This window comes from Rheinheimera gaetbuli (assembly GCF_054781935.1).
This window is the reverse complement of the sequence record NZ_BAAGTL010000006.1, coordinates 230,687-346,029: the sequence shown is the minus strand read 5'-3', so window position 1 is coordinate 346,029 and position 115,343 is coordinate 230,687. Positions and strand designations below refer to the sequence as shown.

The following is a 115,343-nucleotide window of genomic DNA, read 5'->3' as shown; positions in this document are numbered from 1 at the left end:
GGAGAGTAAATGCAAAAAGGATTTGTTGAAGTATTTGAAGCTGAGTCAGCTTTAAAGATTTTAGTACTTTGCATACTGACCGTTGGAGCTTACCTAATATATAAGCTATATCATTTCTCAAGCCTGATTAATAAAAAAACCGATTACAAAATTTCTAACCTATTCATTGTATTAACTATTTTCATGTTCGTCATACACTTGGGTAGTTTGATTTATGGTTTAGCCAATCTTCATGACCCAAACATTTTAATAGGAACAATCGGCATTCACGTTGTTTCAAGTGTTTTCGATGTAACTTGGATAATTGTCGTGCGTAATCGCATTAATTTGATAACGGGTTCAAGTAAAGGTGACAAGCTATGGTTAAAACCATTGATCACGTCAATTTTTCATGTAATTTACATACAGCATAAAATCAATCAAGGGTTGGCAATGGCCCAATATAACAATCAAATATTATCGCCAGCAAAAAGCGCTGGCTGCGACGTCAACCCGCTGCGCGGCTTTCCGCGCTAAATTTGGGCGTTATGTTGCAATGTCGTGTCGCTGTCGGGGTTAAGTCGTTGCCGACAGTGAGCTGTTTGAATGATTATGGCCTCACAGAGTGATGAGGAATTATTATGATTGTAAAAAAGCTGAGAGATAAAAATGGTTGGTCTCAGGAACAACTTGCTGAATACTCGGGTTTAAATGTTCGTACTATTCAACGTGTCGAAAGTGGTCAAAAAGCGAGTATTGAAACATTAAAATGCCTTGCCTCTGTATTTGAACTAGATATTTCAAAATTAACAGAGGAGATTACCGTGATAGATAAAGAATCGGAGAAATGGATAAAGTTACCTTGGTGGTTCAGGGCTAATATGTTCGGGGTTAATTCCAGGCGTCATGTGCAAGTAACAGAGTTTATATTACTCACAATTGCATTTGGCTCATGGTTTTTAAAACCAGACATAATAACAACCCCAGCTTTCTTTTTAGCTGCATACTTAACAGGTTGGATTATCAGGTTTGGCGACAAGAATGATGCTTGGTAAAATAATGCATAATAAACAAGGATAGGTCGCGCGCAGCCGCGACTTAATCCTGTTGTTGGACAAGCCCGGTGTCTGAGTTTTCTGCTTATATATAGTAGATATATCGGTGACCGCCTGAGTGGCTGTAGTTGCGCTGGTTAGCGGCAGTAAATTCAGGCCGAGCTGGACTATAATCGCCGCTTTTGTCAGTAGCAATTCGTTGTTTTGGTACGTTGTCATTTAGCCGTTATTCACCCCCCTGGTTCAGTGCTTCCACTTTGGGTGGGGCGCATCCTGTGCCTTTGCGCATTCCTTTGCTTAGTCGGTTCGCTTTACCTGTGGTTTTTGCTTTGCTGTCGTTGCTGCTCGGTGATGTTTGACCCAGATTATGCGTAACTGGCCATGGCAATGCGGACAACATTTTTGGCTCAGTTGCCGGCTGGGTGGCGGTGATAATCGCACTTTAAGCAACAACTGAATGCGCAATAAGGTGCGCCTGGCGTTGCCGTGTAAAAAACCATAGTCTCTTGTGCGCCGAAAGCCTCTGGGTAACACATGCTGCAGTACACGCCATAAAAAATCGACGGCAGGTTCAGTTATGCACTGGTATTGCTTAGTGGTGCTGTTTTTGTACCTGAAGGTGACCCTGCCTTGCTGATAAGACAAGATATTGTCCTCACTAATCACCCCGCGGTACAAGTAACGGGCCAGGTAAGTTAAGGCGCTGTTACCGCTACCGACATATTCACAATCGGCATTCCACTTTTGTGGGCATTGATATGGCAAGTGATAGCCAGCCTGTGTCAGTGCATGAATAAACTTAGCGCGAAACACCTTGGCTAAGTTGTCGGCTTTAAACAGGTATTTGCTGTTTTTTTCACGCCAGAGATTACGGCGTTTATTCAGGCTGCCTGCCGGCACAATAAGATGCACATGCGGGTGATAATCCAGATTACGGGCATGGGTGTGCAGCACGGCGGTTAAGCCGGCATGGCCTTGTAGCTTTTTATCGCGCATAAAGAAGGACTGTAAAGCGGCTACGGCACAATCAAACAGTGCCGGGTAAGCCCAGCGTTGGTGATGCCAGATAAAAGGGCGTAGTTGCCGGGGCAGCGTAAAGGTCACCAGATAATAATTAACCGGCAGCAGTTTTTGTTGTTGCCGGGCAAGCCAGTCACTGTTGGCGTTGTGCTGACACGCCGGGCAGAACCGGTCACCACAAGAGCAATAGTGCATCGTATCTAGCTGGCAGTCCTGACAATGGCTATGAACTTCACCGCACTGCGGGGTATGGCACGCGAGGATGTGCGCAATGGCGCGGTGGTGCACCGTCTGCATGCGAGCGCCATATTGCTGGATAAGCGCACTGTGCTGCTCGCGTAAAATGGCGGCTAAGCTACTCATCAGCAACCTCCGGTACATTGGCGTCTGCCCAGGTAATGTGCAGCAGACTTAGCATGTCATTAATCATCAGGGCACTGTTCTGCGTTACCTCCTCTGTCATTCTGGTGTAGCGGGCGGTGGTAATGGGGCTGGCATGGCCTAAATGTGTTTGAATGGCACGTAAGCTGATACCGCGCTGCAGCAAGTGGGTGGCGAACGAATGCCTTAAGGTATGCACATGCACGTTTTTGCTGATGCCACAGTGTTTCGCGACGATTTTAATGGTCTTCTGAACGCCGCCTTTATCCATCACCATCGGTTTACCCTCCCGCACATGCGGCGCTTTACCGCCGGGAAACAATAATGTGGGATGACGATGGGTAGCCCAATAGCGGCGCAGTGCGGCTAAGGTGGTTTGTGGCAAGGGCACAAAGCGGTCTTTTTTGCTTTTAGTAAAGCGCAGATGCACCCGCATCAGGTGGCTGTCGATATCAGCGATGGTTAAGTTCAGCGCTTCGCTTAAACGTAAACCTAAGCTGTAGGTGACCCAATAATAGGTTTGATAGCGCAGTTCACGGGGCGCATTGATAATGGCCGCCACCTCAGCAGGTGACAGTACATCTTGCAGCGTTTGCACCACAGGCGGTTTAACAATGGGTATCCAATCCCAGGGTTTATTCAGCACATGGCGGTAAAAAAACTGAATGGCGTTGCGGGCAATTTTAACCGCACTCCAGGATTTGGTCTCCACCAGTTTCAGAAAATAGCCTTTAAGCTCAGCAGCGGTAAGTGCATCAGGGCAGGCATCAAAAAATAGCGAAACCTGTCGCAGATAACGGCTATACATATCAACCGTTTTAGGACTTTTTCCTTGCAAGATTAATGCATTGAGATATTCTTGATACAAATTATTAAAGCGGTGTTGCTCGTTGGTATTCATGATAATACTCCTTACAGACCCTTCACCATTGAAGGGCGTAAGAAGTACAGCTGATGATCCACTCTGCCGCAGAGCGGCTTCGTTCAACAAGGCGCATCACTCGCGGCCTGCGGCCGCTGGGACGTCAAACGCTAACGCGTTTTTCCGCCCGTGTGCTTCGCGTTAGAGCTCTGGAGATAACTTTGGATACGCCTCGACCAGTTTGGTTAAAAGCAATGATAGTGTTAGTGGCGACAACCATTATGTTGAGTATTTTTGCTGCGACTGAATCCGGATTTCTTGTCATGTCGATTCGAGTACTTATTTTTACTATTGTCTTAGTTGGTTTGCTTTTAAATAGTCAAATAGCTCGATGGGCTTCTGTCATTCTATTTTTATTGGTTTCCTTAGGTGGAATTGGTAGTTTATGCATGAGTTTTGGCAATGAAAATCTTAGTATTGGGATATTGATATTTTTAGCGGTAACGGTCTTAATCGTATTGAGTATCTCGTCCGGCTTGGCATTCTCTCAATCTTCAAGAGCGTACTATCAAATGATTAAAGAGCACCGGAATGCAGAAAAGCTCTAACAAGCAAATTTTATCGCCAGCATAAATCGCTGGCTGCGACGTCAACCCGCTGCGCGGCTTTCCGCGCTAAATTTGGGCGTTAAGGCTAATTCTAAATTATTACTCTCAGAGGTTTTTATGGAATGGATGGTGGCTTATAAAACTAGTATTTTAGTCCTCGGACTTACTGGATTTACGTTTTATATCCAGTTGCTGGTTGCCGATATTGTCAGCATTAAACAAGGGCATGTACCAGGAACACAGGTCGAACAAAGTCATGATAATTTTTTGTTCCGTGCAAGTAGAGTGTTTGCCAATAGCAATGAAACCTTAGGAATTCTTGTTCTATTTATGTCATTCGCTATGTTATCTTCAGCAAACCCCTTTTGGGTCAATAGTTTTGCTGTGGTTTATTTGATCGGTCGTTGGGGGCATATGGCTTCTTACTATGCCAACCTCAAACTGTTGCGTAGCATTTCATTTGCCATTAGCACCATCTGTCTCCTTGGGATCTTCATTGTGGGGGCATTTTGCTGGTTTTAGAGCGCCCTAATAAACAAGGATAGGTCGCGCGCAGCCGCGACTTAATCCTGTTGTTGGACAAGCCCGGTGTTTGGATTTTCTGCTTATATATAGTAGATATATCGATGGCAGCCTGAGTGGCTTTGTTTGCGCTGGCTAGCGGCAGTAAATTCGGGGCGAGTTAGGCCATGATCGCTTGTAAGCCACATTAGCCGGTTAAGCGAAGCATTAAAGCATAAGCGTTATCGTGCGAATGACATAAAGCGGGTATTTATCCCCAAGGCGAATGGCAAACAACGCCCACTGGGCTTGCCTACGGTAGATGATAAGCTGGTGCAACAAGGCGTAAGCCAGATATTACAACATATCTGGGAAGCGGACTTTATGCCCAACAGTTATGGCTACCGGCCAAAATGAAAGCGCCCATCAGGCGGTAGAAAGCACGGTGCTTAATCTCCAGTACCGAGGGTATGGTTATATTGTTGAAGCCGATATCAAAGGCTTCTTCAACAACTTAGGCCACGACTGGCTGATACGAATGCTCAAGCAACGTATTGATGATAACGCCATCCTGAATGTGATTAGCCAGTGGCTGAAAGCCCGGATAAAATCACCGGAAGGGCAGTTCGAACGCCCGCAAAGTGGCACGCCGCAAGGTGGCATTATCAGCCCCGTGCTGGCGAATATCTACCTGCATTACGCATTAGATTTATGGTTTGAAAAGCAAGTAAAACCGAGGATGCGTGGCAGGGCGATGTTAATTCGTTATGCTGATGACTTTGTGTGTGCGTTTCAATACGCCAATGATGCTGAGCGCTTTTACAAGGTACTGCCAAAACGGCTGAAGAAATTTAACTTAGAGGTGGCAGAAGATAAAACCTCACTGCTGCGCTTTAGTCGGTTTCATCCCAGCCGTAAACGGCAATTTGTGTTTCTGGGTTTTGCCTTTTACTGGGCAAAAGATGCACAGGGCAGACCTCGCTTAAGACGACGTACCGCAGCAGAAAAGTTACGGTCGAGCCTAAACGAGTTCTACCAGTACATCAAAGCCAAGCGTTCAATAAAACTGAACCTGTGGCTACCGCAACTCAAACGCAAATTGCTGGGGTATCGAAATTACTTTGGGCTACCAGACAACAGCCGAAGCTTAGATAGACTATACAGCTATGTACTACAGAGCTTATTCAAGTGGCTCAATAGGCGAATTATCCAGGTTGACTGGTATTAAGTGCGTGTTTTACACGAGTGAATATATAACTGAAGAGCCGGATGCGGTAATTCCGCACGTCCGGATCTGTGTGGGGGCGGCTCAGTAATGGGGCGTTCGACCACGATTGCCGGCTGAAAGATTATCTGCACTCTCAGGAATAACAACAGGGAAAGCAAATGTCAGTATTTTTTAAATTTCGATTAGTTATTTTAGCTTGCCTAAGCCTTGCCCTTTCGGCATGTATTACTTGGCCAGGACATCGCCATACTGTAGATGAAGAAAACTTCTATTTACATATCACGGCCCCTTCTCGTGTTATAAAAGAAAAAATTCGATTTAACGCAGAAGAAACAGAACTATTATTTTTACCCGAAAATACTCAGATCGAGTTAGTTGTTGCAGATAACATCGGAAAACATCAGCTCACGATAAAAGAACGCCAAGGTTCTATTGTTTATCACTACAGGTTAAATGGGCGTAAAACGACATTTGGAGCCAAAGAGAAAGAGTGGTTTGCGTCACAAGTCCCTTTAATCATTAAAAAATCTAAATATTAAGATGGTCCGAGTCAGGCATAACAAACGCCGGCACAACGCGCCTTCGGCCGCTGGAATAATTTACTTAAAAAGTATTATCGTCAGCAAAACGTTCTCGCCTTTGCGGTATTGCAGCCCCTGCAGTGCAGGGGCTTGTTTCAGTGCTAACTTATCGCCAATATCATCGACTGTGCTGCATCAATATAAGCATTTACATCATCGCCAGAGCCTTTTACTTTCAGTCGATGGGCATAGGCCAGCCGGGCACTCATCACAAACCAGAACAGCGCGCTCAGAAAACCCACAATGCGCCACATTTTCGATTTTGCCCACTTCAAAGCAAACGTAATAGAAAGTACATAAAGTACGAAACCAGCGAGTTTTGAAGACGCCCAACCATTAACGAACGGATACAACTGCAGTGGATTGACACTTATCAGATAGATAGCCGTGGCAATAAACAGCGTATATAAAATATGCGGGCCAATTTTCAGTAATTTGCTATTAACCTTGTCAGAGCCTTTAATGGTTAAGGCAAAGTTGATTAAAAAGAACACCAGTGTTAGTGCAATTAAGGTTAAGTGGGTATGCTTTATTATCATGTACATCGTGTATTTCCCCAAGATTATATTTTTGCCGGTCAATATAGCGTTTTTTACCCGGGATGACGATGCTGATGTGGTAAACATTTCGCACCACCTACCTGAGCTTTTTAACGCGTTACGATTGCAAAAATGGCACAATCTGTTTAGATTGAATAGCAACACAAGCGGAACAACAGGAAGTCAAAATGAAAAAGTGGGTCAGCGCCGTTATCGCCTCTGCCGTATTGTCTGGTACAGCAATTGCCAATACACAAGACTATAAACTGGTAACAGTGGCCGGTTATCTTAATTTCTATTTGCTGAATTTAAATGCCTGTGAGGACTTTCATCCATCAGTGCGTGCTGCTGCTTATGACGCAGAAAAACATTTGTACCCGCATCTGGATAAGTTGTCAGCAAAGTTAGGCGATCATCCGGACAACCAGAAAATGGTAGCCGATATTGTAATGAAGCGCCGCAATATGCTGAATGCGCAGATTGCTGAGGGTGATTTTACTATTGAGCACTGTCAGGCGATTGTAAAAATTCTGAACGAAGATGGCCTGGATAAAACCTTACTTAGCGCGCTTAATTAAGACGCCTAAGTTAGATAGTATCGTTACAAACCGCTGGCTATATGCCGGCGGTTTGTTTTTCTGCGGCAGATAAATTCTGTTACACTAAGCGCGTTTTGGTGCGGCTTGCGCCGCTGAAAAGGGAAGCAGGTGAGATGCCTGCACTGTACCCGCAACTGTAATAAGTGCTGCAATCAAAAACCACTGGCCAGCGCCGGGAAGGAGATTGTGGGTTATCACTTTGAGTCAGGAGACCTGCCATACACCCATTTATGCACCGCTGTGCGGGAGTTCACAGCAGCGTCTGCACCGTTTGTTGGCGGGGCTGGCTGCTGCTTTTGTCAGGAGTGAGTTTTGCTGAAACTGTCTGCAGTATCTTTGCAGTTGTCGGATAAAGCCGTGTTGCAGGATATTAATTTTGCGCTTCGCGATGGCGAGTTTATCGGCATTATCGGCCCTAACGGCGCTGGCAAAACCAGCCTGTTGCGTGTTATTCAGCGTGCGCTGCAGCCATCTGCAGGCCAGATCCATCTGCACCACAAGCCACTGGAGCATTACCATGCTACTGAACTGGCTCGCACTGTGGCGGTAGTTAATCAAACTGCTTTGCCGTTGTTTGCGCTAACCGTAGAGCAAGTTGCCAGTATGGGCTTGTTGCCGCATAAAAGCTGGTTTGAGCAAAACACCAGCCATGACAGTGCTATTGTCGCGCGTGCGCTTGGCAAAGTTGGTCTGGCAGACAAAGCCCGGCAACTGGTGGATACCTTATCTGGCGGTGAGCTACAGCGATTATTTATTGCCAGAGCACTGGTGCAGAGGCCACGGTTATTACTGTTAGATGAGCCAACTAATCATCTTGACGTTAAATATCAGCATCAGGTGCTGCAACTGGTGCGCGAGCTGCCGGTAGCAACACTGGCCTGTTTACATGATTTAAACTTAGCGGCGTTGTATTGCGATAAGTTATTGTTACTGCATCAGGGCGCTCAGGTGATATTTGGCACACCACAGCAGGTGTTACAGCATGATATTTTGCAACGCGTGTTTGACTTGCCCTGCCAGATTAATCAGCAACATGGCCGGCTGCAGGTCAGCTTTATACCACCGGCATTTAGTCATCCGGTAGCACTGTTATGAGTAAGCGTTATTATAGCCAGGCGATGTTTGGCGGCATTATAGTGCTGCTGGGCAGCTTGTTTATCAGCTTATTGCTTGGCAGCGCAGCAATAGATGCCGGGCAATTGTGGCGTGTACTGACATTTGCCAACGCTGTGCCTGGCCTTAACGATACGATTATCTGGCAAATACGCTTACCACGGTTGCTCTGTGCCATGCTGGTAGGCGCCGGTTTGGCTATTTGCGGTGCAATTTTACAAAATGTCAGCCGCAACCCGTTGGCAGATCCTTACCTGTTTGGCCTGATGGCCGGAGCTGGCCTGGGCGCTACGCTGGTAAGTGTGGTGTTACCGGTTGGCCAGTTTAGCCTGGCAGCTGGCGCCTTTGTGGGGGCGTTGTTTGCTGTATTGCTGGTGTTTGCTGCCTGCAGTGGTAAGCGCTGGCAAAAAATGGAAATTACCTTGCTGGCAGGGGTGGCGGTGTCTTTTATGCTCAGTGCCATTAGCAGTTTTATTCTTTATTTCGCCGAGCCTTTTGCCGCCAACCGCATTATGTTTTGGCTAATGGGCAGTTTAAGCCGCAACGATTGGTACAGTGTGTGGTTATTGCTGCCTGCGGTGGTGCTGGTACTGTTGCTGGCACTGGCGTTGCGTCGTCAGTTAGATGCGTTATTGCTTGGTGATGACAGCGCCCGAACTTTGGGAGTTAACACCGTGGCGATACGGTTAATATTGTTGCTCGCCACCGCGCTGCTTACTGCGATTATTGTGTCGCAATGTGGCGGTATTGCTTTTGTGGGGCTGATGATCCCACATATAGTGCGGCAGTTATTTGGTGTTACAGCAGTACCATTGTTACTGGGCAGCGTGCTTACAGGGGCAATATTTTTGATTTGGGTAGATAATCTGGCCCGAACGGTGCTGCCACAGCAAGAGATCCCGCTTGGGGTTATTACCTCTTTGCTTGGCAGTGTGTTTTTTTTACTGATGATGCGAAGCCGGGGACATTGACACAGCCTATGACTGATGAATTACAGAAACAACAACGACATAAAAGCCGGCAGCAGCGGCTAAAAACAGAAGTGGATAAAGCCATAGCTGCCGCCACCGATGAACGTGGATTACTATTGGTTATTACCGGCAATGGCAAGGGCAAGTCAACCTCTGGCTTTGGTACCGTAGCGCGTTTTGTTGGCCATGGTATGCGCGCCGCTGTGGCACAATTTATAAAAGGTAGCTGGGACTGCGGTGAGCGTAACTTGTTGCAGCAGCACGGTGTGACGTTTGCCGTAATGGCAACCGGTTTTACCTGGGATACGCAAGACAAAGCTGCAGATATGGCGGCTGCTGAGCAAGTGTGGCTGCAAGCTGAGCGGTATTTAGCTGATGCCGCTATCGATGTGGTGTTACTGGACGAGCTTACCTATATGCTTAGTTATCATTATATTGAACTGGAACGGGTAGAGCGGGCGTTAATTAACCGGCCGACGCAACAGCACGTGATAATCACCGGCCGGGCCTGCCACCGTCGTATCATTGAGTTGGCTGACACAGTAAGTGAAGTGCAAAATGTGAAGCATGCCTTCGACAGCGGTATTAAAGCGCAGCGGGGACTGGATTGGTGAGATTGTTGCTGCCGTTGTTCTTATTGTGTTTCGGTGCAGATTGTTTGGCCGTGACCGAGCCAAAAGTACCGCAGCGGATTGTCGCGCTGGCCCCACACATTACTGAAATGCTCTATGCTGTCGGTGCCGGGCAGCAGGTGATTGCGGTGAGTGATTTTAGTGATTATCCGGCTCAAGCGCAGGTATTACCACGGGTAGCAAATTTTGCCGGGGTAAATGTTGAGGCAATACTGGCGCTGCAGCCGGACCTGATTATTGCCTGGCGCAGTGGTACACCGGTTGCCGATGTAAACCGGCTGAAGCAGTTGGGGCTGCGGGTGGCTTTTTCTGATCCTGTTACGCTAAACGATATCAGTACCGAGCTGCGAATGCTGGGTGAGCTTAGTGGTCACCCACAGCAAGGGGCAAAGCAGTCTGCTGACTTTGCTGCTGCTTTGCTGCAACTTAGCCAGCAATATCAATATAAAAAACCTGTTAAGGTATTTTTTGCTATGGGAGTAGCACCACTAAGTACTGTGGCAAACCGCGCCTGGCCGCAACAAATGTTGCAACTGTGTCAGGCAGACAATTCCTTTGCTACCGTAAAAGGTGATTATCCGCAGGTAGGAATAGAGCAGGTACTGCAAGCGCAGCCTGAGGTGATTATTCAGGCCAGCCGTGCAGGTGCCGCGGCGGATTTTAGCTACTGGCATCGTTACACCAGCTTACCGGCTGTAAAGCAGCAGCAGTTTATCACGCTGAATGCCGACCATTTGTACCGCACCACACGACGCACCCTGCTGGGTATTAGCCAGCTGTGCCAGGCACTGGATGCGTATCGCTGATGCGTATTGTTTAACTGTTAATGCTGCTCATTAGCTCATTTGCCCGGCGCATTAAGCGCTCAGCTGTGCGTACCTGATTAGATTGCAACAATTCTGCCGACATGCTGAGGTATTTATCCGCCAGTTGGCGCCGTATAGCAACATGCAGCGAGAAATTGGCGGGCACCAGATTATTAAACTGTTGTAGCTTGTCATAGACCAGATCTACCTCAATTGCTTTGCTGCTGGCGGCTAGTTGTTGCTGTAATAAATTAAAGCTGTGTTGATAAAATAATTCTGCTGCCTGATACGGAAACTGCACATTGCTTCCCTGCTCAACTGCCAAGCGGTAAGCAGCCATATCATCTACCGCCTGCGCAAGTACCATGCCTTGTTTTACCAATGTTTGTGTATCGCTATGGCCGGTAAATAATTGTTTACCGATTGCAATAAGTCGTTGCAATGCTGCAGCATCATTTTCTGCTACCGCTTGCTGATAGGCGTTTATATAGGCTTCGGCCTCCGCGTCTTCCGGTCGCACGGTGTAGCTACTGTCGATGCGGTTTAATTCAGCCAGAATTTTATAGGGATCTGACCCCTGAGCCTGGCGCTGATATTGTTGCTCCAGCAACAGTTGGCGCATTTGACTGCGAAGTACGTCAATCGCAGTTTGTTTACTGCGCGAAATGCTGCTGCCAATTTGTGCCAGTATGTGTGAGTCTGGGTAAAGGGTTGATGCTTGTGCCAATAGCTGCTCAATTTGCGGATAATTTGGATAACTAAAGCTACGGTCGCTGATTAGGGTATCAATCTGCTGTTCAAAATGGCTAAGCACGGCAGTTTGTTGATTACGCAGCAGTGCCTGGCGTAACCAGGTTGGGGTATCAGGATTATCAAGTTGCTGCAAAAGTTGTGCAGCACTGGCAGCGCTGAGCTGCTGAAACAACTGCTGCTGTTGCTCTGCCTGGCTTGCTTTATCGCTAAGTAATGCCAGCTGTTGCTGCTGGCCGCCGTGGTATTGTGACACCCCAAATGCCAGAGCAAGCACAGCCGCGCTGATGCCTGCGGGTAACCACAGATTAAACTGTAAACGGTGCATCAGCTGTGCCAGGCTGATGTTGCGTTGTTCTGGTAAAAATTGCAGCGCTTTTTTCAATGCCTGCCATTGCAGCAGATTTACGTGCGCCGGCTTTAGCGCTCGCTTTTGTTGCTGCAGTGCCTGATCGGCAGGCAGACGCTCATACGGGTGCTTGCTGCTCAGTAACTCGTAGCACAGGCAGGCAAATGAAAACACATCATCGCTGACACTTGGGGTTTTACCGGCAAGCAACTGTGGGCTGGCATAAGCCGGTGTGTAGCCGCTAAGCGGCGTGCTGTGGTTGTGTTGCTCGGCGGCATAAATGTCATGATTTAGCTGCAATTGTTGCGATACGCCAAAATCCAGTACTTTAACGATGCCAGAGCGGTTAACCATGATATTGGCTGGTTTTAAATCGGCATGGACAATGCCAATCTGGTGTGCAAAACGGAGGGCGTCGGCAATTTGCTTTAGCAGCTTTATAGCAGATTTGAGCGGTAAACCTTTGGGTTTATACCGTTTAATAACCTGTTCCAGACTTTCACCGTCAAGAAACTCCATCACGATAAAATAGTGCTGCTGATCGCGGTCAACATCAAACACCCGCACTATATTCGGATGCGACAGCTGCTGGGTTTTATGAGCTTCTTGCAACAGTAACTGTAACGCTTCAGGCTGATTTACAAATTGCGGCTGCAGTACTTTAATGGCGACCGTGCACTCGCTAACACCCGCTTGTTGTAAAAAAAGATCGGTGGCGCGGTAAATATCGCTCATGCCACCAGAGCCTATTTTATCTTCCAGTACATAGCGCTCTTTAATGACTTGTCCGGTTTGCAATGTGCTGGCAGCGGTTGAGGCTGCAGTGCCAGATGGAGAAATTTTTACCGCATAGCGCGTTTTGTCGGCATCTGCACCGGCATTTTGTTTGGTATCTACACTGGTGTGTTCCAATGTTGTCATGTGTTACTCCTTGTCACGGCGCCCAGCTGTTGTTGCAATTTCTGTCATTAACAGATTACAAATTTGCGCAATTATTTCACACTGACGCTAAGTTGTCACTGTGTTATCTTGCCTTCGTGTTAACGCTTCAGCTATTGACGTTACAATAAATTTAACTTAACCTTTCGCGCTGATTAAAGGTAAATAAAATGTGCTAAACGGTTAACCTTTGGTGGTGTGCGTGGCGGGAGTATCAGGTGAGGCAAACGGATATGTTACTTGAATTGTCAGTACTGAGTTATCACAGGTTGTCACCAAGACAGGTTGCAGTGAAGAGGTTTGACAGCAGCGGAGGTTCACTTGGCCGCTCAGAGCAATCCGATTGGTACTTGCCGGATCCTGAGCGGGTGGTATCAAGTGTTCATGCAGTAATTAGCTTCAACGCAGGCAGTTACAGTATTGTGGATAAGTCTACCAATGGTCTTTTTGTTAACCGTTCGGTTGAGGCCTTGGGGGCAGGCAACAGCCACCTGCTGCAGCATGGTGATATTCTTTGTCTGGGCGATTATGAAATTCAGGTTGCCCTGGTGGACGCTGCACCCGTTAAGGCTGAGCAGTCTGCAGCAGTTGAAGCGGATAGCTATAGCCGTGCTGCCCGCCACAGAGCCAATACCCCAGCGAAGGAGACGCCAGGTTTACTTATTGATGATCTGATGGCACCGCTACTGAACGGCCGTAATCACAGCGTTATGCCAGGCACCCGGCATGATGCCGAAACAGCGGGCACTGGCGCCGCACAAACACAACGCGTTGATATGGATCAGCATTTTACTGCGCCAACCGCGATGATCCCGGATGATTGGGACAATAGCTGGCTGGTAGATGAGCCGCAACCGCATGTTGGAAACACAACGGAGCAGCAGGCGGAATTACCGCTTACCCGCGTCAAAGCCGTCAGTCGCACTAACACGGTTGATGATAGTTGCATGCAGGCGTTTTTACGTGGTTTGGCTGTGGCAGATGTGGATGCGCAATCGCTTGGCTCGGTTATCTGGTGGGAACAATTAGGCCTGGCATTTGCGCAGTCGCTGCAGGGGGTGCTTAGTGTTATGCGTGAGCGCTCGCAAGTGAAAAACCGTTTTCGTGTGAATCAAACCACCTTTCAGCAACGTGAAAACAACCCGCTAAAATTCTCAGCCAATATAGACGATGCGTTTTACAACTTATTTAACCGCCCTGGCAGTAGCTTTATGCCAGCGAAACAAGCTATTGCCGAAGCTTTTGATGATATCAGCCAGCACGAAGCGGCTATTATTGCCGGCGCACATGGTGCTATGGCCGGCATGTTGGCTCAGCTGGCACCGGAAAAGCTGGAAGCGTCTGATATTGGTGGCAGCTTTGTTGACAAACTTAACCCGGCACAGCGCCAGGCACGATGCTGGGCAAGATACAAGATGTTGCATCAGGAACTGTTAGAAGAGGTGCAGCGCAAAGAGCACAGTGGCGTGAATGATGATTTTATCGCCGCCTACGAAGCGTATTTACGCCGCGAGGTTTAGACCTTGTATTGACACACTTTACACCGAGACATCATGGAGTGGTAACAATGAAACTGGTAAAAATGTGGTTGTTCGTTTGGTTAACTGCGCTGACTCTGGCTGGATGTCAGGCGGTGTATGCTACTTTTCCGCCCACGACTACGCTGCACTTTCGCGTAGCTGCAGATATCAATCCGGATTTTGATAACAGACCATCGCCGGTTATTGTTCGGGTTTACGAGCTGGCATCAAAAACGGTGTTAGAAAATCAGGATTTTTTTGCCCTGTATGATAGCCCTGAAACGGTGTTACGCACAGATTTACTAAAAAAAGATGAACTGGTTTTTGAACCCGGCCAGCGCAGTGAATACAAAATGGCCTTGCAGCCAGCCACTAAAGCGGTTGCCGTGGTGGCCGCATACCGTGATATCGAGGGCGCCAGATGGCGTGCTGTGGTAGATGTGAAACCCACAGGTTATGACGACTTTTACGTTTATGTTGACAAGCTGGCGGTATATATCCGCGAGCATGATGTTGAACGCAAATAAATGTTAACAGATACAGGGAGTCGTTATGAGTGACTATAGCCGCATTGCCTGGACTGAAGGGCTGTTTTTAAGGCCGCAACACTTTCAGCAGCAAGAGCGCTACTTTGAATACAGCCGACAGCAGCAATTCGCTATGCAATTACCCTATGGGTTTGGTGTGCGACGGCTGAGCATTGATCATCAATGTCTTAAATTTGGCCAGTTTGGTTTAACTCAACTTGACGCCATACTTAGCGATGGCACTGTATTGCGCTTACCCGAGGTAGAAGCATTACCCGAGCCGGTACAGATAGATAAAAGTTGCCGCGACCAACAAATTTACCTGTGCCTGGCCCTGGATAAAAGCCGCAGCCAGAATATCAGTAGTGCTGAGCAAAATCATATCAGCCGTTTTTGTTTTGCTGAACACGGCGTAGCCGACAACAGTTTGTCAGAAGAGGCTACTGAGTTGTTACAGCTGGCAAAGTTACGTTTGTTGTTTAAGCTGGAGTCGGAAGACAGAGGTGGTTTTGTCTGCTTGCCGCTGGCACGTATTAAAGAAGTCAGCGAGCAAGGTGAAGTGCAGCTGGTTAAAAAGTATATTCCGCCGCTGCTGGATATTGCTCAGGATAGCGAGTTAAAAGCCTTTGTCGCCGAAGCTTTAGGTATGCTTTGTCAGCGCGCTGAAGCGTTAGCCGACAGATTAGGCAAAGGGCAGGGCACGGCAAACTCCATTGCAGATTTTTTAATGCTACAAGTGCTTAACCGCTATGAACCGCTGTTACACCACCTGAAAACCGGCGTATTGGAGCATCCATTGGCGCTATATCGGCTAATGGTGTCAATGTTGGGAGAGTTGGCAACCTTTACTGCCAGGCAGAAGCGGCCACCTCAGTTTCCGCGGTATCAACATGATGACTTAACCACGGTGTTTGGCAACCTCGGCGTTATTATGAACCAGACGCTCAGTGTGGTATTGGAGCAAACCGCGCAAGCCTTGCCACTGGAGCAGGCTAAGTTTGGTATTTTAGTCTCACCACTGACCGATAAAACACTGCTGGAGTACGCTCAATTTGTGCTTGCCGTATCCGCTGATTTACCTGCAGATGATATTCGCAAACACTTACCCGCACGACTAAAAATAGGCCCTGTAGAGCACATTCGTGAACTGGTAAATAATCAGTTGCCCGGTATTGCTGTTACCGGCTTACCCGTGGCTCCGCGTCAGGTACCCTACCATGCCGGTTATCATTATTTTCAGCTGGACAAAGGCAGCATTTACTGGGAGCGGCTGGCAAACAGCGGCGGTCTGGCGCTGCATTTGTCAGGCAATTATCCCGGATTAAAACTGGAGCTATGGGCGATTAAAGCTTAAGCGCAGCCTGACAAACATGGATGACAACATATGTCTGATAAAACGGTAATGAAACCCCGCCCAGGTGGCAAGGGCTTGGTTAAACCCGCTGCAGTAGCGGCGGTTGCCACTGTTGATGACGATAATGATAAAACCCGCTTTTCTGCTAATGTGCGCAGCACTGAGCAGCGTGAGCGTTTGCAGGTACTATCGGTAAGTGACAATGTACTGATTGATGAAGCGGGGGCGCTGTTTTCGTTGGTGTCTCCCATTCGTAGTACGCAACAACATGCCGATGTCGTCACATTGAAAACCCAGTGTACCCAGCTGATTAATCAATACGAGCAGCAGTTACGCCACAAAGGCATTGCCAGTGAGCTGATTGAAAACGCGCGCTATTGTATGTGTGCATTTATTGACGAAACGGTGCTTAACACCAGTTGGGGCGGCAACAGTGACTGGGCGGCAGAAAGCCTGCTATCGACGTTTCACAACGAAACCTTTGGTGGTGAGTATTTTTTTACCTTACTCGATGCAGCTATTGCCGAGCCGAAAACACATCTGCCGCTGTTGGAGTTGCAATATTTGTGCTTGTCGTTTGGTTTTGTTGGCAAGATGCGGGTGGAAGAACGTGGTTACGAAAAACTCGAGCAGTGTCGGGAGCGTGCGTTTAAAGCCATCCGCTCAGTGCGGGGGGAGCCGGCACGCGAGTTATCACCCGGTTGGCGCAGCCAGGTAGTGGCGGCGAATCAGCTTACCGATGAGTTTCCTCTTTGGGTCATGGCCTCGGTGGTCGCAGCTGCCTTATTAGGCTGCTATATGTACCTGAATTACCAAATTAATCAGTATTCCAATGATGTACACCGGCAACTAAATAATTTGGTTAGCTGGCAACAAGACAACACCAGCCAACCGGCTTCGGCTAAAGCACACCAGGATGCCATTCGGTTGCAGCAACTGCTGCAAACTGAAATGCGGCGTGAATTGTTGCAAGTAATTGAATTGCCAGACCGGGTGCGTATTCGCGTAGGCCTGGATCAGTTATTCAGCCCAGGCAGTACTGGCATCAATGAAGGCTTTATGCCGGTAGCGACAAAAATAGCCCGCGCGCTGGAAGGTACTGAGGGGCGAGTCCTGGTCAGTGGCTATACCGATGATGTGCCGATATTTACCAGCAAATACCCGTCAAACTGGCATTTATCTCTGGCGCGAGCCAACGCTATGGCCGATGCGCTGGCGTCCGGCGCTGACCTTCGTGGTCGCTTGTGGCCTGAAGGGCATGGCGATGCCAACCCAATAGCGCCAAATGACAGCGCAGCGAACCGTGCACTGAATCGTCGCGTTGAAATTGACTTGCTGCAGTAACGCAGAGTAGGAAACTGTTATGAAATTTAAAGCCATACTGCAATCTGTATTGCGGCTAGTAAAATCCAGTGTATTTATTACTGTTTTGGGCTTGCTGGCGTTGGCGTTGCTGATCTGGTTTGGTGGCCCGTTGCTGGCCATCGCCGGCTATGAACCCTTGGCCAGCAGCACTGCGCGCCTGGTAACATTGTTGCTCATTACACTGGTTTGGGGCGCAGTGCACTATATTAAAGGACTACAGGAAAGCCGTTCAAACCGTGATGCAGTCAATACCTTACTGCATGGTGATGAAAACCAGCATCAGGATGAGTTAGCCAAGCGTGATATTGAAGTGCTGCGTGAACGCATGCAAAAAGCACTGGATATTTTAAAGCATGCCCGCTTTGGCAAGGCTCGAGATATTTATCAATTGCCCTGGTACATGTTAATTGGCCCGCCGGGTTCAGGTAAAACGACTGCGTTGCATAATTCTGGTCTGGAATTTCCATTAAAAGAACATATGGGCACAGATGCGATTGCCGGTGTTGGTGGCACGCGCCACTGTGACTGGTGGTTTACTAATCAGGCTGTGTTAATAGACACTGCCGGGCGTTACACCACACAAGACAGCCATGCTGCGCAGGATTCTACCGCCTGGCAGGGTTTTTTGGGCTTACTCAGAAAAAACCGGCCTCGCAGGCCCATTAATGGCGTGATTGTGTTTGTTAGTCTGGCAGACCTGTTAAATCAAACTAAGACCGAGCGCAACCTGCATGCCCGTGCAATTAAGCAGCGGGTGCAGGAGTTGCAAAACCAGCTGGGCATGACATTCCCGGTTTATGTGATGTTTACCAAAGCAGATTTAATTGCCGGTTTTACCGAGTTTTTCGATAACCTCAGTGAAGAAGAGCGTGAACAGGTGTGGGGCATGACGTTTGATGCCGCGCATGAAGACAGCGAAAAAGGCGCGGTGGCTCAGTTCAATAAAGAGTTTCATGCCATTATTAACCGGCTGACTCAGCGCTTATACTCGCGTTTACAATATGAGCACGATCAGGAAAACCGGGCGGCCATTTATGAGTTTCCGCGCCAGTTGCGGTTATTACAAAATGCCGCAGATGATTTTCTAAAAGAAATTTTTGCGCCGAACCCATTTGAAAAAGCCACCATGTTGCGCGGTGTCTATATTGCCAGTGCCACACAGGAGGGCGTGCCGATCGATCGGGTTATGTCACAACTGGGCAATAATTTTGGCCTGGCTGAGCCGCCACTACGTCGTCAAACCGGCGAGGGTAAAGGCTATTTTATTAAACGCTTCTTTGAAGAAATAGTGATACCTGAACGTGAACTCGCATCGGTTAATTTACAGCATAAGAACCGGCATCGTTTGATCCGCAGAGGCGTTATGCTGGCCACTGTCTGCTCTGCTGCAGCGCTGGTGGTATTATGGGCTGGCAGTTACCGCTGGAATACCGCACTGGTTGATGAAGTGAGTGCAGCGATAAACACATACCAGAACTTAGCGGGGCATAAAACAGTAACTGATGATGTCGTGGCACTAAATGAGCGTCTAAATTTGTTGCGCGACCTGCCTGCAGGTTTCGCGGGGGTGTTGCCGACCGACGGCCCTAAGAACTTGGGATTGTATCAGGGAGATAAGCTGGGGCAAGCGGCGAAAACCGCATACCAGCATGGTTTGTATCACAGTTTTGTACCTTACTTGTTGCAAAGCCTGACAGAGGAAATGCAGTTAAACGCGGAACATCGGGATTATTTGTACGAAACGCTGAAAACTTACCTGATGTTGTTTCAGCCCGAACGCTTTGATGCCGCACAGGTAACGACATGGTTTGCGCTGTATACCGAACGTCGCTATGGCGGCGATGTCAGCTTGCCGCTGCGGTTATCATTGCAGAATCATTTACAGGCTTTGTTGCAAAGTGGCATTAAAGGCGCCGAGTATCAGCCAGATGCCGTAGTTGCTGCACGTGAGCTGTTATTGACGGTACCATTGGCTGAGCGGGCTTATCAGCGTATCCGCACTGAACTTATCAAAAGCCATATTCCGGATTTTCGCCTGCTGGATGTGCTTGGCACCGACAGTATTAAAATAGTGCGGCGTAAATCAGGTGTACCGCTGCAACAGGGTATTGCTGGCTTGTATACCTACAAGGGTTTTCATGGCCTGTTTAATGTAGAGAAGCGGCGCATTATCCGCAGCCTGATGGAAGACAGCTGGGTATATGGTGATCTGGCTGGCGGCGATAATGGCAGCGGTGATGTTAGCCTGTCGGAGCAGGTAAGCGAGAAATACTTACGTGACTATGCCTACCAGTGGCAGCAACTGCTTGATGATATTGCTATAAGTCCGGTAGATGATGTTGAACAAGGCGTTTTTGTAACCCGTGTATTGTCCGGGCCAGAGCAACCAATCCAAAGTATTATCCGGGCTGTACAGCAAAATGTGCGTCTGACCAGCATGCCACAGTCAGCTGAGCTTGATATGGCTGCTGACGTCGCTGGCAAGGTAGCGCAGACGCAGTTCTCCGGCCAGAAAAGCCGGCTTGACCGCCTGTTACCTGACGATATGTCAGCCTTGCAACAGCAGTTGCCAGGCAAAGCCGTGGAGCTGGCATTTACTGAGATACTTAGTATTAGCGATGCGCAACTCGATCAAATTGGCCAAACTAGCAGGATGTACTATGAATATCTGGAACGGCTGTACGCACCCGGCGGAATGGCACGCCAGGCTTATGTTAATCAGTTGAACGGCGAAGGTGGCAAAGAGCTTGGCTTGGCGCTGCGCAGGTTGCAAAGCGAGATCCCCGCACCGTTTGCCGACTGGTTGGGTGACGTTTCTGCTGACACCGGTAAACTGTTTGCCAAAGGTAGCCGGCAACATATTAACGAAGCCTGGCAGGGCACGGTGCTGGCCGAGTATCGCAAAGCTATTGCCGGGCGTTACCCTCTTAACCGGCGCAGCAAAAATGATATTAAACTGCGCGACTTTGAGCGGTTTTTTGGTTACGGCGGCACCCTGGACAGCTTCTTTAAAGACTATCTGCAGCCCTTTGTTAATACCAGCCGGGCCAATTGGAGTTTTAAACAGGACATTGGTTTAGATCACAGCATATTGACGACATTTCAGGCTGCCCGGCAGATCCGTTCTGCGTTTTTTGAAGAGGGCAGCCAACGCTTAAAAGTGGGCTTTAGCTTGCGACCGGTGTATCTGGATCGGCATATCACTCATGTTCTGCTGGAGTTGGATGGCCAGGAGTTGTCATACCGGCATGGCCCGACGCGCTCAAGACAATTTTTCTGGCCCGGTGACCGCAATAAGTTACAAACCCGCCTGGTGTTTACACCCGCTAATTCGGGCTTGCCGTCTAACACCAGTCAAGATGGCGAATGGTCCTGGTTTCGTTTTCTCGACGGCCTTACCGAAGCCAGACCGCAAACCCGGACTGATAAAATTTTGCATCTGGCGGTACAGGGCAACCATGCGCGGGTTGAGCTCATTCCCGATACCGTTGATAACCCGTTTTGGAGCAATGCATTAGAGAGGTTCAATTGTCCAGCCAGCCTGTAACTGAAGTAGGATTATGCGGCAAGATCCCCAGCCGCGGAGATTTCTTAGCCAACGGTTTAGCCGCAGACTTTGTCGATAGCTGGAACGAGTGGTTACAAGCTGTAATGGCGGTAAGTCGCGAGCAGCTTGGCAGCGACTGGCTTGATACCTATTTGACCAGCCCGGTGTGGCACTTTGCATTGTCGGCAGGCATTTGTGGTAAGGATGCAATGATAGGCTGTCTGATGCCAAGCGTAGATCAGGTGGGCCGGCATTTCCCGTTTACCCTGGCGCGCAAGCTTAATACTACGCCGGTGCATGCCCGTCAGAGCACGCAATGGAGTGACGTGATGCAACAACAGATTTTGCAAACGTTAGATGATGATTTTGTTTTGCAGCCCTGGCTGGCGCAATTAAACACTATTGATTGGCATTGGCCTGCCGGGCTGCAGGTGACGGCGCCACAACTTGCCGGTAGTCAAAGCCGGCCAGCCTGGGTGCTGAGTACTGACATGCAACCAGACACTAATAGTTTATTGCACCATAGCTACCGGCAATTATTTGGCCGCTATTGTTTGTGGTGGACAGAGGGCTCTGAATTGGTCCCTGCTTGTACCCTGGTTAGCAGCGGTCTGCCACAGGTCAGTCAGTATGCCGCAATGTTAAGTGGAGACTGGCAACGCTGGGGCTGGGTTAATGCCGATATTCAAACCGCCGGAGCGGCCTGATGACTAAGCATTTGATCTCTGATGCACAGAGCCACAAAGGTCTGGTGCGTAAACTTAACGAAGATGCTTGCCTGGACATGGCCGACAGTGGTGTCTGGGTAGTGGCAGACGGCATGGGCGGCCATGCAGCCGGTGATATTGCCAGCCAGTTGGTGGTGGATACTATTCGCGTTGCTGTGCAACGCTGCGTTGAGCCGTCAGTTCAACTACTCAGTAATGCGCTACATCAGGCTAATGCAGAGTTGTATCGTTACAGCGAGCAGCATTTGTCCGGTAATACGGCCGGTTCAACGGCAGTGGTATTGCTGATAGATAAATGGCATTACCACTTTATGTGGGCGGGCGATAGTCGTGGCTATATCTTACGCAACGGAACTTTGCGGCAATTGACCCGTGATCACAGCCAGGTTAACGACATGGTAGACGAAGGTTTGTTAAGCAGTGCTGAGGCAGAAACACACGAACTGGCTAATGTGATTACCCGGGCCGTCGGCGTCGACAGTGATCTTACCATCGATGTTGTCAGTGGCGTTTGGCAAAGCGGTGACTTGTTTTTACTGTGTAGCGATGGTTTGAATAAAGAACTTACTGATGATGAAATCAGTCAGTACCTGCTGCACACCAATCTGGCCGAGGCGAACCGTGTCTTACTGCACTCGACTTTAGTAGCTGGTGCGCGCGATAACGTTACCTGCGTGTTGGTAAGAGTTGATGATTACGGCGACCATATTAACGAAAAAGACAAGACAATTCCTTTGTACCTAAACAAATAGAAATAAATAGTTAAAACTTGTCATAACTAAAACAATAAAGTAACATCGATAGCTGGGTAACGTCTCATTTTGGTTGTTGTGATGGAATACGGTGAGTTAATTGATTTTGAAGTGTTAATGGAAAATGTGAGTGATACTTCACCCGCAGGTACCGATCCGCGTATCGATATTTCACCTACATCACAGTATTACCAGTTAAAAGATATACGAGGCCAGGCCAGAGCCAATGAACGTGCAATGCTGGCTGAGGACGAAGACTTTCAGGCGTTGGTCTCAGAATGGCGTCCGTTGGCGGAAACAATACCGGCACTGTTATCCCATGACGTTAAAGACCTTGAGTATGCAGCCTGGCTGATAGAAGCCTGGTGCCGCACAGATGGCTTTATTGGTCTGGCAGCAGGTTTTAAAACTACCCGCTTGTTAATAGAGCACTTTTGGTCAAGCTTGTATCCGTTGCCCGACGAAGACGGTATGGAAATTCGTGTAGCGCCACTTATCGGCCTAAACGGCTACGAAGGCGATGGCGCACTAATAACACCGATTTTAAGTATCCCACTGACGGAAGTCACAACGTATGGCCAGTTTGCCTGCTGGCAATATCAGCGGGCAGCGGATATATCACGTAAAGACGAGAAGCGGCAAAAGCAAAAAGCCGACGCGGGTATCGCCAGTCTGGAACAGATTAGAGACGCGGTTAATGAAACGTCGGCTGCATTTTATTTACGTTTAAAGCAACAAATTGAACAAGCAATAGCTGAGTTTTCGTTGCTGTCACAAGCAATGGACAGCGCCATGGATGGTGAGCCACAACCCACCAGTGCGATTAGCAAAGCGTTGCAAAAATGTTTGGATGCGGTGCTGTATCTGGCTGCCGATAAATTGGTGCACGCTGAGGCGGCGGTAGCAATAACAACCTCGATTAACGATGATGGCACTGTTGAAGTTGAAGATCCGGTGGCGAAACAAGTGCAAAGCCGTGAGCAGGTATTACAGAGTTTGAAACAAGCGGCAGAGTTTTTTCGCAAAACCGAGCCTCATTCACCTATTTCCTACGCGTTAGAGCAAGTAGTGCACTGGAGTGGTTTATCACTACCAGAGCTTTTACAAGAGCTTATTGATGACAACAACAGCCGTAACCAGTACTTCCGGCTGGCGGGGATCCCGCAAAATAAATAGTGGCCAGCAGTTGCTGCCAGCACAAAATAACAGCTGAGTAACAGGAGAAAGTCAATGGAAAGTATTCACAGTAAATTATCCCGGGTGCGCAAGCCCCGTGTGCATATTACCTATGACGTTGAGACAGAGGGAGCTGCGGTTAAAAAAGAACTGCCTTTTGTCGTAGGCGTAATGGGCGATTTTGCCGGCCAGAACACAGAAGCATTAAAACCACTTAAAGATCGCCGTTTTGTGCAGATTGATCGCGACAACTTTGATGAAGTGTTAAAGCGAATGAATCCGAAACTCAGCTTCAAAGTGGACAACAAACTGGCTGCAGATGGCAGTGAGTTTAATGTCGATTTGCAATTTAAGTCGATGCAGGATTTTGAACCTGCCGCCATTGTAAGGCAGGTTGAACCGCTGGATAAGTTGATGGCGACCCGCAATAAACTGCGCGATCTGATGACAAAAATTGACCGCTCAGAAGAGCTGGAAAATATTTTGGAGCGCGTGCTGAACAACAACCAGGACCTGCAGCAGCTGGCGCAGGAACTGAGCATAGAGGATAAGTAACATGAGCACTGAAGCTTTATTGGAACAGCATGATAATGCCACTGGATCTTCCTGCTCTTTACTGGATCAGGCTATTGGTGCTACCAAGCAAACCGATGCCTCGCGCGCCGAGGAGTTACTGCGTACACTGACTGAAGAAGCACTAAGCGGTACCGTCAGTTGGAACAAAAACCTGACCGTCACTTTTAACGAAGCTATTAACCGTTTGGATATGCTGATTTCAGATCAGTTATCGGCCATTATGCATGCCCCGGCGTTTCAAAAGCTGGAAGGCAGCTGGCGCGGTCTTAACCATCTGGTCATGAACTCAGAAACCAGTGCTTCGCTAAAAATTCGTATGATCAGTGTCAGCAAAAAAGAGCTGTACAAAGATTTGAGCAAAGCAGTGGAGTTTGACCAAAGCCAAACCTTTAAAAAAGTTTATGAATCTGAATTTGGCACGCCGGGCGGCGAGCCTTATGGCGCGATCATTGGCGACTATGAGTTTACTAACCACCCTGAAGACATCGAAACATTGACTTATATGTCTAACGTTGCGGCGGCTGGTTTTTGTCCGTTTATCTCTGCTTCAGCACCGGCATTGTTTGGTTTTGATGATTGGACTGAATTGTCTAAACCGCGCGATCTGGAGAAAATCTTCGAGTCGCTTGAATATACAAAGTGGCGCTCATTCCGCGACAGTGATGATTCGCGCTTTGTTACTCTGACAATGCCTCGCGTGCTGGCGCGTTTACCTTATGGCAGTGCTACAGCACCGATTGAGGAATTTGGCTTTGAAGAGTTTGCTTTGGACCCGGTAAAAGGTGTGGCAAAGACTACTGATCATGCAGAGTATTGTTGGATGAACGCCGCTTACGTCATGGGAGCAAAATTGACTAACGCTTTTGCTCAGTATGGCTTTTGCACGGCGATCCGAGGTGCCGAAGGCGGCGGTAAAGTTGAAGGCCTGCCAAGTCATATTTTTATGAGTGACGACGGTGACCCGGATTTGAAATGCCCGACAGAAATTGGCATTACTGACCGGCGCGAAGCCGAACTGGGCAAAATGGGCTTTTTACCTTTATGTCACTACAAAAACACCGATTATGCCGTGTTCTTTGGTGCACAGACGGCACAAAAGCCGAAGAAATATGACTCACCGGAAGCCACGGCCAACGCCGCAATCTCTGCACGTTTACCTTACCTGATGGCAACCTCGCGTTTTGCTCATTACCTTAAAGTGCTGGCACGCGACAAAATTGGCAGCTTTATGGAAGCTGAAGATGTTGAGGTTTGGTTAAACCGTTGGATCTTAAACTACGTTAACGCCTCCGAAGGCAGCGGTCAGGAAGTCCGTGCGCGTTATCCGTTGGCTGACGCCAAAGTGCAGGTGCGCGAAATACCAGGTCGTCCTGGCTCATACAATGCAGTAGCGTGGCTACGGCCCTGGCTGCAGTTGGAAGAGTTGTCTACCTCATTGCGTCTGGTAGCAAAAATTCCTGAAATGGGTGGTTAATACCTGAAGTTGCCGGCCAGATGCCATCCCCATCTGGCTGGTGACTCCGGGGTTGTTAATAAGTTAATCGGATGCAATTGTCATGGTAGACGCCGTCAGGTTTGTTGCTGCTGATGTATTTAGTGCCGCGTCGTCAGTGCATGAGCAGAGCGCTTTTAATCAGCCCGCTTATAAAAGGCTGGAGCGTAGCGGTGTGCTCGACCGCTTTTTACGTGAACAAGACCCATTGTCTGCTGTGCTGTATTGGGTGCAGCATGTGTCCTGCGTGCAGATTAGTAACGGTAATCAGCTTAACGCCTTACTATGTCGCGCCATTGCCGATATAGACCGGCTGATTAATTTACAGCTAAACAGCATTATTCATCACGCTTCCCTGCAACAGCTGGAATCCAGCTGGCGTGGTTTGTTGTACCTGACCGAGCAAACTGAGCGACACGATCGCGAGCAAAAAATTAAGATAAAGCTATTGTCATTGTCTTGGGCTGAACTGAGTAAAGACATCAACCGGGCAATAGATTTTGACCAGAGCGATTTTTTTAAACTGATTTATGACAACGAATTTGATATGCCAGGCGGTGAGCCGTTCGGTGTGCTAATAGGCGACTACCAGATAAGTCATAAAATTCGCCCGGGGCAGTTTAGTAATGATCTGGATACCTTAAAAGAAGTTGCGCGTACAGCGGCTGCCGCATTCGCGCCCTTTATCTGCGCGGCGCATCCGTCATTATTTGGCGTTGATCATTTTTCTGAACTGGGATTGGTGTCAGATATTGCCAGCCAGTTTAAGCAACCCGAGTATGTTAAATGGCGCGCGTTAAGGGCGATGGAAGATGCACGCTTTTTAGGTGTGGTATTGCCGCAGATCTTGATGCGTAGCCCCTATAAAGATGATGGCTCGCGTTCAGAAAGCTTTGTATTTAAAGAGGCGTTAGGCCAGCCAGAGCAGGATTATCTGTGGGGGAATGCCGCTTTTGCTTTTGCATCTGTATTGGTAAGGGCGTATAGCGAGTCTGGCTGGTTCGCCCAGATCCGTGGTATGAAATCCGGCCAGCATAATTTTGGCCTGGTCAGTGATTTACCGGTAAGCCGTTACGAGACAGAAAAGTATCAGAGTAGCAATAAACCGTCAGTAAATTTACTGGTTGGACACCGTTTTGAATCGGAGCTATCCGACAACGGTTTTATTCCACTGTCAGTGGTGCCATACAGTGACTACTTTGCGTTTTACAACAATGCCTCTGTGCAGTTGCCACAACGTTACGAGCAAAAACTGTCGACAGTCAACGCCCGTTTATCGGCAATGTTGCAATACATTCTCTGTGTGGCACGGTTTGCGCACTACATTAAAGTTATTGGCCGCGACAAAGTAGGCGGTTATCACTCGGCAGAGCATTGTGAGCAGGAACTGCAGCGATGGCTGCACAGTTACACCACAGCCTCGACCGATGCGTCAACAGACGTACGGGCACGTCACCCGTTACGTGAGGCCCGCATTACCGTACGGGAAAAACGTGGCGAACCCGGGCGTTATTTCTCTACCATCCAGCTGCAACCACATTTTCAGTTAGATCAAATGATTACAACAGTGAAACTGGTTGCTGAACTGTCACCCAAACAAGCTGTTACTACGTGAGGTTACCGTGAAACAATTACAGGAATTAATTCGCCAAGGTGAGCTATCGGCTGCGACAGAATGTGCAGTGGCGCAGCTGCGGGACGACCCGGCCAATGCGGGCGTTCGCGCAAATTATGTTGAGTTGCTGTGCTTGCAAGGCGCATTAGAAAAAGCTGATCAGCAGCTGGATATTCTGGTGCGACAGCACCCGGACTTCTTGGTCGGCGCGGTAAATTTGCGCCAGCTAATCCGTGCTGCGGTTGCCCGGCAAGACTTTGTAGACGGCGGCATGACGGCCACCTTATTTGCTGAGCCGGATGAGATGTTTGAAGCCTTGTTGGCGCTGCGCCTGGCGTTAAAAGAGCAAAACACAGAACAAGCGGCGCTGGCTGCAGCAAAACTGGAACAACAACGTCAGAGCAGTAAGTTGACGGTTAATGGCTCTGTTGTAACAGAGTTGCGCGATCTGGACGACAGCCTGGGTGGCTACCTTGAACTGTTTGGTACTGACGGTAAATATTACCTGGCTAAATTCAGCGAAATAGACAGCCTGCAATTGAAGCGGCCACAGTCGTTATTAGATACGGTTTGGCGCCGCGCTGAAATTATTATTAAAGACGGCCCCAGTGGTGAGGTGTTTGTGCCTATGACTTATCAGGGTAGTGTGCGGATGTCTGAGCGCCTGGGCCGTGACACACAATGGCAAGAGCTGCATCCACAACTGGTTACCGGACTGGGCCTGAAAATGCTGTTGTGCGGTGACGAAGCGATGAGCTTTGCTGAGCTGCAGCATCTGTCTGGCGCAGAGCTAACGGCCAGTGCCTGAGTCAGAGTAAATAATTGGTGAAAATACAGCAAAAACAAGCGCTTCAGCAGTCGTTGTTAGACCGCCTCATAGACGACAATCCGGGCCAGCAGGACAGCGGCCGTAGCCGGCGTGGTTTCGATTTGAAAGCACTGCGTCAGAGTGTACGCCGCGATTTGGAAAACCTGCTTAACAGCCGTGTACAGTGGCATACCTGGCCAGACAGCTACAACGAACTGCCACAAAGTCTGCTGAATTATGGTTTGCCGGATTTTTCGGTAATGGTGGTGGACTCGGATGAAGGGCGGCTTGCCCTATGCCGTGCAGTAGAACAAGCCATTCGCCGGTTTGAACCACGTTTTGTCGATGTTGAGGTAAGTGTGCCGGAGCAAGAGCACGATGTGGAGCGGGTGCTAAGGCTACGTATTCAGGCGTTGTTGTACGCCGATCCTGAGCCAGAGCACATAATGTTCGACTCGGAGGTTGAACCGGTGCATTTAGGCTTGACCATCAGGGATTATCAGACATGAATGATGAATTACTAAAGTATTACAATCGTGAGCTGACTTTTATCCGCCGCATGGGCGCTGAATTTGCTGAGCAATACCCGAAAATTGCCGGCCGGCTGCGTTTAAGTGAAGAGAATGTCGAAGATCCACATGTTTCGCGGCTGATCGAAGGCTTTGCATTACTAACCGCGCAAGTACGGCAAAAACTCGATGACAGCTTTCCGGAGCTAACCGACGCGTTGCTGGGACAATTGTACCCTGATTATCAGGCGCCTATTCCGTCGATATCAGTGATACAACTTACCAGCCAGAACTTATCTAACTCTGGTATAACAGTAAAACGTGGCACTGAGTTTGAAAGCCGCACTGACGGCTTAAAGCCCTGCACCTTTGAGGCCTGTTACGACACCAATGTGTATCCGTTGTCGGTCGTATCGGCAGAGTTTAACAATGCGCCGTTTCATGCCCCTAAGCCACCGGTGCAACAAAGCGCTAAGGCGCTGTTGAGGCTAAAGCTGGCTTGCGAGTTCGATAATACGTCTATGCACGAGCTGGACCTGTCATGTCTGCGGTTCTATCTGAATGGCCAGCGCCACCATGTTTATCGTTTATATGAACTGCTGTTAAGTAAAACCCTGGCAATTGGCATTGCGCCGGCAGGTAAACCGGATGCTATGCGCTTTATCAGTAAAACCGCACTCAGTGCAGTTGGCTTTGCCGATGAACAGCAAGTTGTGCCCTATAGCCAACGCAGTTTTTCTGGTTATCGTTTGCTGATTGAACAATTTTTGTGTCCGGAAAAGTTTCTGTTTGTCGAGTTGTCAGACCTTGACTCCAGCTGGCCTGGCATCGCTGATGCGTTTGAGTTGTACTTTTATCTTGGTGATGGTGCTCCGGAGCTGGAGCGGCATATTACTGCTGACAGTTTACTACTCGGTTGTACGCCAATAATTAATTTGTTTAGCCAGAAGCTGGAGCCGGTGAATCTGGATAGCTCACAGTACGAGTACCGGTTGGTGCCACGTTATATGGATGCTGATGTTTGTGAAGTCATCCGGATACAGCAGGTACAGGCCTATGATGCTTTTGGTAATGAAGTAACGTTAAACCCATATTACAGCCAGGGGCATCCGGATTACCTGCAGCAGCAGGATATGTTTTGGCATAGCCGGCGCGAGTTTGCAGATTGGGCCGGTGGCTTTTCTGAAGCAGGTACAGAGGTGTACTTGTCTGTCGTTGACCGCAAGTTCAACGGCGTTACCGCCACCGGGCCTAATAAAGACTGGGTTATCCAAATTCAGGCTTTGTGTAGCAATCGTAATCTTCCAACGTACCTGCCATTTGGTGGCGGTGAACCCCAGTTTTTAATTCGTAAACATGCCGATGTGATAAAGCAGGTGCGTTGTTTGCTTGCGCCAACCGCCAGTGTGCGGCCAGCGTTGCATGAGGCCAGTCGCTGGCAGCTGGTGAGTCATTTAACGCTGAATCACTTTAGCGGTGCAGATGCATTGTCCCGGCTAAAAGAGACGCTGCAATTGTATGATTTTCGTTGCACGCCAGAATCTAAAGCGTTGATTGACGGGCTTTGCGGTCTGACTATCCGGCCAGGCACAGCAAGGGTTGTGCAGCATGGCCGTGTAGCGGTGTGTTGTGGCAGCGAAATTCAGCTGGAATTTACCCAGTCTTCTTACGCCGGCAGTGGTATTTATTTTTTCGCCAGCGTGCTGGATGTATTTTTTGCCCAGTTTGCCAGCCTGAATAGCTATACCCGCCTGGCGATAAAGCTACGCGAGCATGAGCAGCTGTACCATCAATGGCCAGCACGCTGTGGTAGCAAGGTGCTGCTATGACACTTGAAGAACTACAACAACAGCCGTCGGCATTTGACTTTTATCAGGCGGTGTATTCGTTAGAGCGTCAGTTTAGCAGCGAACAAAAACGCTGGTACGGCGTTGGCCGCGATGGTTTTCCGGCGCAGGAAGTGGTGCGCTTTAAAGCGGTTCAGCATCTTGGCTTTCCGGGGCAGCCAGTAACTAAAGTGGTGCCACGGCCTGACAGTACAGTACAGCATTCAAATAACGGGCCGGTAAATGCAGCACGGGCAGTTGATATGCATGTCAGCTTTATCGGCCTGACCGGGCCCAGTGGCGTTATGCCGCAGCATTATAGTGAAATGGTGCTGCAGCGTCTGAAACAGCGCGATAAAACGATGCGCGACTTTTTTGACTTGTTTAATCACCGGCTGGTGTCGTTGTACTACCGTGCCTGGGAAAAGTACCGTTTTGCCTGCCAGTACGAAATGCACACTGATGGTCAGGATAGTTTCAGTCAGGTACTTAGCCGGTTAAGTGGCACCAGACAAACCCTGGGTTTGTATTACGCCGGCGCTTTTAGCGCACAGCAGCGCAGTGCTCAACACCTGAAGCAACTGTTATCTGACTTACTACAAACCCGGGTAGAGATTGTGCCACTGCGTGGTCGCTGGTTGGCGCTGCAGGCCAGTGAACAAAGTGCCCTGGCGCGGCGCACTGAGCCGCAGGGACAACATGTAAAGCTGGGACAGTCGGCAATGCTGGGCGGCCGGGTGTGGGATGTTAGTTCGGCGATTGAATTACAACTGACAGTTAAACCTGGTAAGGCCGGGCAATTGTTGCCGGGCAGTTATCAGCACAGCTTGCTGCAAACTGTGCTGGCAGATTTTCTGCCTGGCGCATTGCAGGTAAGGCTGACGTTGATAGGGCGACAGCAGGACTTTCCCGTTGCCAGGTTGTCGGCACAACAAACCCGGCTGGGGCAAAGCGGTAATCTGGCCGCGCGCAGCAATCAGCAACATCATAAATGTCATCTTAGCTATCAGCTGAGACAGCGTTAATTTTGCACAGGAAGCAATTATGTCTACTACCACGTTAAAAAATCTGGTCGAAAAACTAAACCCGGCCAGCAGACAGTCACTGGAAATGGCAACTGCGCGTTGTCAGTCGCGGTCGCATTATAGTGTCGAGATTGAACACTGGCTGGATGCAATGCTGGAGCAAAATGACGGCGATGTGTCTTTAATACTGCGCAGTTTTGATGTATCGCCAGATATTGTCCGTCAGCACCTGCAACAGGCACTGGAGCAGATGAAAACCGGCAATAACGCCTTGCCGACTATCTCAGTGCAGCTGGTTAACTTGCTACGTGCCAGCTGGCTTAATACCACTATTGATTTTGCAGACCAGCAAATTCGCAGCGCTTATTTACTTTACAGCCTGTTAAAAGATGACAGCATGGCTGCGCTGATTAGCCGGCGTGTTCCGGCCCTGGATAATATCGACTGTGCTGAGCTACTGCGCGTATGGCCGCAGCTGGTAGCAAAAAGTGCGGAGCAAACAACAGTAGAAACCATGGTGGCAAGTAAAGCACCAGCAGGTGGCAAAACGCCGGCATTAAACCAGTTTACGACTGATCTGACCGCGTTGGCTGCGGCCGGCAAAATTGACCCTATCGTTGGTCGTGATTACGAGATCCGGCAAATGATAGACATATTAACCCGCCGTCGGCAAAACAACCCGATACTCACCGGCGAAGCCGGGGTCGGCAAGACCGCTGTAGTGGAGGGCCTGGCGCTGAAAATTGCCGCCGGCGAAGTGCCAGACAAACTGAAAAATGTGAGTCTGCGCACGTTGGATTTAGCCTTGTTACAGGCTGGGGCCGGTATGAAGGGCGAATTTGAAAACCGGCTTAAAAACGTGATTAAAGAAGTGAACAGCTCGGTGGTGCCGGTAATTTTATTTATTGATGAAGCCCACACCATGATAGGCAGCGGTGGCGCAGCCGGCCAAAACGATGCAGCAAACTTGTTGAAGCCCGCACTGGCGCGAGGTGAGCTGCGCACTATAGCTGCAACCACCTGGGCAGAATATAAAAAGTATTTTGAAAAAGATGCGGCACTGGCGCGACGTTTTCAGGTCGTCAAAGTAGAAGAGCCAACACCAGAGTTGGCGGCAGTAATGATGCGTGGTTTATTACCTGTAATGGAGCAACATCATGGCGTGGTGATCACCGAACAGGCATTGCTGGCCGCAGTTCAGCTATCGCACCGCTATATTAATGGCCGGCAGTTACCGGATAAAGCCGTCGGCCTGCTTGATACTGCCTGCGCCCGTGTTGCTATGAGCCAGGATGCGTTGCCGGGCCAGGTTGAAGACGCACAGCGCCAACTAACACAATTACATCAGCAAATAGCCATGCTTGAGCGTGAGCAGCGCCTGGGTGTGGAGCACCTGGATGCACTAAACAGCTTGCAGCAGACATTAACGGCGCAGAAAACCCTGGCAGACAGCTTACAGCAGCAATGGCAACACCAGAAAACGCTGGTAGCAGAAGCGCGACAGCTTTCTGAACAGCTAAGCAGCGAGCAGCATGCTGCTGATTCGCCGGTATTAGCGCGCTTGCTTGAGATTAAAGCACAATTTGCCAGTATCAGTGAGCCAATGGTGCACTGGCAGGTAACAGACGAGCTGATAGCTGAAGTGGTATCAGACTGGACGGGTATTCCGTTGGGTAAAATGCAAGCCGACGAAATTAACACTGTGCTGCAACTGGATCAGGTATTACGTCAACGCGTAGTGGGGCAGGATCATGCACTGACGCTGATGGCGCGCATTGTCCAAACTTCACGGGCACAACTGGCAGATGAAAACAAACCTAATGGCATCTTTTTACTAACGGGCCCAAGTGGCGTAGGTAAAACTGAAACCGCATTGGCGCTGGCCGAACAGGTGTACGGTAGCGAAGATCAACTGACCGTGATTAATATGTCAGAGTTTAAAGAAGAGCATAAGGTGTCGTTGTTGCTAGGTTCGCCGCCGGGTTATGTTGGCTATGGTGAGGGCGGCGTACTGACAGAGGCGGTGCGACGTAAGCCTTATAGCGTGATTTTGCTCGATGAAATGGAAAAAGCGCATCCTGGCGTGCAGGACATTTTTTATCAGGTGTTTGATAAAGGCACTATCAAAGACGGCGAAGGGCGCGATATTGATTTTAAAAATACCATTATCATTATGACGTCAAACGTGGGAACCGATACCACTATGCGTTTGTTTGAAGATCCCGATACGGCACCATCTACTGATGGGCTGGCCAAAGCACTGAAAGATGACTTACTGCAGGTTTTTAAACCGGCGTTTTTAGGCCGGTTAAATTTGATCCCTTATTTACCGCTGGATGAAGACAAGCTAGCACTCATTAGTCGTTTACAGTTGCAACGTATTGAAAAACGTTTAGCGCAACACTATCGCGCTGCTTTCAGTTACGACGAGCAGGTTGTAAAGCATATTGTTAACCAATGCCAGGATGCCGGAGCAGGTGCCCGTACTATTCACAATATTCTGCAAAATAAACTATTGCCTGAGCTGTCAGTCGGTATTTTACAGCGCATTGCTGACAGTAAACCTATTAGCGCATTGCACCTGAGTGTGCAGCAGGCAGAGTTCAGTTACCTGCTGAGCTAAATGACGGCAAGATTTTTGTTATTGTGAATTGACAAAATTAAAGTTAATTAAACACGACTAAAAAAGTTAATTATGTGTTGTCAATATTTTGTTTGTCGATATAATTTGTGAAGTTTAAGGCTTTTGTTGGTTTATTGTGATTTATTTGGTTTTTTAGCATTTGTGAAATGTTTAATACTGATGAATTCAAAGGCGGCCTTTAACAATTTGTCTGAAGTGATTTCACACTGAGGCAATATTTATGCCCGGTTTCGGGCACTGTTTAAATATGCAAAAGGAGCATAGCATGCAAGCAAATACCTACCTGCAATACGGCGCGATCAAAGGCGAAACTACTGCTGAAGAGTTCAAAGACATGATTACGGTATTGTCTATGGACTGGGGCACTCAGCGTGAACTGTCATCTTACACCGGTACTGCAATGGACCGTGAAGCCAGCGCCACGCGTTTAAACGATATCGTTATTACCAAATTGCAGGACAAGGCCTCTCCGGATCTGTTCAAAGAAGCAACCATTGGTAAAGGCCAGAAAGCCGTGTTCCACATCACCAAACAAGGTGACAAAGTGGAAGAAATCATGAAGATTGAACTGACTGATGCAATGATTAGCAGCTATCAGATGTCTGTATCTGGCGACCGTCCGGTAGAAACTATCGTTATTAGCTACACCGAGCTGATGATGACAGTAACTCCAACTGACGACAAAAATAACGTTACTGCACCGTTGGTATACGGTTACAGCGGCGTTAAAGGTTCTAAGCTGTAAGCCGAACCAGGTTGGTGTGCCTTGCACACCAACCTACCACTTTTTTACCTATCATCTTATCTTTCAGTAATCGTTGAGGCGAATGGATGCAACAGGCAACCCAGGATGAAAATAGCATTAGCATTAGCACACCGCTGGGCAAGGATGCGTTAATTCTGACCCGTTTTGTGTTTCATGAAACGATGTCACAGTTGTTTAGTGTCAACGCCGAGGTATTCAGCAATGGCCAGAGTATTAAGCAAGATGAGTTGATTGGTAAGGAAGTGACCATCACTCTGGAGTTGGGCAAGAAAAAACAGCGTTTTATCCATGCTGTTGTCGCCGATATTACTGCTCTTGGTGAGCGGGTCAGCAAAGAAGCTGCAGGGGGCGAGTACCGTGACTATGCATTAAAGTTAGTACCAGCAGCCTGGTATATGCAGCATCGGGTCAACAGCCGTATTTTCCGTGCTAAAAATGTGCTAAAAATTGTTGAACAAATAGCCGGTGAGCATGGTGTTAAAATTGATATCTCGGCCAAAATTAGCGGCAGTTACCCTGATTATGATTTTAAAGTGCAATATCAGGAAAGTGATTTTAACTTTATCTCCCGTTTGTTACAGCAAGAGGGTATTTTTTACTACTTTGAACACAAGCAAGGCAGCCATAAGTTAATTCTGGCTGACAAAGCGGCCGCCTATGAGCCGGCAGCTGATGCAAAAGTGAAGTATTTCAGTGGTAGTTTGTCTGAGCCTCACATTCATGCCTGGCAAAAAGCCCTGGTTATGGCCCCTGGTAAATTTGTGCAACGTCATTTTGATTTGAAAAAACCAACGGCATTACCTACTGGTACGGCAGCTAAAGGTCAGTTGGTGCCGGGTCATGCTGATTACGAAGTATTTAATTATGATGCCGGGTCTGAGTTTCATCCGCGGGCTAAAGCTATTGCAGATATCCGGCTTGAAGCATTGCAACGTGATATCGCCAGACGCAAAGGCGCTAGTAACTGTCGTAGTTTTACTGTTGGTAAAACCTTTTCCCTTACCGAGCATGACGATGCAGCTGAAGCTGGTAAGCAGTATGTACTGACAGATCTGCGGTTAACAGCGGAGATCACCAGTCAGAGCGGCGCGAAAAAATCGGCTAGCCAGCAAATTAGCAATACGTTTTATTGTGTGCCCAAGGAGGTCGCTTACCGGCCACAGCTTAGTGCGGTTAAACCTGCTATTCCGGGTGTACAAACTGCCACTGTAACCTGCAAAGGTGGCGAAGAAATTTCAGTGGACGAGCTTGGCCGGGTAACAGTGAAGTTTCATTGGGACCGCTCTGACATTAAAGATAATGAAAGCTCTTGTGCTATTCGCGTTAGCCAGACCTGGGCGGGTAAAAACTGGGGCGCATTTTTCTTCCCACGCCGTGATCAGGAAGTACTGGTAGAGTTTTTAAATGGTGATCCGGACCAGCCTATTATTATTGGCGCGGTATATAACTCTGATCACATGCCACCTTATGCTTTGCCAACCGAAAAAACCCAAAGTGGTATCAAAAGCCGCTCTACCAAGGATGGTGCAGCGGCCAACTTCAACGAAATACGTTTTGAAGATAAAAAAGGCGCCGAGTTATTTTACCTGCATGCCGAAAAAGACTTTGAACTGCAGGTTGAAAATGATCAAACCGATATGGTTGGCAATGATCGTCTGACAACGGTCAAAGGCAATGATACCGAAACGGTAAATAAAGATCGCAAAAATACTGTTGATGGCAGCGACAGCCTGAAAGTCGGTAAGAAGCTGTTGATAGACGCCGGTGATGCTATCACCATTAAAACCGGTGCTGCTTCTATTTCGATGAAAAGTGACGGCTCTATTGATATTAAAGGCGTGAATATCACCATTAAAGGCAGCAAAGTCAGTATTAACTGACGGCCGCGTAATACAGGACAGACACAGATGGCCAAGCCCGCCGCAGTGATAGGTTGTATGCATCTTTGCCCCAAGGTGACAGCTAAAGTGCCACATGTCGGTGGTCCAGTGGTGCAAGGCTCGCCCAATGTGACTATTTGTGGCATACCGGCTGCGCGTAAGGGCGATACGCTGGTATGTATTGGTCCACCCGATACTATTAGTGGTGGCTCTGCAACGGTATTTATTAATGGTAAAAACGCCGCGCGTCAGGGTGATGATACCGCCCATGGTGGCAAAATTGTGGTTGGTGTGCCAACAGTGTTTATCGGTGGTTAGCTGATGTCGCGGTATAACGCTATGTTGGCGCAGGTAGAGTTATTACTTAATCAGCGCGCCCAATTACCTGATAGCCGGTACTGCACGCTAAAACAGTTACGCGAGCATGATCAGCAGCTGCTAACAGCCATTAACTGGTTACAACAGCAAAACGCTATAGCCGCCGCGCAACCGCAGTGGTTGCAGTGGTTGCTGGCTGACAACAACACCGATCTATTAGCCGTTAATGCACTGAGTCATCTATGCCTGCCTGAACAGAGCTGGCTGTTATTGCATCAGATAAAGCCGCAGCTGTTTAATGCCATCCTGCCGAATTGGCAAAAGCTGTTACAACAACAGACGCAAAATACCGATAACCCTTTGCTTTGGACGCTGGCAGCATACTTACAGCTGTCAGTTGACCCCTTTGCTGACAATGCGCCGTTAACGCCCGCCGCTTTATGGTATCTGGTGTTGGCCAAACCTGCTGCTGCGCATCAAAGCTTACAGCAATATCGGCCGGTAGATGACAGTCAAAGCATAGTAAAGCAGTTGGCACTGCAATTAAGCACACTTGACTATCAGGCTGATATTGCAGCTTATTCGCCGCAGCAACTGATTGAAAGTGTCAAGCCGCACCCATTTGGTTTGATGTTACTGTTGGTCACAGTTGATGATTGCACCCAGGCAAAACTTATTAACTATCTGGCGCAGCATGATCAGAGGGCTGCACTCGCTGCTATGGGCTACAGTGGTCAGCTTAAGTTTGTGCCACTGTTAGCTGAACTGGCACAACAGCAAACATTACACCAGGCAGCGGCTGACGCGCTGGCACTACTACTCGGTATTATGGATAGTGAAGCCTGTCTGGCCGAACCGATGTTATTGCAAAAGTTTCAGCCTAATCGAAGTGGTGCACGGTATCTTTGTGGTGCTGTACTAAGTGATTTACAACTTGATACCGTTTGGCGTAGCGGTAATCCGCAGCAGCGTCAGCTTGCCAGCTGTTTGCGTAAAATAAAGGCATCGCAGGAGCCATTATTGGCGGCTGATGCATTTCAGGTAAGACTATGACGAACGTAGCGATTAGTCTGCAGGACAGTGTGATGCTGCTTGGCGCTGCTCAAAGCAGCGTAGATGCACAGGCTCTGGAATTGCTGGGCCTGATGCCGAAAACATTACCTTGGCAGGGCAATCAGCTGGCTACGGCTTTTGTTGCACCGCCTGCAGCCGGACAGTCCTTGCCAGTGCGCTTAGTGTGGTTGCTTGAGCAATTATTGCTGCAAAGCCGTGCTGTCGAACAGCAACAGGTTTATCTTATCCTGCCCGAACAAGCCGGAGCAGATGACAGTACTCTGAATGCCTTTTTACAATTATTGATGCAGCGCCTGCCGCCACTGTTGATGTCGCCGGGTTGCCGGGTATTTCCGTACGGCAGCGCTGGCGCGTTAATGGCGTTAAATGCCGCGACGCAATACTTTCAACAATTTCAGCAACACAGCGCACAAGATAACGTTTCGCCTGAAACCTGCGGCAAGATATCGCCGCAGGTGTGGTTAGTGGCGGTCGATTCTTTGGCGCAAGATAGCGTGTTAAACCGTTACGCGGCATTGGATTCATCTGCTGTTGTGCTGTCAGAAGGTGCTATAGCGCTCTGTATTGCTGCTGACAGTAATGGCAATAGCGTACTGTTTCATGCCGCTGATGCCAGCCCTGGTGCGATGCCAGAGCAAGACAATGCTATTGGTCATTTATTTTTGCAATTGGCCACTCAGGTCACAGAGCCGTTGAAGCAGTTGTATCTACCAGACTGCGGTGATGACCAGCAGAGCAGCCGCTGGTTAATGCAGTATTCATCGCTTCATGGCGCCGTTGATGTTGATAGCCAGCTGGTTTTCCCTGCCTATGCCTGTGGTGAATTGGGAGCCAGTGGTGGCTTGTATCGTTTGTGGCATCTGCTGTCACGCTTACAGCGAAATGAAATCACTGGCCTGACAGCTCAGTTGGAAATATCCGCACGGCAGTACCGGGCCTTGACGTTATTTAGTCCTGCTAAACCCTGCTCAGATTATTTAGTAAACAAGGATGTAAAAGCGCTATGACGCAATCGCTGCAGATCAAAAGTAACAGCACACAAATGTATCGCTTTAGCACAGCTAAAAGCGGTGCCGGCAGCTTACAACAATTTGCGTCGGTAGCTGAAGCCCAAGCGTTTTTGCAAGACTACTTTACCGGTATGGGTGCTGGTGACACCCGTGCTTTGGCTGAGGTATACAGCTGGTTGGGCGGGGGGGCGGTGCAAATGTCAGTGCTCAGTGTGCGCTATGACGTACTTCAAGTGCTGGCAGAGGCTATCCAGGCAGGCAAGCTGTTTGTATTTGAGATACCATTGCCAAGGCCGGATATTGGCGCAGAAGCCAGTGCGCCGGCTGCTAAAAAAGCCGCCGCAGCAAAACCGGCCAATCCAGGCGGGCGGGCAAAAGGCGCCAGCAGTGATGCGCAGCATCCGGCAGCTGTGTGCATTGACAGCGGCACCAATGCCAATGATGTTGATATGCCAGACGGTGACAAGCTGGTAACCTGCGGCGATCCGGTGGCGATGTGTAACGGCGAAGAAATACTGGAGTTGACCGATTTTACCTTGCCGGGTGATTTTGCTATCGAGTTTAAACGCTGTTACCGCTCGTCACAAAGTGCAGAAAATATTGGTTTAGGTTATGGCTGGCGCAGTAATTTTCACCAGCAGATTGTTAAAAAGAGCACTGATAACGGTGAAGCGCAACTGGTGTTACATAACGAAGAGGGCCGCCGTTTACCCTTTAACATACCTGAGCGCGGCCAAACCAGCTACCAGCTGGCTGAGGCGTTGGCGCTGCGCCATGAAAGCGATGGCAGCCTGGTGTTGTTTAAACCTGATAATACGCATTGGGTGTTTGTACCGGCTAAAACAGCTAGCAATGAGCCGGCGCGCTGGGCATTACACCGCATTACCGACAGCCTTGGCCACGTACTGCAATTATATTATGACAAGCAGCAGCGCTTAAGCCGCATTGATTACAGCCGCAACCGTGCCATCGAACTGTTTTACAACAACAACAACCTGTTAAGCCGTATTGAGGCGGTCGCAGTAACTGCGCAGGGCTTAAAAGCGCTGGATACCGTGTTGGCGCAGTATCATTACGATGAGCAGGCTGATCTGATTGCCGCTACAGATTTAGCGCAACAAACTGAACATTATGGTTACAAAGGCCATTTGCTGGCTGTACGTCAGCGCGCCAGTGGCTTTAAACATTATTTCAGCTGGTTAGGCGAGGGGCCAGGCGCCCGTTGTGCTCGCAACTGGGGCGATGATGGCTACTACGATTATAAGTTTGACTATGATGACAGTCAGCGCATGGCAACCAGCACTGATAGCCGGGGTCAGCGCTGGCAGTATTTTCACGACGAGCGTAATCAGCTGATTAAAAAAGTGGCGCCCGATGGTGCTACGACGCTGTACAGCTGGAATAGTTTAGGAAAAAAAAGCGCCCAAACAGAGCCTGGCGGCGCGACGACCCGTTATTATTACAACGAGCATGGTCAGCTTAGTACGATAGAGCAAGCTGACGGTGCGATTAGTCATTTTCAGTTCAATGAGCTGGGACAGCGCTGCGGTTATACCGATGCAGAAGGCCGGCAGTGGCGGCGTGAATATACTGCCGCCGGATTGTTGCTGGCCGAGTATGGCCCGGATGGTGGCGCAAGCCGCTATCAGTACAATGAAGAGGGTAGACTTAGCCAGTTGCAGCATGCTGATGGTCGCCTGGAGCAGTATCTTTGGGATGACGAAGGTCAGCTGCTGGCGCGCAAACAGGGTGAAGCGATAGCGCGCTATAGCTACGATAAACTTGGCCGGTTAAATGGTATTGCAGATGCCAGCGGTTTAGTGACGGAATATCAGCGTAACCATGCCGGTAAAATCAGCCACATTAAACAGTACAGTGCGCAGGCACCAGAGCAAGCCATTACTGAGCAACTGGAATACGACGCTGCCGGCCGTTTGTGCCGTAAGGTCAATGCGTTAGGCCTTGAAACACGCTGGCAATACGAGGGGCTAAGTCAACCGGTTGCTATGCTGCAAAGTGACGGCAGTAGGTTTAACTATGACTATGATAAAGAGCGCAACCTAAGCGCCATTATGCGCAGCGACGGTGCACGCTATCAGCTGGATTATGACGGCTTAGAGCGGCCGGTGAAGTTGCAGGGGTTTGATGGCCGGGTACAACAATATCAATATGACCTTGATGGCAATGTTATCAGCGTGGCAGATGGAGCTCAGCGGCAATTAAAACTTAAACGCGACCAGCGTGGCCGTGTTGTCGAACAAACCGCGCTGCACCAGCAGCAACTTAGCAGCAACCATTTTTACTATGACAAACTGGGCCGGCCACTGCGCGCTAATAACGCTGCGCGTAAGCTGCGCTTTACTTACCACGCCAATGGCCAACTTAGCGAGCAGTGGCAGGACGACTGGCGCACGCTGCACGAATACAATAACGCCGGGCAGCGGTTAAAGACCACGTTGCCAGATGGCACCTGCGTTGATTTTCGTTACAATGAGCAAGGTTTGCTATCGCAACTCGCGGTAAACCAGCAACCGGTTATGTGGCGAAGCTTCGATGCCGCAGGGCGTGAAACTGCCCGTGAATACCATAGCGGTATGCTGCTAAACCAACAATTTGATGCCTTTAACCGTTTAACGGCGCAGCAGTGGCAGCATGGCGACAGCAGCCATAGCCGGCAGTACAGTTATAGTGCTTTACATCAGTTGCTTTCGGTTACGGATAACCAGTTGGGTAATACGGCTTATCAGTACAATGAGCTGGACCAACTGGTCAGTAAAAGCCATAGTGGCGACAGCGCCCAAAACGAAGCGCATCAGTGGGACAGCTTTGGTAACCCCAGCGGCGATGGCATAGTGGTTAAACAAGACCGGCTATTGCAGTATCAGGCAAACCACTACCAGTATGATGACAGTGGTAACCAAACCGCTGCGGTGACAGCCGGCAAACGCCAGCAGCGGGAATACAACGGCTTTAACCAGTTAACGGCGTTAAGTAACACTAATTCATCGGGCGTGTTTGTAACGCGTTACGAATATGACGCCTTTGGCCGGCGCAGTGCCAAGATAACCGCCAGCGGCCGAACCGATTATCTCTGGGATGGAAATCAGTTAAGCGGTGAATACAGCCAAGGCGAGTATCGCTGGTATCTTTATGAGCCGGGTAGTAACAAACCCCTGGCGCTGATAAGCGGCGGTCAGCTGTATTTTTACCAGCTAGACCAGCTTGGCACGCCGCTGAGCTTAACCGACAGCGAAAACAACATCGTCTGGCAAGCCAGTTATTCAGTATTTGGCAAAGCCACGGTTACAGTTAACGACATCGACAACCCGATCCGCTTTCAGGGCCAGTACTATGATGCAGAAAGTGGTTTACACTACAACCACTTTCGTTACTACGACCCGCAAACCGGCCGCTTTATCAGCCAGGACCCGATAGGCCTGCTTGGTGGTATTAACCACTACCAGTACGCACCGAATCATATAAATTGGATAGACCCGCTGGGGTTGTGTGCGAAGGAAAATGAGTCAACCTATGAGACAAAAGACATATTGTCCAAGTACAAAGGTGAAGATAATCCCAGTTTTTCACGGCGATGGAATACTCCGAAAGTAGTGAGTTATCTTAGTGAAAAACAAAAAATTGAATTCGAGCTTGATGTTATCGATGGATTAATAGTTAAAAAAAGTACCGGCGAGTTATTTGATACAGCCGATACTGATACGTATTGGGGGCAAGCTATATTCGTGATGGATAGTGTTGGACGAATATTTGCTTCTGTGTATCAGGAAGCTGGTATCTTCCACCATTCATCTCTTATCGGAGGAGAAGCTGTAGCAGCGGCTGGAACTTTTGAAGTCAGTCACGGAATGTTGTTAGAAGTTAGTAATCAGACGGGGCATTATGAAACTTCTCAAGAACTTAACAATCAGTTTTTTGATGAATTAGAAAAACGCGGTGTGCCAAGCGATACTTTGGATAAAGTGAAAAGGACAGGATATAAGGAGGATGGATTCCCTATGGAGGAGAAAAAACATGCTGATTTTAGAAGAGCGCGGGATTGGATGCCAGGTCAAGAAATACCAGATGATTGGATGGATTTTTAACTATGACTGAAAATATACCAAATAACGTAAAGCAGTTTCTTTACCCAATGCATGGGGTTATTAGGAATAAAAATATCAGTTTTTTAACTCCTAGAAAAATTTTAGAAAGCAAAAAAGACTTATGCTCTTTGAAAGATAGGTGCGATGCAATAATTTGGGTGTTGGAGCACCCAAACGTTGATTACAGCAATTGGACGGCTAAGTGTTATACAAGTCAACAGGTTGTTGATTTTGCCATGTGCAATGCCGTTATATTTCGACACGAGGGTATATTTGAACTTTGTTGTGTTAAATTTGATGAGAACTTATTGTCTGCTGACGTATGCAGTAAAGAAGTGTTACGGTTTTATGTCGACTATCCTTCAAGTATGCAAATTATTAAGCATCTGTACGGCGACTACTTGATAAAACCAGAGCCAAAATACGCATTTAATGAATTAAGCCGTCAAATGGCAGTTATTGTTGAAGAAAAAGCATCTGAGATTCTTGCCGCTATACAATCGCTCTCGCACTTCCAAGCACGTGATTATGCTATCGCGCTGCAAGATTATGAGCATCCTGACCGAGCAGAGGCCTTTTTTCGGGCCTTGGAGAAAACGCTTAGTGACATTGTGGTCGCCAAACAGCACTAGACTTCACAGCATTCTAAAGTGACCTCGATACTTCAAGCATAGTGTGGGGTCAGGTCTTGTTTTTTGCTTTTTGTGACCGATGCACTACAGTTTAGTGATGTCACATATCAGGCAAGGCGGACTAGCATGGCCAGACCTTTAAGATTGGAATTTCCAGGGGCGCTTTACCATATCACCAGCCGAGGTAATGAGCGCAAAGACATCTATTTTGATGACACCGATTTCGAATTGTTTTTACTGCTACTGAGCAAGGTATGCGAAAGGTATAACTGGGTGGTACATTCGTATTGCCTGATGAGCAACCATTACCATTTGCTGGTAGAAACACCAGATGCGAATCTAAGTAAGGGCATGCGGCAGCTCAACGGCGTCTTTACTCAGGCAATAAATCGCAAACACAATCGAGTCGGGCATTTATTTCAGGGGCGCTATAAAGCAATACTGGTGGATAAAGATGCGTACTTGCTGGAACTAAGCCGGTACATAGTGCTTAACCCTATCCGTGCAAAGATTGTTCAACAGCTTGAAGACTGGCCGTGGAGTAATTGGCATGCATTTATGGGGCTAAGAACTTCGCCGCGCTGGCTGGCAACAGATGCGTTGCTGGAAATGTTTTCCAAACAACGTGAAACTGCCAGAGAGAAATACGCAGTATTTGTACAACAGGGTAACGGTTTACCGGTCTGGGATAAGCTGACCAATCAGGTGTTTTTGGGGAGTGACAAATTTGTGCAAAGCCACTTAACACTTTTGAATGAACCAGACAAGTTAGCTGATATCCCGAAAAAGCAGCGAAGTGTTGTTGCTAAAACGCTTAAAGATTATGAACTTTCAGCAAAAACACGTAATGAAGCGATTGCTGCTGCATATGATTCAGGTGCTTATACTTTGAAAGAAATAGGCAGCCATTTTGGCTTACATTATTCACGGGTAAGTAGGGTGGTAGCAAAAGACAAGACTTAACTCCAATGGTTCGTTACTCTATTGACTCCGAGAGGCTAATGGGTGACCCCAGTGGTTCTGCCAATGGTTCCCCCTTTTAGCTAACCAACATCGCCCGCCCAGCCAGGGTAAACGCTGCCACCATACCTATAAGCCACATTATCGAGCGGATGGTGGCGTAGTCTAACCAGTAACACACCAGGTAGGCTATGCGGCTGATAATAAACACCCAGCCTAAAATTACCGTGGTTTGGTCTACCGTATTTAACCCAACCGCACTGAATACTGCACAGGCATAAATTAGCAGGGCCTCAAAGCTGTTGTAGTGGGCAGCATTGGCGCGTTGGCCAAAGCCGGTTAAGCTTGCCTGCTGTGCCCGCGGGTTATGGTTGTCATAACCACCGGATTTTTGCATGGCAAAGGCCAGCGGCGCCTTGGCTAAAAACGGCAGTAACATAGCAACGAATAAGCTTAGTAGTAATGAAAACAGCATAAATACTCCTGAATGTTGGCGCAACACGGCATAGCGCTATCTTGGCATACAAGCGGTGGGCACTGCAAAGCCTTGCCATAATCTGGCTGCCGCTGTGATAACAAATCTGGTAGGCTTGAGATACGGGCGCAAACAACAATAACAGCCCGGTTGAAGAAAAAAGCAAAAATAAAGCAAAATGGAGTAAACAATGAAGCAAAGTGTTTTATCAATAGCGGCTTTGGCAGTATTGGCTGCCTGTTCTGATTCCCCCCCCGATATAACCACAACACCTGCCGCAACGGGCTCATTACTGATGGTGGGCGGCGCGTTAAGCAGCTCCAATGCCGAGGTGTATCAGCGTTTTATTGCGCTGGCCGGAGGTACTAGCGTCGCAAAAGTTGCGGTGATCCCCGCCGCCAGTGGCCAGCCGGTAAAGTATTTTAACCAGTTTCGTGATGATATGTTGCGCTATGGTCTTACGCCTGAACAAGTAAGTTTGTTGCCGGTGGCGGTAGCGGATGACAAATCAACATCCGAACAGGATGAAAGCCATTGGCGGTTGAATGCTCAAGAGCAGGTATTGGCTGATCAGCTTGATAGTTATACTGCAGTCTGGTTTTTAGGCGGAGATCAGTTAAATATCACTGGCACACTGTTGCATGATGGTAATGAGACGCCATTGCTACAGGCAGTGCACAAACTGTATCAGCGCGGCGGCGTAATAGGCGGTACCAGTGCCGGTGCTGCAATCATGAGCAAAGTAATGATTGCAGCTGGTGATTCCTGGGGCGCGTTAACGCAGGGCTTAACAGATAGCTACAACGGCATGCAGGATCAGGAAAACGGCCCGTTAATGCTTAGCCGTGGTTTGGGCTTTTTCCGCCACGGTATTATTGACCAGCATTTTGACCGTAAAGCCCGTTTTGGCCGGCTTATTGTTGCCACCGAACAGCATAAAACAGAGTTTCCGCTCGGCTTTGGTATAGATGAAGATGCGGCTCTGGTATACGACGCTAAAACCGGTGAAGTGCAGGCTATTGGTAATGGTACTGTTACATTGGTTGATGTAAGCCATGCGCAACGTATTAGCAACCCAAACGGTTACCACATTGAAAATGTGCGTATCAGCGTTTTGCAGGGCGGTGACAAATACTATACGCCAGAGCGCAGCTTTACACCTAACCCGTTAAAACAAGCGACAGTAGGACATGAGTACCTGAATATCGCTAAGCCGGTTGTATCGGGTGTATTTAGCCGCAATACACGGTTAAAAGATATGCTGACCTTTGATTTGGTAGACAATAAAGGTACCACTGAAGTCGTTAGTTATCTGATGCAGGGCGAGGGGCCGGGCTTTGTGTTACGTTTTAGCCAAGATGAGCAAACGCGTGGTTATTGGCAGTATCTGGATGGCCTGAAGGATAACGGCAGTGCTTACAATGTTAAGTTAAATGTTACACCTGGTCGGTTCAGTATCACTGAGCTGACGCCTTAAATGTTAAAAGCAGCGCCGTTTGCGCGGCGCTGCTTTTAACTTAACGCAATATCTTTGCTTGTGGCTGCTGTAATAGCTGCAGCAACGGGTTTTTAGCCATAACTTTGTCTTTTAACAGTATGCCAACCAGCAAACCGGCAGCCAGACCACCTAAGTGCGCCCAGTAGGCTACGCTTAAATCTTCTGATAACAAACCAAGGATATTAAGCGCGGTCCAGATAGCAAAGTACCAGGCCGGGTTTAGCTTTTTCTGCCAGACAACAAACATAAATGTCAGGCTGGCATGGCGGAACCACAGCAAATACATGCCGAATAATCCGGCTACGGCACCGCTGGCACCGACCATGAGTAAGTCGCGGTCTACCAGATAACACATCAGCATTTCTACCAGCGCTGCAGCAACGCCGCATAGCAGATAAACGGCAAGAAACTTCCATGGCCCCAGCGCATCTTCCAGATTGTCACCGATGATCCAGAGGAAATACATATTGCCGGCTAAATGCAGCAAACCACCGTGCAAAAACTGATAGCTCAGCAAGCTCCACCATTGCTGTCCATCAAGTATTGACACAGAGTCGAGGGCAAAATGGCCGAATACCCATAGGGTGGCATTGTCGTCAAAACCGTGCAGTAAGTAGATAAGGATATTCAGCGCCAACAAGGTCCAGGTTATAACCGGTGTACGATGCGGCTTGATATTGTATTCTTTTGGCATCTGGGTAAAAAACTGAAACAGCCAGCTTTTTGCACAGACTTTTTTATTCAGCTCGGCTAAAGCAGCTTGCAGCTTGGGCGCGGCCAACACTTGCTCGGCTTCATTGCCATCTACCCAAATACCTTTACAACTGCTGCATTTATCCAGCGTTACCTGATAGTGTTTTAACAGATGAAATTGCTGCATTTGTTTATTACAGCGATGGCAATGATATTGATGTTGCTCCAGTTTTTCACCAAAGGCTTGTTTTACGCAATACGGATCAGTTAACTCACTACTGTGTGTTATGGCATCGCTGAGTTCTTTGTCATCAAACCAAAGACCATTGCATTTGCAACAGCGATCTACTTGCTGGCCATGTAACTCAACGGTTTGTAATGACTGATCCTGACAACAGGGGCAATATAATTGTACTCTACTCACGTTATTCTACCTCTACTTGCTGCTGTGACAGGGCTTGTTGCAGTTTGCTGGTGTCTGCCTCAAACAGCGGAATAACTACGGTTTCCATATGTTCTACCTGTTGCAGCAATAGCTTGGTGCCATAGCTGGTACCGTAAAAACTGTTTAGAATTTTATGATGAATATCATTGACTTCGCGATAAAACTTACGGCTTTCACTGAGCAATGCCGGTGGCGTTTCCAGTGTGGCAGGAGAGAATTTCATGCTCTCCCAAACAAAAGTATCCAGGGTCATGGCATGGCTTTTGATACTGTGCGCGCCGACACCTTTAATTTGTTCGGTAAAGGCCTTAATCAGCTGCAGGTTGTCACTGAGCTCTTGTTGTAACGACTTACGTAAGTAGTAGTTAATTTTGTCGCTTTGAATTTGCTCAAACACCACAGCCTGACGCAAACCTTGCTGGGCTGCCAGATAGACACCCAATACTGTGGCGACAATCATAGATATTTGGCTTATCCAAAAGCTCAGGTTAGATATTTCGCCTTGTTGCAGCGCTAAAGCTTTGGTGAGTTTACGTCTTTGGTTAGACTCAACCACATGCACGGTATTGGTTAACGGATCGCGGGCGGGCATAGCTGTGCCTTGTTGCAGTAAATTAAAAGTGACGCAAGTGTAACCCGACAGAACCTGATAGTTACAGCTGGTTAGTTATCAGGTACTGTTGAGTGTTGGTTTTTTGTACACGCCAGGCATGTCATAATGCTTCGACACAAAAATTACCCTGCTTTAATGCTGTGGCCAGTTCATGCGAACGGGCTATGACCTGTTGCCAGTAAGCAATTCTTATATGGTCAGGCAGTTTAAAATCATTGCGGTCCGGTATTTTGCCAAACGGCAAAGACTTAACCCAGCTGTCTGACGGGCACAGCAGCACCACATTGTGCAAATGTGCCGGGTTTACTTTGCGCCATCTTAGCGCCTTATCAAACCAGCCTGGCGTCAGGCGAGAATAAAAGTGCGGATATAACACCAGGCCGTTGTCGCTGAACGGCAGGTCGAAGTGGTAGTCGGTAACGCCACCGTCATAATATAAACCCGGACCTGCCCCGGCGATATTTTCTACCGCATTTAACACCATAGGAATAGTACCGCTGGCCATTACTGCCTGGCGCAGGTTGTCACGGCTTAGGGCAACATGCTGAGTAGGTAACACGCCGGCATAGTGAAACGGCGACGGCTCGCCGGCAACATGAAACAACACACGCTGAAAAAAATGTTGCAAATGTTTACGGTTAACCAGATTCGCACCGGCAGCAAGCGTAAGGCCGCCAGCTTGCAGTAACTTACTGCGGGCTGCCGATAAACGCCGTGCTTTGGCCACCACTAAATTCAGTTTTACTATCGGGTTGTCTAATACTTGCTGTACATGCTGCTCGGTTGGAAATACCGCATCGATAATAGCGGCAGAAATTTGCGTAATCAGCTGTGTGTCGGCAGCTTTTGGATAGGTAATGTGGGAGTAAGCCTGGCAAAACCGCTGCGATGCAGCAACCGGATCTGCCTGAGCAAAACAGGCAAAGCGCCAGGCGCCTGCCGAGCTACCCAAAATATGCAGCGGTTTGGTACGGCCGGTAAAAAAATCAGCAAATAAATACTGATCCAACCCAAATAAACAAAACCACTTCGGGCCGCCACTGGCGCCAACCATCACATTAAAATCGTCTTGTTGCAAACCATGCTGCTTAATATGCGCCAGAGCCGTTGGCCCGGCCAGTATGCGAAGTGCTGTTTGTGTCAAAAGCTGAAATACCTGTCAGTTCAATGCTAAACAGTGGCATAAAGCCGGCGATACATATGCTCGGCGTAATCATCGGTCATACCGGAAATATAATCACAAATTACGCGTACTTTAAGTTCGTCTGCAGCTTGTTGCCAGCGCTGTTGCGTATTGGCAGGTAGTAAGCGGGCAGGGTCTGAACTAAAGGCATCAAACAGTGCCATCAGCATATTTTGACAGCGAAAGCGCGATTGTTGGATCTCCGGCTTTAAGATCACGCAGCGATACACGACCTGTTTTAAGCAATGTAAAATGGCCAGCGGAGCCGCTGACAATGTCGCGTTATAGCGTACTAGCGGCTCCTCTGCCTGCGGCAGCACTTCTGATAACGTTACTGCACTGATCAGCAGGTTTACCAGTGAACCAATGGCATCTTTACGTAGGTGATGCTGATTACTGAACAGTGCCGTGCTGATCTGCTGCATCAAAGGTTGCAACTCTTGTGGCAGGGCGGCCCAATCATCAGCAGTATGTTGTTGCCATTGGCTTTGGCTGATGTTGCCCAATACTATGGCGTCTTCTAAATCATGCACGCCATAAGCAATATCGTCCGCCAATTCCATAATAGATGCATCCAGCGACTTATAACGCGACTTCACAAAAGGCGATTTGTTCAGTTGCTCTGTGCTTTGAAACAAAGCGCGGTCGTCCTCGCTAAGCGGCGCCAAAATCCACTGCAGAATGTCGGCATCAGCCGCAAAAATAGCTTTTGCCGGCTGCCACTGTGTCAAATTAAGCGGGTTAGTTGCAGGTATGGTTTGCTGGCTTAAATCAGGCTGTAGCACCGGGTACTTTAATAAACCCAGCAAAGTGCGGCGCGATAAATCCATACCATGCTGCAGGGTATAAGGTTCTAATTTGGCTACAATGCGCAGTGTTTGGCCATTACCCTCAAAACCACCGGCCTGCAGCATTTTAAAATTAAGTGCGGTTTCGCCGCCGTGGCCAAAAGGCGGGTGGCCGATATCATGCGCCAGACATAACGCTTCCATCAGGCTGTCATCAGGCAAATAGCTTAACTGTTGTTGGCTGACCTTAGCACGCAGCTGACTAACTAAACCGGTACCAATTTGGGCCGCTTCCAGTGAATGGGTAAGCCGGGTGCGGTAAAAATCATTTTGGCCAATACCGAGGATCTGCGTTTTAGCTTGCAAGCGGCGAAAGGCAGCAGAGTGCAGAATACGGGCGCGGTCGCGTTGCCATGGGCTGCGCTGATCGCCGGGTCTGCTGCTGCCTGGGCCGGACCGACGCTCTGACCAAAGTGGATGTGGCATAGTATTCCTTGTTAATTCAACCAGCTAAAGCACAAGACCCGCTGCAATACGTACTGGCCTTATAGTACGCCAACTGCGGCGAAACTTCGAGCCCGACCATAGTGGCAAGCGTAATAAAGGCTGTTGCAAAAAGCATTCGACACGCCGTCTTTTATACTGTATAAAATAACAGTAATCTAATCAGGGGAAAATGCCATGGCTGTTATTGTTAAGTATGTAGTAGAAAGAAACGGAGCGGAAAAGATGACTTTTACTTCTAAAGCGGAAGCTGATGCTTATGACAAAATGCTTGATACCGCTGATGAGTTAACGCACTTTTTAGCTGCCAGCACATTAATAGCCGATGAGCAGTTGGCAGAAGCGCTGGCGCTGTATATGGCACAACAAAAAGACAATTTACTGGTAGCTTTGGGGGCCAAAAAGCCGGCTGCCAAAGCAGAAAAATTTGATAAAACTGAAAAAACTACTAAGACAAAAATTGCCGCAGTAGAGCAGGCCGCTTAAGCGGCCTGTTTGGTTTGCCAATAAGCGCGCAAGTCTGCTTTTACCTCGGGTAACAGCAGATATAGCGCCAGAATATTCGGCACAGCCATTAAGAAAATCATTGAGTCGATAAAATCAAACACGGCCATGATGTTGGGTACAGCGCCGACCGAGACAATACAACAAAACAAGACTTTGTAAAGCTGGGTTAAACGCTCGTTGTGGCCAACCAGATAACGCCAGCCAGTTAAACCATAGTAAGACCAGCTAATCACAGTAGAAAAACCAAACAGTAACAACGCCACCATTAGCACCCAGGGAAACCAGCTAAATACCGAGGCAAAGGCTCCAGAGGTTATTTGCACGCCATCCAGCCCCGGCGTTTGATAAGCCCCGGTTAGGATAATAACCAAAGCGGTAATGGTGCAGATGACCACCGTGTCAATGAAGGGTTCGAGCAGTGCGACAAAACCTTGCTTAACCGGCTGGTCAGTTTGTGCAGCAGCGTGCGCTATAGGGGACGAGCCAATGCCGGCTTCGTTAGAGTATGCCGCACGGCGAAAGCCCTGAATAAGCACACCGATAAAACCACCGTAGCCTGCTTCTGGGCTAAAGGCGCTCTGTAGTATCAATAATAAAGCAGAAGGGATCGCGCTGGCATGGGCCGCCATAACAAAAACAGACGCCAGCAAATATATTGCACACATAAGTGGTACCAGTTTGCTGGTAACGCGGGCGATGCTTTTTATGCCACCAATAATAACCGCTGCCACTAAACCGGCATAAATCACACCAAACAACCAGGCATTATCAAAGCCGGTTACGGTTTTTACCTGCACAAAGCCCTGGTTAACGTGGACAAAGCCAGCGGAGCCAAAAATAACAAACACAGAAAATGCCATTGCCAGTACGGTGCCGGTCAATGGCAAATTAGATTTGTCCAGCGCGGCTTTAATGTAATACATCGGACCGCCGGATACGCTGCCATCGGCATTGATTTGCCGGTATTTTACCGCCAGGGTGCATTCAACGAACTTGGTAGACATGCCTAGCAAGCCTGCGACAATCATCCAAAACGTTGCACCCGGGCCGCCTAAACTTATGGCTACTGCCACCCCGGCAATGTTGCCGGTGCCAACAGTGCCAGACAGCGCCGTGCTTAGTGCCTGAAATGGGGTAATTTCACCTTTGTCGCCACTACGCTGGTTATTTTTTAATAAGGCAATGGCATGAGAGAAACCACGCACATTGATAAAGCCGAGATAACAGGTAAACACCAGAGCGCCACAAATAAGCCAAATTAGCACCAGTGGCACAGATACACCATTAATATCAAAAGCATAAAAAACGGCGGCAGCAAGATAAGTGGTCAGGATTTCAAATGCCTGGCCAAAAGAAAAGTCAGTTGTCATTTATTATTAGCGGTATGGACGGCTATAGAGTAGTGCCAGACTACTGTGTTATGTACACAGTTACAAGTGCGAAGATTTAATGCGGCCAACATTGTATCTGGCCATTTTTACTTTTAAGCTGCATAACATTAGCTGATATGCAGGGTTGTAAATTATGACGCAACACTCAGAGCCGTCCAATGCTAACTTGACTGATGTGCCTGCATCTGAGGCCACGCAGCATCATCATAGACATCACCATCACCATGCACATACTGAAAGTAGCAATATTGCATTGGCATTTTGGCTGAATTTCAGTTTTGCCATTATCGAGTTTATTGGCGGCATTTTTACCAATAGTGTAGCTATTATTGCAGATGCGATACATGATTTGGGTGACAGCCTGGCTATTGGTTTCGCCTGGATTGCCAGCAAGGTTGCGGCCAAACAGCCAACTTCGCGTTATAGCTATGGTTTTCGACGCTGGTCGTTGCTAAGTGCATTGATTAGTGGACTAATCTTGTTGTTGGGGTCGGCATGGGTGCTGTCTGAAGCCATTCCCCGGCTATGGCAGCCAGAATTGCCGCATACCGGTGGGATGTTTTTACTGGCGTTGCTGGGTATTGCAGTAAATGGCATGGCGGTTTTACGTTTACGCCGTGGCAAAACCCAGAATGAAAAAGTACTAAGCTGGCATCTGCTGGAAGACGTATTAGGTTGGGTGGCAGTATTGCTTGGTGCCATACTTATGCACTTTACCGGCTGGGCCTGGCTCGACCCTGTACTGTGTATTGCTTTTACGATGTTTATCTTAGTCAATGTACTGAAAAGCCTACGCCAAACGCTAGCGTTGTTTTTACAGGTCACACCGGACCCGGCGCTGCAACAGCAGATCAGTGCCCAACTGGCTGAGCTGGATTTTGTGAAGTCGATCCACCACTTGCATCTTTGGTCACTCGATGGTGAACAGCATGTGCTGACTATGCACGTTGAAATTACCACACCAGCCGAGGCTGAACAGCAAATTGCCTACAAACAGCAGATAGCCAAAGTGTTAGCGCCTTATCAATTGAGCCATACCACGGTGGAATTTGAAATAAGTGGAGAGGCCTGTCGGGACGCTAGATAAAAAGGCAGCCCCGCTGCCTTTTACAACGATATACTATTGGCTGTAGCCAGGTAAGAACTGCGCCAGTTTGCCGATAGCGGCTTCCAGTTGCTCTTTATGGGGTAAGAACACGATCCGAAAGTGATCCGGCTCCGGCCAGTTAAACGCACGGCCATGTACCAGTAATACCTTATGCTGGCGCAAAAAATCCAGCACAAATAATTCGTCGTCTTTAATGCGGAATTTCTTCCGGTCAATTTTCGGGAATAAATACATGGCGCCCTTGGGCCGCATGCAACTGATGCCATCAATTTGTGTTACCAGCCTGTGAGCTAAGTCCATTTGTTCATACAAACGCCCGCCTGGCACCACCAGCTCAGTAATGCTCTGATAGCCGCCCAGTGCGGTTTGTACGGCATGCTGACAGGGTACATTGGCACATAGCCGCATAGACGCTAAAACGTTCAGGCCTTCTATATAATGACGGGCTAAATGTTTGGCACCGGAAATAAACAACCAACCGACGCGAAAGCCCGCTATACGATAATTTTTCGACAAACCACCAAAGGTTAGCATGATTAAATCATCTGCTAGTGAGGCAGTGCTAACATGCTCGGTGCCGTCATACAGCACTTTGTCATAAATCTCATCGCTTAATACAACTAAGCGGTGCTCACGGGCAATTTTTAACAGTTCAAGTAAAAAGGCTTTGTCGTACACAGCCCCGGTAGGGTTGTTTGGGTTAATCAGCACAATAGCTTTGGTTTTTTTGGTTATCTTTTCTTTAATGTCTGCAAGATCAGGATACCAGTCTTGTTGTTCATCACAGCGATAATGCAGCGCTTTGCCACCGGCCAAATTTACTGCCGCTGTCCATAATGGATAATCAGGTGAGGGCACCAGGACCTCGTCACCATTATTTAGCAGCGCCTGCAATGACATTAAGATTAACTCTGATACGCCGTTGCCAATATATACATCGTCTGCATCGGCGCCAATGATACCGCGCTGCTGATAATATTGTGCCACCGCAACCCGCGCAGGATAAATGCCTTGCGAGTCAGAGTAACCCTGAGCAGTAGGCAAGTTGTGTATCACATGTTTTAGAATTTCATCCGGTGCCTCAAAACCAAAAGGCGCCGGGTTGCCAATATTCAGCTTAAGAATACGATGGCCTTCTTCCTCCATTCGTCGCGCTTCTTGTGCTACAGGGCCGCGAATGTCATAACAAACTCCGTCTAACTTTGATGAGCGCTCAATCGGTTTCATAACAATGACCTTAAAACTCCACTTTCTATACGTCCGGACAGCTAAATAGCCTAAAGCTATACGGTGTCATACCAAACACCTGCTGGCAATGGGCAAGGGCAGGCTAAACAGAAAAAAACTACACCAATTCAGTTTTTCATCGTATAAAACTGCACTAGCAGGTAAAATGGCTAGCTTAATTTGTAATAAATTGGTTACTAATGCGCGTAATGCGGCAGTGTAGCAGTCGTTTTAAGGTGATAGATGTTTATAAAGAAAATCATAGTACTGTTTTTTTGGCTTGCCGTTATAGCGGCAGCATTTAGTCCTTTTACTGAGCTTGAACCAGTAAAACAATTGGACTCGCTGGACGACTGGCAGAAGCCAAATCGCTTAACGGCGTTAAGTACAGCGGATCAGAAAAAAGTATTAGCCCGTCTGGCATATACGCAACCTGCTATCGTTTTTCAGCCCTTGCCAGATTTTAACCTGTACACTGATACCACCGAACGTAAACGGGCATTTTTTAATTATTTACGGCCTTTTGTAAAACGGGAAAATGCCCGTTTGCGCTCGCTGCGTGAGCAATTACTGGACATACAACAAAAAAAGCAAAAACGTATGCGTATCTCATTAGAGGAATATGCATTTTTATATAGTTTATATGATGAATTTCGCATGGATGTGGCTGAAACGGATCAGACTATGCTGCAGCAGTTATTAGAGCGGGTAGACATTATTCCTGACACCCTGGTACTAATGCAAGCAGCTAACGAGTCAGCCTGGGGTACCAGCCGCTTTGCTGTTGAGGGCTATAACTTTTTTGGTCAGTGGTGTTTTCGCGAAGGTTGTGGTTTGGTGCCGCAGGCTCGTGCTGAAGGACAAAACCATGAGGTTGCTAAGTTTAGCAGTCCTGGCGCCAGTATAAAAAGCTACTTTTATAACCTGAATACCTTTCATACCTACGATAGCCTTCGTAGCATCCGTGCCCAGCTACGTAGTGAGGGTAGACCCTTGCGTGGTGAGGCATTAGCAGCAGGCTTAGGTTCATATTCTGAGCGTGGAGACGAATATATAGCTGAAATCAGTGGTATGATCCGCTTTAACCGTAAGTTGTTGGAAGAATAATATGCGCTGGTTCTTATTACTGCTACCGCTGTTAGCAATGCCAGCCTATTCTGATTTGCAACTGCATTACAATGGCTTTTATGGCCGGATGAAAAAGTTACAGCAACCTGAATATAGCGATATTACTCTGGCGTTTGCATTAATTGGTGAACGTAGCGGCAAACCCTGCCGTTTTTACAGCCTTAAATTGCTCAGCGACCAGCATGATATTAACCTGGACACGGCGGGCAACGGCGAAATTAGCTTGCCCTACGATGAAGAGCTAAAAAACAGTAATGCAGTGCTCAAAGTGTTGCAGGCTGACAATGCTGAACCTTGTCAGGTGCAGTTTCGTTTGCGATCGCGCATGCGTCTGCCGCTAAGCTTGGATTATGCCACGCTGGCACACTATCAAAGCCAGTTTGATTTGCTGCTGGACGATATGGCTGGTTTAGGCAAACACTGGCTGCCGACTGTGGCGGGGGTAATAGTGCAATTAGCTGACGATAGTGTTACCGCTGAGGTAGATGCCGTTGCACAGCGTATAACGCGGTGTGAGAAAGACCGTTGTGAAATTACACTTGATAAAACTGTGGCAGAGCAGGCGCAATGGCAGTTTAGTCAACGGCCATTATACCTGCTACCGCTCATTAGCAACGCCACACCTTAACAGTGCATCGTTGCTGTTTTGCCTATCGTTTAGCTTAGCGCAATAATTTGCAGCGGGTTGTCGTTTTCGGCATCGTCTTCTGCCTCAAGGCCTACCGGTACTGCCGGTACTGATTCTTTGTCAAACGCCATATCACGCTCTTGAAGCTCAGTGTCTTTGCTCAGTGCAGCAAAATTAAACAGGTTTTTGTCTGCCAGATGTGACGGTACTATGTTTTGCATGGCCTGAAACATGGTTTCAATGCGGCCCGGAAAGCGTTTATCCCAATCTTGCAGCATCTCTTTTACTACCTGACGTTGCAAGCCGTCTTGCGAACCACAAAGATTACAGGGGATTATCGGAAACTGGCGGGCAATGGAGTATTTTTCAATATCTTTCTCTTTGCAGTAGGCCAGAGGTCGGATAACAATGTGTTCACCATTGTCACTGACCAGCTTAGGCGGCATTGACTTCATTTTGCCACCATAAAACATATTTAAAAACAAGGTTTCCAGCATGTCATCCCGATGATGGCCCAGGGCAATTTTGGTTGCACCCAACTCTTTCGCTGTACGGTACAAAATACCGCGGCGTAGCCTGGAACATAAAGAACAGGTCGTTTTACCTTCAGGGATTTTTTCTTTAACAATCGAGTAGGTATCTTCGGTGACGATGGTAAAATCAACGCCAATCCGGCTTAAGTAAGACGGCAGTACGTCAGCCGGAAAGCCGGGCTGCTTTTGATCCAGATTTACCGCGACCAGTGAAAAGTTAATTGGCGCAGATTGCTGTAAATTTAGCAAAATATCCAACATGGTGTAGGAGTCTTTACCGCCTGATAAACACACCATCACTTTATCGCCTTCTTCAATCATATTGAAATCGGCGATAGCTTGTCCCACGCCTCGGCGCAGGCGTTTATGCAGTTTGTTCAGATTATATTGAGCTTTGGCTTGGGCGGCGTGCGTCATAACAGTTACCACTAGTGAAAATGGCGCACATTATAGCCAAGTGCGCCGCAATACCAAAGCTAGCAACGCGCTAAAACTCAGCTTTTCTGCATCGGACAGACAAAGTTATCTGGTTTTACTGCCAGTACATCACAATCCAGCCGATCGATAACATGCTCCGCAGTATTACCGATAATGGCGGCAGACAGGCCTGTACGACCAATAGTACCAATTACCACCATTTCTGCATCCAGTTGTTTGGCCAATTGTGGGATAACATCCTCCGGCATACCCTCCAACACATGGGCATGTGTCGTAGTGATGGCGTACTGCTTGGCCAGCTCTGCTACCGCATCAGCATGGTGCGTTTTCATCGTACTGTTATACTCCTGAGGATTGAACTCAGGTATTTCAATAGCAATATTAACAGGCGTGCCGGGGTAGGCGTTAACCAGATGGGTGTTGGCTTTAAGCATTTCCGCCATTTGTTGTGCTTTGGTTATAACACGCTGATTTAATGATTGATGTTGCTCTTGCTGGCTGCCAGCATTCACCGCCGCAACAATATTGCCGCCTTGTGGCCAGTCATGGTCTTTTACCAACAGTACCGGGCATGGACATTTACGCAATATGTGCCAGTCAGTAGGGGTAAAAATCATTGATTTAAGTACGTCGTGGTCGTGCGTGCCCTTAATAACCAAATCATAGCCATCCTCAAGCACCGCATGCACAACCGCCTCGAACGGTCTGTTATGCCATACCACTTTAACGTCTATATTTATACCGCCAGCGCGTGGCGCGGCTAAGTAATCACTCAGCCACAGCTCTCTGTCTTTAATAACCGCCTGGCGCATTGACTCCCGCTCTTCGCCGGACAACATCGTGGTCATTTCATAGGAAAAGTCATAGACTGAGACAAAGGCTGTTAGTTGGCAGTGTTGTAATCGCGCCAGTTGTACAGCGCGATTTAAGGCTTTCTGTTGATCAGAGGTTGGGTCGATGACTACCAGTACATGGTTAAATTCAGACATAACGGGCTCCGCTACAATAGTATTTAATAAAGTGTAGCCAAACTAGCCTGATTTGCTGAGCAATAACCTGATGCAGGTCAAACAGAGGTCAAACTGTACCGTTTTAACAATGTGCTGTTAATGCTGCCAGTTTATTCAATGCCGGTGCATCTTGAAGAGTTATGAGTTTACCGTCCACACTGATCAGCTGTTCTTTGTCCATTTTGCTAAGCAGGCGGCTGATCGTTTCTACTGTTAGCCCCAAATAATTACCAATGTCACTGCGGGTCATTGTCAAACGAAACTCTGTAGCAGAAAAGCCACGGCTGGCATAACGCTGGGCCAGCTGTGATAAAAAAGTAGCGAGTTTTTGTTCGGCAGTTTTGCGATTTAACAGCAGCATCATTTGTTGATCAGACTGAATATCCTGGCTCATTAAGCGCATCATTTGCTGGCGCAGGCGTGGTAATTGATCGAGCAAGGTATCGAGGTTTGGTAGTGGGATCTCACACACCATGGCTGTTTCAAGTGCTTCTGCATAGCTCGGATGTTGCTGGCTGTTTAAGCCGTCAAAACCAACAATATCACCCGGAAGATGAAAGCCGGTAATTTGTTGCTCACCCTGCTCAGTTAAGGTAAAGGTTTTAAAAGATCCGGTGCGGATAGCAAACAGAGATTTTTGTATATTGCCAGATTCAAACAGCATATCGCCTTTGTGTAATGGGCGTTTACGCTGAATGATATCGTCCAGCCGGGTCATTTCGGTATCGTTTAGTGAGAAAGGCAGGCAAAGCTGACTAAAGCCGCAATCCTGACAGTTTATCGCTGAGCGTTGCATACCTACTTCCTTCATTTTTCTCTGACATACCAACAGCTGCTAGCTTAAAAAACCAGCCTGCGGATAGCAAGCCAAATCGTATAAATTGCGTAAATAGCCAAAAGCAATGCTGCGCTGTAGCGAAAGGCGCGCTGATTCTTTAGTTGTGTTAACAACGTTGCCGCTGAACCGGTTAGTAAAATAGCAGGCATAGTACCCAGGCCAAAACCAAGCATAATAAACGCGCCCTGGCCGGCACTTCCGCTGGCCAAGCTCCAACCTAAGGTGCTGTATACCAATCCACAGGGTAAAGCACCCCAGCACATGCCATAGGCATACGCATTACTTGCGCGTTTCAGTGGTAGCAGACGTTGCGCCAGGGGTTGGACATGGCGCCAAATATGTTGGCCCAGTTTCTCCAGGACTAGCAGGCCAAACCACAGGCGGCTGATATACAGCGCCATCATTAGCAACAGCAAGCCAGCTACCAGACGCAACCATAGCAGTGATGCGCCAGCCAGTTGCATCGCACTCACACCAAAATAACCTACTGCGCCACCAAACAATGCATAGGTGGTTAAACGCCCGGCGCTAAGATGCAGTTGTAATAGTAACTTATGTTTAGCAGACCCCGTCATACTAAGTTGCAACGCACCGGCAATACCGCCACACATGACCAGACAATGGCTGCTACCTATTAAACCAATCAACAGTGCCGCGGCGAAATCACTGTTCACTGCGGTGCCTTATCGTTATTGCTATCTTGCTGTTGTTTATTTGTAGCTTTAGTATCGTCGAATAAAATACTGAAACCTTCTTTGTCTAAATCCTCGAATTGCTTGCTGCGTACAGCCCAGAAAAATACCGCCAGGCCAATAATGACAAACAGGATGGCAATGGGGATCAATACATAAATTACACTCATTTTTTCAGCAGCCTTAATGAATTAGACACCACCAGCAATGAGCTGAATGACATACCCAGCACCGCAATGTATGGCGAAACAAAACCGGCCACGGCTAACGGTATAATCAATAAGTTATAGCCTACCGACCAGGCGAGATTTTGTTTAATAATACGTTGGGCTTCGGTGCTGCCAGCCAAAAGCTGAGCCAACAAACCGATACTGGGTTGCAACAATACCACATCAGCTTGATTCTTCGACAAATCGCTGCCTGTTTGCAATGTAACCGAGACATGAGCAGCATTAAAGCCCGGGCTGTCGTTAATGCCATCGCCGAGCATCAGAACTTTGTGTCCCTGTTTTACCAGTGCGTTGATTTGCTCAACTTTTTGCTCTGGGCTGCAGCCTTTAACTACCAAATCAAAATTAAGTTGTTGCTGTAGGGTATCCGCCTGGGCTGAACTGTCGCCGGTCAGCATCACCAATGTGTAACCACGCTGACGTAAATTGTTTAGCAGGGCCGGTACTTCGCTGCGCAATGCATCAGCCAGTGTTACAGCAGCGAGTACCTGATTATCTATCGTCAGGTAAACCATGGCATCCGCCAGAGGCGCAGCCTGACAAAACTCAGCGCTGCCTACTTTTACTTGTTTTGCCTCGTACTGAGCGCTGATGCCGGCGCCAACCACAATTTGTGTTTGTTCAAGCAACAAAGGTTGTTTTAAGTAAGGTGCAAAAGCTCGTGCAATAGGGTGCTCAGAATAGGTTTCAAGGTTGGCAATCAGGTTAAGGCATTCTGCCTCGCTGTATTCATCTTGAAAACAATACACAGCTGCCAGGGAAAAACGGCCTTCGGTTAGGGTGCCGGTTTTATCAAATACGATATGACTTAGTTCGGGTAATACGTCTAGCACTGTAGAACGCTTAATTAATACGCCTTGCCGGTTAAGATTTGCCAGTGCACAGGTAACAGCAGTTGGCGCCGCTAAACTTAACGCACAGGGGCATGTAGCTACCAGTACAGATAGTGTTACCCAGAATGCTCTGTCAGCATCAAGCCAAAAGTACCACAGCACAAAGGTCGCAGCGGCTATTAGTAGCAGGCGTTCAACAAAGTAACGCGCTAGTTTGTCTGTTTTTTGCAGTACGCCAGGTTTTTGGCTCAGTGTTTGTTGCTGCAGGGCAATAATATGCCCTAGTCTGGACGTTGCCAGTGCAGCGGAGACTTGCACGGTAAGCACACCATCATGATTAATACTGCCGGCCAGTACAGTGTCACCCACGTTCTTGCTTACCGCCCGGTATTCTCCGGTTAACATGGACTCATCTGCAGAGCTACTACCAACTATAACAATTCCGTCGGCAGCTATGGTTTCTCCGGCCTTCACCAAAATAATATCGCCTGGGTTTAGCCGGCGCGCAGACACGGTATCTTGCTGATTGTCAGACACTAACGTTGCACTAACTGGCATTATTTTTAGCAGATTGCTGGTCGCATCACGTGCGCGGGATCGGGCGCGGTATTCAAAAAACTTACCCAGCTGCAGTAAAAACGTAAACATACAAACAGATTCAAAATACACTTCGCCGATGTTAAATACCGTAGCGTATGTCGATGCGATAAAGGTGTAATAAATTGCCAGACTGACCGGCACATCCATATTTAACTGCCGGGCTTTGATACCGCGCCAGGCGCTTTGCACAAAGGGCATAGCGGCATACAAAACGACCGGCAGCGTTAACAACATACTGATCCAGCGCAGATAACCCTGATGTGATGCTTCAATGCCTGTGTAGTCACCAAAATACAAGGCCACAGCCAGCATCATCACTTGCATTGACATGATACCAGACACGGCAAGTCGCTTTAAAAAGCGATTTAACTCGGCTTTAAATTGTTGTTGTTCCTGATCGGCCACAAAGGGGCTGGCCTGATAGCCAATTTTGCCAATAGCAGATAAAATCTCACTCAACGGTGTTAGGTCACTACGCCAAGCAAGATGGCAACGTTGGGTAGCCGTATTCACATTTACTTTTGCCACTGCAGGCAGTTGCCTTAGTTGTTTTTCTATCAACCAGGCGCATGCTGCGCAACTGATGCCACTTATTGAAAGTTCGATTTCGGTTAAATCACCTTGTTGGCGTGCAATGTCGGCTAACACATCGGGTGCATCAAAGTTTTGTAACGAGGTGGCTATAGCATCCGGGAGTTGTTCGGTGCGGCTGGCAGGCTGGGTGCGAAAACGGTAATAATCAGCCAGGCCGCTTTGAATAATCGTATCGGCAACAGCAAAACAACCTGCACAGCAAAAACAGCGGCTTAGGCCATCAAACATCAGGCTTAAGTCCGTACCGTCAGGTATAGCTTCATCACAGTGAAAACAACGCGCTGTGCTCAATTTAATTTTCCGTCAGTAACCGAGTTTTATCTCATCTATTGATGGCAGCTGCAATTCAGCGCGCAATTTCCACTGTTTAGATGCATCAGAAACGACCAGTTGCCATTTGCCCTTTGGTGTTATCGGCAGCGTAGCAACATAAAGCAGTTCGCCGCTACGTTGTGCATCCAGAGCAAAGTCGCGGGCAGCAAGGGTAGGGTGATAAAAATCGAGGTGCAACTCACCGTCCAGCACAGTATTTTCGGTAAAGCGTACCACGGCCCTATTACCTGCAATGAGCACATGTGCATCCAGATTTCGCAGTGCTGCTTCACGATACTTTGCCAGCTGCATATTAATTGCCCTGCCAGCCTTGTAATAATCATCTACGACCAAATCGGGCGAATGTTGCTGCATTACAACAACAGTATGCACGGCTTTAAGCGCTGTAAAGACGGGTATTGCAATTAATACCCAAGGCCATAACTGCTTGTACCAGGGTTTAGTGTCTTGCTGCATAACAACCTCAAACAGGGTAAACAGGGCATATAACATTAAGCCCCAAAACGGGGCCTAATGTATCACGGACTTGCATTACAGATGACTACTGTGCTGCTGGTTGCTCCGGGTGTGCCAGCCGGTATACATAGGCAGTGAGAATATGTACTTTGTCTTCGCCTAATGTCTGTTTAAACGCAGGCATTTCGCCATACCGGCCTTTAACCAGGCTTTCTTGTACCGCAGCGGCGGTACCACCATATAACCAGATATTGTCTGTAAGGTTAGGTGCACCAAACGGCAGGTTATGTGCCAGGCTGCCTTTACCATCTGCACCGTGACAGGCCGCACAAAGGGCAAACTTAGCTTTACCGGCCTCAGCCTCACGATCGTTAACACTGCGGCCAGATAAACTCAGTACATAAGCAGTCATTTCTTTAATACCTTGCTCACCCAGTGCATCTAACCAGCCAGGCATCGCAGCTTTACGGCCGTATAACAGCGTTTCTTTGATTTTATCCGGCGTACCACCGTATAACCAATCGGCGTCAGTTAGATTAGGAAAACCGTGTTGGCCACGCGCGTCTGAGCCATGGCACAGTGCACAGTTTTGTAAAAATAACCGCTGACCGATTTTAAAGGCGTCATCATCATAGGCCAGGTCTAACACATCGCGCTTGGCAAACTGCTGAAATACCGGGCCATAGACTTCATCGGCATGGGCCATTTCACGGTCCAGCTCTACTAACTTGCCCTCTGCACGGCCTTGTTCTACCGCTAAGCGTGACTCCTCCAGGGACTTAATACCCTGGTTCGAGCTGGTCCAGCCTAAAAAGCCTTGCCAGTTACCCAGCCCGGGGTAGGCGGCCAGGTAAAACACTGACCATACCAGTGTTAACACGAACATGTAAGTCCACCAGCGTGGCAGTGGGTTGTTTATCTCTTCAATGCCATCTACTTCATGGCCGGTATTTTGATCTTCCGGAACGCCAACATGGTTAGTCAGGTTCCATTTCAGCAGTACAGCACAGCCGATAAGCACCGGCAGGGTTAACACTATGATCCAAGCACTCCAAAAGCTACTCATGATCGGACTCCTGTTTATTTTTTTGTGGTGCCTTTTGCTCGTCGTCAAATATCAGGTTTGCTGCCTGATCAAAATCAGTTTTACGCTTTTTGCTGTAAGCCCAGATAACGAAGGCAACAAAGGCGACGAACAAAATCACGGTAAAAATGCTATGTATAGTTGAGTATTCCATCAGCATTACTTCAGGTGTGTGCCTAACGACTGCAAGTAGGCAATAATAGCCTGCATTTCAGTCTTGCCTTTAACTGCATCCACAGCGCCGGCAATATCGTCGTCGCTGTAGGGCACGCCGTAGCTGCGTAACACTTCCATTTTGCGGGCAGTGTGTTCGCCATCCAGCACGTTTTTATCCAGCCATGGGTAAGCAGGCATATTTGACTGTGGGACCACGGAGCGTGGGTCCATTAAGTGAGCATAATGCCAGTCGTCACTGTAACGCTGGCCAACACGAGCCAGGTCCGGGCCGGTGCGTTTAGACCCCCACAGGAAAGGGTGATCCCATACGCTTTCACCGGCAACTGAGTAGTGACCATAGCGTTCAACCTCAGCGCGGAATGGGCGGATCATCTGGCTATGACAGCCCACACAGCCTTCACGGATGTAGATATCACGGCCTTCCAACTGCAATGCAGTGTAAGGCACCATGCCATCGACAGGTTGAGTGGTCTCATCCATAAAAAACAGTGGCGTGATCAGCACCAAAGTACCAAAGCTGATTGCCACTATACTTAGTATTGCCAGCAGGCCAGCGCTTCTTTCAATTTTGTCATGATAATTCTTATTTGACATGATTTACCTCTTACGCTGCTGCTGGCACAGGTTGTAATGATTCATCTTTCGCGCGCACTGTTTTGTACACGTTGTAAGCCATCAACAACATGCCAGCTACCACGAACACACCACCAATAAAGCGCATCAGATAAAATGGCATTGACGCTTCCAGGCTTTGTACAAAGCTATAGGTTAGCGTGCCATCAGTATTGACTGCTCGCCACATCATGCCCTGAGTGATACCCGAGATCCACATCGCGACGATATATAACACCACGCCGATAGTATGTAACCAGAAGTGAGTGTTAATCAGTGAAATACTGTACATACGGCCCTGGTTGTATAGTACCGGAATTAAGTGATAGATAGCGCCGATAGAGATCATAGCAACCCAGCCTAATGCGCCCGAGTGTACATGGCCGATAGTCCAGTCTGTGTAGTGAGACAGCGCATTTACCGACTTTATTGCCATCATCGGGCCTTCGAATGTTGACATGCCATAGAATGACAACGACACGATTAAGAAACGTAGAATAGGGTCGGTTTTCAGCTTATGCCAGGCACCTGACAGTGTCATAATACCGTTAATCATGCCGCCCCAGCTTGGTACAAACAGCACTACAGACATCACCATACCCAGAGACTGAGTCCAGTCTGGTAGCGCGGTGTAGTGCAAGTGGTGTGGGCCAGCCCAGATATACAGTGCAATAAGTGCCCAGAAGTGCACTATGGACAAACGGTAAGAGTACACCGGACGACCAGCTTGCTTGGGTACAAAGTAGTACATCATACCCAGGAAACCGGCTGTTAGCAGAAAGCCTACCGCGTTATGGCCATACCACCACTGGATCATTGCATCTACTGCACCGGAATAAATCGAGTAAGATTTGAAAGCACTAACCGGTATCGCCATGCTGTTAACGATATGCAATGCGGCAACAGTTAGGATAAAACTACCCAAAAACCAGTTTGCTACGTAAATATGGCTGGTTGTACGTTTCACCAGGGTGCCAAAAAATACTATAGCGTAAGATACCCACACCAGCGTGATCAGGATATCAATTGGCCATTCCAGTTCTGCGTATTCTTTACTGCTGGTTAAACCCATTGGCAAGGTTATAACAGCTGCAACGATAACGGCTTGCCATCCCCAGAAAGTAAACATTGCCAGTTTTTCAGCAAATAAACGCACCTGACAGGTACGCTGCACGATGTAATAACTGGTGGCAAACAGCGCACTGGTACCAAAAGCAAAGATTACAGCATTGGTATGCAATGGCCGTAACCGGCTGTAGGTCAGCCAGGGGATATCGAAGTTTAGTGACGGCCAATAGAGCTGGGCCGCGATTAATACGCCTACCGCCATGCCGATAATCCCCCAAAAAACGGTGGTTAAGGCAAAGAGGCGGACAACTTTGTAATTGTAGTCAACATTTAACGAATTGGTCTGGCTCATGTTGAGTTCCGCTGCAGTTAGTGCTGGTTACTGACATCGGCTGTGTGACAGCCGTTCTTGTTATAGGTATAGCAACATCACAAAACTTGTGGTTGTTACCATACCAATTTTGGGCCGCATATTAAGGGTTTTACCCCAAAAAAGATAGGCGAAACAGCCCGTTTTATGATTTAGAACAAAGTCCATGGTTAATAATTGACCAAGTGTAGCTGTAGTTTGAAGCTTTTCATTAAAACAGCATACAATAAGCTGGCATTTTCAACTGATTGGCATGCTATGCGGCTATTTTATCTTATTATTTGGTTATGGCTAGGCGCTATGGGTTGCAAGCCGGCTGCACCGGGGCCGGTTATGCCAACGCTGGTGTTTCACAGCGCCGACATCACCCTGACACTAACGCCGGGCCATGCGCCGGTAGAAACTCCTTTGACCTTAAGCGTAATGGCTAACGGGCTGGCTGCGGTTACCGGCGAACTGAGCGGCGTAACTATGTATATGGGCATAGTGCCGTTGCGGTTCAGCCAGATAGCAGAAAATCAGTGGCAGGCGGAGTTTTTGCTCGGCGCTTGTAGTGATCCTGATATGCAATGGCAGCTGGTGTTGCATCTGCAAAATGAGCAGGGAATTAAAACCACGCTAAAACATACACTTCAATCAAGTTGGCGTTAGGGTGAAAATTTTTTGCTTGATATGTGATTAAAAAATAGCCACTATCGTGCAGCAAATTTGGGTGGAGCAACAGCAATGACCAGTGAATTCGTTCGCAATATTCATTTAGCCACTGCGCAGCGTTTAAAAGATCAGGGCGCTGATTTATACGGCATCGTCGAGCACTTTGAAAACGTGTTTATGCCGATGGATGAAGTACCCGAGCTGCTTGGCCAATTGGGGTATCCACAGCAAGATTTAAAGCGGTTTTTAAAAGGTACTGACGTTTAAATCATCTTTAGCTGCTGGCTGACCGCGAGTGCCTGGCTGCTGCTATGCAGGCGGGCCGTTTCGACACAGACAAACTGGCGGTAACTAGCTTCATCTAAATCGGGCAGTGTAATGCTTTTTTCCCGCCAGGGGTTCCATACCACGGTGGCATCATGGCCGGCCTGACATATTGATAAAGAGCGCTCGGCGCTGTCTAACCGCAGCTGATGCGCGCTTTGATAATAAACACGGTCTGTTTCTTCGCTGATATTTGTACTACAGCGGCTATCTGCTACTTGAGCATCCTTGAGTTTATCGTAGTACTTACCAGGCAGTGGCCTTATCAGCGCTGAGTCAACATCAGTTATGGCAAAATAGCTGTGCAGTGCAGCTTGCTGTGGCATAACCGTATTGCAGCCCAAACTTATCGTCAGGCTGTCGTTTAATGTCAGGCAAAGCTGTAACATTGCCCCGGCTTGCTGATGCGGTAAACGGTCAATGTTGATCTGCAGCGTGACACTAACGCCCGCCACTGAACTTTGTTGATGGCTAACCTGCCACAGTTGATTACGCACAACGCCATGATTGGCTAACGCTATATTTTCCGGATTGTATTCTACTCCGGCCTTGCCAAACCAGGGCCAGCATACCGGCACACCACCGCGAATAGCAGCCTGGTTATGCCACGTAGCCTTGGGTGACAACCACAACAATTCTTTACCCGGCACCGCTTGATATGACAGCACCTGCCCACCGTACAACGAAATAACTGCGCTGGCTGCACCGTATTGCAGTTTTATGCAGGGCAGGTCGGTTAGATGCGCAAAACCGGTTTGCTGGCTAATAGCGGTCTGTTGCATAATACTTCTCCGGTAATTTTAAAGACAAAAGGGCCCGGACATTTTTTCTCCACCGCCTTCAACAGCACATCCCTGTGCTGTCTCAGCCTGCGCGGCATCCCTGCCGCTGTTACGAAAAAAATCCGACCCCTTTGCTATCGCAGCTGAGTATTCGTATCGGCTGCAAAAACAAAACAGCCAGCATAAAGCTGGCTGTGTCTGTGTGCAATATCTTAGGCGTGTTTCATAAACTCAACGGTGTTATCCAGCATACGGTTGCTGAAGCCCCACTCGTTATCGTACCAGCTCATTACTTTTACCAAACGGCCGTTAACACGGGTTTCGGTGGCATCAAAGATAGACGATTTCGGATTGTGGTTAAAATCAATGGATACCAGTGGTAAATCGTTTACTGCCAACACTTCAGCCATGACACCCGTTGAAGCGGCTTTGCGGATAATGTCGTTTACTTCGTCAATCGAGGTATTGCGACCGGCTATAAAGGTTAAATCAACCAGGGAGACATTCAGTGTAGGTACGCGCACGGCTAGGCCGTCAAATTTACCCATCAGCTCCGGCACTACCAGGCCTACCGCAGCGGCGGCGCCGGTTTTGGTGGGGATCATCGACATCGCAGCAGCCCGGGCGCGGCGTAAGTCAGTGTGGTACACATCACTTAAACGCTGATCATTGGTGTAAGCATGAATAGTGGTCATCAGGCCCGACTCAATACCTAACACATCATTTAACGGCTTGGCAATCGGTGCCAGGCAGTTAGTGGTGCACGAGGCATTCGAGATAATGTTCATTTGCGGCGTTAAGATATGCTGGTTTACGCCATACACTATAGTGGCATCAACATCTTTGGCCGGCGCCGAGATAATGACTTTTTTTGCTCCGGCTTCCAAATGCGCGCCAGCGCTTTTACGGTCGGTAAACAAACCAGTACATTCCAGTACCACATCTATGTTCAGCTGTTTCCATGGTAAGTTCGCCGGGTTGCGTTCACTTAGCGTAATAATTTCATCCTGGTTAACGTAAATGGCTTTGTCATTGTGCTCAACGTTGGCGGCAAAAATACCATGGGCCGTGTCGTACTTCAGCAGGTGTGAGTTAATAGCAGCATCGCCCAGGTCGTTAATTGCTACTACTTTAATATCGTAATTTTTGCTGCTTTCATACAAAGCACGCAGCACATTACGGCCAATGCGGCCAAAGCCGTTAATCGCGACACGAATTGTCATAGTAACCCCGTTAAATAGATGTTCTGAAAGTTTGCTAAGTAAGTTGTGTAGTAAAATTACATTATTGGCTGACTTTTTCAAGTTTAAAACGCTATAAAACCGCTATTTATGTAATTAAATGACATAAATGAACAATGACTTTAGCGCAAAGGCGGCCTAAAATGAGCCATAGCGTACTGACAATCTACTGACTATAAAAAGGAATTCCCATGGACGCCACCTTACTGGCTGAATTGATCGCATTTTGTGGTATTGAAACTGAATTTAATGATGCCTGGGGAAATCCGACGACTGTTAGCCAGCAACATCAGCTGGCTCTGCTGCAAGCTCAGGGCTTTGATACTGACGATGATGAAACCGCAGCACTGCAGCTACTGCAGCGACAACTGGATTTTTGGCAGCAACCGCTGCAAGCAGTAGCAGTGCAACGTCATGATGAACCGGTTCAGCTGTTGTTGCAGGTAAACCTGGAACAAGCCAACAGCGAACTGGCATTAATCCTAACTACCGAGAATGGCGATGAGCAGTATTTTAAGCTGATACCGGTAGAAGGCGAATTGGTACAGGTGGTGGTGCTGGATGAGGTGGAATACCACCAATATCAGCACAGGCTGTCGCTGACATTAACTGCCGGCTATCACCAACTGCAAATAGCAGACACTGACATAAAGCAAAAGCTGATTATTACTCCTGGCCGCTGTTATCAGCCTGACGTGTTTCAACAGCAAAAGCAATGGGGTATTGCTTTGCAATTGTATGCGCTGCGCTCAGAACGTAACTGGGGCATCGGCGATTTTACCGATTTGGCCACTACAGTAAAATATCTGGCTAGCGTCGGTGCTGATTTCGTCGGGTTAAACCCGATACATGCGCTGTATCCGGCGATGCCGGAAAGTGCCAGTCCTTACAGCCCCTCGTCGCGGCGTTGGCTGAATATCAGTTATATTGATGTTGCTGCTATGCCGGGCTTTGCCGCCTGCGCCCGCACGCAAAGTCTGGTCAATGCCCCGGTGTTTCGCACAGCGCTGCAAACGCAACGCAGCAAAGACTATGTTGATTACAGCGGTGTTATGCAGTTAAAGCTGCCGGTAATGAAGAGCCTGTATCAATGGTTTATCGAACAGGATAAAACCGGCAATAAAGCACAGCTCAAGGCCTTTAAACAGTTTAAAGCTGACGGCGGCGCCAGCCTGCAGCAGTTAGCGTTGTATGATGCGCTGCATGCGTATTTATATCAGCAGGATTGTATGCACTGGGGCTGGCCGAATTGGCCGGAGCAATACCGCCAGCCGCAATCGGCCGCGGTGCAACAGTTTGCCAAACAACATAAAGCAGAGCTGGATTTTTACTGTTACCTGCAATTTATTGCCCAGCAGCAATTGGCTCAGGCGCAGCAGGTCGCAAAAGATGCAGGTATGTTGCTGGGGTTATACCGGGACTTAGCGGTGGGCGTCAGCGAAGCCTCTACCGAAATTTGGGCTAACCCTGAATTGTACTGTCGTGATGCCAGCATAGGGGCGCCGCCGGATCCATTAGGCCCAGCCGGACAAAACTGGGGCTTGCCACCTATGTACCCGTATCAGCTGTATAAGCAGGCGTATCAGCCGATAATCGACTTGCTGCGCGCCAATATGCAAGATGCCGGTGCCCTACGTATTGACCATGTGATGGCGCTGCTACGGCTGTGGTGGGTACCGAAAACGGCAGAAAATGCCGGCGGTGGTGCCTATGTGTATTATCCGATCATGGATTTACTCGGTATTCTGGCACTGGAAAGCCAGCGTAATCAGGCGGTGATTATCGGTGAAGACTTAGGCACAGTACCCGATGGTATTCGCGAGTTGCTGGGGCAACACGGCGTCTATTCATACCGTGTATTCTTTTTTGAAACTGCTGCTGACGGCGGTTACATTTCGCCGGTGCATTATCCGCAGCAAGCCATGGCGACATTAACCACGCATGATTTACCTACGCTGATTGGCTTTTGGCACTGCGACGATCTACGTCTGGGCAAAGAGCTTGGTTTGTACAAAGACGAAGCCCAGTTACAACAGCTGTATGCCCAGCGTCATGCCAATAAGCAGCGCATTATGGATTCACTACACGGACATCAGCAGTTACCGGCTGATTACAATCACAGCAGCGAACATTTGGCTATGGAGCAAACCTTGAACTTCGCCATGCAGCGTCATCTGGCTGCCACCAGTAGCCAGCTATTATGCCTGCAACTGGAAGATGCGCTGCAAATGAGTCAGCCGGTTAATATTCCCGGCACTAGCACAGAGTATCCGAACTGGCGGCGTAAGCTGACACAGGACATTGAGCAATGGCAACAAAACGCGCAAATTCGGCAATTGTTTAGCGATATCAGCACTAAACGCCGCCAGGCTTAATGCTGGCATGTTACGCCATAGTATTTTTGCCCGGCTCTGTTATGGTAGTAAGAACATAATTATCAAGGAATGGCAATGAGCATAACGCAATTACCCCAGGCACATTGTGCGGAACCTTTTACGCTGCTGGGCTGGCAGCCGATTAAGCCAGATAGTACTACCGGCTTATTGTTAAGGGTGTATTTGCCGTTTGCATCAGCGGTAACGGCGGTGTCGGCGAAAACCGGTAAACCGTTGGGCGAGTTGATAGCTGATACCGACATCAGCGGTGTATTTGAACTACATTTGCCGCGTAAGCGCACTAAAGAAGCTTATATACTGCAGGTAAGCCAGGGCAGTTATCAGTACGAGTTACTCGACCCATACCAGTTTACTGATGAAGCCTATTACGCGGTGCACTACATTAGCAGCCAGCCAGAAAACCTGTACCGGCAACTCGGTGCGCAACTGGTGACGCTGACAGTAGCGGGTAAAGCGGTCAGTGCTACCCGCTTTGCTGTGTATGCGCCTAATGCCAGCAGTGTCAGCCTGGTAGGCGATATGAATAGCTGGGATGGCAGGGTGCACCCAATGCAACGTACCTTGTGTGGCCATTGGGTATTAGTGGTACCACAAGTTGCTGCCGGTGTGCGTTATAAATTTGAAATAAAAGATAAAGTGGGCAATTTACTGCCGCACAAAGCCGATCCGATGGCATTTTTTGCTGAGCAATATCCATCGCATGCCTCTTTGGTATATGACCACAGTAAATACCAATGGCAGGATAGTGCATGGCAACAGCGGCCTAAGACAGATCCGCTAACTGCGCCAATCAGCATCTATGAAATGCAAGCTGGCAGCTGGCGTCGAAGCGATGACAATCAACCGCTGAGTTATCGTGAGCTGGCGACGCAGCTGATCCCCTACATAGTCGATATGGGCTATAGCCATATCGAGCTGTTGCCGGTGATGGAACATCCGTTTGATGGCTCCTGGGGGTATCAACCGCTGGGCTTGTTTGCACCTACCTCGCGCTTTGGTAACCCGGACGATTTTAAGTATTTTGTCGATCAATGCCATCAGGCTGGGATAGGCGTAATTCTGGACTGGGTACCGGCGCATTTTCCGGAAGACGGCCATGGGTTAGCCCGCTTCGATGGTAGCCAGTTATATGAATATGAAGATCCGCGCCGTGGCTGGCACCCGGATTGGAACTCCTGCATTTATGACTACGGCAAAGACTACGTGCGGCAGTTTTTGGTGGCTAGTGCGTTGTACTGGTTAGAACATTTTCATATTGATGGCCTGCGTGTCGACGCGGTGGCATCAATGCTGTATTGGGATTATTCACGCAAAGACGGCGAATGGATCCCTAATGTGGATGGTGGCAACCATAACTATGAAGCAATAAGCCTGTTTCGCTGGTTTAACAGCGAAGTTTATAGCAAGTATCCCAACGCTATTACCATTGCCGAAGAGTCAACATCATTTCCAATGGTGTCGCGCCCGGTAGATATGGGCGGCCTGGGCTTTGGCTTTAAATGGAATATGGGCTGGATGAATGACAGCCTGCGTTATATCAGCAAAGATCCGGCGTACCGGCGTTATCATCACAATGATCTGACGTTTTCGATGGTGTATGCCTATAACGAAAACTTTATTTTGCCGTTGTCACATGACGAAGTGGTGCACGGTAAAGGCAGCCTGCTGCATAAAATGCCTGGTGATGAATGGCAACAAGCGGCCAACATGCGTGCTTATATTGCGTTTATGTTCGCCCATCCGGGCAAAAAATTGAATTTTATGGGTAATGAATTTGCCCAAAGCAGTGAATGGAGCCACAGCCGCAGTCTGGACTGGCACCTGCTAGATTATGATAAACATCGAGGTATGCAGCAGTTATTCCGCGATTTAAACCACACTTATAAACGCTGTATGCCCTTGTATCAGCAGGATTACAGTCATAATGGTTTCGCCTGGCTGGATCATCAGGATGCAGCTAACAGCACGCTGAGTTTTTTACGCCGTGATGAAAGTGGTGACGTTATATACGTATTGGCGAATTTCACACCATTGCCGCGCCATGATTTTATACTGGGGGTAGAGCAAGCCGGCGAGTATCAGGTTATTCTTAATACCGACAGCGAATATTACTGGGGCAGTAACTTTGATGTTGGCGGCGCGCTTTATACTATTGCCACGCCGTATCAGAGCCAGCCACAGCATGTCAAATTGCAGCTACCGCCTTTGGCAACCCTGTATTTGCGTAAAAAACGCTGATATAACGGCTATACAGCAAAGGTAAGAAGTAAACGGCAGCCATTATGAGTCACCAAATTGCGTTACTAAAATTAGACACCGGCCACAGCAGCCCGCTTGGCGCCAGTCGTGTTTGCGCTGGCGGGGCATTGGATGACAATGCGCCAACCGGCTGGAATTTCGCCGTGTTTGCACCAGACGCCAGCGCGCTGTTTTTGTGCTTATTTGCCCCCGATACAGAAGAGTTACTGGCAGAAATTGCTTTTACTGGCCGCACCGGCGCCATTTGGCATCTGGCAGTGCAGGGCATTAGCGACGGCACCTTGTATGCGTTAAAAGCCGATGGCCCGATGCAGCAAGAGCAAGGGCTGGTGTTTGACAAACAACGGATACTGCTTGACCCCTATACCCGCAAACTAAACCGAAAAGTCCGTTTTAACGAACGATTGTACAATAGTAAAAGCAGTTACATGTTGGCCAAAGGCGTGCTGTGTGAGCTGACTTTTGATTGGCAGGGGGTGCAAAAGCCGCAGATCCCGCGCGAAAAAACCGTGGTTTACGAAGCGCATGTAAAAGGCATGACGATGTTACATCCGCAAGTACCTGAACAGTTACGCGGTACCTATCTGGGGCTGTGCCAGCCCGCAGTAGTAAAACACTTGCAGCAGCTTGGGGTAACAACCCTGCAATTATTGCCGGTAACGGCTTTTATGAGTGAGCCGCGGCTAAATAAGCTGCAGCTGACTAACTATTGGGGTTATAACCCGATAAGTTTCTTTGCCCCGGACCCACGCTATCAGACAGAAGATGCGGTTACTGAATTTAAAACCCTGGTGCGCACTTATCATCAGGCGGGTATTGAAGTTATTCTTGACGTGGTATTTAACCATACTGCCGAAGGTGGCGATGACGGCCCGTTATTAAGTTTTCGCGGCCTGGCGAATAAGCATTATTATTTATTTGAAAGCCATGCCGACATTACTGATTTTAGCCAGAGCTGTAACTACACCGGCTGTGGTAACACACTGAATGTAGCACATCCGATGGTGCAAAAGCTGGTGATGGACGCGCTGCGGTATTGGGTTACTGAAATGCAGGTTGACGGCTTCCGCTTTGATTTGGCCACCACGCTGGCCCGCGAACACAAGCGTTTTAACCCCTATGCGGCGTTTTTGCAGATCATTGCGCAAGACCCGGTATTGTCAAAGGTAAAATTGATTGCAGAACCCTGGGATGTTGGCCCTATGGGCTATCAGCTGGGTCAGTTTCCTGCCCACTGGTCAGAACTAAATGACAAATGTCGTGATACCTTCCGTGCTTTTTGGCGCGGTGATAAGGCTGTGCTGCCAGAATTTACCACGCGGCTACTTGGCTCGCGCGATATTTTTCAAAAACACCATAAACCAGCTAGTTGTAGCGTTAACTATTTAACCTACCATGATGGTTTCACGCTGCACGACCTGGTGAGTTACAACGATAAACATAACTGGCTAAACGGTGAAGAAAACCGCGATGGTCACGGCCACAATTTAAGTTGCAACCATGGCGTAGAGGGGCCCAGTAAGGATGCCGCCATCCGGGCCAATCGCTATTTGCATAAACGCAATCTGGTTGCCACGTTATTGCTAAGCCAGGGCATGATCCATTGGCTGGGCGGTGACGAATTAAGCCATACTCAGCGCGGCAACAATAATGCCTATTGCCAGGATAATGATATTAGCTGGCTCGATTGGCATTTGGATGCGGAACAGCAAGATTTTCTGAGTTTTGTCCGGCAAATGATGACATTGCGCAGCACTTATCCGTGTTTGCAACAATTGTCGTTACTTGACGACAGCTACCAGTTACATGGTGATAAACATCAGGTACAGTGGTTTTTACCCGATGGTCGTGAAAAACAGCCACACGACTGGCATGAGCCTGAGCGCAACAGCTGCATCTGTCAGATCACCAATAAACGTAATAATATCAGCTTGCTTTGTGTATTTAATGCGCAGCAAAAAACCGTAGCCTTAACCTTGCCCGGTAGCGCGCGGCAATTGTTGTTCGATACCAGTGTCGACAAAGGGCTTTTGCAGCAATCTGAAGAAAAACACAGCCGTTATCTGCAGAATGCACACAGTATCTCGGTCTGGCTGTAGGCGCAGTCAATGCTTTTAAGTATAATGCGCGCCGTTTGCATGAGCGCGCCTCTGGCGCACAGCCTCAGAACCACAATTTAAAGGAATGTCCGATGACAGACACAGCAGCACTTTGCGATATCGGTTTTGTCGGCGCGGGTGTAATGGGGAAAAACCTCATTTTAAACCTGGCCGATAATGGTTACCGCGTCGCCGCATTTGACCTGGATCATCAGAAACTGGAAGCCGTGTTGGCGCAGGACACAACCGAGCGCGGCGACAAACCGGCCCGTGTTATTGCCTGCAGCTCCTATACTGAATTGTTGTCACGTTTATCAGCACCTCACCTTATCGTGTTATCCGTGCCGGCGGGTAAACCGGTAGACGATGTCTGTCACAAATTAATCGATGCCGGTATTCAGGCTGATGACATTATTGTTGATACCGGTAACAGCCTGTGGACAGATACTGTGGCACGGGAAAAAGATTTTGAAGGTAAATTTATTTTCTTTTCTACCGCCGTATCAGGTGGTGAAGTGGGCGCGCGGTTTGGCCCATCGCTAATGCCAAGTGGCGACCCGTACGCCTGGACCCGTATTAAGCCACTTTGGCAAGCCATAGCCGCTAAAGTTGACCCGGCAACCGGTAAACCCATCGAGCGCTTTGAACCTGGTAACCCGGTTACCGAAGGTGAACCCTGCGCCACTTATATTGGCCCCAGTGGCTCTGGCCATTATGTGAAAATGGTACACAACGGCATTGAATACGCCGATATGCAGCTGATTTGTGAAGCCTATCAGGTCATGCGCGACATTCTTGGCATGCCGGCCGCTGAAATTGCCGGGGTGTTTAAACAGTGGAATGAAGGCCCGCTCAACAGCTATTTAATTGGCATCAGCGCTGATGTGCTGGCAACCAAAGACTCAGAAACCGGCCTTCCGCTGGTCGATGTGATCATGGATAAAGCCGGCCAGAAGGGCACCGGACTTTGGACAGCGGTGAGTAGCTTGCAGCTTGGCAGCCCGTCACCGACCATTGCCGAAGCGGTGTATGCCAGGTCAATATCGGCACTGAAGCACGAGCGGGTAAAAGCCGCTACGGTATTGGCCGGTCCGGCGCAAAATTTGATTTCGCCTGAACAGAAAGACGAGATTATTCAGGCACTGCACGATGCATTGTACTGCGCCAAAATCTGTGTGTATGCCCAGGGCTTCCACTTAATGAAAACCGCCGCCGACGAGCACGGCTGGCAGCTAAACTTTGCTGAAATCGCCAAGATCTGGCGCGCCGGCTGTATTATCCGCGCGGTGTTTTTGCAATCTATTACCGGCGCGTACGAGCGCAACGACGAGCTGGAAAACCTGCTGCTTGACCCGTTCTTTGCCAAACAAATTTCGGTGTACCAGCAAAACTGGCGTAAAGCCGTGGCAAACGCTACCCTGGCCGGTATTCCGGTAGCGGCGCTCAGCTCAGCGCTCAGTTACTACGACTCATACCGCACTGCGGTATTACCGGCTAACTTACTGCAGGGCCAGCGCGATTATTTTGGTGCCCACACTTTTGAGCGTACCGACAAAGCCAAAGGCAAGATGTTTCATGTTGATTGGAGTAACCCGCAGCGTCCGATGGTGAAAATAAAATGAGCACACAAAATATACAATACATAGGCACGCCAGGCATGGCTAGCAGCACTAAAGTGCTGTTGTTAGGCGCGGGTGAGCTGGGTAAAGAGCTGTGCATTGAGCTTAAGCGTTACGGTTGCGAAGTTGTCGCGGTAGACCGTTACCCTAATGCACCTGCCATGCAAGTGGCTGATAAAGCCGTGGTGATGTCGATGCTGGATAACGCTGCACTGCGCCAGTTGGTCATAAGCGAAAAACCTGCATTAATAGTGCCGGAGCTTGAAGCTATTGCCACTTCTGTATTAATTGAGTTGGAAGACTGTGGCTTCAATGTAGTGCCCAGCGCGAAAGCGGTAAACCTGACGATGAACCGTGAAGGCATTCGCCGGTTGGCTGCAGAAGAGCTGCAACTTGCCACATCGCCGTTTCAGTTTGCCAGTGACAAAGCCAGCTTTATCGCTGCTGTGAATACCATAGGTTACCCCTGTGTTGTAAAACCAATAATGTCATCCAGTGGCAAAGGCCAGAGCATATTGCGCTCTGATGCCGAGCTTGATGCTGCCTGGCTATACGCACAGGAAGGTGGTCGGGCCGGCAAGGGCAGGGTAATCGTTGAAGGCTTTATCGACTTTGATTATGAAATTACACTGTTAACCGTAAATTCGATGTCCGGCATTCAATATTGCGCCCCCATCGGCCACCGGCAAGAAAAAGGCGACTACCGCGAAAGCTGGCAACCGCAGGCAATGAGTGCGGAAGCCTTAACCAAGGCAAAAGCCTATGCCAAAGCGGTAGTGCAGGCGTTAGGCGGGCGTGGTTTATTTGGCGTTGAGCTGTTTATCAAAGGCGACACAGTGTATTTCTCTGAGGTCTCACCCCGCCCACATGATACCGGCATGGTGACGCTGATATCGCAGCAACTGAGTGAGTTTGCCTTGCATGCCCGTGCCATTTTAGGTTTGCCAATTCCGCAGATTAAACAATACGGTGCAGCAGCTTCAGCTGTGTTATTAGTGCCTGGTCACAGTGCTGACATTCAGTATCACGGTTTGTCTGATGCGTTAGCAGAGCCGGATACCGAGCTAAGAATATTCGCCAAGCCGGAAGTGCAGGGCGAACGCCGTATGGGCGTAGCGCTGGCATTAAGTGATACGGTAGAAGCCGCTACAAAGAAAGCGCTAAACGTGGTTAGCAAGCTTAGTGTTACATTGAAATAAGCTGGTTAGGCCGCTTAAAAAACCACCTGCGGGTGGTTTTTTTATGTCTGTCGCTTGCCGGAATATAACCTGGGCAAATCGCTATTAGTTGACCAACACTTTTTGCTCGCCATTAACATTTTGATACCAAAAACAGAAGCTGTGTTACTTAATTTATGCTAACGTTTTGGCAATAAAATAAATTGAGCGGGGAGGTTGTTATGGCCATTGATGCCAGCGGAGTAAAAATTGAAGATCGGCCGTTTGATCAGGTGCGCCAGGAGGCTATCGATCAACTGATAATGAATTACAGCCATGGCATTATCTCGGCAGAAGCGTTTGAGCGCCGGCTGGATATAGCAACTGACGCTAAAAGCCATCAGGAACTGATAGACGTTGTCGCCGATTTAACCTTGTTGCCAGACAACCAATACCAACAGCAGCGCCAGCGCAGTTTTTCACCGCGCTATCAGGCAGGTAACGATACCCGCAATGAAAAAATAATGTGTGTGCTGTCATCAAATCAACAAAGTGGCCAGTGGCTGGTTCCGGCCGAGATAAACATCACCAATATTGTTGGCTCAGTAGAACTGGATTTCTCTGAAGCTATTTTTCAACACCAGCATATTGTTATTAATGTAAAGAACTGGGTTGGCAGTCTGAATATACTGGTACCGCCACAGGTTAATGTAGTATCAAATATGAGTAATATAGTGAGTAGCTGCGATAATCAGGTGACATCTTTCGCCGATCAGCAGGCGCCACAAATTGTTATCGAAGGCTATTCCATCCTCGGTTCGCTGGAAATAAACCTCAAACGTACCATGAAAGAAAAATTCAATGATTTTGCTAATCAATGCCGGGAATTGTTTGGTTTAAATAAATCGTGAATTGGCGACGTTGCTACACAAGCTGGGATTTAAAGAAGAAGGGCTAAGACGCGTATGCAACAACAAAAACAACAGCGTATTAAAGACATTGATAAGCAGGTTATTAAAATTACCCTATTAGAAGCGCCCGGTAGCTTGCTATTTGGCGTGGGGTTGTTTGCTAAATTTACCGGCGACGGTGGAGCAATACTGCCCATTCTGCAGGATAAGGCGGTGGTGAACAGTATTATCGTTATCGGCGCTGTTATTATGCTGTGGGGTACATACAAAATATTAATGCTTACGCAGGAGAAATCCCGGCTGCAAAAAGCGTTAGGGAATTGACCGTTGCGGCACATTTTAAAGTTTATCGCATTAGTCTTTGTTTTCAACGCTCAAGCTGCTGATATTTCAGGTATTTGGAAGCATGCAGATAAGCCGGCCTGGCTAAATGTGAATATACAAACCGGCGTTGTCACGGTGCAGCGGCATGACACTGCACCGGGCGCAATAGGCTTGACGGTAATCAAAGATCTGAGCGCTGCACCACCAATCTGGCATGGCAATATGTATGCTGCAGAGCAGGGCGATTATATTGCGGTATCGCTGCAGCTAAAAGGTCATCAGACATTGATAGTTGTTGACGAAAATGCTGTTGAAATACTCAGATTAACGCGGCCGTAAGCTGAATAGTTGCAATGACAGGGAGAGCAGGTGCAGCAAATAACGATTAGCGATGATAAGTCTCGGCTGGATATTAGCAAAATTCATCATTTTCTTTGTACAGAAAGCGCCTGGGCCAAAGGTATTGCGCTCGATACTGTGCAGCGAAGCATTGCGCATTCAGTATGTATTGGCGCTTATACTGACAACCTAAGAGAACGCTATGCTGCAAGGCCTAAACCATATCACCATTGCTGTTAGTGACATAGAGCGCTCGCTGGCGTTTTACACTGAGTTGCTTGGCATGACGGCGCATGTGCGTTGGGATGGCGGGGCTTATCTTAGCCTTGGCGATGTCTGGTTTTGTTTATCTTGCGATAAGCCTGCACCAAGTTCGGATTATTCGCATATCGCGTTAACTATTGCCCGGCCAGATTTCAGCGCCTTTGCAGCAAAACTGCGTGAGGCAGGCGTAACTGAGTGGCAGCAAAACAGCAGTGAAGGCCAGTCGGTTTATTTTCTTGACCCGGACGGCCATAAGCTGGAAGTGCATTGCGGCAGCCTGCAAACGAGGTTAGAGGCATTAAAACAAAAGCCATATTCCGGCTTGGTTTGGTTGTAATTTAAGGAGCCATTTTGAAGTTTTTTCTTTTCGTCTGTGCGGCAACCTGTTTTAGTTTATCGGCTGCTTCAAACCAATTGATCAAAGTTAATGAATTTGAGCTGGAGTATGAAATTGCCGGTAGTGGTAAACATATCGTATTACTGGAAGCAGGTGGTGGCTCAGCAATGACTGACTGGGACCCGGTGTTTAGCCAGATTGCACAGCACGCAACGGTTATTCGTTACTCCCGTGTTGGTAACGGCAATTCAACCCAAATTAAACGCCATTTTACCTCGCGCGATTATGCTGATTATGCCAGCGGGCTGCTGGAAAAACTTAATGTAACAGCACCTGTTATTTACGTTGCCCATTCTTATGGTGGTAGCGTGGCGCGGGATTTTGCCGCTGCTTACCCGGATAAAATTAAAGCCCTGCTAATGCTAGACTCGTCGTCTGAGCATGATGTTGACATAGTGCGCGCAATTGACCTTGAACAGGGGAACAAGGAAATAGCTGCGATAAAACTCGATGACATGAAAAACGGTATGTCGAACCAATATCTGGATTTTTGGAGCAAACGGCCGTTGCCGGATTATCCGCAAATTAAGGCTATGCCAGTCACGGTTATTGCCTCAGTTAAAAAGACAGCAAACCCGCCAAACCTATTTTTTACCGATAAAGGCCGCCAGCTCTGGGGCGAGCATTGGCATGCCTGGGCTACGGCATTTCCGCAGGGGCGGGCAGTACTAACCGATAACAGCGGGCATTATGTGCAGTTCGACGAGCCACAACTGGTGATTAACGAGCTTAAACAGCTTTTATCACTGCTGGATAAGCAGTAAAGGCTGGATGCTGAAGCGACGAAGCTATGCTGGTGCTAACAGGGTTATAAATTGGTTTGGGCCACACTAAGGATGAATTGATGTTGCATAACTCACTAAAACACCGTTTAGTTTGCACGCTGGTTTACAGCATGACATTGTTATTGTCGGTTACGGCCAGTGCCGAACCAACAGCACTGCAGCGCTGGAGCCAGCAAGCCGTTGCCGACGGCTTTGACGGTCAGGTGGCGGTTATACAGGCGGGTAAACCGTTGTTGTTGCAAGCTTACGGTATGGCGGATCACGAGGCCGGTACAGCCTTTACTACCGACACAGTGTTTGATATTGGCTCTATTACCAAGCAGTTTACCGCTGCAGCTATATTGAAGCTGCAGCAGCAGGGTAAGCTACAACTGACCGATACGCTAGGCCAGTTTTTTCCTGAAGCCGGGGCGGATAAAAGACCTGTTACGCTGCATCAGTTGCTTACTCATAGCTCGGGGTTGGTAAATAACTTATCCGGCGGCGATTACAGCAAAGTTAGCCGTAATACCTTTATAAAGCGTGTGTTTCGTTCCAAACTTGAAGCATTGCCAGGCACTGCGTTTTCTTATTCCAATGCCGGTTATGCTGTACTGGGCTTAGTAATTGAGCGGGTATCCGGCCAGAGCTATGAGCAATATGTGCAGCAGCATTTGTTGCAACCTGCCGGCTTGCGATATACCGGTTATCGAATGCCGGATTGGCAAGCTCTGCCGATAGCAACAGGTTATGAGTTAAAACGCGATAGCTTTTGGGGTGGCAAGGCGGATGGCAGCAGCAAGCGCTGGGGTACGCCACTGGAAAAATCCTGGGATAAAGATGGCCCCTGGTGGAATTTGCATGCTAATGGCGGCTTTTTGTCGACTATTGGCGATCTCAACCGCTGGCATCAAGCACTACAAACAGAAACAGTGCTTGATAAAGCATCAATAGCCTTGTTGTTTACGCCACATATTGCTACTTCCCGCGCCGGAATTTTTTATGGTTATGGCTGGATAACTGAGCCTGCCGGGCAATACGGCAAAGTGGTTCGTCATGGTGGTAGTAACGGCATTTTCACTGCGGATTTTCGCTATTATTACGACAAACAGCTGTTGATTATTTTTATGACCAACAACGATAGCCGGTTTTTTCCAGATTACCGTGACAGCTTGCTGGCGTCGGTATTCGCAGCTAAAAAGAAATAGTATGTACGAGGGCTCTTGTTTGAGCCGGGCCGACGCTAACACAACATTTCTTCTGGAAAAATGTAGGCACTTTGTAGACAAATTCAGGTTGTGTTAATAAAGCAAAACTGCTAGGTTTAACTGGTATGACATTATGACAGTTTAGTCATAAAACTGCGTGATAGTCATTATTTCCTTATCCGGATCAATTGCATAGGTTTAATTATAAGACTATAACAGAAGGGTACACATTGAGTATTGATGTTGTTAGAGGTGTCATACTGCAGTCATGGAGGATGTACCAATGCACGGCGTAAAAGTAATACTGTTAATCACGTTTAGCATGCTTTGCCTTGGCGTAGAGGCTGCTGAACAACCGGTAAGTTTTACTACCAAACAAAATGAATTGTGCTGGCGCATGATTGAGCAAAAAGCCAGCGGGCACTGTAAATTGCATTTCAGTTTCAACAGCATTAAGCCGGTAACCGAGTTTCCAAGAGGCGATACAATTGGCTATGCGGTTAGTAGCTTTAATCAGGCTCGTGTCAGTTATCCTACTTCTTTTCAAAAACTTGAGTATGCCTTGCAATTTTTCTATTACAGCCTCGAGCGTTTTCCGGTGCGTGATAGCCTGAACTTTATTCGCAGTGCTGACGGTACCATTCAGTTGTCGATGTCAATTCGCACCTCCAGAACCAGCGGTTACAGCTTTGTGCTGGCAGATAACGAATCGCAATTGCGGCAATTGGTGGCCAATCTGCAAAACCCTCATGCCGTCAGGGCCACCAATTACTATCGCAATATCGAAAAACTGTTTGCCGACTAAACCTGCACCCGCACAGTGTTGTGTTAGTTTCAGCCTGCCAACGTTAAACGGGGCGCGTTATTCTCACTCCAGTTAACGGTTGCTGTTTGCTGGCGTTCAGGTAGTAAATTAGCAGCCGGCGCTACAATACTATCAATAAACAACCAGTCGCAGCGCACACTGTCACGGTTAATATTCAGCAGCATAAAACCCCGATCATACACATTGGTATATTGCAGGCCGGCAACTAACTGCACCAGGCCGGTTTCTGTTGCTTCCGCTGTTGGCCGGTCAGGTAAGCCAATATATTGTTCTAAACCGGGCGAGGTTACCGATGATGTCGCCAGCTCTACCGCTACCGGGCTACCATCTGCTGCATCAAGATGATTGGCCCAGGCATTGTGGGTATCACCTGCGAGCACAATCAGCTTTTTGTTCAGAGCTTTTACCTGCAGCAGGATCTGCTCGCGCTCGGCCGGATAACCATCCCAGGCGTCTAAATTGTAGGGGATGGGGGGGAGTTGCAATAATGTCAGCACCTGTGGCGTTAGCCGGTGCTGATTGGCCTGCAAATAAGCCAATTGCTGTGCGCTCAGGCTCGGATCGCCGGCCTGAGCACGCGCAGCCAGTTGCGCCAGTGCCGCCAGTTCGGCAAAATCACTAATGCTAAGTTGCTGTGTAGCAATGGCTGCAGGCAGCAACATACGGCCCATCAATACTTGCTGGCCCAGCAGCTGCCAGCGGGCTTCAGACTGGCTGAGCTTATCCAGCAGCCATTGCAATTGTTCATTGCCCAGCAGAGTGCGATTGGCTTGCATTAAGTCTGCGCTAAACCTTGCGCTGTCTAGTTGTCCGCTTACCGGATCGGTATAACTGGCATAACTGAGCTGTTCATCGCGGCCAATAACCCGGGTATCAAGCATCATCAGGTTGACCAGATCACCAAATTCAAACTGACGGTAAATGGTTAGTTCATCATTTGCTGCCGCCGGCCGGATTGGCATCCACTCGAAGTAGGCTTTAAGTGCAGCTTGCTTGCGCTGTGTGAAATCGCCTTCGTCAGCTTGATGGTTTTCAGCACCGTCGCGCCAGGTGTCGTTGGTAATTTCATGATCATCCCATACCGCAATAAAGGGCGCCGCAGCATGCAATTGTTGTAGTGCACTGTCAGTGCGATATTGGCTGTAGCGGGTGCGATAATCAGCCAGGCTGAGTATTTCAGTTGCCGGCTGCGATTGCCGGCCCAAGGCTGCAGCGTTTTCACTGGCGTAGCCGTCAGCGCCATATTCGTATATATAATCACCCAGATGAATTACCGCGTCCAGATTGTTTATTTCTGCAGCTTTAGCATAAACATGAAAGTAGCCAGCCGGATAATTTGAGCAAGAAAACACAGCCAGTTTAACCGCACTGACACCGGCTGCAGGTAGAGTCTTGGCACGGCCTATGGCCGAGGTAACAGTACCGGCCCGAAAACGAAAATAGTATTCAGTGCCGGCTGTCAGATCGCGTACATCAATTTTAACCGTGTAATCACTTTGTGCCGACGTGCTGGTATCGCCACTGCGGATAATCTGCTTAAAATCTTTGTCCTGTGCTAATTGCCAGGTTACCGGCACCGTTGCTGCGTCTGCACTGACTCTGGTCCAGAGTATTATGGCGTCTGCGCCGGGGTCGCCACTGGCGACGCCGTGTAAAAATTGCACGCGATAAGGTAGCGGCACCGGCTCACGAGTGTCACTGCTGCAACCGATTAAGCTGGTTGACAATACGGCTGCGCCAAAGCCGGCGGCAGAGGCTTTTATAAAATCGCGGCGGGTCAGTTTAGTCATTATTATTCTCCTGGTTAGACCAGCGCAGTGAAACAGAAAATCATTACAGCAGTGTGAAACCTGTTGTCAAAATACATGACAGCTAACATCAATGTACAAAACATTGTCAAAGTGCGTTATAGGCACAATACTGCACAGCTATAAGCTAACAGCGGAGCAAGCAATGAAACTGACAGAACAGCAATGGCGTGAGCGTTTAACTGAAGAGCAATACCGGGTAACCCGGCTAAAAGGCACGGAATATCCGTTTAGCGGCGAATTGCTGCACAATGAACAAAACGGCAGTTATCACTGCGTATGCTGTGGTGCCGAGCTGTTTAGCTCGACTACAAAATTTGACGCCGGTTGTGGTTGGCCAAGTTTTTACCAGGCACTGCAGGGCAGGGTTAACTATCAGCGCGATAGCAGCCACGGTATGACACGCACTGAAATTGTCTGCGCCAACTGTGACGCACATTTAGGCCATGTTTTCGATGATGGCCCTGCGCCGACCGGACAGCGTTATTGTGTTAACTCTGTATCGCTGAGCTTTAACGCCAAGTCAGAATAAAAATTCTGTAACTGTTGTCGTTACCTTTCAACTTCTATTACAATACGCGCCGTTAGAGCAACAGCGGCGCAGACCGTGCTTTGGCATTACCCGATTAATTCATCTTACTGAAGTAAAAGGCCTCTACCCATGACCCTATCGCACGCAGAGCAGTACCAGAAAAGCTGGCAGGAACGCCAGGAATATGCCGAGAACATGCAGCCTATTATCGGCCGTCTGTATCGTAACAAAGGCATTGAAGTAGTGGTGTATGGCCGCCCGCTGGTAAATGCTACCACTATTGACATTATCAAAGCGCACAAAAGTGTAGAGCGTTTTGAAGGCCAAAAATTACGCCTGCGCGAGAGTTTTCCGGTATTGGAAGCGATAAGCAAAATGAATTTAGCGCCAGGCCGGGTTGATATCGGTAAGTTGGCGTACGGCTATATTTATAAAAATGCGGCAAACGGCACTGAGCTGGAACAGTATTTAGCGCGTGAACTTGCCGAGCTGCTGGATCACGAAGATCAGGTTAAGCCGGTAGACGTAGTGCTGTACGGTTTTGGTCGTATTGGCCGTTTGTTAGCACGTTTAATGCTGGAGCGCTCTGGCCCGAGTACCAAATTGCGTTTACGCGCTATCGTGGTGCGTGGCGGTAAAAAAGGTGATCTGGAAAAACGCGCCAGCTTACTGCGTCGCGACTCTATCCACGGCCCTTTTAATGGCAGCATCACGGTAGATGAAGAAAACCAGGGCATTAAAGCCAACGGCACCTTTATCAAAGTCATTTATGCCAATTCGCCTGAACTGGTCGATTACACCCAATATGGTATCAGCGATGCCTTAGTGGTAGATAACACCGGTATCTGGAAAGACGATAAAGAGCTGAGTATCCACTTTAGCAGCAAAGGCACAGCCAAGGTGTTGTTAACCGCGCCGGCCAAAGGTGAAGTGCCAAATATCGTTTACGGTGTTAATCAGCATATGATTTTACCAGAGCACAAAATTGTCTCTGCCGCCAGCTGCACTACCAATGCGATTACCCCGGTATTAAAGGCGTTGGAAGATAAGTTTGGCATCCGTAATGGCCACGTAGAAACGGTGCACTCGTACACTAACGATCAAAACCTGATTGATAACTTTCACAGTGCCGAGCGCCGCGGCCGCGCCGCGCCATTGAACATGGTACTCACCTCTACCGGTGCGGCAAGCGCTGTTGCTAAAGCTTTGCCACAATTAAAAGGTAAGTTAACCGGTAATGCTATTCGGGTACCGACGCCGAATGTGTCGATGGCCATTTTGTCACTGAATTTAAACCGCGAAACCAACCGCGATGAAATGAACGACTTTTTACAACATACTTCGCTGTTTTCCGAGCTGCAGGACCAAATCGACTTTACTGCCTCTACTGAAATCGTGTCGTCTGATTTAGTCGGCTCGCGTTATGCCGGTGTGGTGGACTCACAAGCGACTATTGTCGATGGCGACCGCTGCGTGTTGTACGTGTGGTATGACAACGAGTTTGGTTACAGCACCCAGGTTATCCGTGTAATGAATGATATGGCGGGTATTAAATACCCAACCTTGCCCGTAGCGCGTTAAGCTGTTGTTTTATCGAAAAGCCGCTTGTTAGCGGCTTTTTCTTTTGTGTTAACCTGTTAGAATCAGCTTATTCGAGGGCGGCACTGCGCTATTTACTGCTGCCTGAATTTTCAATACCAGACTATACGGATTAAAACCATGAGAATCACCAGCAACTTCGACAGCGGCAATATTGAAATACTTGAAGCCAGCTCGCCGGACAACATTAAACTGGCCATTCGCAAAGACAACCAGTCTGATTTTTACCAGTGGTTTCATTTTCGCTTAAGCTCGCCGCACAATCAGGTGCATACACTCACCATTACCAACGCCGGTGATTCTGCTTACCCGGATGGCTGGAAAGATTATCAGGCGGTGGCCTCTTATGACCGGCAAACCTGGTTTCGGGTAGAAACCGAATACAACGGTAAAGAGCTGACCATTACGCACTATCCAGAAGCCGATTCCGTGTATTTTGCCTACTTTGCACCTTACAGTTATGAACGTCATATGGATTTGCTGCACCAGGCGCAGTCTGACTATAGCTGCCAATTGGTTGAGTTGGGCGCTACGCTGGATGGCCGCGATATGAGCATGCTGGTTGTGGGTGAGCCTGATGACAGCAAAAAGAAAATCTGGGTTATTGCACGTCAGCATCCGGGCGAGTCGATGGCCGAGTGGTTTATTGAAGGCTTTTTAGACCGGCTGTTAGATGAAGACGACGGCGTAGCCCGTGCATTGCTGGAAAAAGCGGTATTTTATGTTGTGCCTAATATGAACCCGGACGGCTCGGTGCGTGGTCATTTACGTACTAATGCTGCAGGTATGAACCTGAACCGCGAATGGCTTAATCCAACCATGGAGAAAAGCCCGGAAGTGTTTTTAGTACGGCAAAAAATGCTCGAGATCGGCTGTGATATGTTTCTCGACATCCATGGCGATGAAAACCTGCCGTATAACTTTGTGGCCGGCAGCGAAGGTGTGCCGTCGTACAACGAGCGTATCAACGCGCTGGAAAATCTGTTTAAGCAAAGCTGGCTTACTGTTACGCCAGAATTTCAGACAGAATACGGCTACGAGCTGGATGCACCAGGTCAGGCCAATATGACTATCGCCACCGCCTGGGTGGGTGAGCAGTTTAACTGCCTGGCTTACACAGTAGAAATGCCCTTTAAAGACAATGCAAATTTACCGGACGAGGCCTATGGCTGGTCTGATATCCGCTCGATGAAACTGGGGCAGGATGTACTACCGGCCGTTTTAGCGGTAGCAGATAAACTGCGCTAAATCGTGCAGAACGTAGGCCAAAGCAGGGCACTGGCGGTGGGTTTCACTAAACTACTGCTATTGTGCTCGGTGCTGGTGCTCAGCAGTTGCAGTTCAGTTCCGGCATGGCTGGCAGTATCACCTTTACCTGTCAGCAGCTTAGCGCCGGAACAGCAGCAAGCCTTTCGCCTTGGCAAACCTCTGGGGCAGCTAGACCTGATTTGGCCTGAGCAGCACAGCAAAAGGGCGCTGGTAAACAACCGGCGCCGCTTTACTGGTTTTCAGGGCCAGGGCCAGCTGCTACTTGATATGGCCAACAGCGACAGTGTAACACTCAAGCTTAATGGTCATCAGGTCAAGATAAGCTCTGCAATAGCACCTAGCCATCTGCTGGCGCTGGATATCAGCCGCTACAGTCGCAATGGCATTAACCAGCTTGAACTTGCTGACATTCAGCCCTTAGGTGCCAGCATACGCCTGGTGGTGCCTTATCCGCAATTAACGGAGGGCACGCCTGAAGCTGCCGGGTTTTCGCAAGCTGTACTGGATGAACTTGACAGCTTGATCCAACGCGAAGTCGCGCAAGGCTTCCCCGGCGCCGTGCTGCTTATTGCCAAAGATGGCAAAATCATTAAACACACGGCTTATGGTTACGCCAACCGATATCAACAGGATGGCAGTGCGCTGGCTGACCCTGAACCTATGCAGCTGGACACGGTATTCGATCTGGCGTCAAATACAAAAATGTATGCCACCAACTATGCATTGATGCAATTGGTTAGCAGTGGCAAGCTGGACGTGAATAAGCCGCTGCAACATTACATCAGTGAATATCAGGGCGATGGCCGTGAACAACGGCTGGTGCGTGATTTACTGCAACATACCGCCGGTTATGCGCCTGAAGTCCATTTTCACCGGCCCGACAATAATAACGGCGCCATGTTTTACTCGCTGGACCGCGCCCGTTCTATGGAGCTTATCAGCACAGCAGTGCCTTTTAGCCGTGCGCGCAACGAAAAGGCGGTATACAGTGATATTGACTATATGTTGTTGGGGCTGTTAATCGAGCGCATTACCGGTATGGCGCAGGACACTTATCTGGAACAGTCGCTGTTTCGGCCAATGGGGCTAAATGACACGGTGTTTAATCCGCTGCAAAAAGGCCTGCCATTATCTCGCATTGCCGCCACCGAGCTGGACGGCAATAGCAGAGGCGGGCGAGTGGTATTTCCGGCCGATAAACGCAGTGTGGTGCGTGGTCATGTTCATGATGAAAAAGCCCGCTATGCCTTTGAGGGTGTAGCGGGTCATGCCGGTCTATTTTCCAGCGCCCGAGACACAGCTCAGCTGGCTTTTATGGCATTAAGCGGTGGTTATGGTTTAACAACGGTATTTAATGAAACTACCCTGGCGCAATTTGTCAGCCCATCCGTTATCGATGCCACCATGGGGCTAGGTTGGCGCACGGCAGCAGGCAAAGAGCTAACTTGGCATTTTGGCCCCTATGCCAGTCGTTACGCTTTTGGTCACACCGGATGGACAGGTACAGCAACATTAATTGATCCCTATTATCAGCTGGTCGTAGTGCTGCTGACAAACAAAAAACACAGCCCGGTGCTGGCTGAGGGTGAAAATAGCCATTATTTTGCCGGCGACCGCTTTGAAACTGGTATGTATGGCAGCATCATGAGTAAAATATACCAGGCGATGCAGTAGGCTTTAGCCGTAGCAAAAACAAGATTGACCAACACAAGGTTCAGGCAGTATGGCAATTGTATCTTGTCCGTTTTGCGGGCATAAAATTTCAGATAAAGCAGCGCAATGCAGTAAATGTAGTAGTGATTTAACCAGCTTGACGCCAGATAAAATGGCATCGCTGGCGCGCAGTAAAGCGCTGGATAAATCACAGAGTCTGGTTAATCACTCAATGTTAGCCTTATTGCTGTTTTTGTCAGGTTTTGGCTTAATGTATTGGTGGGACCCCGAACCGGGCGGCATACAACAAACGTTGGCGGGGGCTTGTATCGGTATTGGTTTTTGTTGGTACATCATCACGCGTATCCGTATTATGTTATTGAAGAGAAAAAAATAGCATGGATTTTAACACTTTGGTTCAGGCGATGACGCCTGATACCTATGAAAAACTTGCCGAAGCGGTTGCCACCGGTCGTTGGGCCGATGGCAACCCCATGACAGAAGCGCAACGTGCGCACAGTTTGCAGCTGGTTATGGCTTATCAGGCGCAGGTGCTTAAATCAGAAGAAATTTTCACTGTTGGCGCTAACGGCCAGATGGTGCAAAAATCTAAAGCCGAACTTAAAAAACAATTCGATACTCAGCCGTCTATTGCAAGGTTTTCGCACGATGATCTTTAACCGTTTTTTCAAACCTAAGTGGCAACATGCCGATGCAGCCGTGCGCCAGCAAGCAATTGAGACACTTAACCCTGACGATACAGCGCACAAAGCCGTGTTACACGAGCTGGCCTTTAACGATGGAGCAGAAGCGGTACGCAAGGCCGCGTTGCACAAACTTAATGATTTTTCTCTGTGGTGGCAGGCCAGTAAGCACGACAGTGCTGAGCGTTTACAGCAATTAGCTGAGCAGACGTTGATCCAGCAACTGTTACAAAACCAGGTAGAAGCAAAACTAAAACAACAGTTTATCAGCCAGTGCAACCGCAGCAGCATTTTGGAACAACTGGCACAAACCGAAACCGACGCGGCCATTAAATTTACCTTGTTACAGCGTTTAAATAAAACCGAGCTAAACATCAAGGCATTGCAGGGATCGGTACTGCAACTGACACAAAAAAGGCAGTTGCTGGCCCATATTGACGATGAAAAAACACTGGAAAAGCTAAGTCAGAAACTGGACAGTGAATTACAAGCAGATGTGCAACAAAAACTGGCGCAGCTCAATGAGCAAAAACAAAAGCCGCTGTTACTGCGCAAACAGCTGACATTATTACTGGCAAAACTGAACGCCGTGCGCGAGCGCTATATTCTGGAAGCGCTGCCAGAGCAGCTACAACAGTATCAAACCGAGTGGCAACAGCTGGACAGCGAATTAGCTTGCCTGGGCGCTGAAGCTGACGAGTTTCGGTCTAAATACGCCAAAATCAGTAACCAGATTGAGCAGTGGTTAGCGCCGAAGCTGGAGCAATTAACGCAGCAACGCGCTTTGCAGGCCAAGGTTGCCGAGCAATCTGCCAGAAAGCAGGCATTACAACAACAACTTGATACGCTGGAACAGCAGTTACAACAAGCCTTGTTGTCTACTGATATTAGCGCTGCACAGCAGTTAGAGCATCAGCTGAGCAGTGTAGCCACTGAGCTGGCGGGCCTTGATCTATCATCTAAAGCGGCGTTGTTAAGCCGTGTTGGTCAGCTACAGCAACAATTAACGCGCTTGCCTGAACTGGCAGAGCAGTTAACCGGCTTAACGCGCATCGTCGCAGATTGGGCTGCCCAGCCGGTGCCTGACACCGCTGAAGCCTTTGCTGCATCTGCATCGCAACTGCAACAGTGGCAGCAGCAGTGGCGCCAGCTAAGCAAAACAATGATGATAGCCGTACCAGCCACTTTGCTGCAGGCGAAAACTTCATTGCAACAGCAATGGCAACAGGCAGAGAAAACCTTTAGCCAGCAGGCAGAAAAAACACAACGCCAGTGTCGCAGCAAGTTAGCGCAATACCGCCGTTTATATGCTGCCGGTAAATTTAAAGTGTTGTTTGGCTTGTTTAAAGGCATAGAGCAGGATTATCAGGTACTTACTGCTACGCAGCAGGCTCCGCTGAGTAAAGATTACGAGTTTGCCCGCGAAAAAATGGCTGAACTGGCTGATTGGCAGGAATACATCGCTACGCCACGTAAGCAGCAGTTGTTGTTACAAATGCAACAGCTTAGTAGCGAACTGACTGACAGCCAGATGCGCCAGCGCTCTGATGAGGTTAAACAGGCCAGAGCACAGTGGAACAGTTTGGGCAAAGCCGACCCGGCATTAGAGCAAGAACTGAATGCCGCCTTTGATATAGCCTGCGAGCGGGCATTTGCGCCATGCAGGGCCTTTTTTGCCCAGCAGGACTTATTACGGGCAGAGCATGTGAAGCAGCGTGAGCTGATTATTATGCAGGCGCTTGAATACGCTAACGCCAGTGCGGATGTTAAAACACTGGATACCGCTTTGCAGCAGTTAAAGCAAGCATGGCAGCAAGCCGGCGCAGTTGATAAACAGCACTATGCCGGCTTAAATGAGCGTTTTAATCAGGCTTTGATTTCGTTGCGCTCACAGCTAAAAGCTTTGCAGCAACAGATCGCGGACGTAAAAAAGCAACTGATTGAGCAAGCTCAACTCGCGCTGGCATTACCAGACCCTAACCTGGTAGCCAAAGCCTTAAAAGAGTGTCAGCAACGCTGGAAAACACTGGGCAGCGCAGGCCGTAAGCAAGATCAGGCACTGTGGCTGCAATTTCGCGCCTTGTGTGATGGCTTTTTTAATACCCGATCAGAGCAATTTGAACAACAAAAGCAAGCTGAACAGTTAGAGTTGCAGCAGTTTGAGTCGTTGTTATCTGCGCTGTCTGTTGAGCTTGAGACGGCGGCAGAACAAAGTGCCTTTGATGCTGTGCAACAAAAGCTTAACGCCCTGACACCGCAAAGTGTTGCGACAGTGCAGGCGGTGCGACAGTTGCTTGATAAACTGAGTCAAAAACAACAGCGTTGGCAACAAACGCGGCAACAGCGTGAGTTCAGCCGGATGTTTGATGTACTTTCCGAGCCAGAGCTTACCGCGGAACAATTGCCAGTGGCTTTTCGCGACTGTTTTAATGCACAGCAAGAGCAGCAATTTAACCGGCTACAACTAACTATTGCCTTGGAGTTGTTAGCTGAGGTGCCCTCGCCAGAGGCTGACCGTGCGCAACGCCAGCAGGTACAGCTACTATTGCTATCAGATAAGCATAATCAGGGTAATACGGTAGATAAGCTCAGTTTACTGAGACGCTGGTTACAGTTTGGTGCAGTAACTGCAGACGAATTGCCCTTGCTGGCCAGGGTTAAAGCGGTATTTATCTGAAGCAATAAACCGGTTTACTGCTGCCTAGACATTAGCGTCAGTAAGCCGGTACTTGCAGCCAGAGCAAGTGTTAACAGAGTCTAGTTGATACTGAGTTCGCCGCGTAAGTTTTGTTGCATTTGCTGGCGAATTTGCTCAGGGTTTAAGTCTTTACTTAACAGATAGTGCAGTTTGGTTAAGGCCGCTTCCAGGGTCATATCATAGCCACTTATTACCCCGGCTTGCGCCAGTGCGTTGCCGGTGGCATAGCCTTGCATGTTCACAGTACCTTTAAAACATTGCGTACAGTTAACGATAATCAGCCCCCGGGCGCTGGCTTCGCGCAGGATCTGCAGTAGCTGCGGACGCTGTGGCGCATTACCGACACCAAAAGACTTAATAATCAGTGCCCGTACCGGAGCTGTGGTCATATTGCGGATAACCTCAGTGCTAATACCGGGGTATAGCGTTACCACGCTAATTGGCTGCGGGGTAATACTTGCAACTTGCAGCGGCGCGGGCAGGCTACTTTGGCTAAGTTTGCCAGCAACCAAATTAATGTGGATACCCGCTTCAAGTAAGGGGGCAAAGTTAGGTGAGGCAAATGCATTAAAGCCATTAGCGTCGGCTTTAGTGGCACGGTTACCGCGAAACAACTGGTTGTTAAAAAACAACGCCACCTCAGCAATAGGGTAGTTTGCTGCCACGTACAGTGCATTCATTAAGTTTACCTGGCCGTCAGAACGCAGCTGTGCCAGCGGAATTTGTGAGCCGGTAATAATGACCGGTTTTTGCAGGTTCTCCAGCATAAAAGACAATGCAGATGCCGTATAGGCCATGGTGTCTGTACCGTGCAGTACGACAAAACCATCATAGTGGTCGTACTGTTGTGCAATATCGGCGGCAATATCCTGCCAGTGCTGCGGTGTCATATCTGAAGAGTCGATAACCGGATGATACTCATGAATATCAAATTCTGGCATTTCGGGGCGGTAAAACTCTGGCATCCGTTTTACCGTATCAGTTAAAAAACCCGGCACCGGCACATAACCGTTAACCGAGTGTTGCATGCCTATGGTGCCGCCGGTGTAAGCGACATAAATTCGTTTTCTGCTCATAGTCATAAGGGTGCTCTTATGCAAAGGGTAAAAAAATGCCCGGTCATCGCCGGGCATTGTAGTTGTTTTTACTGCAGCTGTCAGTTGGTGCTGCAACTAACGCAATAAGAATAAATGCCGTTGGGGTCGTTAAACTGGTTCAACAGTACAAAATCCTGTTTCAGCTGTGTAGTAAACTTACGCAGCAATTGCTGCTCAGCACTTGCCGTAGCTTGAGGTAACCAGCCTTGTGCTTTGGCTTCACCAAGCAGGTCTTTGATCATTTGCTCACTTGGGCTTAGCTCATGGCCAATAACTCTGATGTCATAATTAGCTAAGCCGGCTTTATCGGCAGCGGCTTTAATTGCATCATCCAACGAGCCTAGTTTATCTACTAAGCCCAGCTCCAGTGCTTTAGCGCCGGTCCAAACCCGGCCCTGGGCTACTTTATCGACATCAGCAGTGCTCATGTTGCGATTTTCAGCTACCAGGCTGAGAAACTCGCTGTAGCCGCGCTCAATTAACAGTTGGATCAGATCTTTGGCTGCTGGTTCCAAGCCCTTAAACAGCGGCAGTCCACCAGAAAAACCAGCAAGTTCAGTAGTACCTACACCATCTACATTCAGCCCCAGTGTCGGCATGACATTCTCTGCAGTATGTATCAGGCCGAAGATGCCGATAGAGCCGGTGATAGTGGTTGGTTCAGCCCAAATTTCATTGGCTGGGGCAGAGATCCAATAACCACCAGAGGCTGCAACCGACCCCATCGACGCGATTACCGGCTTACCAGCCTCACGTAATAAACGAATTTCCTGGGCAATAATTTCAGACGCAAAGGCACTGCCACCAGGGCTGTCAACCCGCAATACTACCGCTTTAACTTTGTCATCATGGCGGGCTTTGCGCAGCATGGCTGCAGTAGAGTCACCTCCCACTGCACCGGCTTTGGCACTGCCATCAACGATAACGCCGCGGGCAACTACTAACGCCACTTTATCAGTAATAGGGTTATCAAACTGTTTTGCAGGGATAGTTAAATCGGCATAGTCAGCAAAACTAACATGATTGTAGCTGTGGTCGTCGTTTTCACCGACGATAGCAATTAGCTCCTGCCGGAAAGCTTCGCGGGTTTTAATGCTGTCAACCAGGCCGGCATTCACCGCGTATTGGCTTAAGTCGCCTTCGGCAGTTTGCAGCTTTTGTAGTAAACCAACGTAGGTCTCATCGAAATTGTCTACTGCAAAGCCACGGCGCTGGGCAACCTGCTGTTTATATTCGGACCATAGCGCGGTTAACCACTCAATGTTGGCTTCTTTGGCTTCATCTGACATGTCATTGCGTAAGAACGGCTCAACGGCAGACTTATAGGTGCCGACGCGAAATACATGGGTGTTAATCTTCAGCTTTTCTAAAGCGTTTTTATAGTACATCGGGTAAGCGCCATAGCCTTCAAGCAGCACAGTTCCCATAGGGCTTAAACTTATTTCGTCGGCGTAGCTGGCCAGGTAATACTGGTTCTGGCCATAAAAACTTCCATAGGCAAACACTTTTTTACCGGCTGCTTTAAAGGCGTCAATTTCGTTGCCAATGCGTTGCATTTTATCCATTGAGCCACGGCCTAATGCAGCCAGATCTAGCACAAGCGCCTGAATACGGTTGTCTTTCGTGGCAGATTGCAGCACTTTAACTACATCGCTAACTAAAATTTCCGGTGCTTCTTCTTCACCACCTAAACTTTCATTAACTGCAGCAGCGATTGGATCTGTCCAGCGTTTTTCCTCTACCAGGTCGCCGTTAAGGTTTAGCACCAAGGCAGCAGTGGCTGGTACGTCAACTTTATCGTCGCCACTGAAAATCGAAGCGCCTATTAAAACCACTATCACAATAAAAAGCAGGTTAAGAATAACAGAGCGAAAGCCACGATAAAGCCGTGCAATCAGTCCAAACAGCCGGCGGAACGCGCCGGGATTTTTATCAGCCATGTAAGTTTTCCTGTTTAAATATCAGATGTATTGCATGTTGATATGCTAAACATTTTGGCTATAAAGGCTAAGTGGAATTTGTAAGTAAATGTGTAACACTCAGTCATCTGTTGCAGCACACTTGCTATAAACAGGTAAAGCAGCTAAAGTTCGGCAGATCTGACAGGTACGACCAGAGAGGCTAAAGTGGCATACCAAAAATTATTACAACCACTGGATTTAGGTTTCACTACCTTGAGAAACCGCGTCATTATGGGCTCGATGCATACGGGCTTAGAAGAAGAAAAACAAGGTTTCAGCAAGTTGGCTGCATTTTATGCTGAGCGGGCTAAGGGCGGCGTTGGCCTGATTATTACCGGCGGTATCAGCCCAAACTTTCGCGGTAACCTGGTGCCGTTTGGTAGCCAGTTAAGTTTTTGGTGGCAAACCGGCAAGCATCGGCAGGTAACCCAGGCGGTGCATCAGCATGGCGCCAAGATTTGCTTACAATTGCTGCACGCCGGCCGTTACGGTTATCATCCGTTTAGCGTAGCGCCAAGTAAAATTAAATCTCCGATAACACCTTTTAAGCCCGCAGCGATGTCAGCACGACAAGTGCGCGGCACAATAAAAGATTTTGCCCATTCGGCCAAACTAGCGAAAAAAGCCGGTTATGACGGTGTTGAAGTAATGGGCTCTGAAGGTTATTTGATCAACCAGTTTATTTGCGCCCGCACCAATCAGCGCAGTGACGAGTGGGGTGGCAGTTTTGACAACCGCTGTCGCTTCGCTGTTGAAACCGTTAAGGCTGTGCGCCAGGCCTGCGGTGAAGACTTCATTATTATTTACCGCTTGTCGATGCTGGACTTAGTTGAAGACGGCAATAGCTATGATGAAGTTGTGGCCCTGGCCAAAGCGATACAACAAGCCGGTGCAACCTTAATTAACACCGGCATCGGCTGGCACGAGGCAAGGGTGCCTACTATTGGCACCATGGTGCCACGGGCGGCGTTTAGCTGGATAACCCAGCGGGTAAAATCGGAAATTACAATTCCGGTCATTGCTACCAACCGTATTAACGACCCACAGGTAGCCGAGGATATTCTGGCTAACGGCCAGGCTGATATGGTGTGTATGGCCAGGCCATTTTTAGCGGATGCTGACTTTGTAAACAAAGCTGCGGCTAATCAGGCTGATCTAATCAACACCTGTATTGCCTGTAATCAGGCCTGTTTAGATCATGTATTTCAGAATAAACGCGCCAGTTGTCTGGTTAACCCGCGCGCCTGTTATGAAACCGAACTTAATTTCAACGCCGCGGCAACGCGTAAAAAAATTGCCGTTGTCGGTGCCGGCCCGGCAGGGCTGGCGTTTAGTGTTTATGCGGCTCAGCGCGGCCATGAGGTGCATTTATTTGATAAGTCGCACCAAATTGGTGGCCAGTTTAACTATGCCAAGCAAATTCCGGGTAAAGAGGAGTTTCATGAAACATTGCGCTACTTTGGCCGGATGTTAGAGCTGCATGCGGTTAAGCTGCATCTTAATTCTGTACAAACGGCGCAAACTCTGGCCGCAGGCGGTTTTGATGAAGTGGTGCTGGCCAGTGGTATAGTACCGCGTGATATTGGCCTCAAAGGCAGTGACCATGCGAAGGTGCTCAGTTATTTAGACGTATTACGCGATCATAAAGCGGTTGGCAAACACGTTGCCATTATTGGCGCCGGCGGTATTGGCTTTGATGTGGCGGAATATTTAACAGAGCCCCACTCATTAACACTGCAGCCAGATGCCTGGTTAAAAGATTGGGGTATTGATAAAGCATATCAGGCGCGTGGTGCTTTGCTGCCAGATGAAGCGGCTCCGCCAGCTGAGCGTAAAGTGTATCTGTTACAGCGTAAAACCACTAAGGTCGGTGCCGGGCTTGGCAAAACGACAGGCTGGATCCATCGCAGCTCTCTGAAGAAAAAAGGTGTCGAGATGATTGCCGGTGTAAATTACCTGAGAGTCGATGATGACGGTTTATGGGTAGATATTGCCGGTGAAGAACGCTGCCTCAATGTAGATAATGTGATTATCTGTGCCGGGCAAGAGCCGCAACGTGAGTTGCTTGCAGCCTTAGCTGAAAGTGGCATCAAGGCGCATTTAATTGGCGGCGCCGATGTCGCAGCAGAGCTGGATGCAAAACGGGCTATTCGTCAGGGCGCAGAGCTGGCCGCACAAATCTAAAACCATAGCCATCCAAATTGCACCATCATGGTGCAAGTAAACCACAAAGGCACCATGATGGTGCCTTTTGTCATACCTGTGTCATTATCTGTGTTTATTTTGATGGCGCGCAAAGTATTGTTCATTCACGCCACTGGCAATTTATGCGTTCAGACTGCTATTCTGGTATCAGCTTTGCAAATGCCATATAAAAACACACAGCAAGCCAACAGGGAGTATCTATGTCCGGGGTATTAACCATGATCCTGGCCGGAGGAGAGGGCACGCGTTTGGCACCTCTTACCGGCATTCGCGCCAAACCTGCCGTACCGTTTGGTGGCAATTATCGTATTATCGACTTTGTACTAAACAATTTTGTTAATTCCGATCTGTTACAAATTTTTGTTATCACGCAATTTAAATCACACTCGCTAATGAAGCATTTAAGCCGGGCCTGGCGGGTAACCGGTTTAACTAACAGGTTTATCGACCCGATCCCGGCCCAGATGCAAACCGGCAAACATTGGTATTTGGGCACGGCCGATGCCATTTATCAAAACCTGCATTTAATTCATGGCCTGGACCCGGAGCACGTCTGTGTGTTTGGCGGCGACCATATTTATAAAATGGACGTGCGGCAAATGCTGGATTTTCACCGCCAACATAATGCCCGTTTAACCGTGGCGGCTATACCGGTGCCGGTAGCGCAGGCGCATGAATTTGGCGTTATTGAAGTGGATGCTAATGGTAAGATGATCGGTTTTGAAGAAAAGCCCAAAACCAACCCAAAAACCATCCCGGGCCGGCCAGACTACGTACTGGCATCTATGGGTAACTACATTTTCGAAGCCAAGACGTTAGTGAATGTATTGGAAGACGATGCCAAGCAAAGCGATTCCAAACATGACTTTGGCCATAACATTATTCCGGGCCTGTATCCTGACGGTGAAGTGTACGTGTATGATTTTTCTGCTAACCATATACGTGGTGAAAACGAGCGCAGCGCCGGTTACTGGCGTGATGTTGGTACGATAGACTCGTACTATGAAGCCAATATGGATTTAATCTCGGTTGAGCCGCCGTTCGATTTATATAACCGTTACTGGCCATTACGCGGCTATACACCGCCGGTGCCCCCGGCCAAATTTGTGCATGACGAAGCCAACCGCACCGGCCAGGCCATCAGCTCTATGGTGGCGTCGGGGTGTATCGTCAGTGGCTCTATCGTGTACCAGTCTATATTGGGCTTTAATGTGCATGTGCATAGCCACAGCTATATCGAAAAGTGCGTATTGATGGGTAATAACGATATCGGCCGCGGTTGCCGCATTCGCCGTGCTATTATCGATAAAGATGTAAAAATTGCCCCCGGCACCATTATTGGCGAAGATCCGATCCTTGATAAGGCCCGCTTTCATGTGTCGGCCAGCGGGGTGGTGGTGATCCCTAAAGGCGCAAAAATTGGTTTTGACGAATAGTAAGGGTTAAACGTGCGGATCCTGTTTATATGCAGTGAATATGAAGGGCTGATTAAAACGGGGGGGCTGGCAGATGCCTGCAGAGGGCTGGCACAGACGTTAACCGACAGCGGCCACCAGGTTACCGTGGTACTGCCTGCTTATGCCCCGTTATACGCTTATCACAATGCTCACTACCAAAGTTTATACTTTGATTTAGCCGGGCGGGAGTTTGGCTGTGCCGTGCATCAGTTTAGTCAGGACGGCATTAATATCGCACTGATTGAACATCACGCGTTCTTTCGCCGTGACCGGCCCTACGATGATGGCGAACATGGCTACAGTGACAACCCGCTGCGTTTTGCTTTCTTTGCTAAAGCCGCACTGGAATGGGCGTTACACAGTGGCCAGCAGTTTGACATTATTAACGGCCATGACTGGCAAAGCGCCGCTGGCGCATATTATCTGAAACAGTACTACCAGGACAGCGCGCTGGCTAAAGTGCCGTTTGTCTTCAGTATTCATAACGGTGCGTATCAGGAGCGCTGTGCGCCGCATTGGCGGCAACAGCTGGACATTGAACCCCAATTGCACAGCGAGTTAAATTTTCTTGCGCTGGCGCTTAATTATGCTGACAAAATTAACACCGTAAGCCAGGGCTATCGCGATGAGCTGTTAACCGAACCAATGGCGGCGGGGTTGTCTGCGTTGTACCAGCGGCGCGCAGAAGATTTTTGCGGTATTTTAAATGGCTGTGATTACGATATCTGGCATCCGGCAACGGATAAGCATTTGCCAGCTCAGTATGATGCGAGCGATTTAACCGGTAAAGCACTGTGTAAAGTGGCGGTGCGCTCTGAGCTGTCACTGGCACCGGACAAAGTACCGCTGTTTGTTGGCATAAGCCGCTTAACCGGGCAAAAAGGCTACGACTATTTAGTCCCTGCGTTAAGCCACTGGCTGCAGGCTACCAGCGCACAGGTGATCATTATGGGCACCGGCGAAGCGCGTTATTGTCAGGCGCTGGCGCAGCTGCAGTTGCAGCATCCACAGCAGTTTCGTTTTGTGCACGGTTTTAGTGACGCTATGGCGCATCAGCTCGAAGCGGCTGGTGACTTTTTCTTAATGCCGTCGTTGTTTGAACCCTGTGGGTTGAACCAGCTGTATAGCCTGCGTTATGGCACAGTGCCAATAGTGCGGCTAACCGGTGGTTTAAAAGATACGGTGCAGCCCTGGCCGGGGCGCGGCGCAACCGGTATTGGTTTTACCGAGCCGGATATTCGCGCCATGTATAACACCTTGCAGCAGGCCGAGTTGTTGTATAGCAAGCGCGACAGCTATAAGCGGGTGCAACAAAACGGCATGGCTCAGAACTTTAGCTGGCAAAGCTCGGCTAGCCAGTATCTGGCGCTATATCAGCAGGCACTGGCTGGCGGTGTGCAGTAAAGCAGCATAAACTGCTGCAAAGCCCGGCAAACTCGCCTTGTCTTGCGATAATCTGATGTAAAGGTTACTGTTAATTTGATAGGCTGCCCGCGCAAACTAGATTGAGGCTTTTATGGATGCACTGACTTTATTAACCAGCCGTTTTTCCTCGGCCCGCTTAACTGAACCTGCGCCGTCGGGCGAGGTACTGGACAACATTAAACGTGCGGCATTGCAGGTGCCAGACCACGGTAATTTACGGCCCTGGCGGTTTATTATCGCTGAAGGGCGCCAGGCACTGTGCCGGTTAGGCGATATTTTTGCTGAGGCCGCGGTAGAAGACGATCCGGCTATCGCGAATGACTTGCTAGAGCGCGCCCGCCAGCTGCCACTGCGCGCGCCTATGGTCATTGTTTGTATTGCCAAAGCTGTAGAGCACGCCAAGGTGCCATTAATTGAGCAACAGCAGTCAGCAGCCTGCGCAGTAATGGCGATGCAACAAGCTGCCTTTGCTCAGGGCTTCGGCGGCATCTGGCGCACCGGCGCCTACGCCCAGTTAGATTTTGTTAAACAAGCGCTGGAGCTGGGCGAAGACGACGAAATCGTCGGCTTTTTATACCTCGGCATGCCAAGCGGCGAACCTGCCAAACGCCACACCCCCGATCCGGCCGAGTATTTTTCCCACCTGTAAAGCCTTTGTAGCAAATCCAAAGAGCATTCTGGCTCTTTGGATTTGCTGAAAACATGCAATCCTTACTTGCGGCAATCTGCCGTACAGGCCTATACTTAGCGCGTTTTTTACACAATGGAGGCTGTTATGGCCACTGAACTTCGTGAACGCATTGAAATGCGCGTAGATGCAGAAACCAAACAGCTGGCCGAGCGTGCAGCAGCAGCCCTGGGTTGTGCTTCTTTAACCGAGTTTATGGTTCGGCTTATCCGCGACAATGCGCCAGCCATTTTGCAGGCACAAGCCGCAATTAAGTTAACCTCTGCTCAGTTTGACCAGTTCATCCAGGTATGTGAATCTGCTCCTGCACCTTATGCACGGCTAAAAGCGGCTGCTTATAAGTTAGATAAAGAGGGTTTTTGATTGGCGCTGGCGCCGGCATTTGTTCAGGCTGATGCCCGTTTGCATGATTTAAAAGCGTTTGACTGCGGCAAAGCCAGCCTGAATGAGTATCTGCGTCGCTATGCTATTCGAAACAGCGAGCTAGGTTTAAGCCGTACCTGGGTTCTGCCAGAACAAAGCAAACAGCCAAAAGCGCCGCTAGCAGCTTATTTTACCCTGGCAGGAAGTACCGTATTACGCGCTGATTTACCTGCAACTGCCAGCTCATTACCGGCTTATCCGGTACCAGTAGTTATACTTGCCCGCCTTGGCGTGTCGCTATCGCATCAGGGGCAACAGTTGGGTGCGAAAACCTTAGTGCAAGCCCTGCGCACTGCACGCGAATTGTCAGAGCGGGGCTTACCGGCGTTTGGTGTGATCCTCGATGTACTGGATGATGACGCATTAAAGTTCTACCAGCATATGGGTATGTTTAGCCCGTTGACTGACCAGCCGATGCGCTTGTTTGTAGCGATGGAAACCATTCGGCAGTTGTAGATTTAAATCAAACTAACACTGCACACATATGTTGCGCTTGCAAAATACTTTAGATAACTTAGGTACATACGGCTGCAGGGTGGAGAAATATAGTGCAGGCTCGTTTTTTCAATATGTGAAAATCGAAAATTTGTGTCTATCTTTTAGTGCATTATCCGTCCCGTTTCCTTTATATGAATTGAAAAATCGAGCATGCTCAAAAATAAAGTGTTAGGCGTGAAATCGATTCCGAGGAAGAATCAATTGGCAAATTCAAATTCTGGAAGACACTCATTCGCTTTCGAGGGGGGTGGAGCAACTCACCACGATTGGCGCTACATTTTTTGTTTCGTATCTGTACCATAGACATGTCGATTCAATTCACAGGAATTGGAATTCGATCAAAACTCAGAGATCTCGTATTAACGCAATCAACAGGTCTGAAAGTTACCACCGGATTTGGTTGAATTATATCAGTAGTATGAGTTATGCAAACTTGAATAGAAACACTTTGGGCATCGATGGAGCTACTGTGAAAAAAATGGCTCAGGCCATACAAAAGGCGTTATGAATCCTGCTGGGGCCAACGTGGCTAGCTAGGGGAATCACAATCGCGCCAGCAAGCTGTTTCTGTAAGCTTCGTGAAGCTTCGGGGGCGGATCCAATTGAAGCTTCGGGGGCGGATCCAATTGTTAATTGTTAAATTGCCATACATGGAGGGAACTGTGCAACGCGAAAAACTGGCAATGAAGTTGGCTTAAGCCCATCTCAGGCGCTTAAATTGTTCGCCCGTAATAAACGGGGGCAGATAAAAATTAAAAGGCTGAAAAATCATGTTTAACTTTTCTCTGACCCTAGTCATTTAAAATTGGAAATCAAATGACAAAATGTAGTTTGTTTGCCTCGCTATACTTATTGCTCGCGTGTGCCGCCTGTGCTCAGACTCTAGCTATCGATAACCATGCCGCAATTGACGCTCAACTGCGCGCTAATGCCCAAAAACATGGCATTCCAGGACAGGCCGTGCTGGTGCTGCACAACAGCGATATTCTGTACCGCAATACTACCGGCACTACTGTGCTCGGAGGCAGCATACCTGTAACACCAAAGACGGTCTTCCCTGTCTACTCAGTAAGCAAGCTGTTCGCCGTTACCCTCGCCATGCAGTTACAAGAAGAAGGAAAGCTGGACATTTCTGCTCCCGCCTCACGTTATGTCGGGGATCTGCCGCATTCCTGGCGTGATATCCGTATCGATCAGTTTTTAAACCATGTCTCGGGCGTGCCTGAATATTTTGACAGCAGTGATTTCTCGCGGCCGTTTCCGCCCAGCCTGGAAGCCGTTTTTGCGAACTTAAAAGATGTGTCTGTATCTGCACCTGGCGAACGAACGCGTTACACCAATACCAACAATCTGGTGATTGCAGCTGTTCTCGAGTCCGTAACGGGAACGTCATACCGCACACTGCTGCGGCAGCGGATCATAGAACCGCTTGATCTCCAGGAGACGTGGTTCGATCTTGCCGACGTGCCCAAGGCTCGCCTTGTCGAAAGCTATCGGGCGAAGGAGGGCAAGATTGTGCCTGATATGTCTATCGCGTGGCCGGATTACAGTGCGGCACACGTAGGGGGTTACATGACACTGGATGACATGGGCAAATTCATGTCCGCCATCGCGCATGGACGACTTGTGTCAAAGGCGGAACTACTGCGACTTTGGCAGCCCTATAAGTTTGTTAACGGTAATGTCGGCTTTTTTGCAACCGGCTGGGATTATGCTGAGTCGGGTCGCTGGCATGAGGTTGGCCACGATGGTGGCGCCAAGGTGCGGGTTCGCATCCTGTTTGACGATGATCTCGATAATCATTACATCGTTATCTATCTGACCAACGGCAATAAAGATGGTGTCTGGTCGCGCACGCTCGTCGACTCGGTCCAGACACTGATATTGCCGAAATAGCTGTAGCGTGGCACAGTTGATCTATCAACGTTTAACTTAAGTGGACGCGGGGCAAGCCGGCGGCAGGCTTTGACGGACAAGGTCCGTGACTTCAGCTGGTGGGCGCTATTGAAACAACATCTAATAAACAGCAGGATTATGCTTAAACTAAAATTTGTTGGTGCAGCAATTAGCATCGCGGGCTTACTGGTTTTCGGTTTTTACGCCAACGAAGCACGAAAGGAAGTGTATTATCTTTGCGGCAATTTTAGTACAGGCACGGCTTACTCAAGTGTGATCCGGCAATTAGACACGATTAATTTGTCGGAATATAAAGTTGAAAACCTGCAGCAGGGTAAGCGTGTTATCCATAGTAGCGCACTGCATTTTCACTTGCTGAGCTGCAATATAGAATTTAACCGGCAAGACAAGGTAGTGTCAGTTTTATATGGTTTAGGCTGACAACAGCCGTGGTAATACGCCGGTCGGCTATAGAGCTAACCGGTGCAGTTTGTTGTACGAAAACTATGCTTTGTACTACAATGTCACACATTGCAACACGCTTAGGAGGTTAAGCATGAAAAGCGAGATGCTAAGTACACGTATTGATCATGACACTAAAGTCGCTTTTACCAATATCTGCGATGAAGTTGGCTTAAGCCCATCTCAGGCGCTTAAATTGTTCGCCAGAGCTGTAATTAACCACGGCGGTATTCCATTTGAGCTAAAAGCCCGCCAGCCAAATGAGACAACAGCTGCAGCGATTAAAGAACTTGCCGATGGCAAAGGCAATAATAGTCAGTCGGTAGATAAACTGCTTAGTGAGTTAACCGAAGGCGTAGTGTGAAATGCTCGCGCTGGAATATTCCACGCAGTTTAAGAAAGACTTTAAGAAGATTGCCAAAATGCCTATTCCAGACATCTTGGAAGTGGGCAATATTATCTCTAAATTGCAACGCGGCGAGTCGTTATCTGCTAAAAATGTCGATCACCCGCTGACTGGCAACTGGTTGGGGTTTCGTGATTGTCATATTAAGCCAGATCTCGTTCTTATCTACAGAGTTGCCAATGATTGTTTACAACTCGCCCGAATTGGTTCACACAGCGAAGTATTCTAACTGCAATTGCATAACTTTTTGTTCGCATTATTACTTGTTTGGCAATAAAAAAGGCGCTGGTTAAAGCGCCTTTTGTGTAATTTACGAGATATTAAAACTCAGCATTACCCGGTGTACGCGGGAAGGCGATAACATCGCGGATATTACCAATACCGGTAACGTAGGACACTAAACGCTCGAAGCCTAAACCAAAACCAGCGTGTGGTACTGTGCCGTAGCGGCGCAGGTCGCGATACCAGCCATAGTCTTCTTTGTTTAAGCCCATTTCATCCAGGCGTTTATCGAAGGCTTCTAAGCGCTCTTCACGCTGGCTGCCACCGATAATTTCACCAATGCCAGGTGCTAATACATCCATTGCCGCTACGGTTTTACCGTCGGCGTTTAAACGCATGTAAAAGGCTTTAATGTCTTTCGGGTAGTTTTGCATGATGATAGGCGCGCCAACATGCTCTTCGGCCAGGTAACGCTCGTGCTCAGATTGTAAATCGACACCCCATTCAACCGGGTATTCGAATTTTTTGCCGCAGCTTTTTAAGATCTCAATAGCGTCGGTGTAATCCATCCGCACAAAGCTTGAATCAACTAGCTGCTGTAAGCGGGTTACAGCGGTCGGGTCGATACGCTCGGCGAAAAACGCCATATCGTCAGCGCGCTCGGTCAGAACTGCTTTACAGACGTACTTCAGCATATCTTCGGCCAACTGGGCGATATCTTTTAATTCGGCAAAGGCCACTTCTGGCTCTATCATCCAGAATTCGGCTAAGTGCCGACTGGTGTTAGAGTTTTCAGCACGGAATGTCGGGCCAAAGGTGTAAATTTTTGACATGGCACAGGCGTAGGTTTCGCCGTTTAACTGGCCAGATACGGTTAAGAAGGTTTCTTTACCGAAGAAATCCTGGCTGTAATCGATTTTGCCTTTATCGTTACGTGGCAGGTTTTCCATGTCCAACGTGCTAACGCGGAACATTTCACCGGCGCCTTCAGCGTCTGAGCCTGTGATGATAGGCGTGCTGATCCAGTAATAGCCTTGCTCGTGGAAAAAGCGGTGAACCGCCTGGGCTAAACAATGCCGTACCCGGGTAACGGCGCCCATAATGTTAGTGCGTGGGCGCAAGTGGGCGTGATCACGCAGGTATTCCATGCTGTGGCGTTTGGGTGCCATAGGGTAGGTGTCCGGGTTTTCTACCCAGCCTAAAACCTCAACATTGCTGGCTTGTAACTCAAATGCCTGGCCCTGGCCTTCAGAGCGGGCAACAACACCGCTGACAGCGACCGAGCAAGAAGTGGTTAAGCGTTTGATTTCTGACTCGTAATTATTAAGCTCGGCCGGTGCCACTGCTTGTACTGCATCAAAGCAGCTGCCATCATGAATAGCTAAAAAGGAAATGCCGGCTTTAGAATCGCGGCGGGTGCGGATCCAGCCTTTAACGGTGACAGTGTCACCCACGGCATAGCGACCAGCTAATACATCTTTAATTACGGCGTGCGTCATGCAACAAACTCCAGAGGGTATAAACTTAGCAAACAGCATAGAGGCTGTAATGATACTGAGCCAAACGCACAACACAAGTAAAAGTTATCAGGACGCTAAAATTGACGTTAAGCAGTGAAACCACAATAAAAAACGAGCGCCGCAGCGGGCCGGATTTGCTGTGCCGAGCTTTTGCCTGGCTGGCGATTATTGCCTGGTTGTTGTTCGTGCTGGCCTTAGTGGTGGCGCACTACGCCAGGCCAGAAATGGACACCGGCCTGGTGCGCTATTGGGGTATTGAGGTGCGCACCGACTGGCGGCCTAAATTAACGCTGTATTTGCAATATATGCTGTGGGCCACGGCGGCCTTAAGTGGCGTAAGCTTATTGCTGAATTATCTGCGCTCGCGCCGGCGCAATGATCATCTGCACCTGAATATTATATTACTGTTGTTAAGCTGTGCCGGCTTCCTGCTGTATTTGTACTGGTATGCTTAAACGCCAACCACAGTGCGCATAGCAGCAGTGAGCTTACTTAGCTCATCGGGGCGGATAATAAACGGCGGCATCACGTAAATTAAATTGTTAAATGGCCGGATCCATACGCCCAGCTCAACAAAACGCTGCTGCAACGCGGCCACATCAACCTTATTATGCAGCTCTAACACGCCTATGGCGCCTAACACCCGCACATCTTTTACCAGCGGCGATTGCCGGCAGGGCGCCAGGTCGCGGTTAAGCTGCGCCTCGATAGCCGCGACCTGCTGCTGCCAAGCGCCCTTAGCAATTATATTTAAACTGGCGTTAGCTACCGCACAGGCCAGAGGGTTGGCCATAAAAGTAGGGCCGTGCATTAGCCCGCCGGCGGCACTTAAGCTGATGCCGCGGGCAATTTCATTGGTGCACAAGGTCGCTGCCAGCGTAATGTAGCCGCCGCTAAGCGCTTTACCTACGCACATAATGTCTGGTTGTATGGCGGCATGTTCGCAGGCAAACAGCTTACCGCTGCGACCAAAGCCGGTAGCAATTTCATCGGCTATCAACAGTACCTGGTAGTTATCGCACAAGGCGCGGGCACGGCGCAGATACTCAGGGTGATAAAAGCGCATACCGCCATAGCCTTGCACTATCGGCTCCAGAATAAGTGCGGCAATTTCAGTGTGATGCTGCGCTAATAGTTGCTCCAGTGGCACTATGTCGTCGGGAAAAAATTCGCCACCAAAGCGGCTTTGCGGCGCCGGTAAAAAGTAATGCTGTGGTAGTAAGGCGGCAAACATATCGTGCATACCGTCGACCGGGTCGCACACCGCCATGGTGGCAAAGGTATCACCATGGTAACCCTTACGCAGGCTAATCAGCTTTTGTTTTTTCGGTGTACTGCTTGCCAACCAGTATTGCAGCGCCATTTTAATCGCTACTTCTACCGCAATTGAGCCGCTGTCGGCTAAAAATACCTTGGTTAAATTTTGCGGCACCATACTCAGCAGTTGTTTGCACAAATCAACGGCCGGTTGATGGGTAATACCACCAAACATTACATGCGCCATTTTGCCCAGTTGGCTAGTGACGGCCGCGTTAAGCTCGGGGTGATTGTAGCCATGCACCGCCGACCACCAGGACGCGGTGCCATCGACTATACGTTGGCCGTTTTCCAGTCTAAGCTCACAGCCTTCTGCTGCCACCACCGGATACACCGGCAGCGGAGTAAGCATTGAGGTGTATGGATGCCAGATATGCGTGCGATCAAATGCCAGATCTATGCTCATTATTTAACCTACTGTAAATTTTTAACTCTGGTCAGCGTTGACAACCCGATTGCGGCGGTTAGACTAGCCGAAAACAATTACAACCTCAATTTAATCAGGGATATTTATGCACTCTGTTGTCCGTCACGACTGGACCCTGGCGCAAGTTAACGCGCTGTATGCCTTGCCATTTAACGATTTACTGTTTCAGGCGCAGACGGTGCACCGCCAGCACTTTAAACCAAACGAAGTACAGGTAAGCACCTTACTGTCGATTAAAACCGGTGCCTGTGCCGAAGACTGCAAATATTGCCCGCAAAGCGGTCACTACAATACCGGTTTAGAGCGTGAGCGCTTGCTGGAAGTAGAAAAAGTGCTGACCCAGGCCAAAGCTGCCAAAGAAAAAGGCGCCAGCCGCTTTTGTATGGGCGCGGCATGGACTAACCCCAAACAGCGCGATATGCCGTACATCATTGAGATGGTGCAGGGCGTAAAAGCCATGGGGCTGGAAACCTGTATGACGCTTGGCATGTTAACCGGTGAACAAGCCCAAACTCTGGCAGGTGCCGGCCTGGATTACTACAATCACAATTTAGATACTTCACCGGAGTTTTACGGTGAGATTATTACTACCCGTACCTATCAGGACCGCTTAGACACGCTAAGCCATGTGCGCGATGCCGGCATGAAAGTATGCTGTGGTGGTATTTTAGGCATGGGAGAGAGCAGCAATGATCGTTCAGCACTGCTGATGCAGCTGGCGAATTTGCCCGAGCACCCACAAAGTGTGCCGATCAACATGTTAGTTAAAGTGGCCGGCACGCCGCTGGAAAACGTTGACGACTTAGATGCGTTTGAATTTATCCGCACCATAGCCGTAGCACGCATTATGTTACCGCAAAGCCATGTGCGTTTATCTGCCGGCCGCTCACGAATGAATGAGCAAATGCAGGCGCTGTGCTTCTTCGCCGGCGCTAATTCAATTTTTTACGGCGATAAACTGCTTACCACCGACAACCCGGAAGCGGATGCCGATATGTTGTTATTTGCCAAGCTGGGTATTAAACCCGAGCAGCGCCATGATGTGTCAGATGAAGCGCACACACTGGCGCTGGCCGATGCCATAAAAGAGCAGACTAACCCTCCGCTGTTTCACGCGGCACAGTAACAGCATGTTTGCCGACAGAGTTGCCCAGCTGCAACAAGCGCTGAGCGAGCGTGCAGCACAGCAATTGCTGCGCACCCCAGTGACGCTTGAGCAATACAGCGGCCGGGTGCTGACAATTGCCGGACAAGGCTATATTAACTTTTGTGGCAATGATTATTTGGGCTTAGCCACCGAGCCCCAGGTGCTGCAAGCTTTCGCTGATGGTGCCAGCCGCTATGGTGCCGGTAGCAGCGGCTCACCGCTGGTTACCGGACAACATAGCGTGCATCAGCAGCTTAGCGACAGTTTATGCGATTGGCTGGGTTTTGAGCGTGTGTTGCTGTTTTCCTCCGGCTTTGCTGCTAATCAGGCAATGCTGTTAACGCTGAGCCATAAAAATGACACCCTGTTGCTGGATAAGCTTAGCCATGCGTCGTTAATTGATGCTGCTTTGCACAGTGGCGCAAGCTTTAAGCGCTTTGGTCACAATGATTTGTCGGCACTGCAGCATTTACTTAGCCAGGTTAAGCAACCTTTGGTAGTCACTGAAGGCGTATTCAGTATGGATGGCGATAGTCCGGACATAAAGGCCACCCTTGGCTTGTGCCAACAGTTCAATGCGCCCTTGCTGCTGGACGATGCGCACGGTTTGGGTGTACAGGGGCCTGAAGGTAAGGGCAGCGCAGCAGAACAGGGCATTGCAGCAAACCAGTTGTTTTGCAGCATGGCCAATTTTGGTAAAGCACTTGGCGTTGGCGGTGCTTTTGTTGCGGCTGGCAAAACCGTTATCGACTACATTGAGCAATTTGGCCGGCACTATATCTACAGTACGGCGTTGCCGCCGGCGCTCTGTGCTGCGGTGCTTAAAAGCATTGAGTTGTGTCGTAAGGACGATTGGCGCCGTGACAAACTGCATAGCAATATTGCGCACTTTCGTGCTCTGGCCAGTGATTTACCGCTGCTTGACTCCCAAAGCGCCATTCAGGCAGTGGTGCTGGGCAGCAGCGAGCGGGCGCTTAGTGTTAGCCAGGCGTTAAAGCATGCCGGTATTTGGCTTAGTGCTATCCGGCCGCCAACAGTGCCACAGGGCAGTGCAAGATTACGTATCACGCTAAGTGCCCATCATACCGGGCAGGATATTCAACAATTAGTACAGCAGTTAAGGCAGTTAGTATGAGTGCTGTAATGCAAGACAGGTTATACAGTGCCAGCGGCTTTGGCCTGCAAGTGGCTAAAAGCTTTAGCGCCGCATCACAAAGTTATATGCAAGGCGCCCGTTTACAACAGCAGGTAGCGCTGGATGCATTAGCCAAGCTGGCAAAAGAGCCTCGCGGGCATTTGCTTGATCTGGGCTGCGGCCCGGGTTGGCTTCATCCGCGTTTAACCGATTACTGCAACGCTTTTACCGCAGCTGATTTAAGCGCCGGCATGCTGGCAAAAGCGGCGCAGGCAGCATTGGCAAAAACCTACCTGCAAGCCGATGCGCAGCAATTGCCGCTGGCCGATAGCAGTGTAGATACGGTATTTTCCAGCCTGATGCTGCAGTGGTGCGCCAAGCCAGCCGCGGTTTTTGCAGAAATAAGCCGGGTGCTGACACCTGGTGGTAAAGTGGTTATCACCACGCTGGTAGAAGGCACGTTGGCCGAATTGGCCCAGGCATTTGCCAGCCTGGATAAGTATCCGCATGTCAGCCGTTTTTTAGCGGTTGATAGCATAAAGCAGGCGGCTTTGGCGGCGACAGGCGTTAACTGGCAGTTTGAACAGCGGCGTTATCCGCTGTATTACCCCGACGTACAGACCTTAGCCCGCGAGCTAAAACTGCTGGGGGCCAATCAGGTTGCCGGGCGGCGCAATGGTTTAACCGGTAAAGGGTACTGGCAACAACTGGCACAAGCCTATGAGGTACATCGCACTATGCTGGGTTTGCCGGCCAGTTATCAGGTGCTGATGATAAGCGGAGTGAAACATGGCAGCTAAACCGCTATTTATAACCGCAACCGATACTGACGCTGGCAAGACCTATGTCAGTATTTTGCTGTTGCAGGGCTTTGAGGCGCTAAATGTAGCTGCGGTTGGTGTTAAGCCAATAGCGGCGGGCGCTGACGAGCAGGGTCGAAATAGTGACGCGTTACTGTTGCAGCAACATTCCGGTATCGCGTTACCTTATGTGCAGATAAACCCAATCTGTTATCAGGCGCCGGTAGCGCCACATCTGGCCGCCTTCAACGAAAAAAGACACATCGACGAAAAGGTTTTGAATAACGCACTGACAAACTGGCAAAGCCTGGATGCAGAGCGACTGCTGATTGAAGGTGCCGGTGGTTGGTTATTGCCTATAGATGACAAACGTTATCTGGCAGACTGGGTAGCTGAACATAACTTGCCGGTGCTGCTGGTGGTAGGCATGAAACTCGGCTGTTTAAACCATGCCATGTTAACGGTGCGCGAGATTGAGCGCAGCGGCTGCAAGCTACTAGGCTGGGTCGCCAATTGCATTGACCCGGACATGGCGCTGCTTGAGCAAAATATTGCCGATTTACGTCAGCGTATAGTTGCGCCGTGTTTGGGTATAGTGCCTTATGCGCCAGCACCGGCGCAGTATCAGCAACTTGCACGGGATCTGGCAAAGCAAGTAGAACAGCTAACTCAGGACTAAGGACATTAGGTTTGCTCTAAACCAACCGTTGAAGGCATGGATGCCTGAATCGAGCCTACAGGGATGTATTCACGGCGTGTTGGTGTGGGCAAACCGGTTGTCCAAGCCTAATACTGCTGCGTCATTCCAGCATATCCGTTAAATCACTGTGCTGTGCCAAAGGGGTTTTATTGCCAGCACGGAACAGATAGCCGCCATCAACCCCCAGCAACGTCAGGTTGTCGCCACTGCGCTTAAGTGCACTGCCTTCGGGCAGTGCAATAATAGGTGTTACAGGGTTTAATGTCATAAATTCCGCCAGTCGCATATCGCGGGTTTCGCCGTGGAATCCCTCGGGTTTATAGTCGGTATAATGTGGGTTTAACTGTATCGGTAACAGGTTAAGCGCATTGAACGAAGGCGGCTCAATAATTGGCATATCATTAGTGGTGCGAATAGTCGCCCCGGCAATATTTGAGCCGGCACTCCAGCCAATATAGGGTACGCCGGCGGTTACGCGTTCTGTGATTAGGTTAACTATATCATTTTGATATAACTGATAAAGCAGGTGGAAAGTATTGCCGCCACCGACAGCA

At 48.8% G+C, this 115,343-nt stretch carries 106 protein-coding genes and 1 riboswitch (1 of these 107 cut by a window edge); of the genes, 76 read left to right on the top strand and 30 right to left on the bottom strand.

Features of this window, described 5'->3' with window-relative positions; genetic code table 11:
• The first annotated feature begins 9 nt into the window (after nt 1-9).
• Complete coding sequence (locus ACYVIC_RS06535; RefSeq protein WP_460858370.1) at nt 10-516, top strand: hypothetical protein; 507 nt, start codon at nt 10-12, stop codon at nt 514-516.
• Between the two features lie 104 nt (nt 517-620).
• Complete coding sequence (locus ACYVIC_RS06530) at nt 621-1,034, top strand: helix-turn-helix domain-containing protein (RefSeq protein ID WP_460858368.1); 414 nt, start codon at nt 621-623, stop codon at nt 1,032-1,034.
• A 297-nt stretch (nt 1,035-1,331) separates the two neighbouring features.
• Here ACYVIC_RS06530 and ACYVIC_RS06525 read toward each other — a convergent pair whose 3' ends face one another.
• Both ACYVIC_RS06525 and ACYVIC_RS06520 read right to left on the bottom strand, forming a co-directional pair.
• Nucleotides 1,332-2,420 carry an IS91 family transposase gene (locus ACYVIC_RS06525; protein WP_460858389.1) on the bottom strand — a complete coding sequence of 363 codons (1,089 nt, stop codon included), beginning with the start codon at nt 2,418-2,420 and terminating at the stop codon, nt 1,332-1,334.
• Entirely contained in the window at nt 2,410-3,336 is a 927-nt protein-coding gene (locus ACYVIC_RS06520) for a tyrosine-type recombinase/integrase (protein WP_460858366.1), read from the bottom strand. Before ACYVIC_RS06520 ends, ACYVIC_RS06525 begins: the two co-directional genes overlap by 11 nt.
• Before the next feature lie 53 nt (nt 3,337-3,389).
• On the opposite strand from ACYVIC_RS06520, the gene ACYVIC_RS06515 reads away from it, so the two are divergent.
• The 4 genes from ACYVIC_RS06515 to ACYVIC_RS06500 all read left to right on the top strand — a co-directional run bounded on the left by ACYVIC_RS06515 (nt 3,390) and on the right by ACYVIC_RS06500 (nt 6,173).
• Nucleotides 3,390-3,905: a hypothetical protein gene (locus ACYVIC_RS06515; RefSeq protein WP_460858364.1), complete on the top strand. Its 516-nt coding sequence runs from the start codon at nt 3,390-3,392 to the stop codon at nt 3,903-3,905.
• A gap of 117 nt (nt 3,906-4,022) precedes the next feature.
• Entirely contained in the window at nt 4,023-4,427 is a 405-nt protein-coding gene (locus tag ACYVIC_RS06510; RefSeq protein WP_460858362.1) for an MAPEG family protein, read from the top strand.
• A gap of 343 nt (nt 4,428-4,770) precedes the next feature.
• Nucleotides 4,771-5,634: a reverse transcriptase domain-containing protein gene (locus ACYVIC_RS06505; protein ID WP_460858387.1), complete on the top strand. Its 864-nt coding sequence runs from the start codon at nt 4,771-4,773 to the stop codon at nt 5,632-5,634.
• A 158-nt stretch (nt 5,635-5,792) separates the two neighbouring features.
• A complete protein-coding gene (locus tag ACYVIC_RS06500) occupies nt 5,793-6,173 on the top strand; it encodes a hypothetical protein (RefSeq protein WP_460858360.1) in 381 nt (126 codons plus the stop codon).
• A 143-nt stretch (nt 6,174-6,316) separates the two neighbouring features.
• Here the strand turns inward: ACYVIC_RS06500 and ACYVIC_RS06495 are convergent, their stop codons facing one another.
• Nucleotides 6,317-6,760 (bottom strand): SirB2 family protein, encoded by a 444-nt coding sequence (locus ACYVIC_RS06495; RefSeq protein WP_460858358.1) that lies wholly within the window; start codon nt 6,758-6,760, stop codon nt 6,317-6,319.
• A gap of 182 nt (nt 6,761-6,942) precedes the next feature.
• On the opposite strand from ACYVIC_RS06495, the gene ACYVIC_RS06490 reads away from it, so the two are divergent.
• The 5 genes from ACYVIC_RS06490 (at nt 6,943) to ACYVIC_RS06470 (ending at nt 10,875) form a co-directional block, all read left to right on the top strand.
• The gene (locus ACYVIC_RS06490) at nt 6,943-7,332 is read left to right on the top strand and encodes a hypothetical protein (protein ID WP_460858356.1); all 390 of its coding nucleotides are present in this window, start codon (nt 6,943-6,945) and stop codon (nt 7,330-7,332) included.
• 79 nt (nt 7,333-7,411) lie between these two features.
• A riboswitch (cobalamin riboswitch) is annotated at nt 7,412-7,588 on the top strand.
• Nucleotides 7,589-7,665: 77 nt separating this feature from the next.
• A complete protein-coding gene (locus ACYVIC_RS06485) occupies nt 7,666-8,448 on the top strand; it encodes an ABC transporter ATP-binding protein (RefSeq protein WP_460858354.1) in 783 nt (260 codons plus the stop codon).
• Nucleotides 8,445-9,437, top strand: coding sequence for a FecCD family ABC transporter permease (locus tag ACYVIC_RS06480; RefSeq protein ID WP_460858352.1), 993 nt, complete (start codon nt 8,445-8,447; stop codon nt 9,435-9,437). Before ACYVIC_RS06485 ends, ACYVIC_RS06480 begins: the two co-directional genes overlap by 4 nt.
• A gap of 8 nt (nt 9,438-9,445) precedes the next feature.
• Nucleotides 9,446-10,051: a cob(I)yrinic acid a,c-diamide adenosyltransferase gene (cobO, locus tag ACYVIC_RS06475; RefSeq protein WP_460858350.1), complete on the top strand. Its 606-nt coding sequence runs from the start codon at nt 9,446-9,448 to the stop codon at nt 10,049-10,051.
• Nucleotides 10,048-10,875 (top strand): cobalamin-binding protein, encoded by an 828-nt coding sequence (locus ACYVIC_RS06470; RefSeq protein ID WP_460858348.1) that lies wholly within the window; start codon nt 10,048-10,050, stop codon nt 10,873-10,875. The genes cobO and ACYVIC_RS06470 overlap by 4 nt, the downstream gene beginning before the upstream one ends.
• Before the next feature lie 10 nt (nt 10,876-10,885).
• Here the strand turns inward: ACYVIC_RS06470 and ACYVIC_RS06465 are convergent, their stop codons facing one another.
• The gene (locus tag ACYVIC_RS06465; RefSeq protein WP_460858347.1) at nt 10,886-12,895 is read right to left on the bottom strand and encodes a serine/threonine-protein kinase; all 2,010 of its coding nucleotides are present in this window, start codon (nt 12,893-12,895) and stop codon (nt 10,886-10,888) included.
• A gap of 251 nt (nt 12,896-13,146) precedes the next feature.
• Here ACYVIC_RS06465 and tagH point away from each other — a divergent pair, with 251 nt between their 5' ends.
• The 24 genes from tagH to ACYVIC_RS06345 all read left to right on the top strand — a co-directional run bounded on the left by tagH (nt 13,147) and on the right by ACYVIC_RS06345 (nt 45,123).
• Complete coding sequence (tagH, locus tag ACYVIC_RS06460; RefSeq protein WP_460858345.1) at nt 13,147-14,433, top strand: type VI secretion system-associated FHA domain protein TagH; 1,287 nt, start codon at nt 13,147-13,149, stop codon at nt 14,431-14,433.
• 47 nt (nt 14,434-14,480) lie between these two features.
• Nucleotides 14,481-14,960: a type VI secretion system lipoprotein TssJ gene (tssJ, locus tag ACYVIC_RS06455; RefSeq protein ID WP_460858344.1), complete on the top strand. Its 480-nt coding sequence runs from the start codon at nt 14,481-14,483 to the stop codon at nt 14,958-14,960.
• Nucleotides 14,961-14,985: 25 nt separating this feature from the next.
• Nucleotides 14,986-16,314 (top strand): type VI secretion system baseplate subunit TssK, encoded by a 1,329-nt coding sequence (gene tssK / locus ACYVIC_RS06450; RefSeq protein WP_460858342.1) that lies wholly within the window; start codon nt 14,986-14,988, stop codon nt 16,312-16,314.
• Nucleotides 16,315-16,344: 30 nt separating this feature from the next.
• On the top strand, nt 16,345-17,658 hold the full coding sequence (tssL, locus tag ACYVIC_RS06445; RefSeq protein WP_460858340.1) for a type VI secretion system protein TssL, long form: 1,314 nt from the start codon (nt 16,345-16,347) through the stop codon (nt 17,656-17,658).
• A 19-nt stretch (nt 17,659-17,677) separates the two neighbouring features.
• Complete coding sequence (gene tssM / locus ACYVIC_RS06440; protein WP_460858338.1) at nt 17,678-21,226, top strand: type VI secretion system membrane subunit TssM; 3,549 nt, start codon at nt 17,678-17,680, stop codon at nt 21,224-21,226.
• The gene (gene tagF, locus ACYVIC_RS06435; RefSeq protein WP_460858336.1) at nt 21,208-21,933 is read left to right on the top strand and encodes a type VI secretion system-associated protein TagF; all 726 of its coding nucleotides are present in this window, start codon (nt 21,208-21,210) and stop codon (nt 21,931-21,933) included. The genes tssM and tagF overlap by 19 nt, the downstream gene beginning before the upstream one ends.
• On the top strand, nt 21,933-22,706 hold the full coding sequence (locus tag ACYVIC_RS06430) for a PP2C family protein-serine/threonine phosphatase (RefSeq protein ID WP_460858334.1): 774 nt from the start codon (nt 21,933-21,935) through the stop codon (nt 22,704-22,706). Before tagF ends, ACYVIC_RS06430 begins: the two co-directional genes overlap by 1 nt.
• A gap of 81 nt (nt 22,707-22,787) precedes the next feature.
• Complete coding sequence (gene tssA, locus ACYVIC_RS06425) at nt 22,788-23,882, top strand: type VI secretion system protein TssA (protein ID WP_460858332.1); 1,095 nt, start codon at nt 22,788-22,790, stop codon at nt 23,880-23,882.
• Nucleotides 23,883-23,936: 54 nt separating this feature from the next.
• The gene (gene tssB / locus ACYVIC_RS06420; protein WP_460858330.1) at nt 23,937-24,437 is read left to right on the top strand and encodes a type VI secretion system contractile sheath small subunit; all 501 of its coding nucleotides are present in this window, start codon (nt 23,937-23,939) and stop codon (nt 24,435-24,437) included.
• Between the two features lies 1 nt (nt 24,438).
• Nucleotides 24,439-25,932, top strand: coding sequence for a type VI secretion system contractile sheath large subunit (gene tssC / locus ACYVIC_RS06415; protein WP_460858329.1), 1,494 nt, complete (start codon nt 24,439-24,441; stop codon nt 25,930-25,932).
• Nucleotides 25,933-26,014: 82 nt separating this feature from the next.
• Nucleotides 26,015-27,565, top strand: coding sequence for a type VI secretion system contractile sheath large subunit (tssC, locus tag ACYVIC_RS06410; protein WP_460858326.1), 1,551 nt, complete (start codon nt 26,015-26,017; stop codon nt 27,563-27,565).
• Nucleotides 27,566-27,572: 7 nt separating this feature from the next.
• Entirely contained in the window at nt 27,573-28,373 is an 801-nt protein-coding gene (locus ACYVIC_RS06405; RefSeq protein WP_460858324.1) for a type VI secretion system accessory protein TagJ, read from the top strand.
• Between the two features lie 17 nt (nt 28,374-28,390).
• The gene (gene tssE, locus ACYVIC_RS06400; protein WP_460858322.1) at nt 28,391-28,882 is read left to right on the top strand and encodes a type VI secretion system baseplate subunit TssE; all 492 of its coding nucleotides are present in this window, start codon (nt 28,391-28,393) and stop codon (nt 28,880-28,882) included.
• Entirely contained in the window at nt 28,879-30,711 is a 1,833-nt protein-coding gene (gene tssF / locus ACYVIC_RS06395) for a type VI secretion system baseplate subunit TssF (RefSeq protein ID WP_460858320.1), read from the top strand. The genes tssE and tssF overlap by 4 nt, the downstream gene beginning before the upstream one ends.
• A complete protein-coding gene (gene tssG / locus ACYVIC_RS06390) occupies nt 30,708-31,733 on the top strand; it encodes a type VI secretion system baseplate subunit TssG (RefSeq protein WP_460858318.1) in 1,026 nt (341 codons plus the stop codon). The genes tssF and tssG overlap by 4 nt, the downstream gene beginning before the upstream one ends.
• 19 nt (nt 31,734-31,752) lie before the next feature.
• Nucleotides 31,753-34,356 carry a type VI secretion system ATPase TssH gene (gene tssH / locus ACYVIC_RS06385; protein ID WP_460858316.1) on the top strand — a complete coding sequence of 868 codons (2,604 nt, stop codon included), beginning with the start codon at nt 31,753-31,755 and terminating at the stop codon, nt 34,354-34,356.
• Nucleotides 34,357-34,642: 286 nt separating this feature from the next.
• A complete protein-coding gene (locus ACYVIC_RS06380; RefSeq protein WP_460858314.1) occupies nt 34,643-35,122 on the top strand; it encodes an Hcp family type VI secretion system effector in 480 nt (159 codons plus the stop codon).
• Nucleotides 35,123-35,208: 86 nt separating this feature from the next.
• Nucleotides 35,209-37,023 (top strand): type VI secretion system tip protein TssI/VgrG, encoded by a 1,815-nt coding sequence (tssI, locus tag ACYVIC_RS06375; protein ID WP_460858312.1) that lies wholly within the window; start codon nt 35,209-35,211, stop codon nt 37,021-37,023.
• 27 nt (nt 37,024-37,050) lie between these two features.
• The gene (locus tag ACYVIC_RS06370; RefSeq protein WP_460858310.1) at nt 37,051-37,341 is read left to right on the top strand and encodes a PAAR domain-containing protein; all 291 of its coding nucleotides are present in this window, start codon (nt 37,051-37,053) and stop codon (nt 37,339-37,341) included.
• A gap of 3 nt (nt 37,342-37,344) precedes the next feature.
• On the top strand, nt 37,345-38,394 hold the full coding sequence (locus tag ACYVIC_RS06365; protein ID WP_460858308.1) for a hypothetical protein: 1,050 nt from the start codon (nt 37,345-37,347) through the stop codon (nt 38,392-38,394).
• The gene (locus tag ACYVIC_RS06360) at nt 38,391-39,422 is read left to right on the top strand and encodes a hypothetical protein (protein WP_460858306.1); all 1,032 of its coding nucleotides are present in this window, start codon (nt 38,391-38,393) and stop codon (nt 39,420-39,422) included. Before ACYVIC_RS06365 ends, ACYVIC_RS06360 begins: the two co-directional genes overlap by 4 nt.
• Nucleotides 39,419-43,528 (top strand): RHS repeat-associated core domain-containing protein, encoded by a 4,110-nt coding sequence (locus tag ACYVIC_RS06355; protein WP_460858303.1) that lies wholly within the window; start codon nt 39,419-39,421, stop codon nt 43,526-43,528. Before ACYVIC_RS06360 ends, ACYVIC_RS06355 begins: the two co-directional genes overlap by 4 nt.
• 2 nt (nt 43,529-43,530) lie before the next feature.
• The gene (locus ACYVIC_RS06350) at nt 43,531-44,160 is read left to right on the top strand and encodes a hypothetical protein (RefSeq protein WP_460858301.1); all 630 of its coding nucleotides are present in this window, start codon (nt 43,531-43,533) and stop codon (nt 44,158-44,160) included.
• A 126-nt stretch (nt 44,161-44,286) separates the two neighbouring features.
• Nucleotides 44,287-45,123 (top strand): REP-associated tyrosine transposase, encoded by an 837-nt coding sequence (locus ACYVIC_RS06345; protein WP_460858300.1) that lies wholly within the window; start codon nt 44,287-44,289, stop codon nt 45,121-45,123.
• 76 nt (nt 45,124-45,199) lie between these two features.
• On the opposite strand, the gene ACYVIC_RS06340 is transcribed toward ACYVIC_RS06345, so the two are convergent.
• A complete protein-coding gene (locus tag ACYVIC_RS06340; RefSeq protein WP_460858298.1) occupies nt 45,200-45,595 on the bottom strand; it encodes an MAPEG family protein in 396 nt (131 codons plus the stop codon).
• Between the two features lie 190 nt (nt 45,596-45,785).
• Here ACYVIC_RS06340 and ACYVIC_RS06335 point away from each other — a divergent pair, with 190 nt between their 5' ends.
• On the top strand, nt 45,786-47,072 hold the full coding sequence (locus ACYVIC_RS06335; protein WP_460858296.1) for a cyanophycinase: 1,287 nt from the start codon (nt 45,786-45,788) through the stop codon (nt 47,070-47,072).
• A gap of 40 nt (nt 47,073-47,112) precedes the next feature.
• Here ACYVIC_RS06335 and ACYVIC_RS06330 read toward each other — a convergent pair whose 3' ends face one another.
• From ACYVIC_RS06330 to ACYVIC_RS06315, 4 genes are all read right to left on the bottom strand, one after another.
• Nucleotides 47,113-48,210, bottom strand: coding sequence for a rhomboid family intramembrane serine protease (locus ACYVIC_RS06330; protein WP_460858294.1), 1,098 nt, complete (start codon nt 48,208-48,210; stop codon nt 47,113-47,115).
• 1 nt (nt 48,211) lies between these two features.
• Complete coding sequence (locus ACYVIC_RS06325) at nt 48,212-48,823, bottom strand: hypothetical protein (protein WP_460858292.1); 612 nt, start codon at nt 48,821-48,823, stop codon at nt 48,212-48,214.
• A gap of 121 nt (nt 48,824-48,944) precedes the next feature.
• Complete coding sequence (locus tag ACYVIC_RS06320) at nt 48,945-49,988, bottom strand: patatin-like phospholipase family protein (protein WP_460858290.1); 1,044 nt, start codon at nt 49,986-49,988, stop codon at nt 48,945-48,947.
• A gap of 26 nt (nt 49,989-50,014) precedes the next feature.
• Nucleotides 50,015-51,301 carry an anti-phage deoxyguanosine triphosphatase gene (locus ACYVIC_RS06315; RefSeq protein WP_460858288.1) on the bottom strand — a complete coding sequence of 429 codons (1,287 nt, stop codon included), beginning with the start codon at nt 51,299-51,301 and terminating at the stop codon, nt 50,015-50,017.
• Nucleotides 51,302-51,496: 195 nt separating this feature from the next.
• Here ACYVIC_RS06315 and ACYVIC_RS06310 point away from each other — a divergent pair, with 195 nt between their 5' ends.
• Nucleotides 51,497-51,805, top strand: coding sequence for a YebG family protein (locus ACYVIC_RS06310; protein ID WP_460858286.1), 309 nt, complete (start codon nt 51,497-51,499; stop codon nt 51,803-51,805).
• Here the strand turns inward: ACYVIC_RS06310 and ACYVIC_RS06305 are convergent.
• Nucleotides 51,802-53,196 (bottom strand): alanine/glycine:cation symporter family protein, encoded by a 1,395-nt coding sequence (locus ACYVIC_RS06305; RefSeq protein ID WP_460858284.1) that lies wholly within the window; start codon nt 53,194-53,196, stop codon nt 51,802-51,804. The two genes, ACYVIC_RS06310 and ACYVIC_RS06305, sit on opposite strands and share 4 nt — an antisense overlap.
• Nucleotides 53,197-53,350: 154 nt before the next feature.
• Here ACYVIC_RS06305 and ACYVIC_RS06300 point away from each other — a divergent pair, with 154 nt between their 5' ends.
• Nucleotides 53,351-54,304, top strand: coding sequence for a cation diffusion facilitator family transporter (locus ACYVIC_RS06300; RefSeq protein ID WP_460858282.1), 954 nt, complete (start codon nt 53,351-53,353; stop codon nt 54,302-54,304).
• A gap of 33 nt (nt 54,305-54,337) precedes the next feature.
• Here the strand turns inward: ACYVIC_RS06300 and ACYVIC_RS06295 are convergent, their stop codons facing one another.
• Entirely contained in the window at nt 54,338-55,552 is a 1,215-nt protein-coding gene (locus tag ACYVIC_RS06295) for a pyridoxal phosphate-dependent aminotransferase (protein ID WP_460858280.1), read from the bottom strand.
• Nucleotides 55,553-55,795: 243 nt separating this feature from the next.
• Between ACYVIC_RS06295 and ACYVIC_RS06290 the strand changes: the two genes are divergently transcribed.
• The gene (locus ACYVIC_RS06290; protein WP_460858278.1) at nt 55,796-56,659 is read left to right on the top strand and encodes a glucosaminidase domain-containing protein; all 864 of its coding nucleotides are present in this window, start codon (nt 55,796-55,798) and stop codon (nt 56,657-56,659) included.
• Nucleotide 56,660: 1 nt separating this feature from the next.
• On the top strand, nt 56,661-57,308 hold the full coding sequence (locus tag ACYVIC_RS06285) for a DUF2987 domain-containing protein (RefSeq protein WP_460858276.1): 648 nt from the start codon (nt 56,661-56,663) through the stop codon (nt 57,306-57,308).
• 29 nt (nt 57,309-57,337) lie between these two features.
• Here ACYVIC_RS06285 and ttcA read toward each other — a convergent pair whose 3' ends face one another.
• From ttcA to ccoN, 11 genes are all read right to left on the bottom strand, one after another.
• Nucleotides 57,338-58,258, bottom strand: a complete 921-nt coding sequence (ttcA, locus tag ACYVIC_RS06280) for a tRNA 2-thiocytidine(32) synthetase TtcA (protein ID WP_460858274.1) — start codon at nt 58,256-58,258, stop codon at nt 57,338-57,340.
• Between the two features lie 77 nt (nt 58,259-58,335).
• Complete coding sequence (uspE, locus tag ACYVIC_RS06275; RefSeq protein ID WP_460858272.1) at nt 58,336-59,268, bottom strand: universal stress protein UspE; 933 nt, start codon at nt 59,266-59,268, stop codon at nt 58,336-58,338.
• Nucleotides 59,269-59,371: 103 nt separating this feature from the next.
• Nucleotides 59,372-60,100: a fumarate/nitrate reduction transcriptional regulator Fnr gene (gene fnr, locus ACYVIC_RS06270; protein WP_460858270.1), complete on the bottom strand. Its 729-nt coding sequence runs from the start codon at nt 60,098-60,100 to the stop codon at nt 59,372-59,374.
• A 29-nt stretch (nt 60,101-60,129) separates the two neighbouring features.
• Complete coding sequence (locus ACYVIC_RS06265) at nt 60,130-60,801, bottom strand: sulfite exporter TauE/SafE family protein (protein WP_460858268.1); 672 nt, start codon at nt 60,799-60,801, stop codon at nt 60,130-60,132.
• Nucleotides 60,798-60,989 carry a cbb3-type cytochrome oxidase assembly protein CcoS gene (gene ccoS / locus ACYVIC_RS06260; RefSeq protein ID WP_460858267.1) on the bottom strand — a complete coding sequence of 64 codons (192 nt, stop codon included), beginning with the start codon at nt 60,987-60,989 and terminating at the stop codon, nt 60,798-60,800. Before ccoS ends, ACYVIC_RS06265 begins: the two co-directional genes overlap by 4 nt.
• Entirely contained in the window at nt 60,986-63,367 is a 2,382-nt protein-coding gene (locus ACYVIC_RS06255) for a heavy metal translocating P-type ATPase (RefSeq protein ID WP_460858265.1), read from the bottom strand. Before ACYVIC_RS06255 ends, ccoS begins: the two co-directional genes overlap by 4 nt.
• Before the next feature lie 12 nt (nt 63,368-63,379).
• Entirely contained in the window at nt 63,380-63,901 is a 522-nt protein-coding gene (locus tag ACYVIC_RS06250) for a FixH family protein (RefSeq protein ID WP_460858263.1), read from the bottom strand.
• Nucleotides 63,902-63,950: 49 nt separating this feature from the next.
• A complete protein-coding gene (gene ccoP / locus ACYVIC_RS06245; protein WP_460858261.1) occupies nt 63,951-64,931 on the bottom strand; it encodes a cytochrome-c oxidase, cbb3-type subunit III in 981 nt (326 codons plus the stop codon).
• Nucleotides 64,924-65,103: a cbb3-type cytochrome oxidase subunit 3 gene (locus tag ACYVIC_RS06240; RefSeq protein ID WP_460858259.1), complete on the bottom strand. Its 180-nt coding sequence runs from the start codon at nt 65,101-65,103 to the stop codon at nt 64,924-64,926. Before ACYVIC_RS06240 ends, ccoP begins: the two co-directional genes overlap by 8 nt.
• Nucleotides 65,104-65,108: 5 nt before the next feature.
• Nucleotides 65,109-65,720 carry a cytochrome-c oxidase, cbb3-type subunit II gene (gene ccoO / locus ACYVIC_RS06235; RefSeq protein ID WP_460858257.1) on the bottom strand — a complete coding sequence of 204 codons (612 nt, stop codon included), beginning with the start codon at nt 65,718-65,720 and terminating at the stop codon, nt 65,109-65,111.
• Nucleotides 65,721-65,730: 10 nt separating this feature from the next.
• On the bottom strand, nt 65,731-67,158 hold the full coding sequence (gene ccoN / locus ACYVIC_RS06230) for a cytochrome-c oxidase, cbb3-type subunit I (protein WP_460858256.1): 1,428 nt from the start codon (nt 67,156-67,158) through the stop codon (nt 65,731-65,733).
• Nucleotides 67,159-67,509: 351 nt separating this feature from the next.
• Here ccoN and ACYVIC_RS06225 point away from each other — a divergent pair, with 351 nt between their 5' ends.
• Together ACYVIC_RS06225 and ACYVIC_RS06220 are read left to right on the top strand one after the other, a co-directional pair.
• Entirely contained in the window at nt 67,510-67,827 is a 318-nt protein-coding gene (locus tag ACYVIC_RS06225; RefSeq protein WP_460858254.1) for a hypothetical protein, read from the top strand.
• A 75-nt stretch (nt 67,828-67,902) separates the two neighbouring features.
• Entirely contained in the window at nt 67,903-68,097 is a 195-nt protein-coding gene (locus ACYVIC_RS06220) for a hypothetical protein (protein ID WP_460858252.1), read from the top strand.
• On the opposite strand, the gene ACYVIC_RS06215 is transcribed toward ACYVIC_RS06220, so the two are convergent.
• Both ACYVIC_RS06215 and gap read right to left on the bottom strand, forming a co-directional pair.
• Nucleotides 68,094-68,936 carry an aldose epimerase family protein gene (locus ACYVIC_RS06215; protein WP_460858251.1) on the bottom strand — a complete coding sequence of 281 codons (843 nt, stop codon included), beginning with the start codon at nt 68,934-68,936 and terminating at the stop codon, nt 68,094-68,096. The genes ACYVIC_RS06220 and ACYVIC_RS06215 overlap by 4 nt on opposite strands.
• Nucleotides 68,937-69,148: 212 nt before the next feature.
• The gene (gene gap / locus ACYVIC_RS06210) at nt 69,149-70,159 is read right to left on the bottom strand and encodes a type I glyceraldehyde-3-phosphate dehydrogenase (protein ID WP_460858249.1); all 1,011 of its coding nucleotides are present in this window, start codon (nt 70,157-70,159) and stop codon (nt 69,149-69,151) included.
• A 209-nt stretch (nt 70,160-70,368) separates the two neighbouring features.
• On the opposite strand from gap, the gene malQ reads away from it, so the two are divergent.
• The 12 genes from malQ (at nt 70,369) to ACYVIC_RS06150 (ending at nt 84,719) form a co-directional block, all read left to right on the top strand.
• Nucleotides 70,369-72,552: a 4-alpha-glucanotransferase gene (gene malQ / locus ACYVIC_RS06205; RefSeq protein WP_460858248.1), complete on the top strand. Its 2,184-nt coding sequence runs from the start codon at nt 70,369-70,371 to the stop codon at nt 72,550-72,552.
• Nucleotides 72,553-72,627: 75 nt separating this feature from the next.
• Nucleotides 72,628-74,811 (top strand): 1,4-alpha-glucan branching protein GlgB, encoded by a 2,184-nt coding sequence (gene glgB / locus ACYVIC_RS06200; protein WP_460858246.1) that lies wholly within the window; start codon nt 72,628-72,630, stop codon nt 74,809-74,811.
• 44 nt (nt 74,812-74,855) lie between these two features.
• Entirely contained in the window at nt 74,856-76,931 is a 2,076-nt protein-coding gene (glgX, locus tag ACYVIC_RS06195) for a glycogen debranching protein GlgX (protein WP_460858244.1), read from the top strand.
• A 92-nt stretch (nt 76,932-77,023) separates the two neighbouring features.
• Nucleotides 77,024-78,553 carry an NADP-dependent phosphogluconate dehydrogenase gene (gene gndA, locus ACYVIC_RS06190; protein WP_460858242.1) on the top strand — a complete coding sequence of 510 codons (1,530 nt, stop codon included), beginning with the start codon at nt 77,024-77,026 and terminating at the stop codon, nt 78,551-78,553.
• Nucleotides 78,550-79,749: a formate-dependent phosphoribosylglycinamide formyltransferase gene (purT, locus tag ACYVIC_RS06185; RefSeq protein WP_460858240.1), complete on the top strand. Its 1,200-nt coding sequence runs from the start codon at nt 78,550-78,552 to the stop codon at nt 79,747-79,749. Before gndA ends, purT begins: the two co-directional genes overlap by 4 nt.
• Before the next feature lie 200 nt (nt 79,750-79,949).
• The gene (locus ACYVIC_RS06180) at nt 79,950-80,618 is read left to right on the top strand and encodes a DUF1707 SHOCT-like domain-containing protein (protein WP_460858239.1); all 669 of its coding nucleotides are present in this window, start codon (nt 79,950-79,952) and stop codon (nt 80,616-80,618) included.
• Nucleotides 80,619-80,672: 54 nt separating this feature from the next.
• Nucleotides 80,673-80,942: a hypothetical protein gene (locus ACYVIC_RS06175; RefSeq protein WP_460858237.1), complete on the top strand. Its 270-nt coding sequence runs from the start codon at nt 80,673-80,675 to the stop codon at nt 80,940-80,942.
• 3 nt (nt 80,943-80,945) lie between these two features.
• Nucleotides 80,946-81,281 carry a hypothetical protein gene (locus ACYVIC_RS06170; protein WP_460858235.1) on the top strand — a complete coding sequence of 112 codons (336 nt, stop codon included), beginning with the start codon at nt 80,946-80,948 and terminating at the stop codon, nt 81,279-81,281.
• A gap of 202 nt (nt 81,282-81,483) precedes the next feature.
• Entirely contained in the window at nt 81,484-81,882 is a 399-nt protein-coding gene (gene fos / locus ACYVIC_RS06165; RefSeq protein WP_460858233.1) for a fosfomycin resistance glutathione transferase, read from the top strand.
• Nucleotides 81,883-81,896: 14 nt separating this feature from the next.
• Entirely contained in the window at nt 81,897-82,706 is an 810-nt protein-coding gene (locus ACYVIC_RS06160) for an alpha/beta fold hydrolase (RefSeq protein WP_460858231.1), read from the top strand.
• Nucleotides 82,707-82,786: 80 nt separating this feature from the next.
• Complete coding sequence (locus ACYVIC_RS06155; protein WP_460858229.1) at nt 82,787-83,914, top strand: serine hydrolase domain-containing protein; 1,128 nt, start codon at nt 82,787-82,789, stop codon at nt 83,912-83,914.
• A 283-nt stretch (nt 83,915-84,197) separates the two neighbouring features.
• Nucleotides 84,198-84,719, top strand: a complete 522-nt coding sequence (locus ACYVIC_RS06150) for a hypothetical protein (RefSeq protein WP_460858228.1) — start codon at nt 84,198-84,200, stop codon at nt 84,717-84,719.
• Between the two features lie 29 nt (nt 84,720-84,748).
• Here ACYVIC_RS06150 and ACYVIC_RS06145 read toward each other — a convergent pair whose 3' ends face one another.
• A complete protein-coding gene (locus ACYVIC_RS06145) occupies nt 84,749-86,530 on the bottom strand; it encodes an alkaline phosphatase D family protein (protein ID WP_460858226.1) in 1,782 nt (593 codons plus the stop codon).
• 163 nt (nt 86,531-86,693) lie between these two features.
• Here ACYVIC_RS06145 and msrB point away from each other — a divergent pair, with 163 nt between their 5' ends.
• The 7 genes from msrB to ACYVIC_RS06110 all read left to right on the top strand — a co-directional run bounded on the left by msrB (nt 86,694) and on the right by ACYVIC_RS06110 (nt 94,982).
• Entirely contained in the window at nt 86,694-87,080 is a 387-nt protein-coding gene (gene msrB, locus ACYVIC_RS06140) for a peptide-methionine (R)-S-oxide reductase MsrB (protein ID WP_460858224.1), read from the top strand.
• Nucleotides 87,081-87,209: 129 nt separating this feature from the next.
• Nucleotides 87,210-88,661, top strand: coding sequence for a glyceraldehyde-3-phosphate dehydrogenase (locus ACYVIC_RS06135; protein WP_460858222.1), 1,452 nt, complete (start codon nt 87,210-87,212; stop codon nt 88,659-88,661).
• Between the two features lie 138 nt (nt 88,662-88,799).
• Entirely contained in the window at nt 88,800-89,927 is a 1,128-nt protein-coding gene (locus ACYVIC_RS06130; RefSeq protein ID WP_460858220.1) for a M14 family metallopeptidase, read from the top strand.
• A 3-nt stretch (nt 89,928-89,930) separates the two neighbouring features.
• The gene (gene pbp4b, locus ACYVIC_RS06125; protein ID WP_460858218.1) at nt 89,931-91,622 is read left to right on the top strand and encodes a penicillin binding protein PBP4B; all 1,692 of its coding nucleotides are present in this window, start codon (nt 89,931-89,933) and stop codon (nt 91,620-91,622) included.
• Nucleotides 91,623-91,671: 49 nt separating this feature from the next.
• Nucleotides 91,672-91,998: a zinc ribbon domain-containing protein gene (locus ACYVIC_RS06120; RefSeq protein ID WP_460858216.1), complete on the top strand. Its 327-nt coding sequence runs from the start codon at nt 91,672-91,674 to the stop codon at nt 91,996-91,998.
• A gap of 1 nt (nt 91,999) precedes the next feature.
• Complete coding sequence (locus ACYVIC_RS06115) at nt 92,000-92,281, top strand: YeaC family protein (protein ID WP_460858214.1); 282 nt, start codon at nt 92,000-92,002, stop codon at nt 92,279-92,281.
• Nucleotides 92,271-94,982 carry a DUF349 domain-containing protein gene (locus tag ACYVIC_RS06110; RefSeq protein WP_460858212.1) on the top strand — a complete coding sequence of 904 codons (2,712 nt, stop codon included), beginning with the start codon at nt 92,271-92,273 and terminating at the stop codon, nt 94,980-94,982. Before ACYVIC_RS06115 ends, ACYVIC_RS06110 begins: the two co-directional genes overlap by 11 nt.
• 80 nt (nt 94,983-95,062) lie before the next feature.
• Here the strand turns inward: ACYVIC_RS06110 and ansA are convergent, their stop codons facing one another.
• Both ansA and sppA read right to left on the bottom strand, forming a co-directional pair.
• Complete coding sequence (gene ansA / locus ACYVIC_RS06105) at nt 95,063-96,085, bottom strand: asparaginase (RefSeq protein WP_460858210.1); 1,023 nt, start codon at nt 96,083-96,085, stop codon at nt 95,063-95,065.
• Nucleotides 96,086-96,159: 74 nt separating this feature from the next.
• Complete coding sequence (gene sppA / locus ACYVIC_RS06100; protein WP_460858208.1) at nt 96,160-98,040, bottom strand: signal peptide peptidase SppA; 1,881 nt, start codon at nt 98,038-98,040, stop codon at nt 96,160-96,162.
• Between the two features lie 186 nt (nt 98,041-98,226).
• On the opposite strand from sppA, the gene ACYVIC_RS06095 reads away from it, so the two are divergent.
• The 10 genes from ACYVIC_RS06095 to ACYVIC_RS06050 all read left to right on the top strand — a co-directional run bounded on the left by ACYVIC_RS06095 (nt 98,227) and on the right by ACYVIC_RS06050 (nt 107,750).
• A complete protein-coding gene (locus tag ACYVIC_RS06095; RefSeq protein WP_460858206.1) occupies nt 98,227-100,245 on the top strand; it encodes an oxidoreductase in 2,019 nt (672 codons plus the stop codon).
• Between the two features lie 221 nt (nt 100,246-100,466).
• Entirely contained in the window at nt 100,467-101,702 is a 1,236-nt protein-coding gene (glgC, locus tag ACYVIC_RS06090) for a glucose-1-phosphate adenylyltransferase (RefSeq protein ID WP_460858204.1), read from the top strand.
• A 12-nt stretch (nt 101,703-101,714) separates the two neighbouring features.
• A complete protein-coding gene (locus tag ACYVIC_RS06085; RefSeq protein WP_460858202.1) occupies nt 101,715-103,127 on the top strand; it encodes a glycogen synthase in 1,413 nt (470 codons plus the stop codon).
• Between the two features lie 112 nt (nt 103,128-103,239).
• Nucleotides 103,240-103,797 carry an NAD(P)H nitroreductase gene (locus ACYVIC_RS06080; RefSeq protein ID WP_460858200.1) on the top strand — a complete coding sequence of 186 codons (558 nt, stop codon included), beginning with the start codon at nt 103,240-103,242 and terminating at the stop codon, nt 103,795-103,797.
• A 126-nt stretch (nt 103,798-103,923) separates the two neighbouring features.
• Entirely contained in the window at nt 103,924-104,199 is a 276-nt protein-coding gene (locus ACYVIC_RS06075; RefSeq protein WP_460858198.1) for a type II toxin-antitoxin system TacA family antitoxin, read from the top strand.
• Nucleotides 104,200-104,715 carry a hypothetical protein gene (locus ACYVIC_RS06070; RefSeq protein ID WP_460858196.1) on the top strand — a complete coding sequence of 172 codons (516 nt, stop codon included), beginning with the start codon at nt 104,200-104,202 and terminating at the stop codon, nt 104,713-104,715.
• Between the two features lie 858 nt (nt 104,716-105,573).
• A complete protein-coding gene (locus ACYVIC_RS06065; protein ID WP_460858194.1) occupies nt 105,574-106,653 on the top strand; it encodes a serine hydrolase domain-containing protein in 1,080 nt (359 codons plus the stop codon).
• 138 nt (nt 106,654-106,791) lie between these two features.
• Nucleotides 106,792-107,094: a hypothetical protein gene (locus ACYVIC_RS06060; RefSeq protein WP_460858192.1), complete on the top strand. Its 303-nt coding sequence runs from the start codon at nt 106,792-106,794 to the stop codon at nt 107,092-107,094.
• A gap of 115 nt (nt 107,095-107,209) precedes the next feature.
• Nucleotides 107,210-107,479, top strand: a complete 270-nt coding sequence (locus ACYVIC_RS06055; protein WP_460858190.1) for a type II toxin-antitoxin system RelB/DinJ family antitoxin — start codon at nt 107,210-107,212, stop codon at nt 107,477-107,479.
• Nucleotide 107,480: 1 nt separating this feature from the next.
• Nucleotides 107,481-107,750, top strand: coding sequence for a type II toxin-antitoxin system RelE/ParE family toxin (locus ACYVIC_RS06050; protein ID WP_460858189.1), 270 nt, complete (start codon nt 107,481-107,483; stop codon nt 107,748-107,750).
• Nucleotides 107,751-107,841: 91 nt separating this feature from the next.
• Here ACYVIC_RS06050 and asnS read toward each other — a convergent pair whose 3' ends face one another.
• The gene (gene asnS, locus ACYVIC_RS06045; RefSeq protein ID WP_460858187.1) at nt 107,842-109,242 is read right to left on the bottom strand and encodes an asparagine--tRNA ligase; all 1,401 of its coding nucleotides are present in this window, start codon (nt 109,240-109,242) and stop codon (nt 107,842-107,844) included.
• A 101-nt stretch (nt 109,243-109,343) separates the two neighbouring features.
• Between asnS and ACYVIC_RS06040 the strand changes: the two genes are divergently transcribed.
• Nucleotides 109,344-109,718 carry a hypothetical protein gene (locus ACYVIC_RS06040; protein WP_460858185.1) on the top strand — a complete coding sequence of 125 codons (375 nt, stop codon included), beginning with the start codon at nt 109,344-109,346 and terminating at the stop codon, nt 109,716-109,718.
• Here ACYVIC_RS06040 and bioA read toward each other — a convergent pair.
• A complete protein-coding gene (bioA, locus tag ACYVIC_RS06035) occupies nt 109,715-110,986 on the bottom strand; it encodes an adenosylmethionine--8-amino-7-oxononanoate transaminase (RefSeq protein ID WP_460858183.1) in 1,272 nt (423 codons plus the stop codon). The two genes, ACYVIC_RS06040 and bioA, sit on opposite strands and share 4 nt — an antisense overlap.
• A gap of 106 nt (nt 110,987-111,092) precedes the next feature.
• On the opposite strand from bioA, the gene bioB reads away from it, so the two are divergent.
• From bioB to bioD, 4 genes are read left to right on the top strand one after another with little or no spacing between them, the layout of a single operon-like run.
• A complete protein-coding gene (bioB, locus tag ACYVIC_RS06030; RefSeq protein ID WP_460858181.1) occupies nt 111,093-112,133 on the top strand; it encodes a biotin synthase BioB in 1,041 nt (346 codons plus the stop codon).
• Nucleotides 112,134-112,137: 4 nt separating this feature from the next.
• The gene (locus tag ACYVIC_RS06025) at nt 112,138-113,289 is read left to right on the top strand and encodes an aminotransferase class I/II-fold pyridoxal phosphate-dependent enzyme (RefSeq protein ID WP_460858179.1); all 1,152 of its coding nucleotides are present in this window, start codon (nt 112,138-112,140) and stop codon (nt 113,287-113,289) included.
• The gene (gene bioC, locus ACYVIC_RS06020; protein ID WP_460858177.1) at nt 113,286-114,089 is read left to right on the top strand and encodes a malonyl-ACP O-methyltransferase BioC; all 804 of its coding nucleotides are present in this window, start codon (nt 113,286-113,288) and stop codon (nt 114,087-114,089) included. Before ACYVIC_RS06025 ends, bioC begins: the two co-directional genes overlap by 4 nt.
• Complete coding sequence (bioD, locus tag ACYVIC_RS06015) at nt 114,079-114,768, top strand: dethiobiotin synthase (RefSeq protein WP_460858175.1); 690 nt, start codon at nt 114,079-114,081, stop codon at nt 114,766-114,768. Before bioC ends, bioD begins: the two co-directional genes overlap by 11 nt.
• A gap of 121 nt (nt 114,769-114,889) precedes the next feature.
• On the opposite strand, the gene pepE is transcribed toward bioD, so the two are convergent.
• Nucleotides 114,890-115,343, bottom strand: the 3' portion of a protein-coding gene (gene pepE / locus ACYVIC_RS06010; RefSeq protein ID WP_460858173.1) for a dipeptidase PepE. The gene runs 248 nt beyond the window's last position; only the last 454 of its 702 coding nucleotides appear in the window; its start codon lies off the right edge, out of view; the stop codon is at nt 114,890-114,892.

Excerpts from the sequence above, each read along its gene's own strand:
- ACYVIC_RS06340 (WP_460858298.1), bottom strand. The coding sequence starts at position 45,595 with ATGCTGTTTTCATTACTACTAAGCTTATTCGTTGCTATGTTACTGCCG.
- ACYVIC_RS06430 (WP_460858334.1), top strand. The coding sequence starts at position 21,933 with ATGACTAAGCATTTGATCTCTGATGCACAGAGCCACAAAGGTCTGGTG.
- tssK (WP_460858342.1), top strand. The coding sequence starts at position 14,986 with ATGAGTGACTATAGCCGCATTGCCTGGACTGAAGGGCTGTTTTTAAGG.
- ACYVIC_RS06465 (WP_460858347.1), bottom strand. The coding sequence starts at position 12,895 with ATGACAACATTGGAACACACCAGTGTAGATACCAAACAAAATGCCGGT.
- gndA (WP_460858242.1), top strand. The coding sequence starts at position 77,024 with ATGACAGACACAGCAGCACTTTGCGATATCGGTTTTGTCGGCGCGGGT.
- ACYVIC_RS06355 (WP_460858303.1), top strand. The coding sequence starts at position 39,419 with ATGACGCAATCGCTGCAGATCAAAAGTAACAGCACACAAATGTATCGC.
- ACYVIC_RS06335 (WP_460858296.1), top strand. The coding sequence starts at position 45,786 with ATGAAGCAAAGTGTTTTATCAATAGCGGCTTTGGCAGTATTGGCTGCC.
- ansA (WP_460858210.1), bottom strand. The coding sequence starts at position 96,085 with ATGACTATGAGCAGAAAACGAATTTATGTCGCTTACACCGGCGGCACC.
- tssL (WP_460858340.1), top strand. The coding sequence starts at position 16,345 with ATGTCTGATAAAACGGTAATGAAACCCCGCCCAGGTGGCAAGGGCTTG.
- ACYVIC_RS06365 (WP_460858308.1), top strand. The coding sequence starts at position 37,345 with ATGTCGCGGTATAACGCTATGTTGGCGCAGGTAGAGTTATTACTTAAT.
- ACYVIC_RS06380 (WP_460858314.1), top strand. The coding sequence starts at position 34,643 with ATGCAAGCAAATACCTACCTGCAATACGGCGCGATCAAAGGCGAAACT.
- ACYVIC_RS06490 (WP_460858356.1), top strand. The coding sequence starts at position 6,943 with ATGAAAAAGTGGGTCAGCGCCGTTATCGCCTCTGCCGTATTGTCTGGT.
- bioC (WP_460858177.1), top strand. The coding sequence starts at position 113,286 with ATGAGTGCTGTAATGCAAGACAGGTTATACAGTGCCAGCGGCTTTGGC.
- uspE (WP_460858272.1), bottom strand. The coding sequence starts at position 59,268 with ATGTCTGAATTTAACCATGTACTGGTAGTCATCGACCCAACCTCTGAT.
- ACYVIC_RS06055 (WP_460858190.1), top strand. The coding sequence starts at position 107,210 with ATGAAAAGCGAGATGCTAAGTACACGTATTGATCATGACACTAAAGTC.
- tssB (WP_460858330.1), top strand. The coding sequence starts at position 23,937 with ATGGAAAGTATTCACAGTAAATTATCCCGGGTGCGCAAGCCCCGTGTG.
- ttcA (WP_460858274.1), bottom strand. The coding sequence starts at position 58,258 with ATGACGCACGCCGCCCAAGCCAAAGCTCAATATAATCTGAACAAACTG.
- ACYVIC_RS06215 (WP_460858251.1), bottom strand. The coding sequence starts at position 68,936 with ATGCAACAGACCGCTATTAGCCAGCAAACCGGTTTTGCGCATCTAACC.
- ACYVIC_RS06025 (WP_460858179.1), top strand. The coding sequence starts at position 112,138 with ATGTTTGCCGACAGAGTTGCCCAGCTGCAACAAGCGCTGAGCGAGCGT.
- ACYVIC_RS06495 (WP_460858358.1), bottom strand. The coding sequence starts at position 6,760 with ATGTACATGATAATAAAGCATACCCACTTAACCTTAATTGCACTAACA.
- fos (WP_460858233.1), top strand. The coding sequence starts at position 81,484 with ATGCTGCAAGGCCTAAACCATATCACCATTGCTGTTAGTGACATAGAG.
- ACYVIC_RS06530 (WP_460858368.1), top strand. The coding sequence starts at position 621 with ATGATTGTAAAAAAGCTGAGAGATAAAAATGGTTGGTCTCAGGAACAA.
- ACYVIC_RS06135 (WP_460858222.1), top strand. The coding sequence starts at position 87,210 with ATGACCCTATCGCACGCAGAGCAGTACCAGAAAAGCTGGCAGGAACGC.
- ACYVIC_RS06075 (WP_460858198.1), top strand. The coding sequence starts at position 103,924 with ATGGCCACTGAACTTCGTGAACGCATTGAAATGCGCGTAGATGCAGAA.
- ACYVIC_RS06535 (WP_460858370.1), top strand. The coding sequence starts at position 10 with ATGCAAAAAGGATTTGTTGAAGTATTTGAAGCTGAGTCAGCTTTAAAG.
- msrB (WP_460858224.1), top strand. The coding sequence starts at position 86,694 with ATGAAACTGACAGAACAGCAATGGCGTGAGCGTTTAACTGAAGAGCAA.
- ACYVIC_RS06155 (WP_460858229.1), top strand. The coding sequence starts at position 82,787 with ATGTTGCATAACTCACTAAAACACCGTTTAGTTTGCACGCTGGTTTAC.
- ACYVIC_RS06250 (WP_460858263.1), bottom strand. The coding sequence starts at position 63,901 with ATGTTATATGCCCTGTTTACCCTGTTTGAGGTTGTTATGCAGCAAGAC.
- ACYVIC_RS06325 (WP_460858292.1), bottom strand. The coding sequence starts at position 48,823 with ATGCCCGCCCGCGATCCGTTAACCAATACCGTGCATGTGGTTGAGTCT.
- tssF (WP_460858320.1), top strand. The coding sequence starts at position 28,879 with ATGAATGATGAATTACTAAAGTATTACAATCGTGAGCTGACTTTTATC.
- ACYVIC_RS06520 (WP_460858366.1), bottom strand. The coding sequence starts at position 3,336 with ATGAATACCAACGAGCAACACCGCTTTAATAATTTGTATCAAGAATAT.
- ccoN (WP_460858256.1), bottom strand. The coding sequence starts at position 67,158 with ATGAGCCAGACCAATTCGTTAAATGTTGACTACAATTACAAAGTTGTC.
- glgC (WP_460858204.1), top strand. The coding sequence starts at position 100,467 with ATGTCCGGGGTATTAACCATGATCCTGGCCGGAGGAGAGGGCACGCGT.
- sppA (WP_460858208.1), bottom strand. The coding sequence starts at position 98,040 with ATGGCTGATAAAAATCCCGGCGCGTTCCGCCGGCTGTTTGGACTGATT.
- ACYVIC_RS06080 (WP_460858200.1), top strand. The coding sequence starts at position 103,240 with ATGGATGCACTGACTTTATTAACCAGCCGTTTTTCCTCGGCCCGCTTA.
- ccoO (WP_460858257.1), bottom strand. The coding sequence starts at position 65,720 with ATGTCAAATAAGAATTATCATGACAAAATTGAAAGAAGCGCTGGCCTG.
- ACYVIC_RS06180 (WP_460858239.1), top strand. The coding sequence starts at position 79,950 with ATGGCCATTGATGCCAGCGGAGTAAAAATTGAAGATCGGCCGTTTGAT.
- ACYVIC_RS06065 (WP_460858194.1), top strand. The coding sequence starts at position 105,574 with ATGACAAAATGTAGTTTGTTTGCCTCGCTATACTTATTGCTCGCGTGT.
- tssC (WP_460858326.1), top strand. The coding sequence starts at position 26,015 with ATGGTAGACGCCGTCAGGTTTGTTGCTGCTGATGTATTTAGTGCCGCG.
- bioA (WP_460858183.1), bottom strand. The coding sequence starts at position 110,986 with ATGAGCATAGATCTGGCATTTGATCGCACGCATATCTGGCATCCATAC.
- ACYVIC_RS06175 (WP_460858237.1), top strand. The coding sequence starts at position 80,673 with ATGCAACAACAAAAACAACAGCGTATTAAAGACATTGATAAGCAGGTT.
- tssM (WP_460858338.1), top strand. The coding sequence starts at position 17,678 with ATGAAATTTAAAGCCATACTGCAATCTGTATTGCGGCTAGTAAAATCC.
- ACYVIC_RS06115 (WP_460858214.1), top strand. The coding sequence starts at position 92,000 with ATGGATTTTAACACTTTGGTTCAGGCGATGACGCCTGATACCTATGAA.
- ACYVIC_RS06225 (WP_460858254.1), top strand. The coding sequence starts at position 67,510 with ATGCCAACGCTGGTGTTTCACAGCGCCGACATCACCCTGACACTAACG.
- ACYVIC_RS06345 (WP_460858300.1), top strand. The coding sequence starts at position 44,287 with ATGGCCAGACCTTTAAGATTGGAATTTCCAGGGGCGCTTTACCATATC.
- ccoS (WP_460858267.1), bottom strand. The coding sequence starts at position 60,989 with ATGAGTGTAATTTATGTATTGATCCCCATTGCCATCCTGTTTGTCATT.
- ACYVIC_RS06500 (WP_460858360.1), top strand. The coding sequence starts at position 5,793 with ATGTCAGTATTTTTTAAATTTCGATTAGTTATTTTAGCTTGCCTAAGC.
- ACYVIC_RS06360 (WP_460858306.1), top strand. The coding sequence starts at position 38,391 with ATGACGAACGTAGCGATTAGTCTGCAGGACAGTGTGATGCTGCTTGGC.
- glgX (WP_460858244.1), top strand. The coding sequence starts at position 74,856 with ATGAGTCACCAAATTGCGTTACTAAAATTAGACACCGGCCACAGCAGC.
- purT (WP_460858240.1), top strand. The coding sequence starts at position 78,550 with ATGAGCACACAAAATATACAATACATAGGCACGCCAGGCATGGCTAGC.
- tssH (WP_460858316.1), top strand. The coding sequence starts at position 31,753 with ATGTCTACTACCACGTTAAAAAATCTGGTCGAAAAACTAAACCCGGCC.
- ACYVIC_RS06150 (WP_460858228.1), top strand. The coding sequence starts at position 84,198 with ATGCACGGCGTAAAAGTAATACTGTTAATCACGTTTAGCATGCTTTGC.
- tssA (WP_460858332.1), top strand. The coding sequence starts at position 22,788 with ATGGAATACGGTGAGTTAATTGATTTTGAAGTGTTAATGGAAAATGTG.
- ACYVIC_RS06480 (WP_460858352.1), top strand. The coding sequence starts at position 8,445 with ATGAGTAAGCGTTATTATAGCCAGGCGATGTTTGGCGGCATTATAGTG.
- glgB (WP_460858246.1), top strand. The coding sequence starts at position 72,628 with ATGAGCATAACGCAATTACCCCAGGCACATTGTGCGGAACCTTTTACG.
- tssC (WP_460858329.1), top strand. The coding sequence starts at position 24,439 with ATGAGCACTGAAGCTTTATTGGAACAGCATGATAATGCCACTGGATCT.
- fnr (WP_460858270.1), bottom strand. The coding sequence starts at position 60,100 with ATGAAGGAAGTAGGTATGCAACGCTCAGCGATAAACTGTCAGGATTGC.
- ACYVIC_RS06050 (WP_460858189.1), top strand. The coding sequence starts at position 107,481 with ATGCTCGCGCTGGAATATTCCACGCAGTTTAAGAAAGACTTTAAGAAG.
- bioB (WP_460858181.1), top strand. The coding sequence starts at position 111,093 with ATGCACTCTGTTGTCCGTCACGACTGGACCCTGGCGCAAGTTAACGCG.
- tssI (WP_460858312.1), top strand. The coding sequence starts at position 35,209 with ATGCAACAGGCAACCCAGGATGAAAATAGCATTAGCATTAGCACACCG.
- ACYVIC_RS06370 (WP_460858310.1), top strand. The coding sequence starts at position 37,051 with ATGGCCAAGCCCGCCGCAGTGATAGGTTGTATGCATCTTTGCCCCAAG.
- asnS (WP_460858187.1), bottom strand. The coding sequence starts at position 109,242 with ATGACGCACGCCGTAATTAAAGATGTATTAGCTGGTCGCTATGCCGTG.
- malQ (WP_460858248.1), top strand. The coding sequence starts at position 70,369 with ATGGACGCCACCTTACTGGCTGAATTGATCGCATTTTGTGGTATTGAA.
- ACYVIC_RS06310 (WP_460858286.1), top strand. The coding sequence starts at position 51,497 with ATGGCTGTTATTGTTAAGTATGTAGTAGAAAGAAACGGAGCGGAAAAG.
- tssG (WP_460858318.1), top strand. The coding sequence starts at position 30,708 with ATGACACTTGAAGAACTACAACAACAGCCGTCGGCATTTGACTTTTAT.
- ACYVIC_RS06290 (WP_460858278.1), top strand. The coding sequence starts at position 55,796 with ATGTTTATAAAGAAAATCATAGTACTGTTTTTTTGGCTTGCCGTTATA.
- ACYVIC_RS06300 (WP_460858282.1), top strand. The coding sequence starts at position 53,351 with ATGACGCAACACTCAGAGCCGTCCAATGCTAACTTGACTGATGTGCCT.
- ACYVIC_RS06510 (WP_460858362.1), top strand. The coding sequence starts at position 4,023 with ATGGAATGGATGGTGGCTTATAAAACTAGTATTTTAGTCCTCGGACTT.
- ACYVIC_RS06060 (WP_460858192.1), top strand. The coding sequence starts at position 106,792 with ATGCTTAAACTAAAATTTGTTGGTGCAGCAATTAGCATCGCGGGCTTA.
- ACYVIC_RS06120 (WP_460858216.1), top strand. The coding sequence starts at position 91,672 with ATGGCAATTGTATCTTGTCCGTTTTGCGGGCATAAAATTTCAGATAAA.
- ACYVIC_RS06130 (WP_460858220.1), top strand. The coding sequence starts at position 88,800 with ATGAGAATCACCAGCAACTTCGACAGCGGCAATATTGAAATACTTGAA.
- ACYVIC_RS06305 (WP_460858284.1), bottom strand. The coding sequence starts at position 53,196 with ATGACAACTGACTTTTCTTTTGGCCAGGCATTTGAAATCCTGACCACT.
- bioD (WP_460858175.1), top strand. The coding sequence starts at position 114,079 with ATGGCAGCTAAACCGCTATTTATAACCGCAACCGATACTGACGCTGGC.
- tssJ (WP_460858344.1), top strand. The coding sequence starts at position 14,481 with ATGAAACTGGTAAAAATGTGGTTGTTCGTTTGGTTAACTGCGCTGACT.
- tagH (WP_460858345.1), top strand. The coding sequence starts at position 13,147 with ATGTTACTTGAATTGTCAGTACTGAGTTATCACAGGTTGTCACCAAGA.
- ccoP (WP_460858261.1), bottom strand. The coding sequence starts at position 64,931 with ATGAGTAGCTTTTGGAGTGCTTGGATCATAGTGTTAACCCTGCCGGTG.
- ACYVIC_RS06515 (WP_460858364.1), top strand. The coding sequence starts at position 3,390 with ATGATCCACTCTGCCGCAGAGCGGCTTCGTTCAACAAGGCGCATCACT.
- ACYVIC_RS06350 (WP_460858301.1), top strand. The coding sequence starts at position 43,531 with ATGACTGAAAATATACCAAATAACGTAAAGCAGTTTCTTTACCCAATG.
- gap (WP_460858249.1), bottom strand. The coding sequence starts at position 70,159 with ATGACAATTCGTGTCGCGATTAACGGCTTTGGCCGCATTGGCCGTAAT.
- ACYVIC_RS06285 (WP_460858276.1), top strand. The coding sequence starts at position 56,661 with ATGCGCTGGTTCTTATTACTGCTACCGCTGTTAGCAATGCCAGCCTAT.
- ACYVIC_RS06145 (WP_460858226.1), bottom strand. The coding sequence starts at position 86,530 with ATGACTAAACTGACCCGCCGCGATTTTATAAAAGCCTCTGCCGCCGGC.
- ACYVIC_RS06110 (WP_460858212.1), top strand. The coding sequence starts at position 92,271 with ATGATCTTTAACCGTTTTTTCAAACCTAAGTGGCAACATGCCGATGCA.
- ACYVIC_RS06240 (WP_460858259.1), bottom strand. The coding sequence starts at position 65,103 with ATGGAATACTCAACTATACATAGCATTTTTACCGTGATTTTGTTCGTC.
- ACYVIC_RS06220 (WP_460858252.1), top strand. The coding sequence starts at position 67,903 with ATGACCAGTGAATTCGTTCGCAATATTCATTTAGCCACTGCGCAGCGT.
- ACYVIC_RS06295 (WP_460858280.1), bottom strand. The coding sequence starts at position 55,552 with ATGAAACCGATTGAGCGCTCATCAAAGTTAGACGGAGTTTGTTATGAC.
- ACYVIC_RS06315 (WP_460858288.1), bottom strand. The coding sequence starts at position 51,301 with ATGCCACATCCACTTTGGTCAGAGCGTCGGTCCGGCCCAGGCAGCAGC.
- cobO (WP_460858350.1), top strand. The coding sequence starts at position 9,446 with ATGACTGATGAATTACAGAAACAACAACGACATAAAAGCCGGCAGCAG.